This window comes from Flavimobilis rhizosphaerae (genome assembly GCF_014852685.1).
Taxonomy (GTDB): domain Bacteria; phylum Actinomycetota; class Actinomycetes; order Actinomycetales; family Cellulomonadaceae; genus Flavimobilis; species Flavimobilis rhizosphaerae.
On sequence record NZ_JACZDF010000003.1, the window covers coordinates 113,837 to 229,179 of the forward strand.

Genomic DNA, 115,343 nt, shown 5'->3' on the forward strand with positions numbered 1-115,343 from the left:
CCGCAGCCGAGTACGACGGCTTCATCGGGTGGGTGCTCAGCCTCATGGAGTCGCTCGGCGAGGTCGGCGTCGGCATCGCCGTGCTCGTCGAGACGTTCGTGCCGCCGATCCCGTCCGAGGCCGTCCTGCCCGGCGCCGGCTTCCTCGCGTACGAGGGCCGCATGAACGTCTGGCTCGCGTGGACCCTCGCGACGCTCGGCGCGATCATCGGCGCGTGGGCCTGGTACGGCATCGGCTACGCGTTCGGTCGCAACCGCACGCGCGCGATCGTCGGCGCCGTCCCGCTCATGGAGCACGAGGACTTCGACCGCGCCGAGGCCTTCTTCGCCCGGTGGGGCGGCACAGCAGTGTTCGTCGGACGGTGCGTGCCCCTCGTGCGGTCGTTCATCTCGATCCCCGCAGGGATCGAGCGCATGAACCTCGGCAAGTTCACCTGGTACACATTCGCCGGCTCCGGCCTGTGGAACGCCATCTGGATCGGTGCCGGCTACATCGCCGGCCCCGCGATCAAGCCCGTCCTCGAGCAGTGGAGCGGCGTCCTCTCGAAGCTCGTCCTCGTCGCGATCGCGGTGCTCGTCCTGTGGTTCGTCGCCGCCCGCCTGCTGCGGCTGCGGCAGGTCCGCGCCGCGAACCGCGCCGCGCAGGACGCCATCGAGGACGCCGTCGAGACCGTCGTCGAGACCGTCACCGACCGCGAGATCGGCCCGGACACCCCCGTGCGGCGGACGTCGGACGACCAGCCGAACTGACTGCGTCAGAGCACCTCCGCGAGGTGCCCTGACGCAACCCTCCCGGACGCACCCAGACCCCGAGGCACCGACGCCCCTAGGCATGCGCAACGCCCCGCCCCCCGTGAGGGGAGCGGGGCGTTCGAAGATCTACGCGCTGTGCGAGATCAGAGGGGGCGGATGTTCTCCGCCTGCGGGCCCTTCGGGCCCTGCGTGACGTCGAACTCGACGCGCTGGTTCTCCTCGAGCGAGCGGTAGCCGCTCGACTGGATGGCCGAGTAGTGCGCGAACACGTCGGCGCTACCGTCCTCGGGGGCGATGAAGCCGTAGCCCTTCTCCGAGTTGAACCACTTCACGGTTCCAACAGACATTCCGTACTCCTTCAGAGTGCTCGGACGACCCTCGTCTTTCGAGGGCCGCTCCGTCGCGGTGTTCTTCGTCCACTCCTGAAGCCGGAACGCGATGATTCCATCGCAGCGAGACGAGCAAAGCACAGCAACTACCCCCCGAGCATAGGGGGATGTGCGCCCAAGAAGCGAGCCGGAACCCGAACGTCTTCATAACGATGCGGAAACGACACGCAACCCACCCATCGCAGATTTCTGCGGATCACGCCTGCACGTCGGGACCTTCGGGCCCCACGGGCACCCTGCCGGACCCGTACACGAGCTGCCAGGCACGCACCGCGTACGTCGTCGCAGCAAGCGCATGCCCGACGCACCCGGCGACCGTGAGCCCGAACGCGACGTGCCACAGCACGCCGTCCGTCCCCGAGGCGAGGAGCAGCAGCGGCAGCCCCGTCATGAGCGCTGCGGTGCGAGCCTTGCCGAGGAGTGACACCTCGAGGTCCGGAAGCGGCCATCGCTTCGTCACCATGAGGAACAGCGCACCGCAGATGAGCACGGCGTCCGGCACGACGACGAGCCCGAGCATCCACCACCTCAGCTCGCCGAGCAGCGTGAGCGTGATGACGACCGCGAGCATGCCGAGCCTGTCGGCGAGCGGGTCGAGGGTCTTGCCAAGCTCGCTCGTCATGTTGAACCGGCGCGCGATGAACCCATCGGCCCAGTCGGTCACACCGAGGACCATGAGCGCGACGATCGCGGCGCCCGTGCGCCCCGACGCGGCCAGGACGACGAACAGCGGGGTGAGGACGATGAGACGGGTGAGGGTGATGATATTAGGGATCGTCACCGGCCGTCCTTCCTGTCGTCGTGCGCGGGCTCGGGGGCCACCCTATCGGCCCGGAGAGCCCTCGTCGGGCGGCGTCCCACGGTCTGCGTGGGCCTCCTTGCCCGACGTTGCGTCGTCCACCGGAGCATCGTCCGACCCGCCGCGGGCCGTCGGGCCGTCGAGGCCGCGGGTGCCCGCCGTGACCTGCAGCGTCAACGCCTCCTTCTGGATCTCCTCGTCACGCTCGACGGCACGCGCCTCCTGGCGCGCACGCTTGTCGATCTGCGCGGTCGAGCGCATCGGCAGGAGGGCGCGGTCTGTCGCCGGCAGCCCCTCGCGCAGCTGTCGACCCCGGAGCAGCTCGTGGTCGAGCTCCGCACCGAGGACGAGAATCATCGAGCAGATCCACAGCCACACGAGCACGACGACGACGCTCGCCAGCGCCCCGTACGTGCGGTCGTAGCTCGCGAAGTTCGCGACGTACACACCGAAGCCCCAGCTCGCGACGAGGATGACACCGACCGCGACCGCCGCGCCCGGCGACAGCACGCGGTAGCGACCGTGCCGGACATTCGGCGTCCAGTGGTAGAGAAGCGAGACGAGCAGGACGATCGCGACGAGCACGAGCGGCCACTTGCTCCACGCGAAGACCGTGACGAACGTGTCGCTCAGGCCGATCGGCCCGCCGAGCGTCCGTGCGAGGTCCGCGGAGACGACGAGCAGCACCGCGACAACCGCCGCAACGAGGACGAGGACGATCGTCAGCACCGCCATGAGCGGGCGCAGCACCCACGTCGGGCGTCCCTCCTCCACGCCGTGGACGGTGTTCATCGCCCGCGAGAAGGCGGTGACGAACGCGGAGGCGGACCACAGCGCGCCGAGCAGACCGACGACGAACGCCACACCCGCGCTGCTGTTCTCAGCGAGCCCGTCGAGGATGCCGCCGACGGTCTCGACGACCTCCGGCGACGCGACCTCGCGCAGCACTCCCTTGATCTCGTCGACGACGCTCTGCGGGTTCTCGAGCAGCCCGACGATCGACAGGAGTGCCGCCGCCGCGGGCGCGATCGCGAGGACGGCGTAGAAGGTCAGCGCGGCGGCGACGTCGGTCCCTCCGTGCTCGAGGAAGGAGCGGACCGTTGTCATGGCGACGGTCACGGGGGAACGTCGAGGGGCGCGGGGCACGTCGTCGGTCGTCATCCTCCGATGTTGCCGTGCGCGGCAAGGCCACGCCATCGGACCGCGCGCGCTCAGCGTCCGAAGAGCTCGACGAAGCGTCGCAGGATGCGCCGGGGCACGGGGGCGTCGCTCGCGCGGGCCGTCGCGAGGACCTGCTCGGCCTGCTCGGGCGGGTAGTAACCGTGGCCCGCGTAGGCCTCGAGCCGCTGCACGTAGGCGTCGCGCGTGAGCTCGGGGTGGAACTGCGTCGCGTACGCGTTCGTACCGACGCGGAACATCTGGACCGGGCACGCGGTGCCCGTCGCGAGGACGACGGCGCTCGGAGGGAGCGTCGTGATCGCCTCCTTGTGCCCGACGTACGCCGCGAACACGTCGGGCAGGCCCGCGAGCAGCGGGTCGGTGCGGCCCGCGTCGGTGAGCGTCACGTCGACGGTACCTGCCTCCTCGCCGTACGTCGTGCCGACCACGGCGCCGATCTTCGTGCCGAGCGTCCCCACCCCATAGCACGCGCCGAGGTAGGGGATGTCGCGTGCGAGGACGTCGTCGAGCAGCGCGGAGATCTCACGCTCGACGCGCAGCTGGGTCGCGCTCTTCGACGCGGCCGGGTCCGACGACGTGAAGGGGCTGCCGGCGACGATGACGCCCGAGACGTCGTCGAGGTCGAGCGCGGGCATGGGTCCCTGGTCGAGGCGCACGCGCCAGAGCTCGTCGGGGGCGAGACCACCGAGCTCGAGGTAAGCGGCGTGCTCGACGTCAGCGATGACGTCCTCCGCGCGCGTCGCGAGCAGCACGAACGGCTTCATGGTGGACCTCCTCGCATCGATGCGGCCGTCGTCACATCCTGCCGGACCCGCAGCCTCGCCGCCCACCCCGTCCATCCCCAGCCCCACCGCCCAGCGTGCCGATAGCCGATCCGTGCACCTCAGGTGCACGGATCGGCTATAGAGCAAGCCTTCCCCGCGCTCGATAGCGGATCCGTACCGGACAGGTGGTCCGATCGGCTATCGAGCCACAACGAGGTGGTGGGGGAGGGTTCCGGGACCACGGAGACGCCCCGGTCACGAGCAGACGGTCAGTCCTCCAGGACGCGCGTCGCCCCGCGCTTCCCGACGCTCTCCACCAGGTGGTACAGCGCCGGCAGCACGATGAGGGTCATGAGCGTCGACGAGAACAGCCCGCCGATGACGACGATCGCGAGCGGCTGCGAGATGAACCCGCCGTGCCCCGTCACCCCGATCGCCATCGGTGCGAGCGCGAGTATCGTCGCGACCGCCGTCATGAGGATCGGTCGCACACGGTGCACCGCACCGCGCCGCAACGCGTCCGCCATCGGCACGCCCCGGTCGCGGTACTGCTTGACGAGGTCGACGAGCACGATCGCGTTCGTCACGACGATGCCGATGAGCATGAGCACACCGATGAGCGACGGCACCCCGAGCGCCACACCCGTCGCGACCTGCAGGAGGATCGCACCGGTCGCCGCGAACGGGATCGACACGAGCAGCAGCAGCGGATGCAGCAACGACCGGAACGTCGCGACCATGACGACGTAGACGATGAGGATCGCCACGAGCATCGCGAGACCCAGCTGGCTGAACGCCTCGTTCTGCTCGGCCGTCACGCCACCGACCTCCGCCGTCACACCGTCCGGCAGGTCGACGCCGTCGAGCGCCTCCTGCACGACCGACGACGTCTGACCGAGGTCGTCCGACTCCGGCGTGACGTTGACGACCTGGTTGCGCACACCGTTCGACGTCGTGATCGACACCGGGCCGTCGACGACCTTGACCTCGGCGAGGTCGCCGACCGTCCCGCCCTCCGCTCCGAGGGGCAGGTCACGGATGCCGGCGACCGAGCGCGCCGGGTCCTCGGGCGTGAGGTAGACGTTGACCGACGAGCCGTCGAGCGTCACCGCACCGATCTGCTGCGGCGTGATCATGCCCGCGACCGCCTGCGACAGCTGCGTCTCCGTGAGACCCGCCGCCGCAGCCTTCGTCCGGTCGATGACGACCGACACCGTCGGCCGCGCGTCCGTGAGCGACGTCGACACCTGACGCACGCCCTCGAGCGGACGCATCGCGTCAGCGATCGCCGACGTGCCGCTCGCGACAGCCTTCGCGTCGGAGCCCGTCACGCTGATCTGCACGTCGTTCGACATGCCCATCCCGGCGAACGGCGAGATCGTGAGGTCCTCCTCGTCGACGACGTCCGCGAGCGCGGCACGGACGGCATCCTGGATCTTCGCCTGGTCGCCGTCGGCATCCGTCGTGAGCGAGTACGAGATCGACTCCGCCCCACCGAGCAGCATGCTCTGGTCCGTCTGGCCGATCGTCGCCGCGACGAGCTCGACACCGTCGACCTTCCGCAGCGCCTCGTCGACCGTCCGGGCCGTCCGCAGCTGCTGCGTGAGGCTCGTGCCCGGCTTCACCTGCTGCGTGATGCCGAGGGAGTTCTGCGCCATGTCGCCGAGGAAGCTCGTCTTCATGAACGGCACGAGCGCGAGCGTCCCGGCGAGCACGGCCACCGCGATGCCGATCGTCGTCCAGCGGTGCGCGAGCGTCCAGTCGAGCGTGCGGCCGTAACCACGCTGGATGGCGCCGGTGTCCGGCTCCGAGAGCTCCTCGTCCTGCGCCGTCGGCGCCGCCGCGTGCGCGTCGGGCGTCGCGGCGTCGTGCCCCTTCCAGCTGAGGGACCAGAACGCGAGCACCGGCACGATCGTCAGCGACACGAGGAGCGACGCACCCATGGCGATCGCCACCGTGAACGCGAACGGGCGGAACAGCACGCCCGACATGCCGCCGACGAGCGCGATCGGCACGAACACCGCGACGGTCGTCACGGTCGACGCGGTGATCGCGCCACCCACCTCGCGCACGGCGTCGATGATCGTCCGCCGTCGCGACTTCCCGTACCGCATATGACGTTCGACGTTCTCGATGACGACGATCGAGTCGTCGACGATGCGCCCGATCGCGATCGTCAGACCACCGAGCGACAGGATGTTGAGCGTGTAGCCCGCGGCCTGCATGCCGACGAACGCGATGAGCAGCGACACCGGGATCGACACCGCGGTGACGAGCGTCGCACGCCCCGAGCGCAGGAACGCGAGGATGACGATGACCGCCATGACGAGGCCGAGCAGACCCTCGGTCGCGAGGCCCGAGATCGAGTCCTCGATGAACGGCGCTTGGTCGACGAGCACGTCGAAGCTCGCGCCCGCGACGCGCGCCTCGAGCTCGGGCAGGGCGTCCTGGACGGCGTGGGAGACGTCGACCGTGTTGGCATCGGGCAGCTTCGTGATGGACAGCGTGAGCGCCTCGACCCCGTCGACGAGCGAGTACGACGTCGTCGGGTCCGTCGTCAGCTCGACGTCGGCGACGTCACCGAGGGTGGCGGCAAGCCCCGACGGGACGTCGACGGGGAAGCCGTCCTCGTCGGTGAAGGACACCGAGCCCTGCGTGCCGACGAGCGGCAGGTCCTTGATCTGGTCGACCGACGCGAGACGCGAGCCGACCTGCACGGCCATCTCCGAGCCTGCGTCGACGATCGTGCCGGCCGGGACGAGCACACCGTTCTGCATGAGCAGCTGCGCGATCGACTGCGCGTTGACGCCGTGGCGTGCCATGTCCTCGGCGCGCGGCGTGATCGCGACGCGCGGTCCGGGCGCTCCGACGATCGACGCCGACGCGACGCCGTCGATGCGCTCGAGCGCGGGCACGACGGACTCCGCGAGCGTGCCCGCGAGCTTCGTCGTGTCGTCGGACGACACCGCGACCTGGATGACGGGGAAGTCGTCGAGGCTGATCGCCATGACCGACGGGTCCGTGCCGTCGGGCAGGATCGAGCGGATGCGGCTGATGGACTGCGCCATCTTCTGCTCGACCTTGGCCGTGTCCGTGCCGAACTCGAACTCCGCCATGACGACGGAGACGCCCGTCGAGGACGTCGTCGTCGTGCCGAGCAGGCCCGGCACGGTCTGCAGGGCCTTCTCGATCGGCGCCGTGACGTCGCTCGCGACGACCTCGGCCGACGCACCCGGGTGGACCGTGAGCACCGCGAGCTGCGGCACCTCGATCGACGGGATGAGCTCCTGCTTGAGGCTCGTGAAGGCGAGGCCGCCGAAGATCGCGACCACCACCGTGACGAGCGCGATGAGCGCCCTGTTCTTGAGGGAGAAGGCGGAGAACTTGTGCACGAGGGTCCTGTCTGTGGGGGCGTGCGCGGGTGTGGACGGAGGGCCCGACGACGGGGCCTGTGGGCGGGGTGCGCGGACGCGCACCCGAGATCAGGGGGCAGGCGACGCGTCGCCGGGGCCGGGCACGAAGCCGTGACGGAGATATCCGAACGCCTCCGCGACGAGCGCGCGCAACCGCGCGCGCAGCTCGGGCGTGAGGTGAGGAAGCGGAGCGCACGTCGCACCGATCTCCTCCGCAACGACGTGGATGCTCCCGCCGAGCAGCCCGACGAGCGCCGAGAGGTAGAGCATCGTGCGCGTCGCGCCGAACCGCCCCGCGAGGGCCGTGATCGTCGGGGAGCCGCGGAACGCCTGGAGGCGCGCGTGCGCGACCGACTCGAGCGCGGGGTGCTCGCGCGCGATCGCCGCGAAGTCCCGGACGTCGTCGAGCGCGGGCCCGTCGAGGAGCGCGACGAGGAAGTCCTCGCTCGCGTCGACGAGGTCCGCGAAGGTGCGCGGCGCGGTCGCGTCGTCGAGCGGCTCCGGCTGGAACCGCTGGAGGAACCCGTCGACGACGGCCTCGGCCTTGCCACCGAAGTGGTTGGCGAACGTGCGGCGGGAGTAGCCGGCGTGCTCGGCGATCTGGTCGATCGTCACGTCGTCGTAGCCGCGCTCCCCGACGAGCCTGAACGCTGTCGCGGCGAGCTCACGGGCGGTCGCGGCCTTCTTGAGGTCGCGCAGCGAGGTGGTCACCGGACGACTCTAGACACGCCGTTGCCCACAGTGCAACGTTGCCCAGTGGGCAGCCACCTGGACGAAGACGTGTCAGAGCGAACCGAGGATGCCGCCCGCAATGATCTTCACGATCATCGCCGCTGGGTACACGAGCGCGTACCCGAGCGCGACCCGCGGGTCGAAGCCCGTCCGCACGTTCGCGTACGCGAGCACCGCGGGCTGCGTGTGCGTCCCGGCGATCATGCCCGACGTCGTCGTCGCACCCACGTGGCACAGCCTCCGCAGCACCACCCACAGCCCGACCGCGACCGTCGTCGTCACCGCGACACCGAGCGCAAGGATCCGCAGCCACTCACCCGACGCAAACGCCGGAGCGACCTGCCCCCCGGCGACCAGCCCGGCCTGCGCGAGGAAGATGAGCAGCCCCAGCTCGCTGAGCGCCTGCGCGGCCGTGAACGACATCGACGTCGAGAACGGCCCGACGCGACCGAGCCGCCCGAGGATCAGACCCATGATGAGCGTGCCGGCGGCCGCACCGATCGTCACGCGCACTCCCGGCACGGGCAGGACGACGAGCCCGAGCAGCACGCCGAGCGCCATCCCGATGCCAAGGACCGCGGGGTTGATGTCGGAGAAGCCACGGGTCGAGTCGCCGAGCAGCTTCGTGATCTCGCCCATGTGGCCGCGCGGGGCGACGACCCGCACCCGGTCGCCGAGGCGCAGCACGGTGCGCGAGTTCGCGACGGCGTCGACGTCGCCGCGTCGCAGCCGCGTGACGACGGCACCGAAGCGGGAGTGCAGCTCGAGCTCCTCGAGCGTGCGTCCCGCGACCTTCGTCGACGAGACGGTGATGCGGCGCATCGCGACGACGCGTCCGTCCTGCCGGAGCTCGTGCGACGACACGTGGCCGAGCGCCGCAACAACCTCCTCGACGAGCCGCTCGGGCCCGACGACGGTGACGACGTCGCCGACGGCGAGCACGTCCTCGTCGAGCGCCGTGTGCGGAGCAGCGTCCTCGGAGCCGCTGCGCAGCCGCGAGAAGGCGATGCGCTCGCCGTAGAGCTCGGTGAGCTCACGCACCGACTGACCGCTCGCCGACTCGACGCGCACGGCGCGCTCGACGATCTCGGGCGGCGCATCGGTGTCGTTGCCGCGCGCGCGGAGCGCGAGGTGCGTGACGACGAGCACGCCGACGACGCCGAAGACGTACGCGACGGCGTAGCCGACGGTCGGTGCCGCGTCGTCACCCGCAGCCTCACGCGCCGCGGCGAGCGCCGGGGTGTTCGTGAGGGCGCCGGCGAACGTGCCGGCGATCGTCGCGGTCGAGAGGTCGAGCAGACGCCCGAGCCCGACCGCGACGCCAGCCCCGGCTGTGACGACGGCGATCATCCACGCGATGACCTTGAGGCTGCGCCGCAGGGACGCGAAGAACTCGGCGCCCGAGACGATGCCGACGGTGAACGTGAAGAGCGTGAGGCCGAGCGTGCCGACCGCATGCGGCACCTCGAGGTCGATGTTCCGCGAGGCGCCGAGCGCGCCGAGGAGCAGGGCGCAGAAGAGGACCGCGGCCGCACCGAGGCCGACGCCCCGCACCTGGACGTGACCGATGGCCGCGCCGATTCCGACGAGCAGGACGAGGAGCAGCACGGGCTGCTCGGCGAGAAGCGAGAGGGCAGCGTCCATGACGACCTTTCGGCAGGGAGGGGTCCGGCGGGTCGTCCTCGTCCCAGCCGTGCCCCCACCTCATCACGATGTGACGTCGGTCTCGTGGGACCAGAGGCCCGCCTGCCCGCTGGCAGGCAGGCGGGCCGTCGTGCGTCAGCCCACGTGGAGCGCGAGCTCGGTGATCCGCGGTGCGCCGGACGTCCCGGCGACCTCGAGGTTGACCTTGACGGTTGCGCGCGGCGTGAACGTCGCCGTGCCCGTGCCGGTGCCGGTCGTGAGGACGGCGCCCGTCGCGTTGTCGACGAGGCGCCACGCGCCGACGGAGCTGCCGGAGACGACGACGCGTCCGACGGTCCGTGCGGACGACCACTTCACGGAGATGCGGCCCGAGGTCCCCTGCGGGGACCAGTAGCTTGCGAGGTCACCGTCGATCGCGTTGCCGTAGCTCGTACCCGACGCCTTGCTCGAGCCGTCGGCGCCGCCCGAGAGGCTGAGGTTCGGTCCGACGGGCGTCGGCGGCGTCGTCGGCGGGTTGGTGGGCTCCGTCGTCGGCGGGTCCGTGGGCTCGGGCGTCGTCGGCGGGTTGGTCGGCTCGGGCGTCGTCGGGCTGCACGTGCCGTCGGACACCTTGAGCCCCTTGCCAGCGCCAGCCGTGGCCGCGACGACCGCGGGCACGCACGACGCAGCGTCGAGCTGCGCGGTGTACGGGACCGAGAGCGTCGCCGTCGAGGCGAAACCGGGGCCGGCGGGGCGGTTCTTCGAGCCGGGCGCGGACCACGTGACGTTGTCGAGGATGTTGCCGCGCGTGTCCCAGTAGCCCGGCAGGTCGGTGTAGAACGTGCCGAGGACGTCCTTGGAGTCCTCGAAGTAGTTGTTCTCGACCTTGGCGCGGCCGCCGGCGCGTGCGTTGATGCCGGACTCGTTGATCGAGCGGTAGTGGTTGTTGTAGATGTGCGCGAGACCGCCGCGGAGCAGCGGCACGCGCGAGTCGAGGTTCTCGTAGAGGTTGTGGTGGTACGTGACGGGGCCGTTGCCCGAGTCGGTCTCGCTCGAGCCGACGAGGCCGCCGCGGCCGGAGTTGCGGAGGATGCTGTAGGAGAGGGTGACGTACTTCGTTCCGGCCTTCATGTCGAAGAGCCCGTCGTAGCCGGCGGACTCGCCACCCGAGGCGATGAGCGTCACGTGGTCGACCCACACGTTGCTCACGCCGGACTCCATGCCGATCGCGTCGCCGCCGTTCGACGTGGGTGAGCCCGACTTCTTGACGTTCTGAACGGTGACGTTCTGGATAACGATGTTGCTCGCCTCGCGCAGGTGGATGCCCACCTGGTCGAAGATCGCGCCCTTGCCGACGCCGACGATCGTCACGTTGCTCACCTGCTTGAGCTCGATGACGCCGTCGGCGGTGTTGCAGCTCGAGCCGGAGACCTTTCGGGTGCCGGCGTGCGTGATGGTGCCCTCGACCTCGATGGTGATCGGGGTGCTGGAGCTGGGTCTGCCACAGAGCGCGGCGTGGATCTGGGTGCCTGTCGTGGCGCGGACGGTCGCGCCGCCCGCTCCTCCGGTGGTGCCGCCGTTCTGGGCGGCGAAACCGGTCGCTGCGCCGCTCACCGCAGCCTGCGCGGTGACGGACAGGCCGATGATGCCGACGGACGTCGCGAGCGTTGCTGCGACTCCTGCTGCGAGCAGTCGTCCTCGGGCGATCCTTCTCATGCTGGTACCACACCTCTCATCGTTGAACTGGTGGGGAGCAGTGGCCACTGCGCCGGATTCTCGGGGTTCCGTGGCGCGTGGTGGGCGTCGCGGCGCGGACTCTGCGACCTGTGCGCCCAGGGGCGCGCAGCGTGGTCCCGACGACGTCGTCGGGGCCGTCCCGGCCACAGGGGCTGGGGTGTCGCAGAGGAATCACATGACCGAGTAACCGGTTTCTAGAGGCTAGGTCCGGAACCGTCTCCCTGCAACCGGAACGAGGCGTCCGTCCCGCCTGCCGGACGCATCCCCTCCCGGGGTGAGGCCAGCCTTCGCTTGCTGGAAATGATTCTCGGTAAGGCGTAGGACTAGGACCATGGAACGTCTTCGCGCCTACCCCTGGGTCATCGCCACGCTCGCCGTCGGCGCCGTCGGCCTCACCCTCCTCGCCGCAGGCCTCGACGACACCTCCCGCTGGATCGTCGTCGCCTGGGTCGTCCTCGTCGCCGCCACGCAGGCCTGGGACATGGTCCGCTCGCTGCGCGCCGGAGACGTCGGCCTCGACATCCTCGCCGTCCTCGCTATCTCCGCAGCCGTCGCCGTCGGCGAGCACTGGGCCGCCCTCGTCGTCGTCATCATGCTCACCGGAGGCGAAGCCCTCGAGGACTACGCCGAGCGCCGCGCCAAGCGCGAGCTCACCGCCCTCCTCGACCGCGCACCCCGCACCGCCCACCGCGTCGACAGCTCCGGCACCGTGACCGACATCCCCGTCGAGGACGTCGCCATCGGCGACATCCTCCTCGTCAAGCCCGCCGAGGTCGTCCCCGTCGACGGCGAGCTCGTCGACGACACCGCCGTCCTCGACGAGTCCTCCGTCACCGGCGAGTCCCTCCCCGTCGAGCACGTCCGCGGTGACCGCATCGTCTCCGGCTCCATCAACGGCGACGGCGTCGCCCACATCCGCGCGACGGCGCTCGCCGCCGACTCCCAGTACCAGCAGATCGTCGACCTCGTCGCCGCCGCCGAGGAGACCCGCGCCCCCATGGTGCGGCTCGCCGACCGCTACGCCGTCCCGTTCACGATCGTCGCCGTCGCCATCGCGCTCCTCGCCTGGTGGGTGAGCGGCGACCCCCGCCGTCTCGCCGAGGTCCTCGTCGTCGCCACCCCCTGCCCGCTGCTCATCGCCGCACCCGTCACCTTCGTCGCCGGCATGTCCCGCTCCGCCAAGGCAGGCGTCGTCGTCAAGGGCGGAGGCGTCCTCGAACAGCTCGCACGCGTCCGCACCGTCGCGCTCGACAAGACCGGAACGCTCACGCACGGCCGCCCCCACATCACCCGCGTCGTCGCGACCGACGGCCTCACCGAGGACGACATCCTCGCCCTCGCCGCGGCCGCCGAGCAGTACTCCGCCCACCCCATCGCCGTCGCGCTCGTCGCCGGAGCCCGCGAGCGCGGCACCACCGTGCAGCCCGGCACCGACGTCACCGAGGAGACCGCGCACGGCGTCGCCGCGACCGTCGGCGGCCGGCGCGTCGCCGTCGGCAAGGGCACGTGGGTCGTCCAGGCGTCGGCGCCCGACGCGATTGCCGACGCGTCCCGCACCGACGCCCCGCTCGCCGCCCAGAGCGACGTCACCCCGGGAGCCGTCGCCGTGCACGTCGCCGTCGACGGCGAGCGTGTCGGCATCGTCGAGCTCGCCGACGCCGTCCGCGACGAGTCCGCCGCCGTCCTCACAGCCCTTCGGGGCGTCGGCGTCGAGCGCATCGTCATGCTCACGGGCGACGCCGAGGCCACCGCGCAGCACGTCGCCGCCGAGGTCGGCGTCGACGAGGTCCGCGCGTCCCTCCTCCCCCAGGAGAAGGTCGCGGCCGTCGCAAGCCTGCCCGAACGGCCCGTCCTCATGGTCGGCGACGGCGTCAACGACGCCCCCGTCCTCGCCGTCGCCGACGTCGGCGTCGCGATGGGTGCCACGGGCGCGACCGCCGCGAGCGAGTCGGCCGACGCCGTCCTGCTCGTCGACGACCTCGGAGCGCTCGTCCGCCTCGTCGGGATCTCCCGCCGGACCGTGCGCGTCGCGCTCGAGAGCATCTGGGCCGGCATCGGCCTGTCCGTCGTCCTCATGCTCGTCGCCGCGTTCGGCTTCCTGCCCGCCCTCGCGGGCGCCGCGATGCAGGAGGTCGTCGACCTCGTCGCGATCCTCGGTGCCCTCCGTGCCCTCACCCCCGGACGGGGCGAGCCGACGCTCGCGTCAGTGGCGCACGCGGCCGAGCCTGCCCAGCAGTCGATCGCCGTCTGAGGGCGGGCCCCTTCGCGGGCCGGGCTGCGCACCTCGCAGGCCGGGCTGGGCGGGGCGGCGCTCGTGGCGGAGGATAGGAGAACGCCGGACGAGGAGGTCACATGTTCGCCACGGGCATCGACGCACGCGACGCGTCACGCTCCGAGAGCGCCGACGACGTCGAGATTGTCGAGCCGCGCGATGTGCCGCTCGGTGGTCCGCGCGGGATGACCGTCCGCCGCACCCTGCCGTCGAAGGCACGGTCGATGGTCGGTGCGTTCTGCTTCGTCGACCACTATGGGCCCGACGACGTCGCGGCGACGGGCGGCATGGACGTCCCGCCCCACCCGCACACGGGGCTGCAGACCGTCACCTGGCTGTTCGAGGGGCGCGTGCTCCACCGTGACGCGCTCGGCTCCGTCCAGGAGATCGCGCCCGGGCAGCTCAACCTCATGACGGCCGGGGCGGGGATCTGCCACTCCGAGGAGGCGACGCCCGGGCTCTTCCCCACGAACGGCACGCTCCACGGCGTGCAGCTGTGGACCGCGCTGCCCTCGGGGACGCGCGACGGTGAGCGCGCGTTCGGGCACGTCGCGGACCTGCCGTCGTTCGTCGTGCACGACGCGTCGGAGCGCGCGGAGGCGGCGGGCGGTGAGGCGGCGTCCGGTCGGCACCGGGCGCGTACCGTGGGGCCGCGCGAGGCGGGGCTCGTGCGGGTCTTCATGGGCTCGCTCGGCGGGGTGACGTCACCTGCCCGGGCGGACACGCCGCTCGTCGCGGCGCAGCTCGATCTCGCTCCGGGTGTCGTCGTGCGGCTCGACGTCGAGGAGTCGTTCGAGCACGCGGTGCTTGTCGACCGGGGTGCACTGCGCCTCGAGGGCGCGTCCGTGCCGGTCGCGTCCCTCGGGTACGTCCCGCCGGGCCGGAGCACGCTCGAGCTGCGGACGGGTGACGAGCCGGTGCGGGCGGTGCTCATCGGCGGGGAGCCGTTCGAGGAGCAGGTCCTCATGTGGTGGAACTTCGTCGGGCGCACTCATGAGGAGGTCGTCGAGGCGCGACGGCTGTGGCAGGACGCCGTCGCTGGAGGGACGGAGGGCGAGGCGCGCTTCGGGCGGGTGACGGGGTACGAGGGCGCGCCGCTGCCAGCGCCCGAGCTGCCCCATGTCCGTCTCCGACCTCGGTCCCGCTGACGGAGGAGTAGCGTCGGAGGGTGGGGACGACGGCGTTCCCGGACGGAGGACTCCCATGGCGCTGCGCTTCTGCGCGACCCGGAGGGCAACGAGTTCTGCGTGCTCTCGTCCCGCGACCGCTGACCCCCTCGCGAAGGTCGGAGCTGGCTACGCCGTTGCCAGGAGGGCGTGGCCGGCCTGGCGGCGGTGCCACGTCGTGGCGCCGACGGCGGCCGCCGCGCTCGCGGCGGTCCAGAGGAGGAGGATGACAAGAGAGCCGCCCGCGGCGCCCTCGTGGGCAAGCCCGCCGAGGAACCGTGCCGCCGCGTCGAGAGGGCCCAGCTCACCGAGGCGCGCGACCCACGTGGGCTCCGATGGCGCGGTCGCCGCGACGAGCACGGCGACGCCGACGACGAGCGCGAACGCACGACCCACGTTCCCGGTCCATGCGACGACGGCGTGGAGGAACCACAGGAGCACGACGGCGACGAACGCGGCGGCCGGGACGACAACCCACGACGTGTCCGTGACGGCCGCGACGACAACACCCGCGAGGACACCCTGCACGGCCGCGACCGCGGACGTCGCGCCGAGTCCGCGCGCGGTGACCGCGAACGACGAGCGCGTCGTGCCGAGCGCGGCCGCGCCCGAGACGTGGGGGCGCATCGTGAGGACGAGCGCGCCGAGCCACAGGGCGACGGCCATCGTCACGCCGACCCCGCCGAGCGGGCCGAGCGCGCGCGGTGCTGGGGTCGCGACGGGCTGCGCGATGACGTCCGCGAGCGCGGTCGGGTCCGTGACCTTCTGCTGGGCGAGGGCGTCGACGGCCTGGGTGAGGCCGTCCGCGAGCTCGCCTGCACCGTCGGTGAGCTGGACGGTGCCTGGCAGGGTCTGCCCGAGTCCGTCGGCGAGCGTCGACGCGCCGTCACGGAGCGCGCCCGCGCCGTCCGACGCTCCGCGCGCACCCTCGGAGAGCTGGGAGACACCCCCGGCGAGGTCCTTCGCGCCGCTCGCGAGACCGGCCGTGCCCGTCGAGAGGGTGTGCGCACCGCTCGCGAGCGTGCCCGCGCCCTTCGACAGCGTCGACGTGCCGGCGGAGAGCTTCGAGAGCCCGCCGGAGAGGCTCGTCGCCCCGGTCGACAGCGTCGACGTGCCCGTCGCGAGCGTGCTCGCGCCCGTGGCGACCTCCTTCGCCCCGGCGGCGAGCTCGGTCGCTCCCGTCGCGAGCGCGTCCGCGCCGTCGGCGACGCCGCGCGCACCTGCGGCGAGGCCGTGGAGGCCCGCGGCCGGTGACGTCGGGTCCGCGTCGGGGTTGCCGACGAGGGCGCCGAGGCCCGCGACGAGCCCGTGGAGCCCTGTGGCGGAACCGGCGTCGCCCTCAAGCTGTGCAAGGCCGTCGACGATCTGGGTGCTGCCCGCGCGGTATGCCGCCACGGCCCCAGCGATCGTGGCGTCGAGCTCGCGGCACGCGGTCTCGGTGCCGGGCGCGGGCTCGGGGAGGCATCCGGCGGCTGCCTGGGCCGCGGTGAGCTGCGTGACGCCGGCGACGAGCTCGTCGAGCCCGTCACCGACGAGCTTGTCGACCCCGGCGCGGGCCTGTCCGACCGCTGCGGGAAGCCCGGCGACGTCGGGCTGCATCGCGCTCATCCCGTCGAGCAGCTGCTCGACGCCGTCGGCGACCGCGTCCGCACCGGTCGCGAGCGGCCCGGCACCCTGCGCGAGCGCGGCGGCGCCGTCGGAGAGACCCGACGTGCCGGTCGCGAGCGCGTCGGCGCCGTCGGCGAGCTTCTTCGCGCCGGAGGCGAGGTCCTTCGCGCCCTTCGACGACTGTGCTGCACCGTCCGCGAGAGGCTTGGTCCCTGCGGCGAGGTCCTTGGCCCCACCAGCGAGGTCCTTCGCCCCGGTCGCGAGGGTCCCGGCGCCGTCGGCGAGCGTCGTCGCACCTGTGGCGGCGCTTCCCGCGCCGGTCGCGAGAGTGCCGAGTCCGTCGGCGAGCGTCCCGGTGCCGGTCGCGAGGGTGTCGGCGCCGTCGGCAAGCTGCTGCTGCCCGTCGGCGAGCTTCCCGGCGCCGTCGGCGAGCTGCTGGGCGCCGTCGGCGGCCTCGCCGAGCTGGTCACCGGTCGTCGAGAACCCGACGAGGACCTGCTCGACGTACGTCTGCGTGAGCTGGCGGCCGAGCCCGACGGTCGCGGCGTCGGCGAGCGCCGTCGTCACGAGGTCGCGGGTCGCGGTCGAGCCGTCGGGCGTCGCGACATCGATGCGGGCCTGACGTGCGCCGTCGCCGTCCGCGAACGACGTGGCGTCGGCGGAAAACGACGCGGGGATCGTCACGACGGCCGCGTACGTTCCGGCCTCGAGGCCTGCCGCGGCGTCGTCGGAGTCCGTGACGACCCACGTCCAGCCTCCGCGCGAGCGAGATCCCTTGACGAGCTCGGCCGCGAGCTGCCGGCCCAGGGGCGTGAGCTGGCCGTCGATCGTCACGGCCTCGTCGTGGTTGACGACGGCCGCGGTGACCTCGCCGGCGCGGGCTGCGGGATCCCACTGGGAGGCGAGCAGCGTGGCGACGAGTGCGACGGGCACGAGGAGAGCGACGAGCGCGAGGAGCCAGCGTCGCTGCGCGGAGCGGGTCATGGCGGGGGCCTTCCGGACGGGGGCGGTCATCGCAGCACTCCGGCTGCGGCTGGTGACGTGGCGGTGGGGGCGTCGATCGTCGTGAGGCTGAGCCGGTGCGTGGGTGTGACACCGGGTGGCAGGACGTCGGCGCCCGACGTGCCGAGGACGAGGGTCGTGCCTGCGGCCTGCGCGGCGCTCAGCGCTGCACCCGCGCGGGCGGAGCCGTGGAGGTGATGCGCTGCGTCGACGACGAGCACGTGGGGGTTCTCTCGGAGGGCTGCCTCGACGGCGCGTGCGTCGGCATGACGTGAGTCGACCCAGCCGACCCGTCGCCTCACGGCGCCCGCGCGGTGCGGCAGCGCGAGGCCGCCGACCTTGAGGTCCCCGCCGGCGGGCGCGACGCGCCCGGCGAGGGTGAGGAGGAGTCCGGTGACGGCACGCGCAGGTCCGTCGACGACGAGGACTCCCCCGTCGGGCACGTCGAGCGCGACGTCCGGGGCGAGCCGTGCGCGTTCGTCGACGCGCAGCCCGCGGGCGGCGATCGCGGTGCCCGCTGCGGGCCAGCCCTCGAGCGCGAGCTCGGCGTGGAGGCCCTCGCCCTCGACGTCGAACGACGGCAGGAAGCGGTCGAGCCAGCGCGGCATCCACCACGCCTTGTCGCCGAGGAGCTCGAGCACCGCGGGGACGAGGGTCATGCGGACGAGGAACGCGTCGACGAAGACGCCAACGGCGAGGCCGAGGGCGATGGGCTTGATGTTGACGTCGCCCTCGGGGACGAAGAAGAAGAAGACGGAGAACATGATGACAGCCGCAGCCGTGACGACCTGGGCGGAGCCCCGGAAGCCCGAGCGGATCGCGGCGCGGGCGTCGCCCCCGTGGACGTACTCCTCGCGGATGCGGGAGACGAGGAAGACCTCGTAGTCCATCGCGAGGCCGAAGAGCACGCCCATGAGGACGATGGGCATGAACGAGATGACGGGCCCGAGCTTCGCGACGTGGAGGAGGTCCGCGGCGATGCCGTTCTCGAAGACGGCGGCGACGACGCCGAAGGCCGCGACGACCGACAGCAGGTAGCCGAAGGTGGCTTTGAGGGGGACGGCGATCGAGCGGAACACCATGGTGAGGAGCACGAGCGAGAGCCCGACGACGAAGATCCCGAACGGCAGGAGCGCTGCGCCGAGCTTCGCGGAGACGTCGATGCCGACGGCGGTGAAGCCGGTGACGGCGATGTCGATGTCGTACTCGGCGGCGAGGCGGTCACGCTGGTCGCGGATGTCTTGGACGAGGTCGGCGGTCGCCTCGTCCGTCGGGCCGCCCTCGGGGACGACCTGGACGATGAGCGTGTCGGCGGAGGCGTTGGGGGTCGAGAGCGGGACGTCGGCAACGCCCGGCAGGGCGCGCATCTCTGCGGCGATGTCCTCGGCGAGCCCGAGAGGATCGTCGCTCGTGAGGATCGATGCGGTGACGATGAGCGGGCCGTTGGCGCCGGCGCCGTAGTGCTCGGTGATGCGGTCGTACGTCTGGCGGGCCTGGCTGGACTCTGGCAGGACGCCCGCGTTGGGGAGCGCGAGGCGCAGGTCGAGCGCGGGCAGGGCGAGGAAGGTTCCGACGGCGAGGACGGCGGCGATCGTCACGAGCGGGCGCCGGGTCACCGTCTGGACCCAGCCCGCGAAGAACCGGTCGGCCCGGGTGCGGGGTGCCTCGGTGTGGGCGCCGCGTGACGCGGCGGCGTCGGGAGCCGGTGCCGTGCCGGCGGGAGCCGGCGCGGCGTCCGCGGCGGCGTGCACGGCCGGGTCCAGCGCCGACGGGCCCTGGGCGGCCGTGCCCTGGGCGGCGTGAGCCGCCGCGCGAGCCTCGGCGCGACGGGCGCGGCGAGACGGGCGGGGCCGCACACGCTCGCCGGCAAATCCGAGCAGCGCGGGGGTGAGGGTGACGGAGACGACGACCGCGACCGCGACGGCCACGGCTCCCGCGACGCCCATCGTCGTGAGGAACGGGATGCCGGCGACGCCGAGCCCGACGAGCGCGATCATCACGGTGAGGCCTGCGAAGAGGACGGCGGAGCCGGACGTCGCGGTCGCGCGCGCGATCGACTCCTCGACGTCGAGGCCGTCGCGGAGCTGGTCACGGTGACGGGCGACGATGAAGAGCGCGTAGTCGATGCCGACAGCGAGGCCGAGCATGAGCGCGAGCATGGGCGTCGAGGAGTTCACGGGTGTCACGGCCGTCGCGAGGAGGACGAGCGCCATCGCGAGGCCGACGCCGACGAGTGCGTTGGCGAGCGGCAGTCCCGCGGCGACGAGCGAGCCGAGGGTGAGGATGAGGACGACGAGCGCGACGCCGACGCCGAGCGCCTCGGTCACCGTGATCGTCGGGAACTCCGAGGAGTAGAGCTCGCCCCCGACGGAGGCGGTCCAGCCTTCGGGTAGCGCCGTGCTGAGGTCGGCGACGATGTCTGCGATCTCGTCCTTGACCGCGGTGGGGATCTCGGTGCCGGCGCCGCTCATCATGACAGTGACGAGCGCCGCGCGGTCGTCGTCGGAGAGCCCGTCCGCGTCGGCCGCGGCGACCGGGTCGCCCGTGAGCGTGTCGGTGAACGGCGACTGGACGCCGCGGACGTCGTCGCGTGCCGCGAGCACGTCGGTCGTCGCGCGGACGGCGTCCGCGACGCCTTCGTCGCGGACCGACGTGCCCTCGGGGGACACGACGAGGATCTGCGCGCTCGACCCGGAGACCTCGGGGAACGTCGCTGCGAGGCGGTCGAGCGCGGCCTGCGACTCCGTGCCGGGGATGGAGACGGAGTTGTCCATGCCCTTCTGGAGGAAGCCTGCCGCGGCGCCGAGCGCGACAAGGAGTGCGAGCACGACGGCGACGACGGCCCGCCGGTGGCGGACCATGCTCCGGCCGAGCCGGTAGAGGAAGGAGGACACGAGGGCTCCCGAGGAGACGGACGATCGATACAGGACTGGATCCGATACGAGACTGTATCCGATGCAGGACTGTATCCGATACAGTGGCGTATCGAAAGGTATCCTCGGGGGATGACGACGGGAGCGGGAGTGGGCGACAACCAGGGCGTCGGCACCCCTGTCGAGGACACGTTCGCCGAGGCGATCGCAACGTCGCCGCGGCGCGCACGCACGCGCGAGCGGCTCCTCGACGCCGCGCTCACCCTCTTCGCCGAGGTCGGGGTCGACGCGACGTCGATCGAGGCGATCTGCGAGCGCGCCGGCTTCACCCGCGGCGCCTTCTACTCGAACTTCAGCGACAGGTCCGCGCTCATCGACGCCCTCGCCGCCCGGGAGCAGGGTCGCGCGATCAGCGAGCTCCGCGACGCGATCGAGGCGAGCCCGTGGAACGACGTCCCCGAGGGCACCGACGACGTCGGCGCCGTCGCGTCCGTCGCGACCCAGCTCCTCGACGCCCTGACGATCGATCGACGCTGGGCGCTCGTCAACGGCGAGATGCGACTCATGGCCCTGCGCGACAGGTCGCTCGCGCCCGCCCACGAGGCGCGCGAGAACCTGCTCCTCGACGCCATCGCCGACGAGATCCGACGGCTCACCGCATGCCTGGGCCGACGGCTCGCGATCCCGGACCGGACGTTCGTGCGACTCCTGTGGGCGGGCTTCCAGGCCGACCTCGAGGCCGCGGACCGGTCGCTCGGCACGGACCACCCGACGACCGCGGTCGAGCTCGCGACCTCGTGGATCCCCGAGGTCGTCACGCGGCTTACGGTACCGGCCGAGCCCAGCCCCTGACGCACCGCGCCGCCGCGGCAACGCCTCGCGCTGCGCCCCTGGGGTGCAACTTGTATCCTAGATTGGTGACTCCCTCCCTCGTGCGTCAGCGGCGCATCCTCGTCGGCGCCACCGTCGCGCTCGTCCTCGTGCTCGCCGTCGTCGTCGTCTCGATGCTGCGGTCGCCTGCCGACGCCCCGGCGGCGGCTCCGACGCCGACGGTCACGGAGACCACCCCGGCACCCGAGCAGCCGGCCACGGGCCAGCCGCCCGTCGTCGAACGTCGCGACCCGGACGACCTCATGGCGATCGGCGACGTCGACGCCCCCGTCGTCCTCGTCGAGTGGGCCGACATGCGATGCCCCTATTGCGCCCTCGTCGCGACCCAGACGCTGCCGGAGGTCATCACGAAGTACGTCGACACCGGCAAGGTCCGCATCGAGTTCCGCGACGTGTCGTTCTTCGGCGAGCAGTCCACCGATGCGGCCGTCGCCCTGCGCGCTGCCGCCGAGCAGGGACGCTTCCAGCAGTTCCTCGACACGGTCTTCGCCGCGGCCCCCGACAAGGGCCACGCCGACCTTCCCCGCACTCGGCTCGTCGAGCTCGCGAAGGACGCAGGCGTGCCGGACCTCGCGAAGTTCGAGGCCGACCTCTCGCGCGAGGACCTCCACGCGGCCGTGGCCGCGTCGACGACGACGGCCCAGCAGCTCGGAGTCCAGAGCGTGCCCTTCTTCGTCGTCAACGGGACCGCCTTCGCCGGCGCCCAGCCGATGGCGACGTTCACGGAGGTTCTCGACCAGGCCCTCGCAGCCGCGGGCGCATGACGATCGGGCTCACGGGGGCCCTCGTCGGAGGTCTCCTCACGCTGCTGAGCCCGTGCTCAGCCATGCTCCTGCCCGCGTTCTTCGCGTACGCGTTCACGTCGCCGGGGCGTCTCCTCGCGCGCACGGGCGTCTTCTACCTCGGGCTCCTCACGACGCTCGTGCCGCTCGGGGTCCTCGCGGGGAGCCTCGGCGCGATCGTCGCGCAGCACCGGACGACGCTCGTCACGGCCGCAGCAAGCCTCGTCATCGCCCTGGGGATCGTCCAGGTGCTCGGCATCCCGCTCACGCTCCCCGGGATGCGCTCGCGCACCACGGCCGCAGCCGGCCCACAGCCGTCCATCGGCGCCCAGGTCGGTGCGCGCCCCACGGCAACCGCCACGTCCGACCGGACGACGACGGCCTCCGTCTACCTCCTCGGCACCGTGTACGGCCTCGCCGGAGTGTGCGCCGGCCCCGTCCTCGGCTCGGTCCTCGTGCTGGCGGCGACGGGCGGCGACCCGCTCCTCGGTGGTGTGACGCTCGCGGTGTTCGCGCTCGGCATGGTCGCGCCGCTGCTCGTCCTCGCGGCGCTGTGGTCGCGCGCCCCGTGGGTGCGGGCGCTCGTCCGCCCCCGCACGGTGCACCTCGGCCCCGTGACGACGACGTGGACCCAGCTCGTCGGCGGGATCCTCGGCATCGGCATCGGTGTCCTCCTCATCGCCACGCAGGGCACCGCCTCGCTCACGGGCGTCCTCGGCGCCGCCGAACAGGCGGCTCTCGAGGCGTCCGTGCTGCGCGCCGCGTCCGCGATCCCGGACATCGCGCTCGTCGGCGTCGCCGTCGTCGCGCTCGCCGCAGCCTGGGCGGTGCACGCGGCGCGTGCGCGCCGCCCTGCGGCGCCCGGCGATGCCCCCACGTCGATGTCCGCCACCGCGGAGGTCGACACATGAGCACCCTCGCCCCCGTGCCGGACGAGCCTCTCTCCGCAGCCGAGCGGGCCTTCATGAGCGTCCGCGACGCGATCGTCCGCGGCACCCTCGCACCCGGCACGATGCTCGCCGAGAGCTCGCTCGCGGACGGCCTCGGCGTGAGCCGCACACCGGTCCGCACGGCGCTGGCCCGCCTGCAGGACGACGGCTGGATCACCGTCTACCCCAAGCGCGGCGCGCTCGTCCGCGGGCTCGACGCCCGCGCGGTCGCCGAGCTCGCCGACGCACGGCACATGCTCGAGTCGTCGATGGTCGCGCGCGCGACGCCGCAGGCGCGGGCTGCGCTCGCCGAGAGGCTCGAGACGGAGGTCGACGCTCAGGAGAGAGTCCTGCGCGCCCAGGACCTCGACGGGTTCATCGACCTGACGATCAGCTTCCACCGCGCGTTCGTCGAGGTCGGCGACAACGCCCTCGTCCTCGAGCTCGAGTCACGGCTCGCCGACAGGTACCGCCACGTGCTTCACCTTCACGGCGCGAGCCTCCTCGGACGGTGGGAGCAGATCGTCGCGGAGCACCGCACGCTCGTCACCCAGCTGCGCGACGACCCCGTCGAGTTCGCGCGCACGCTGCACCTCCACCAGGCCGACTCGATCGCGCCGGAGAGCGTCGGACGCTAGACGGGCCGGGGCCTCATGCCGCGAGCGCAGCCTCGACGAACGCCCGGACGAGCCCGTCGTCCTTGACGCCCCGCGACGACTCGACCCCGGACGACACGTCGACGCCCCACGGCCGCACGGCCCGCACCGCGTCGGCGACGTTAGCCGGCGTGAGTCCGCCGGCGAGCAGCCACCGCCCCTCGGGGCGGTGCTCGCCGAGCAGCGTGAGGTCCCACGTCTCCCCCGAGCCGGGCACGGGCGCGTCGAGCAGCAGCACGTCCTCGCCGTGTGCGCCGACGACGGGCGTCGGGTCGTCGGCGAGGGACACCGCACGCCACGGCACGAGGCCCGCCGCAGCGACGGACGCGAGATCCGCGCGTCCGTAGCGGGCGCCGTGGAGCTGGACCGCGTCGACCCCGGCTGCGAGGGCCTCGCGGACCGCGTCGGCGACGGCGAGCTCGGCCGTGACGAGCACGGTCACCACGCCGGGGTCGACGGCGCGGGCCGCGTCGACGACCTCGCGCGCCTGCGCGAGCGTGACGTGGCGGGGGCTGCTGGGGCTCATGACGACCCCGATGGCGCCGGCACCGGCGGCGACGGCGACGTGCGCAGAGGCAGCGGTCGACAGGCCGCAGATCTTCACGAGCACGGGGTCCCTCCCGGGTGTCGTGCGCGACCGGGGGTGGTCGCGCGGATGACGCTCGAGCCTACGCCGCACGCGCAGGACGCACAGGGGCGTCCCGGAACCGAGGCCCCGGGCCCCGAGAGAGGTGCGGCCGCGCTCAGGACTCGACGGGCTGCTGCGCCATGACCTCGCGCAGCACGCCGCGGTCCGCGTCGGTCCACTGCTCAGGGGCGGTGACGGCCGCGAGGGCGTCGACGTACTCGAGGTGGTAGGAGTGCCCGTAGCCGGGCGGGACGTCGGCCGCCACCATGAGGTCTCCCGTGACCTGGAAGAACGTCACGAACGGGATCCACTCCATCTCGGGCAGAACCGCTGTGCCTCGGGGTTCGCGCAGCCAGTCGGGCTTGCCGAGGACGAGGTCGGGGTTCCACCAGGTGACGCCGTCGGAGGGGTGCTGGAGGTAGACGATGCGCGGGTCGGTCCACTCGCCGGGCAGGTCGAAGAGGTTCGACGCGTCGCCAGGGGTCGCGCTCCAGCGGACGGTGTGGCCGCGGTCGAGGACGGGCTGGATCTGCGAGGAGCCGTCGTCGCGGTGCTTCGCGAGGTCGTTCCACAGGTCGGTGAACCCCGGGGTGCCGACCCACAGGGCGCCCTGGGTGCGCGTCGCCATGTCCTGGAGGCCGCTGAACGCGCCCTGGCCGCCGTAGCTGCCGAGCGAGAGCCCAAAGGTCACGAGGCGCGGCCGGTCGTCCGCGGGGCGCGCGGACCATGCGTCGTAGACGGCTTCGAAGAGCGCGCGGCCTGCGGCGGGCGGTGTCGAGCGGTCACCGATGAACGACACCCAGCTCGGCAGGTACGAGTACTGCATGGCGGCGATCGCGGTGTCGCCGGAGTGCATGAGCTCGAACGTGTCGGCGAACGACGGGTCGACCCATCCGGTGCCGGTCGTCGTGACGACGGCGAGCACGCTGCGCGACCACGCGTCGGTGCGGTCGAGCTCGGCGACGACGTTCGCGGCGACGTCGTCGAGGGTCGCACCGGACGACATGCCGGCGTAGGCGCGGACGGGGCTGCGGACGTCGTCCGCGGGGATGCCGCGGCGCGCGGCGACGTCGGCGATCTCGTCGTCGCCGAACCCTCCGGCGACGAAGGTGCGGCCCTGGAGCCCGAGCGTGTCCCACGACTGCGCCGACTCGGGCGAGCCGGAGCGCAGCGGGTTCGTCGGCGCGACGACGCCCTCGCGGGTGCCGTCGTCGACGTTCGCGTAGATCGAGTTGAGCGCGGACAGCGCGCCGCGGACGACGGTGCCGTCGACGACGAGCACCGCGAGGACGGCGACGAAGACGAACCCGACGAGGCGCGCCGTCGGGGCGGGGACCCAGCGGCCGACGAACCGTGCGACGCGGCGGACGCACCAGCGGAGCCCGCGCGCGAGCTGGAGGAGAGCCACCGCGATGACGACGGCGACGACGGCCTGGGTCGGGGCGTTCCAGGCGGGTCCGGGCTCGGCGCCCATGAGGTCGCGGATGCGGTCCTGCCAGCGGGCGCCGAGGATCATCATCGTCGGGACGGCGACGATCGCGACGATGCCGAGGGCGAGGAGCCAGCGGCGTCGGGCGGTCTCAGACGGTGTCGTGCGGAAGCCGAGCAGGCGGACGAGGCCGACGCACGCGCGGCCGACGGCGTAGCCGACGGCGACCGACACGCCCGTGACGAGCGCCTGGTAGAGCCAGACGCGCGGGATGAGCGAGGGCGTGAGCGAGGCGCAGAAGAAGAGGAGCGCGATCCAGAGACCTGTCGTCGAGAGCCCGGATGCCCACGCGCGCACGGCAGCAGCCCCTGTGACGACCCACCGAGGCGCACTCATGGCACCGACACTAGCGCCCGCGCTCTTCCGGGGGCAGCGCCCCGGCGGCTCGGTGGTCGGGCGCGATCCAGCAGCTCCGCCACAGCGGCACCGTCGATCAGAAGACGGCTGCCGCCGAGAAGCTCGACGAGGCGCGTCGCACCCTCGACCTGCTCCTCGCCGACGGAACCAACCTCTCAACGACTCCGAGGTCGCGAGCACCGTGGAGCGGTGCTCACGACCTAGGAGTCGTCCGGGGGCAAGGGCCACGGGAAGGGCCCGACGGGAAGGCCCGGGGCCACTATCTCGCGGCCCGGGACGAGCGCGGTCAGCGCGCCTGTCGGCCGCCCCGCCGGACCACCCATCCGGCGAGGGCACCGGACGAGCCGATCGCAAGCCACAGGTCGTCGCCGACCCGGTAGAGGGGGACGTCGTCGACGCGTCCGCCGGCCCACACGTCGCCCCGGCGCGCGACCGCCCTGCCCGGCGCATCGGCGGCCACCCTGTCGAGGGTGATGCTCCACGCGGCGTCGGGCAGACTCGGCAGCCGCCGACGTGCGCGGCGGCGCCACGGGCGCCGTCGGAGCCACGCTCCTCGGACAGCCCCTGTCGCCGGGTCGGTCCGCAGGACGAGACCGCCGGGCAGGAGGACATCGCCCGGCTCGGGCTGCCCGGCCCCGGCGTCGACCGACCCGCACATCGGCCTGTCCGTCGGCGCGGCAGAGGCGTACGTGAACCGGTCCGACGGCCGCTCGGGTCCGTACCAGCCGATACGCAGCGGCACGCCTGGCACGACGACGTCGAAGCGTGCGGCGAGCTCGTCGACCCACCGCGCCCGCGGGGTGGCACCCACCTCGCGCAGGAGCGCGTCGACCCTCGTGCGCACCTCGTCGTCGGTCCGCGCGACGACGACGCGCCGCCCGGCGTGGTCGCACGTCCCCGTCGGCCGCGGGCACGTCTCGACGAACAGCCGACGCCTGAGGAGACGGTAGTTCTCCGGGTCGAAGCCCGGAGCGTCAGTCGGTTCACAGGTGCGCGCCACGATCTCGACGAGGCCGTGCCTCCCACGCGATCCTGCGGGCACGAGCTCGTCGACCTCGAGCCGACCCCGGGCCGCAGCCACGGCACGTCGCAGGTCGGCCGGCCTGAGGTGTGGCCGCAGGAGCGTCTCGATGTCATCGGCCTCGACGTACCAGTCGAAGGTCGCCCCGCCGAGCACGTCGACCCACCTGTCCTCCGCGTAGAACGCCCAGTCGAGCCCGACCTGGTCCCACGCTTCGGCGTCGGTGGGCCAGGGCGCCGGGTCGAGCATCTCGACGTGCTCGACGTACATCTCGAGGGTGCTCTCGTCGTCACCGAGGACGCGGCTGGGACCCTGAGACCACTGCGCCCACACCTCGGTGACGAGCACCGTCCCGCCCGGGAGCCGGACGACGCCGTGAAGGAGCCCGGGCCAGAGGTCGAGGATCGCGGGCAGTGCCGTACGCCCCGCGTCCGACGGCGTGCGGACCACACGTAGTCGCGGCTCGGCCTCGCTCGGGGGGCCATCATCGGCCGCGTCATCCACCCAGGCGATCAACCCGTCATGCGACGCAGGGCCGTGCTCGGCAAGCCAGCTGGCGAGCTCGTCGTCGCTCGCGTACGCGCCCGACTCGGCGAGCGCGTCCCACTCGTCGTTGAGGCGCCGGGCCGCCTGCGCGGGCGTCGCACCCTGGCGCAGGGCGAGATACGCGACGTCGGGGAGTCGGTCGACGGCGTCGTAGAAGCCGCCCTCGTCGTCGGGCACGGAGGCAAAACGCTCGTGGAAGGAACGCCGGAACTCCCGGAGGTCCCGCGTCCGTGCTGCGTCGTCCGGTCGCATCCTCACGCACCTCCGTCGGCACGCGACGGGTCAGTCTCATGGGCCCACCTGCTGTCCGCGGGGGCGAGCGGGGGTTCTGCTGCGAGGGATCCGAGCGTCGTCCCGTAGCGGTCGCCGATGGCGACCTCGGCGAGGCTGCTCAGCCGCCAGCTGGACTCGGTCGCATGCCAGGTGCACTGGGGCGAGAGTTCCCAGAGGTCGAGGTGCCGTCGGCGCAGCGCGTGCGGGAGCCCGTACCAGCGCTGACCGGGCTCGTCGATGCACTCGATGCCGACGAGCGTGTCTGCGGTGAGCAATGACGCGAGCATCGCGCGGGTGCTGTCGAGGTCGACCGCAGGTGCATCAGGTGGCCAGTTGACGTGGTGCGCGGACGCGCGCTGGCTGAGCGGCGCCGGAGTGACGTGGTCGATGTCGCGGAGCCTGAGTGCCGTGATCCCGTCCGGGTGCCCGATGTCGGCCAGTTGGGCGAGGAGCACCCAGCGACGACCGAGCGCGAGGACCCGACCGTCGCGACTGGCGCCATCGACGCGCTCGACCCGCACGACGGTCTCCGCGCGGAGGGCAGCGTCGAGCAGACGCGGGACGGGAGGAAAGATGGCCATGCCGCATGATCCCGCACCTGAAGACCGCCGTCGACGGGTTTGCGCAGCACCCTCGCGAGATAGGGGTCGCGCGTCCCCTATCTCGCGGCCAAGGGAATGTCAGAAGGTGCGGGTCGCGATGACGTCCCGGTACCAGAGCGCCGAGTCTTTCGGCGTGCGTTCGAGAGTGTCGTACTCGACGCGGACGATGCCGAAGCGGCGGGCGTAGCCGTAGCGCCACTCGAAGTTGTCGAGGAGCGACCACACGAAGTAGCCGCGCAGGTCGACGCCGTCGGCGCGCGCGTCGAGGGCTGCGGCGAGGTGGCGTCGGACGTAGTCGATGCGCGCGTCGTCGTGGATCGCGCCGTCGGGCGCGACCTCGTCGTCGAAGGCTGCGCCGTTCTCGGTGATGACGAGAGGCAGGTCCGGGTAGCGGACGGACAGGCCGCGCAGCAGGCTCCCGAGCGCGTCGGGGTCGATGTTCCAGCCCATCGCGGTGTGCGGGCCGGGCATGGCGAGGAAGTCGACATCCTCGGCACCCGGCCACGCGGACGTCGCGCCGCGCCTGTGGCCGTCGGCGAGCTCGCGCTCGCCGCGCCCGTCCCACATCCGCACCGCGTTCGACGAGTAGTAGTTGACGCCGAGGTTGCTGAGCGGCTGCGCGATGGTCGCGAGGTCACCGTCGTGGACGAACGCCCAATCGGTGACGTCCTCGGTGACGCGGACGAGCCGCTCGGAGAGCCGCCCCTCGACCATGGGGACGAGGAACGTGTCGTTGGCGAGGGCGTCGACCTTCTCGACGGCGGCGGGGCCGGTGGGGCCGTCGGGCGTGAAGACGTGGAAGTTCAGGGTGACGGAGAACTTCGCGTCCGGGCGCACGACGGGCTTGAGTGCGGCGATCGCGGAGCCGTGCGCGAGGCTGAGGTGGTGGGCGGCGACGAGCGGATCCTCGCGGCCGGTGAGGCCGGGCGCGTGCCCGCCGGAGCCGTAGCCGAGGTAGGCGGAGCACCAGGGTTCGTTGAGCGTCGTCCACGTGTCGACGCGGTCGCCGAGGGCGGTGCCGACGACGTGCGCGTAGTCGGCAAACACGGCCGCGGTGCTGCGGTCGAGCCAGCCGCCGGTGTCCTGCAGCGCCTGCGGCAGGTCCCAGTGGTAGAGCGTTGCGACGGGCGCGATGCCCCGCTCGAGCAGCCCGTCGACGAGCCGGGAGTAGAAGTCGAGCCCGGCACGGTTGACCTGGCCGCGGCCCCGGGGGAGGACGCGCGGCCAGGAGATCGAGAAGCGGTAGGCGTCGAGACCGAGGTCCGCCATGAGGTCGAGGTCGGGCTCGAGGCGGTGGTAGTGGTCCGCGGCCGTGTCGCCGGTGTCGTCGTCGAGGATCGTCCCCGGGACGTGGCTGAAGGTGTCCCAGATGGAGGGTCCGCGGCCGTCCTCGGTGGCCGCGCCCTCGATCTGGTAGGCGGCGGTGGCCGCTCCGAGGACGAAGTCGTCGGGCACGTGCATGGGGGCTCCTTCGCCGTCGTGGAAACGCTCCCACATGGTGTCACGAATCGAGGTCGTGAGCGACCCCCTTCCCTCCGCCCACCCCACCCACCGGTAGGGTCGGGCCATGACCGACACGACCCGCCCCGGCTACGACGGTCCGCACGGGAGCATCGTCGCCCGCTCGGTCGCACTCGGCGTCCTCGTCGGCACGCTCACCGGCCTGCTCATGGGCATCGCCGCCTCGTGGGGCACGCTCGAGTACGCGCCGCTCACCGCGATCTTCGGCACGCTCGCGGGCGTCGCTTCGGGGGCCGTCGTCGGCCTCGTCCTCACGCCGGTCGTCCGCGGGCTCGCCCGCGCACGGACGGGTCGCCCGACACCCGCCGAGCTCGCGACGGTCGCGTCGCTCCCCGTCGCGATCATCCTCGCGCTCGTGATGTTCTTCCGCGGCGCGGAGTGGCCGCTGTTCCTCCTCGGGCTGGGGGCGCTCAGCCTCGTCATCGTCGTCGGCGTCGTCGTGCGGCTCCTGCCGTGGGCGTGGGCGCCGCTGCGCGGCGTCGAGCCTGCCACGGGGCCGACGGTCCCGTGACACTGCCCCCGACGGTCGCCGCGGAGCTCGGCGACGACGGCATCTGGCACGTCGACGGCGGCGATCTCGGCTGCGCGCGCCTGCTCATCCACCTGCGCCGGCACGTCGCGACCCTCGAGCCCGGGACCGTCGTCCACCTCACCTCGACGGACCCGGTCGCGCCGATCGACCTGCCCGCGTGGTGCCGCCTCACGGGGCACGTCTACCTCGGACTCGTCGATCTTGCCGAGCGCCCGACCTACGCGATCGAGGTCGCGGCCGCTCCGACGCCGACAGATCCGGACAGGCCCTGGCACCGGGCCTGAAGACGACGAGAGCCACCCCGCGGGGTGGCTCTCGTCATGCGGTGCGCCCGGAGGGATTCGAACCCCCAACCTTCTGATCCGTAGTCAGATGCTCTATCCGTTGAGCTACGGGCGCGTGGTCGACCTCGCGGAAGACCTCGAAGAGCATACCTGCTCCGACGCCCCGGTGCCGCCACCCTCCCATCTGTTGCCGCTCCCCCGAGGTCGGCCCATAGTGAGATCTCGGCAACTTCTCGCCGTCGACGACAGTCAGCTCTTCACGCACGCCAGATCCCGTCGCCTCCCGGAGCCTCCGGGGACGCGGGGCCACCGAGGATGAGGAGAGAGCCATGACAGACAGCACGTTGATCCTGCGGGGCCTGCGTCGCCTCGAGGACGCCCGCGGTCTTGACGGGGCAGCCGACGTCCTGCGCCGCGCGAGCGCCGCCGTCACGGCCGCCAGACCGGCGCGCGACATCCTGCAGGGAAGGCCGCTCGGACATCCGGTCCACGCCGCGCTCGCCATGGCGCCGGTCGGCGCGTGGATGTCGAGCGCACTGCTCTCCCGCGACGGGCACGGGCCGGCGGCACGAACCCTCCTGCGGTTCGCGCTCCTGTCGGCGCCCGTCGTGGGACTTGCGGGCGTGGCCGACGTGGGCCGCCTTGACCACGCTCGCCGGCGCGTGGCCGCCGTCCATGTCGCGTCGAACGTGGTGGCCGGGACCCTCGGCGCCACCGCCCTCGTCCGCTCGCGCGCGGGTGACCAGCCTGCGCGTCTGCTCTCGTGGGCGGGTTTGGGCGCGCTCATGGCCGGGGGTTTCCTCGGCGGGCACCTCTCCTCGCGGCTCGGCCCTCCGCCACCTCCTACCGCCGGTGAGGACCGGCCGCTCGGGCTGCTCGTCAGCGTCGAGGAGCCTGACTCCGTCCCGTGACCACGTCGTCCCGTCCGTCCCCGCCACCCGCTAGGAGTCCCCGAATGTCGTCTGCCACGTTGTCGATCCAGCGTCCTGCTGCAGGCTCTCGGCTGCCCCTGCCTGCGGCACGGGGTCCGCTGAGCGAGCAGGTCCTCGGAACGCTCGCGGCTGGCGGGCCGGGAACGGCGGTGCTGCCGTCCGCGGCAGGGATCGACCCGACGAGCGACCTCGTCGCGGACGAGGACGTCCAGCTCACGCTCTTCTGCCTGCAGGAGCTGCACTACCGCGGCCTCGAGGACGTCGACGACGCGTGGGAGTGGGACGTGTCGGCGATCGCGCTGCGCCGCGACCTCGAGGACGCGTTCGAGGCGCACCTGCGCGGGCGCGTCACCGTGCCGGACGTCGTCGCGACGACGGCGGACGACGTCGCACGCGTCCTCTTCGGGATGACGGCGAGCAGCGGCGGGCCGAGCCTCGCGCGGTTCGTCGCCCGGAAGGCGTCCCTCGCCCAGCTCCGCGAGGTGCTCGTCCACAAGTCGGTCTACCAGCTCAAGGAGGCGGACCCGCACACGTGGGCGATCCCGCGCCTCACGGGTCGGGCCAAGGCGGCGGCGGTCGAGATCCAGGCGGACGAGTACGGCGGCGGGCACCTCGCGTCGATGCACTCCGAGCTGTTCCGCAGGACCCTGCGGGCGCTCGACCTCGACGACCACTACGGCGCGTACGTCGACGCCGTGCCCGCGGTGACGCTCGCGACGTCGACGTTCATGTCGCTCGCGGGTCTCAACCGGCGCCTGCGCGGCGCGATCACCGGGCACCTCGCCGCGTTCGAGATGACGTCGTCGATCCCGAGCCGGCAGTACGCCGACGGCATGCGACGCCTGGGCCTCGGCGAAGACGCGACCGGGTACTTCGACGAGCACGTCGAGGCCGACGCCGTCCACGAGCAGATCGCGGGCCGCGACCTCGCGGGCGGGCTCGTCGAGGCGGAGCCGCACCTCCTGGGTGACGTCCTCTTCGGCGCCGGCGCGTGCCTCCTTCTCGACGATCTGGCCGCCGCGCGCCACCTCGCCGCGTTCGACGCGGGCACGTCCTCGCTGCGGGAGGTGGCCGCATGAGCGCGCGCGACGGCGTCGAGATGACCCTGTGCCCCGACGGGCCCATCCTCGTGCGCGGTGCAGCGCACATCGTCACGAGCGACGGTCGGACCGTCGCCCGCAACCGTCCCACTGTCGCCCTGTGCCGCTGCGGCGGCTCGGCGATCAAGCCGTTCTGCGACGGCACCCACAAGGTCAACGGGTTCACGACGTCCGACGGGATCGAGGTCTCGGACACCACCGTCGACGACTGACGCGGTGCCGTCCACCTCGCGGTGTCAGCCGAGATCAGGGCGCAGGCCCCGCCACACCGGGTGGCGCAGGCTGCCCGTGCGTGTGCGGCCCGCATGCTCGACCTCGGCCGCGAGCGGATGGGCGACCCACCGCGCGTCTCGCGCGACGTCGGCGGGCACGTCGCCGAGCAGCGGCGCGCCCGCCTCGTCGGCCGCGAGCGTCGTGGCGAGGCGCGTGAGCGCCGCGTCACGGAAGCCCGTACCGACGCGACCGACGTACCGCAGTCCGTCGCCGTCGCGCTCCGCGAGCAGCAGCGAGCCGAGCGTCGAGGCGCGGTCGCCCTCGCCCGGCGACCAGCCGACGACGAGCACGTCGGCGTGCTCGACGTGCTTGACCTTCCGCCAGTCCCGCGAGCGCCGCCCAGCCTGGTAGGTCGAGGTGCGGCGCTTGAGCACGAGCCCCTCGAGGCCGAGCTCGCGCGACGTCGCGAGGGCTTCGTCCCACGGCAGGTCGACGACCTCGGAGATCGCGATCCCGCCCGTCGGCGTGAGCACGGTCGTGAGCGCCTCCCGGCGCGCGTCGTACGGGAGTCCCGTGAGGTCGCTGCCCGACGCCTCGAGCACGTCGAAGACGAGGAGGCCCACCGGCACGGCACTGGCCGAGGGCGCGTCGTCGAGCCCGAGGCGGCTCTGGAGCAGGCCGAAGTCGGGCGCGCCCGTGGGGCCGAGCGCGACGACCTCGGCGTCAAGGACCGCGGGGACGGGCACGGCCTCGAGGAGCGCGCGGAGCTCGGGGAACGACGCGGTGACGTCCGCGCCGGACCGGGTGCGGACCTCGATTCGGTCCGTGTCCGGGCTCGTGGCGCACAGGACGCGCATGCCATCCCACTTCATCTCGACGGCCCACGGACCGCCGGGCACGACCTCGCGCGCCAGGCGGCGTTGTTCGGCCCGCGTCGTCGGGCTCGCGAGCATGGGGCGCAGATCCGTGAGCGACGGCCTCGGTCCGTCATGGGCGGCTACGGCGCCGCCCGCGGCGGCGTGGCCCGCCGCTGCGGGGGACCTGCCGGTGGGGGCGGGCCGACGCCGCGGGCCGCGACGGCGTCGAGCCGGATCGATGCGGTGGGCGAGCCACGTGTCGCCGTCTGTGCGGATGAGCGCGACGACGGGCGGCTGCGGTCCGCCGTCCGTGGCGAGCCCGCCGTCCGGTCGGCCGGTGAGCTCGACGATGACCTCGTCGTCGCGCAGCTTCTCGGCGACGTACGTGCCCGCGTCCCAGATGCGCACCTCGCCCGCGCCGTACTCCCCGCGCGGGATCGTTCCCTCGAACGAGCCGTAGTCGAGCGGATGGTCCTCGGTCCGCACGGCCAGGTGGTTGCGCGCGGGGTCGGCGGGCGTGAGGCGGGGCAGCGCCCAGCTGAGCAGCACGCCGTCGTGCTCGAGTCGGAAGTCGTGGTGGCGGCGGCGCGCGCGATGGTCCTGGATGACGAACGTCGGGCGAGCGTCGGCCGTCGCGTCCCCGGCCGCGGGCTCGTCTCTCGCCACGGGCCGGCCGCCCGGACCTGCCGCGGACGCGTCCGGGTAGGGCTCGGGCGTCCGGGCCGGGTCGCGCTTGGCCCGGTACGTCGCGAGGCGGTCCGCGGTGCCCGACGGCGGCCGCGCGTCCGCGGGCTCTCCACCGACCCGCGTGCCGCCCGCACGCGACGGCCCGTCGCCCGCGGGTGCGTCATCGTCCGAGACCTCCGCGCGGGACGCGCCCTTGCCGCGGCGTGAGCGAGAGGGGCGCGCCGCGGCACGCGGCGCGAGCGGCGCGAGCAGGTCGCCCATCTCCTCGACACGTCGCAGCACGTCGGCCGGCGTGAGGTGCGCGAGGTCGTCGTCGAGCTCGTCCCACGAGCGCGGCGCGGCGACCGTGGGCTGTTGGCGGCCGCGCAGCGAGTACGGGGCGACCGTCGTCTTCGCGCCGCTGTTCTGGCTCCAGTCGAGCAGCACCTTGCCGGCGCGCTCCGCCTTGCTCTGCGTGCTCACGACGAGCTTCGGCATCTCCTGCTCGAGCGTCCGCGCGAGCTCGTGCGCGATCTGCGAGACCTGGTCCGACGAGGCGGTGCCGTCGAGCCCCGCATACAGGTGGATGCCCTTGGACCCGCTCGTCACAGGCAGGATCGTCAACCCCATGCCCTCGACGATCTCGCGGCACGCGCGCGCGACGACGACGCACTCGGGCAGGCCGGCGCCCGGGCCGGGGTCAAGGTCGAGGACGAGCCTGTCGGGGTGGTGGACGACGTCGCGGCCCTCCCCCTCGTCGAGCGCGACGCGCCACTGCGGGACGTGGAGCTCGAGCGCGGCGAGCTGGCCGAACCATGCGAGCATCGCGGTGCCATCGGCCGCGTCGAGGACGGGGTACGTCGTCGTGCGGCTCCGGTGGACGAGGTCGTGCGTCGGCACCCAGTCGGGCGTGCCGTCGGGCACGTTCTTCTGGAAGAACACCTCGCCCGGCTCGTCGGCCGTGCCGACGCCGTGCACCCAGCGCTTGAGCGTCACGGGACGGTCGACGGCGTGCGGGAGGAGGACGGGCGCGACGGCGACGAGGTAGTCGATGACCTCGCCCTTCGTCGTGCCCGTCGCGGGGTAGAGGACCTTGTCGAGGTTGGTGAGCCGGAGGGTGCGTCGGCCGACCTTCGTCTGCGTGCCTGCCATCCACCCATGCTGCGCCCTGGTGTGACCTGGCGCACACTGGAGGCATGAGGGCGATCTGGAAGGGCACCATCTCGTTCGGGCTCGTGAGCGTGCCCGTGCGCGTCTTCAGCGCGACCGAGGAGCACGACGTCCCGCTCCACCAGGTGCACGACGCCGACGGCGGACGTATCCGCTACCAGCGTCGCTGCGAGGTGTGCGGCGAGGTCGTCGACTACGACCACATCGACAAGGCGTACGACGACGGCGAGCGCACCGTCGTCCTCACGCGCGACGAGCTCGGGTCGCTGCCGTCCGAGCGCAGCCGTGAGATCGAGGTGCTGAGCTTCGTGCCCTCGGAGCAGATCGACCCGATCCTTCTCGACCGCACGTACTTCCTCGAGGCGGACCCCGCGTCCCGCAAGCCGTACGCACTGCTGCTCAAGGCCCTCGAGTCGACCGACCGCACCGCCGTCGCGCGGTTCGCGCTGCGGCAGCGCACGCGCCTGGCCGCGCTGCGCGCGCGTGGTGACATGCTCACGGTGCAGACGCTCCTGTGGCCTGACGAGGTGCGTGACCCGGGCGATCTCGAGGGCCGCAAGGGCGCGCGCGTCTCGGCGAAGGAGCTCGAGATGGCGAAGTCGCTCGTCGAGTCGTACGCCGAGGACTTCGACCCGGACGCGGTGAGCGACGACTACCAGGTCGAGCTGCGCAAGCTCGTCGAGGCCAAGCTCGCCAAGGGCGAGACGCTCGACACCGCCGAGACGTTCGGGGAGACCGAGGAGGGCGAGTCGGCGGACGTCGTGCCGCTCATGGAGGCGCTGCGACGCAGCGTCGAGGCCGCGCGGTCGAAGCGCAAGAAGGCCAGCTGAGACCTGCCCCTGAGACGACGAGAGCCACCCCGCGGGGTGGCTCTCGATCTGGTGCGCCCGGAGGGATTCGAACCCCCAACCTTCTGATCCGTAGTCAGATGCTCTATCCGTTGAGCTACGGGCGCATGGCTGCTCTCGCAAGCGGCCTCGTCGAGCATAGCGGCTGGGCGGCCGGGACGCGAAATCGACGGTGCGTGGTACGTGCCACACGGGGATGTCGAAGGGCCCCGGTCATTGACCAGGGCCCTTCGGAAGCGGAGACGGAGGGATTTGAACCCTCGAACGGGTTACCCCGTTACCACCTTAGCAGGGTGGCGCACTAGACCTGACTATGCGACGTCTCCAGGCCAGCACACTCTATCGGAGGCCTCGGCACGCTCCAAACCGGGCGTCACCGCGGTCAGCGCTCGACGAGCCAGGACCGGTCCGTGAGCATCCGGCCCACCGCGAGCCCGATCGCGAGCGCCACCACGACGAGCCCCGCATCGACCGCGTACGCCATCGCCTGCACCGTCGCCCCGTTGTTGAGGTGGTACACCGCCCGGTACGCGGCTGCACCGGGCACCATGATGACGACGGCCGGCACGTAGACGGTGACGCGTGGGACGTCGATCCGCGGCGCGGCCCACGCCGCGACGACGCCGACGAGCAGTGCCGCGATCGCGGCCCCTGCCTGCGGCGCGAGCCCCTCCCCGACGAGCGTGAGACGCACGACGTTCGCCACCATGCCGACGCTCGCCGCGGTGAGCGCCATGCCCCACGGACTGTTGAACATCAGGGCGAATCCGAGAACACCGAGGAAGCTCGCGACGAGCCTCAGCACCGTGAGGAGCGCGAACGAGAGATCGGGGGCGACCGCAGGGTCGGGTGTCACGCCGACGAGCGCCGAGACTCCCCACACTGCGAGCGCCGCCGACATGAGGATCATGAGCGCATACGCGAGCCGGGCGACGCCCGCGGAGAAGTCGAGGCGCGCCAGGTCGAGCGCCCCCGTGACGAGGGGGAAGCCAGGCACGAGGAACAGCACCGCGGAGACGTACGCGGCCTCGTGGTTGACGGCCGTCGCGCCGGTCGCGAGGAGCGTCGTCATGATCCCGAGGTAGAGGGCTGACGCGAGCGCGGCGGCAAGCATCGTCACCGCGAACTGGTTCATGCCCCGGTGCAGGAGGGCGCGCCGCAGCAGCTGGCCGAGGCCGGCGGCCACGAACACGCCCGCGCACTCGACGGGCCCGCCGTTGTTGAGGAACGCGAACGCCGCGCACGCGACGGCCGCGAACAGGGCGTTGAGCCACGGCCCGTAGAGCGTCGCCTTCGCCCGGATGCGCGCGACACCGTCCTCGACCTGCTCGACGGTCGCGCCCGCGGGCAGCGCCGAGACGAAGCGCTCGATCTCCATGAGGCGGTCGGCGTTGACGCCCACCTTGCGCATCTCGGTGACCTCGGTCCGGAAGATCGGACCGCGGTGCGAGGTCGCGGTGATCTCGGTGAGCGTCACGTGCGCCTCGTGCCGGTCCATGCCGAGCGCCCTCGCGGCGCGTGCCATCGTCGCCTTGACGCGATAGCTGCCCGTGCCGCCCGAGAGACTCAGCCGGCCGAGGGCAAGGATCGCCCCGGACTGCCGGATGAGCCCGACCGGCTCGAGCTCGTTCTCCTGCGTCGTCCCGCTCACAGCCCCTCCTCGACGTTGCTCGGGTCAAGGGTGCCGTGCGTGCAGGTCGGATCGCCGGGGCGTCCGAGCAGCGGCGCCCCCACAATCCTCGCACCCTCGCGCGCCGCTCCTGTGGGACGAGAGACCCGACGACGACGGGGTCGCGTCCATCGCGGACGCGACCCCGTCGCTGGCGGAGGGCGAGGGATTCGAACCCCCGGTGCTTGCGCACAACGGTTTTCAAGACCGTCACATTAGGCCGCTCTGTCAGCCCTCCCTGCGTCCATTCTGGCATGCCTCGCGGCCCGCCGAGTTCAGGCCCACCAGTGGTCGGGCAGGCCCGGGGTGAGCACGAGGAGCCCGTACATGCGCGCCAGCTGCGCGGACTGGCGCTCGTACGTGAGGAACGTGTCGATGTCCGTGTCGGCGACGGCCACGCCCAGGTGGACGGCGTCGACGGACGGGACGACTCCTCCGACCATCGCCGCCACGGGGAAGGCCTGGTCCGGGATCCGCAGCACCGTGAGCCGTTCGCCGAGCGCCCGGACCGCGTCACGCGCTTCCCAGCCGAGCGGGATCGCGGCGCTCTTCGCGGCGCTCAGTCCCATCTCGGTGACCGCAACCTCACTGGTGTGCTCGTCGAGCCACGCGCGCCACGCCTCGGCGTGCGCGACGGCACCTCGGTCCTCCCCCGGCAGGAAGGGATAGTCGTCCCCGACGACCGACAGACGCAGCGCGGAACCGTCCGCGTAGTACACGACCCACACCTCCCGACGAGGCGCGCGACTCCGCGCGACCGTCGCCAATCTACCGCCCCTCACCTTCTGCGGCGCGACGCACACGGCTCGGGTCACCCCGGCCGGCACGGCAGACACCCGCGCGGACGACGACGGCCCGCGCCCCTCGTGACGAGGAGCGCGGGCCGGCGGACGGCGAGCTGCTCAGGCAGCGCGGAGACGGGCCATCGCGAGCTGGACGAGCGCGATGAGCGTCTGCTTCGTCGCAGCACGCGAGCGGGCGTCCGTGTAGAGCATCGGCACGTGCGCGGGCACCTGAAGCGCCTCGCGGACGTCCTCGAGGCGGTGCTTGGCAACGCCGTCGAAGCAGTTGACGCCGACGACGAACGGGATGCCCCGTGACTCGAAGTAGTCGACGGCCGGGAAGCACTGCTCGAGCCGGTCGGTGTCGACGAGCACGACCGCGCCGATCGCTCCGCGGACCAGGTCGTCCCACATGAAGAGGAAGCGGTCCTGTCCCGGCGTGCCGAAGAGGTACAGCCAGAGCGAGCTCGAGAGCTCGATGCGACCGAAGTCCATCGCGACGGTCGTCGTCGTCTTGCGGTCGGTCACGCCGCCCGCGTCGTCGACGCCCACCGAGTGCTCGGTCATCGCGGCCTCGGTGTTGAGCGGCTCGATGTCGGAGATCGACCCGATGAACGTCGTCTTGCCGACGGCGAAGCCGCCCGCGACGACGATCTTCACGGCCGTGGGGGCCTGGTGCGCCTGGGCGCCGGGCTCAGAGGGAGGAAATGCCATTGAGAACACTCTCCAGGACGCTCAGGGACAGGGCGGGGTTCTGGTGACCAGGCTGACCGTGACCCGTGTGGACGTTGACGGGGGCTGACGTGTGAACGGTGAGGAAACCGTCGTCGGCAAGGTCCGAGATGACGATGCGCACCACACCGATGGGCAGGCGCACGAGCGCCGAGAGCTCGGCGACGGAGACGTAGTTCGTGGCCGCGTGCCGGAGGATCTCGCGCTTCTCGGGCGTGAATCCACGCCCGTTGACGGCAGCGGGCGTCGCCTCGACGAGCGCCTCGAGAGGCAGGTCGGACGTCGCCGACCGCACACGTCCACCCGTCACGGCATACGGCCGGACGGTGGAGTGCTCCACCTCGTTGTCGAAACTACTCATGGCGTCATCACCTCATCAGCTCTGCGGCAGCGTAGCGCCGTTGACGGGCAGGTTACCGCGCATCTCGGAGATGAGCTGCGGCGTGAGCGTCGCCTCGGTGCGCGAGACGAGAAGGGCCATCTCGTAGCCGATGAGGCCGACGTCGCACGTCGCGTCGGCGACAGCGCCGAGCACCGAGCCGTTGGAGACGTTCATGAGGAACATGAACGCGTCGTCCATCTCGATGATCGACTGGCGGACGTTGCCGGAGTTGAGCTGGCGGGCTGCGCCGCGCGTGAGGCTCGACATGCCCGAGACGATCGCGGCGAGCTGGTCGCCCGAGGTCCGGTCGAGGTCCTCCGACATCGCCATGAGCAGGCCGTCGGCAGAGACGACGAGCGTGTGGCGGACGCCGGAGACGGTCTTCACGAAGTTGTCGAGCAGCCAGCCGAAGTTGGTTGCCTCGGAGCTGATGGTCACGGGATCTCCTTGTGCCGGCGTCAGTACGACTGCGGTGAGTGGTCGGGAACGGTGGACTGGTGGGGCTCGTCGCCCACGCCTTCCTGGCGACCTCGGGTGGTCGCGCTCATGAAGGACGAGAGTCGGGAGCGGAGCTCGGCCGCGTCGCGGCTGATCTTCGTCTCCTCGGGCTTGGGCTCGGTCGTCGCAGGCGCCTCGGCGCGGACGCGCTTCGTGAGGCCCTGGCTCTTCGCCGAGAGGTCCTGGTTCGGACGGTAGGACGAGAGCTGGCTGAGCTCCGAGAGCGCCTGCTCCTGGATGCCTGCCTGCAGAGCGAGGCGCGCCGTGAGGTCGGCGTCGAACGCGAGCGTCGGGCCGCCCCACACCTCCTCGGCCGGAGCCGTGAAGGTCTCGGGCGCGAACTCGGCCGCGGGAGGGCTGAACGACTCGGGAGCGTCGAAGCTGTGCTGGATCTGCGGGGCACGGTACGAGAAGCCGGACGACGGCGCCGCGGGTGCGTCCACAGGAGCGGGAGCGGCCCACGCGTCGTCGACCGGGGCTCCCCACGAGGCCGCGGGGGCGGGCGCCGCCGACGGGAGCGGGGCTACTGCCGGTGCGTCGGGCGCGGTCTCCGCACCGTGACGACGCTTGAACAGACGCCCGAAGAGGCCCTTGCGCTCCTCGGCGGCCGGCTGCTCCTGGGCTACCGGCTGTCCGAGCACCTCGGAGAAGCTCGGCAGCTCGGTGCCACCGGGCGTCACCGCATACGGGGCGAACGCGCCGCCCTGCTCGGACACGGCACCCCAGGCGGGGGCCGCCGCAGCGGCCGGGGGTGCCGGGGCGTATCCGTCGGGAGCGACGTCGTCCTGCGCGGGGTAGCCGGCGTCGACCGCAGGCTCCTCCGGCGCGTAGGGCTCGGGCGTGTACGGCGCGGGCACGAACTGCTCAGCGGCGTAGGTCTCGGCAGCGTGCGGAGCGGGTGACTCGTCCTCGAGCCCGGGAACCTCGGGCTCGAGGTAGACCTCAGGCTCCACGTGCTGCTGCGGTTCGACGTCGACCTCAGGCTCGGCGTACGGCTCGGCCGCGGGGGCGGTCTGCTGCGGCTCGGCGACCCCCTGCCAGGCCGGGGCAACAGGCTCCTCGTCGACGTACCGCGCGTAGCGGCCACGGCGCACGGGCGCGTCGTCCTCGGGCAGGTCCGCAGCGGACGCGATCGAGCCGACGTGCGCGCCGAGGGCCCGCAGGCGCGCGAGCATGTCGTCGTCGTTCGCGGCGCCGGGCTCTTCCCACTGCTGAGGCGCGGGCGCGCCCCAGGCCTCGGCGGCGGGGGCGTCCCACGTCTCGGCGGCCGTGGGCGTCGAGGCGATCCAGCCGTCCTCGGCGCGTGTCGGAAGCTGCTCGTCGGCCGCGGCCGACGGCACGGACGGCGCCCACGCCTCCCCGGCTGCGATCTCGAACGGCTCGGCGGGCATCGTCGGCGACCATGCCTCGTACTCCGGTGCGCTCGGGCTCTCCACGAGCCCGGGAACGTCGTCGTCGAGCACGACCTCGGGGACGACGAGCTCCGGCTCCTGAGCGGCGACGGCCTCCGCGGCGACGTCACCCGCAGGCACGGCACCGCCAGCAGCATGCGCCTGCTCCATGAACTCGATCGAGCGGCGCGTACGGAAACTCGAGAACACTGCGGCACGTGCGGGGACCGAGTCCGCGTCGAGCTCGCTGGCGGTCGGCGCCACCGGGGCTTCGATGGGCGCCGGGGCACCGTTCCGTGAGCGGAGCGGGAGGCTCGCCCCACCGCGCGTGGGGAGCGCCGACACTGTGATGTCCGCCTGAGGCGGGGTCCAGGCCTCGGCACTGGCCGCGAACTCGGCGGGGAGCGCGGGAGCGACGGTCTCGGGCAAGACGATCGCCGACTCGTCGAGGTCACCGGACAGGGTGACGCTCGGCGCGGTGGCGTCTGCATCGACGCGGGTCCGGCGGCGCGGCATGCCGGTCGCGGTCGCGCCGTCCGTGAGCGCGTCGAGGTCGACAGGTATCGCGACGGGAGCCTCCGGCTCGGGAAGACCGCCACGGCGCGGCGCGAGCGGAGTGCTGCCCGTCGCGACCTCGGGGCCCACCCAGGCCTCGGTCGCTTCCTGGGTCGACTTGTTGAGCGGATCGACGGGCGCGTCGAGCGGCACCTCGGACTCGGCGAGGAACAGCGCGCGGGCGAACGCCACGCGCACGACGGTTCCAGTGCCGTCCTCCGCGGTCATGAAGCGCACCGTCGCCCCGAGCTTGTAGGCGAGGCGCCCGACGACGTAGAGGCCAAGGCGCTGCGCGCCGACGATCTCGCTCGCCGCGTAGGTCGCGGCCCTCTCGTTGGCCTCGTCGATCTCCTCGGGCGTCATGCCGAGGCCCTGGTCCTCGACGACGACGTTGACCCAGCGGGAGTCCTCGGACACGGAGACGACGACGGGCGTGCCGGGCTCGGAGAAGACGGTCGCGTTCTCGAGGATCTCGGCGAGGAGGTGCGCTGCGGGGAGCGCGTTGTGACCGAGCATGAGCGGGTCGGTGCCGAGGTCGAGCTGGACACGGTCGTACTGCTCGATCTCGGAGGATGCCGTACGGACGACGTCCGAGAGCGGCATCGGCTGACGCACGCGACGACCGGAGTCGATGCCGGCGAGGACGAGGAGCGACTCCGCGTTACGACGCATTCGTGTAGCGAGGTGGTCGAGGCGGAAGAGGTTCGACAGCGTGTTCGGGTCTTCCTCGGAACGCTCGAGCTCGTCGAGGAAGACCAGCTGGCGGTTGAGGAGCACCTGGTCGCGACGAGCGACGTTGATGAACATCTCCGCGATGGAGCCACGGAGGAGCGCCTGCTCACGGGCGACGCGCAGCGTCACCTCGTTGACCTCGTTGAACGCGGTCGCGAGCTGTCCGACCTCGTCCTGGGAGGTCACCTTGATGGGCTCGACGACGACGTCGGGGCCCTTGCCGGGCTCCGCGACCTGGTCGACGATGCGCGGCAGCTCGTCACGGATCTTGCCGGCCGCGTCGCGGAGCGCACGGAGCGGGTCGGCGATCGTCCGGGCGACGAGGAAGGCGATGACGAGGGTGACTGCGAGTGCCGCGAGGATCGCAATCGTCGTGATGATGAGCTCGCGGAGCGCGGCGCTCTCGGCGTCGGCGGCGACGTCGCCCATCGCGGCCGAGATCTGCTGGCGGACGCCGGCGATGCCTGCGAGGTGCTCGGCGTACGACTTGTCCCAAACGGTGAGGGCTGACTGGCCGGCGGACGCGACGTTGCCGTCACGGAGGGCGCTGTGGACCTGCGTGTAGTAGAACGCGTCTGTCGGGACCTTGAGCCCGGCGGCCTGTCCGGTGATCTGGCTGAGCAGCGCGTCGGCGTCAGTCTGGATCGCGCCGAGGTTGCTGGCGAAGAGTGCGAGGCTACGACGCTGACCTTCGGTGAGCGCGTCGGCTTCGTTGAGCGCGATCTGGTACGTGCCGAGAACACCCTCGAGCTGGACGGCGTCGTAGAGGCGGGTGAGAGCGGCGTAGGCACCGACGTAGGACGCGAGCTTGCGGTCGACGAGGACGTTCGCGAGGACGTCGACGAGGTCGAGCTGCGGCTTGATGATCGAGGTGTAGCGCGCCTGGATCGTCGGGGCGTGCATGGGCGTCGCCGCGAGCGCGGCACGCGCGTTGAGCACGTTCTCCTCTGAGCGCCCGGCGACGGACGCCTCGAGCGCGGCGCGGGTGTCCTCGTTCTGCGTGTCGAGCTCCGCGCCGGCCATCGCGGCGTTGAACGACTTGAGCGCCGCGTCGGTGGTCGCCTGAGCGGTCTCGAGCGCGGCCTTGAGCTCCTCGGGCGCGGCAGCGCCAAGATGCGCGATGCGCATCGCGGTGTCACGCTCGTTCTGAACGGCGCCGATCAAACGCTCCTGCCCGGCGACGAGCGAGACGAAGCGATTCTGGAGGCGTGCCTGGTCGAACGTGTCGAACGCACGCAGCGACAGCAGGCCGAACGCGACGACGAGCACGAGGACAGGCACGCCGAGCGTCACCAGGATCTTCCCGCGCACCCCGAGTCTGCGGAGCATCGGTACCTCTCTCGTTCGTTCTCGTCCGACATTCGTCATCGTGACGAATCCTGGGATCTGCGTGTGTCGGCATGACCGGCACAGCTCTTCGTGCTAAGTGGCATCGGCATCCCGCCTGCCCACCTTAACGGAGAAGAGCAGAACCGTTCTGCGACGGCTGTGACGACAGTAGAGTCGACGCCGTGCGCATTATCGCCATTGGACCCGGTGACGGGACAGCCCCTGCCCGTCTGACGGACGCCACGGCCCCGGTTCCTGACGTCGCCGCAGGTGAGGTGCTCGTACGCGTCGGTGCCGCCGGGGTCAACCCGGCAGACGCGCTCCAGGTGAGGGGCCTCTACCCGCCGCCGGCGGGCGCGCCCGCGTGGCCCGGCCTCGAGGTCGCGGGCACGGTCGTCGCGGTCGCGGAGGGCGTGCGGACACCCGCGGTCGGGGACCGCGTCGCCGCCCTCCTGCCGGGTGGCGGCTACGCAGAGCTCGTCTCCGTCCCTGCGGCCCACACGTGGCGGGTTCCGGCGGGCATCGACGACGCGCACGCGGCATCGCTGCCCGAGGGCCTCTGCACGGCGTGGTCGTCGCTCGTCGACGTGGGTCGTCTCCGGCCCGGCGAGACGGTGCTCGTCCACGGCGGCGCAGGCGGCGTGGGGTCGCTCGCGACGCAGATGGCGCTCGTGCTCGGGTGCCGCGTCGTCACGACGGCGCGCGGGACGGCGCGGGTCGCGGCGCTCCAGGAGCTGCTCGCGCCTGCGCTCGCGCATGCCGCGGCGGCCGGTGCGGTCGACGACGCGCTCACGGTCGTCGACCGGGAGTCCGAGGACTTCGTCGACGCGGCCGGGGCGCTCGGCGGTGCGGACGTCGTGCTCGACGTCGTGGGCGCCGCGAACCTCGGCCGGAACGTCCGCGCGCTGGCGCGCGACGGGCGGCTCGTCGTCATCGGGATGCTCAAGGGGCGCCGCGGGGAGCTCGACCTCGGCGAGCTGCTCGCGCGCCGCGGCACGGTGACGGGAACGACACTGCGCTCGCGATCGGACGACGAGAAGGCGGCGATCGTCGAGGCGATCGGCGAGCGGGTGTGGCCGCTCGTGGCGAGCGGCGTCGTGCGCCCGCGCGTCCACGCACGCGTCCCGTTCGAGCGTGCGGGTGAGGCGCACGCGCTCCTCGCGTCGGGCGAGGTTGTCGGCAAGGTCGTGCTCGTCCCCTGAGCCGCGCGCCCATCGCCTGACCTCCGGATTCACCCGCGCACGAGAGGCACGCGTCCCACCACGTGGGACGCGTCGGTGTCGGCCGGCCCGTGCGGAGCAGCAGGCGGGGGCGGGACGCACGCGCCCGCCCCCGCCTGAGCCGCACCGTCACCCCTTGACGGAGCCCGCGAGCAGGCCGCGGACGAAGTACCGCTGGAGCGACAGGAACACGATCATCGGGACGATCATCGCGATGAACGCACCCGCCGAGAGCAGGAACCAGTCGCCGCCACGCGTGCCGACCATCTCTGCGAGCCGCACCGTGAGCGGCGCGACCGCCGCTCGTCCGCCCGCGAAGGTGAGCGAGACGAGCAGGTCGTTCCACACCCAGAGGAACTGGAAGATCGCGAACGACGCGATCGCGGGCACGAGCAGCGGCAGGAGCACGCGGAAGAAGATCTTCACGTGGCCCGCGCCGTCGACCCGGGCCGCCTCGACGAGCGAGGCCGGGATCTCCTTCATGAAGTTGTGCAGGAGGAAGATCGCCAGGGGCAGCGCGAACATCGTGTGGGAGAGCCAGACGGGCCAGAACGAGCGTCCGATGCCCCAGTTGACGTACTGAGTGAGGAGCGGGATGAGCGTCACCTGGATCGGCACGATCTGCAGCGCGAAGATCGCGACGAAGAGCACGTCACGCCCCTTGAACGGGATCCACGCGAAGGCGTAGGCAGCGAGCAGCGCGATCGAGATCGGGATGACGACCGACGGCAGCGTGATGACGATCGAGTTGACGAAGTAGGTGGCGAGGTTGTTGCCCCCGCCGAACAGGGCCTGTTCGTAGTTGTCGAGCGTGAAGTTCGGGTTCGTGACGATCGTCCACCACCCGGAGCGGTCGATGTCAGCCTCCGGCCGGAACGACGTGACGAGAAGCCCGACCGTCGGGATCGTCCAGAGCACGGCGATGATGACGGCCGCGAGCGAGGCCCACGGGTTCTGCATCCCCTGCCGCAGCCGGCGTGCGCGTCGCGTCACCTTTGTCTCGCTCGCGGCGACGAGCGCCGCGTCGGAGACGGGACCTCCCCCGCTCACATCCGCGGCGACCGCCGAAGTCGCGGATGCGTGGCTGTTGTCTGCACTCATCGGATCTCCTCCACCTTCCGCATCTGTCGGACGTTGTACACGATGAGCGGGATGATGAGGATGAAGAGGATGACCGCGAGCGCGGCACCCATGCCCTTGTCGTTGAACTTGAAGCTCTGCGTGTAGAACTCGTTGGCGACGACCGACGTGCCGAAGTTGCCGGCGGTCATCGTGCGCACGATGTCGAAGACCTTGAGCGTCGCCATGGCGATCGTCGTGAGGACGACGACGAGCGCGGGCCGGATGCTCGGCACGGTGATGTACCGGAACATGCCGAAGCCACCGAGGCCGTCGAGACGTGCCGCCTCGACGATGTCGTCGGGGATTGCCTTGATCGACGCCGAGAGGATCGTCATGGCGAAGCCCGCCTGGATCCACACCATGACCGCGATGAGGAACAGGGTGTTGAGCGGCGCGTTGATGAGGAACTGCTGCGGCTCGAGCCCGAGCCACACGAGCACCTGGTTCATGAGCCCGATCTGGCGGTTCCCACCGCCTCGGTACTCGTAGACGAACTTCCAGATGACCGACGCCCCGACCATGGAGATCGCCATGGGGAGGAACACGAGCGTCTTGGCAGCCTTCTCGAACCGGGTGCGGTCGACGAGGACGGCGTAGACCAGACCGATGATCGTCGAGAGCAGCGGCACGAGAACGACCCAGACGACGGTGTTCCGCAGGACGATCTGGAAGTCCGAGTCCGTGAACGCGCGGACGTAGTTGTCGAAGCCGACGAAGGCCTGACCGCGCTTGTCGTAGAACGAGCCCTTCGTGGTCGAGATCGCGGGGTACACGAGACCGAAGCACACCAGGAGGACCGCAGGGCCGGCGAAGACCGTGGCGACGAGCCAGTTGCGGGCGCGCTTCGGCCGGTCCACCAGCCAGAGGAGCAGCCCCATGACCGCGATGAACAGGACAATGACGACCGCCATGACGGTGAACTTCTGCGTCGGGGTGTTGGCGACGAGCAGGAAGTCACGCACCTCCCCCCACAGCCAGGAGAAGTAGTACTGCACGTATTCAAGGGTGCTCAACTGGTGCCTCCAGCTCGGGCTTCACTGACCGAAACGGCAGGACGGCCCGCACCTGAGCCGGTGCGAGCGCGTCCGTGGGAGCGGGACGGGGTGGGGCCGCCGCGGGAGCGTGACGGCCCCACCCTGCTAGCCCTGGGTCACGGCCAGGTCTTCTCGATGGCGTCGGCGACGTCCTGCGAGGACTTGTCCTCGGCGAAGAACTTCACCATCTCCCTCCAGAAGGAGCCTGCGCCCACCTCGGCCGGCATGAGGTCGGAGGCGTCGAAGCGGATCACCGAGTTCTTGTCACCGAGGACGCTCGCGGCAAGCTTGTCGAAGTCCGTCGCGAGGTTGTTGACGTCGAGCCCGGAGTTCGCCGAGACCCAGCCGCCGCCCTCGGTGGCCTTGGCTTTCGCGTTGGCCCAGGTGTCCGAGGCGAGGAAGGCCTGGAACGCGGCGACCTCAGGAGCGTCACGGAACGCCGCGACGAACTCGCCGCCACCGAGGACCGGCTTGTCGTCAGCCGTCTTGCCCGGGAGGTAGAAGGCGAAGACGTCGCCGTCCTCGGCGACCGTCGTGCCCGTCGGCCAGTTGGTCTGGTAGAAGTTCGCGGCTCGGTGGAGGACGCACTTCGGGGTCTCACCCTCGGCCGCGGGGAGGACCGGCGTTCCCGCCGAGTTCCACGCCTGCGTCGCGATCGTCTTGACGTCACCGAAGCCGCCGTTGACGCGCGTCGGGTCCTTGAGGATGTCCCCGACCGCGTCGAGCGCCGCGACGACCTGCGGGTCGTTGAACGGGATGTCGTGGGAGACCCACTGGTCGTAGACCTCGGGGCCCGCGGTGCGGAGCATGACGTCCTCGACCCAGTCGGTCGCGGGCCAGCCGGTCGCGTCACCGGACTCGATACCGGCGCACCAGGCCTTCGTGTCCGTGCCGGAGAAGTCGGCGGTGATCTTGTCGGTGAGGGTGAGCATCTCGTCCCACGTCGTCGGGATCGCGTAGCCCTTGTCCTTGAAGAGCGACGGGTTGTACCAGACGAAGGACTTCATGTTGGCGCCGAGCGGGGCGGCGTAGAAGGTGTCGTCGACCGTGCCGTAGTCCTTCCACGACGGGGAGAAGAACTTGTCGACGTTCGCGGCGGTCCCCTCGGACGCGGGGATCACCTTGCCCGGGTAGTTCGTCACGAGGGTCTTGAGGAGACCCGGCTGGGGCAGGTAGGCGATGTCCGGAGCGTTGCCGGCCTCGATGCGGATGGGCAGCTGGGCCTCGAACTCACGCGAGCCCTCGTACTCGATGGTCGCGCCCGTGCACTCCTCGAACTGGTCGTACGACTCCTCCTGGTCCGCCTGCTCGACCTCGACGATCGACGTGTAGACGGAGACGGTCTTGCCGGACAGGTCGCCGTAGACGGCGTAGTCCTCACAGCCAGCCTTGACCTCGCCGGTCGGGGCGGCGCTGCCGCCCGTGCCCGTCGTGGGGTTGGCCTCGGGGTCGGGGGCGCAGGCGCCGAGCGCCAGCAGCAAGCTTGCGGCGATCGCCGAGACGGCGACCGTGGACTTCCTCGTGCTCATCGTTGAGTCTCCTCCATGAAGGGGTGTGCCAGCTCCAGCAGCGCCACCGTCGTGGGAGCGCTGCCCTCGCTCCATGCAAGCGCTTACATGTGACGTACGCAACCGCGGAGCGCCACAAAGCTGTAACGATTGCGCAACAAGCGACCGCAAACGCGCAGGCCGGGCGACCCCGTCAGTCCCGCGGCGCCGTCGTCGTCCGCCGCACGACGAGCGTTGTCGGGAACGCCGCCGCACCCTGCACGTCCTCTACGCGCCGCGGCTCCGCTCCGATGAGACCGAGCATGATGCCCGCCGCCGCCGCCCCCTGCGCCTCGACCGGCTGCGCCATCGTCGTGAGCCCCACGAGCTCCGAGATCTCATGACCGTCGACCCCGACGATCGACACGTCCTCCGGGACCCGCAGCCCCCGCTCCCGCGCCGCGAGCAGCGCCCCCATCGCCATCTCGTCCGACGCGACGAAGATCGCCGTGAGCTCCGGGTGCCGGTCGAGCAACCGGTGCGTCGACGCGGTGCCGCCCTCGATGTCGAAAAAGCCGAACTCCTCCCACGTCGGCTCGACCTCGATCCCGACGTCACGCAGCGCACTCGCCCACCCGAGCCGCCGGTCGACCGGCGGCGTCCAGCTCCTGAGATCGTCCGGCGTCCCCGTGATATGTCCGATCCGCCGGTGGCCCAGCCCGATGAGATAGTGCGTCGCCGCCCGCGCGAGCCCCACGTCGTCGATCCCCACGACCGGGTGGTCGCCCCGACCCGTGCCGACGAAGACGATCGGCACGCCGAGCGCCTCGAGCGCCGCCACCTCCGCAGGCTCGAGCGGCAGACCCACGACGAGGATCCCGTCGACCCGCCGTCGCAGCACCTCCGGATCCACGCGCGGCGTCCTGCCCTGCTCCGAGACCGCGAACGAGTACAGCAGCGCGTCATACCCCGCAGCACGCAGCCGACGCTCCGCACCCTCGATGACGTTCGAGAAGTACCACCGGTTGATCCACGGCGTCAGCAGACCGATCGTGCGCGTCCGCCCCGTCGCGAGCGCCGCCGCCGATGGCGACGCGCGGTAGCCGAGCCGCCGCGCCGCAACCTCGACGCGCGCACGCGTCGCCTCCGAGACGTTCGGCATGCCACGCAGCGCGCGCGACACCGTCGCGGTCGACACCCCGGCCTCCCGCGCCACGTCCTCGATGCCGTGCGCCATGCGTGAAGTGTCCACCCTGCCCTCCGGGTCGCGCGACCCGGCCGCGCCTCAGTCCCGGCCCGCCACCAGGACGTCGTGGAGCACCGGCACCGCACCGTCGTCCGTGATGGGACCCGTGACACGGTCCGCCACCGCAACCACCTCAGCGCTGGCGTGGCCCATCGCGACCCCCTGGGCGGCCCACGCGAGCATCTCCAAATCGTTGCCGCCGTCGCCAACCGCCACCGTCGCGTCCGCCCGCACCCCGAGCCGCACCCGCAACGCCTCAAGAGCCGACGCCTTCGTCACGCCGTGCGGCGCCACGTCGAACCAGCGCGACCCCGCGATCGTGAAGTGCGCAACGTTCAAGCCCAGCAACGCGAGCTCCGGCTCTACCTGAGGGTGGTTCTCCGTGACGTCCACGGCGCAGATCCGCGTCGTCTCGACCCCCTCCAACGCGGCCAAGTCGGTGATCTTCTGCTCACCCATGACCGTGCTCGTCGGAAAACCAGCATTCACCCAGTACCCCACGCCGACCTCCTCGACCGCAAACAGCGTCGAGGGCATCCGCGACAAGAGCACCGCGAGCGCCCGCTCGGGTCGAAACATCGCTGCATGCGTCACCTGGAACGAGCCGTCAGGGCGCAACATCGCCGTCGCCGACCCGTTGGCCGCCACCAACGGCGTCCCCACCAGGCCCAGCTCTGCCGCGACGGGCAAGAGCGCGATCAAAGGCCGTCCCGTCGCCAGGACGACGTGATGCCCCTCCGCCCGCAACGCAGCAACCGCCATGCTCACCTCGGCCGACAGATACCCGTCTTCCGACATGATCGTGCCGTCGACATCCAGCGCGACAAGGAAGCGCTCCTCGCCCCGCAACCGCGGCAGCTCGAGCGGCTCGCCGAAGCGCTCGTAGTCCGACGCCGAGCGCAGCCGCGGCGCCGAACCCGGGAACGTCACGCGCCCGCCGGGCTGAGCACCTCGAGTCCACCGAGATACGGCCGCAGCCCCTCGGGCACCCGCACCGACCCGTCGGGCAGCTGGTGGTTCTCGAGGATCGCGACGATCCAGCGGGTCGTCGCGAGCGTGCCGTTGAGCGTCGCAACCGCACGCATCTCCGAGCGGCCGTCACGCTCGACGCGCTCCCGCACACCGAGACGCCTGGCCTGGAACGTCGTGCAGTTCGACGTCGACGTGAGCTCGAGGAAACGCTGCTGCGTCGGCAGCCACGCCTCGCAATCGAACTTCCGCGCGGCCGACGAGCCGAGGTCGCCCGCCGCTGTGTCGATGACCCGGTAGGGAAGCTCGACGAGCGCGAGCATCTCCTCCTCCATCGCGAGCAGGCGCGCGTGCTCGGCCGCCGCGTCCTCGACGCGCGCGTACGAGAACATCTCGACCTTGTGGAACTGGTGGACACGGATGATGCCGCGCGTGTCCTTGCCGTACGAGCCGGCCTCGCGGCGGTAGCACGCGCTCCATCCGGCGTAACGCAGCGGCCCCTCCGAGAGGTCGACGACCTCGTTCGCGTGGTAGCCCGCGAGCGCGACCTCCGACGTCCCCACGAGGTACTGGTCGTCCGCGCCGAGGTAGTAGATCTCGTCCGCGTGAGCGCCGAGGAAGCCCGTGCCGCGCATGATCTCCGGGTTGACGATCGTCGGCGTGATCATCGGCGTGAAGCCGTGCTCGACCGCCTTGGCGACCGCCGCGTTGAGGAGCGCGAGCTCGAGGCGCGCGCCGATGCCCGTGAGGTAGTAAAAGCGCGAGCCCGAGACCTTCGCGCCGCGCTCGGTGTCGATCGCGCGGAGCATCTCGCCGAGCTCGAGGTGGTCGCGTGGCTCGAAGCCCTCCGCGGCGAAGTCGCGGGGCGTGCCGACCTCCTTGACGACGACGAAGTCGTCCTCGCCGCCCGCCGGCACACCGTCGAGGACGACGTTGGAGATCTGCAGGAGCAGCTCGTCGAGCCGGGCCGACGCGGCGCCCGCCTCGGCCTCGCGGGCCTTGACGTTCTCCGCGAGCTCCTTCGTGTGGCGCAGCAGCTCGGCGCGCTCCTCGGGCGAGGACGCCTGCGCGACCTTCTTGCCGTGCGCCTTCTGTTCGGCACGCAGCTGCTCGAACTCGGCGAGCGACGAGCGGCGCAGCGCGTCGGCGTCGAGCACCGCGTCGACGAGGGCGGGGTCGTCGCCGCGCGCCACCTGGGAGGCACGCACGACGTCGGGCTGGTCGCGCAGGAGCTTGAGATCGATCACCCCCCGAGGATACCGGTCTGCCGCAGGGGGCTCCGGCGCGCTCGCAGCGCTATCGTCGCTGCATGGAGACGATGTCGGGCTGGGAGATCTTCTGGATCGTGCTCGCGGTGGCCCTCGCGGCCGGTGCGTTCGTCCTGTCGTTTCTCACCTGGCGTGCACGTCACCTCGTCCGCGCCCCGCACCCCGCTGGACCTGTCCCGACGCCCGAGACCGAGCGGCGCCTCGTCGCGTTCGTCGCCAACCCGTCGAAACCTGACGTCGCCGCCCTGCGCGACCCCGTCGAGAGGGCGTGCCGCGGGCTCGGCCTCGAGCCCCTGTGGCTCGAGACGACCGTCGACGACCCGGGCACGGGCCAGGCGCGCGCCGCGCTCGAGGCGGGCGCCGAGGTCGTCGTCGCCGCCGGGGGCGACGGCACGGTGCGTGCCGTCGCGACGGCGCTCCAGGGGACCGGAACCCCCATGGGCCTCCTCCCCGTCGGCACCGGCAACCTCCTCGCCCGCAACCTCGACATCCCCGTGACCGACCTCGCCAGGTCGCTCGAGATCGCGCTCGAGGGCCGCGACCGGCCGATCGACGTCGCGTGGCTTCGCGTCACCGACGCCCCGTCCGGGGACGACGCCGCCGAGGTCGGCACCGACCACATCTTCCTCGTCATCGCGGGCATCGGCTTCGACGCCGCGATGATCGCGGACACCGACACGACGCTCAAGGCGAAGGTCGGCTGGATCGCCTACTTCCTCGGCGGGATCCGGCACCTCCACGGGCGTCGTCTCGAGGCGCATGTCGAGCTCGACGAGAGCCGCCGCGCGTCGATGAAGCTCCGCACCCTGCTCGTCGGCAACTGCGGCCGCCTGCCCGGCGGCATCACGCTCCTGCCCGGCGCCCTCGTCGACGACGGCATCCTCGACATCGCCGCGATCGACACCCGTGGCGGCGTCGCGGGTTGGGCGCAGCTCTTCGGCGAGGTCGTCATGCAGGGCCTCGGCGTTCAGCCTCTCAGCACGACGAAGATCGGCCGCATCGACCACACCCAGGCCAAGCACGTCGAGATCCGCGTTCCGGGCGGCGCCCAGGCCCAGGTCGACGGTGACACGGTCGGCATCGCGACCGCGATCGAGTGCCGCGTCGACCCGGGCGGGCTCGTCGTGCGCGTCCCCCGCACGATCACGCTCTGACCCGTGCGAGCCGCCGCGCGTCCCGCACGGGACGTGCACGCGAACCCCGCGTTCACGCCGCGGACCGCCCGTAGGCTGAGGTCCGTGCGTGCCCTCCTCCTCAGCGTCCTTGCCGTGGCCCTCGTCGCCGTGGCGCCGGTCGCGGCCGTGGCCGCCCCCGGCGGCACCGCCCCCGACGTCGTCCTTCTCGGCACGACAGGGCTGCAGTGGGAGGACGTCGACCCGACGACGACGCCCGCGCTCCACGACCTCGCGACCCGGGGCGCCCTCGGCTCGACCGCGGTCCGGTCGCTCCGCACCTCGACGTGCCCCGCTGACGGCTGGCTCTCGCTCTCGGCCGCGACGCGCGCCGTCGACGTCGACCTGCGCGGCTCGTCGGGCGTCGACCTCCTGCCCTTCGGCGACTGCCGTGCCCTCACCGACCCGGGTGCCGACGGCCGCATCCCCGCGTGGGACGTCTTCACGTCGGTCGACGCTCGCGGCTCCTACGGGGCCGTGCCCGGGACGGTCGGGGACGCGCTCACCTCCGCCGGCCGGACGACGGCCGCGCTCGGCCCGGGCGCCGCGATCGCGCTCGCCGGGACCGACGGTCGCGTCACCGGCACGTACGCCCCCGTCGACCCGGCCGACGCCGCCGCGCTCTCGGCCGCGACGGCCGACGCCCTCGCGCACTCCGACGTCGTCGTCGTCGACCTCGGCGCCGTCCGCGGGACGACCGCGGCAGAGCGTGCCCCGTCCCTCGCGCTCGTCGAGCAGGCCGCAGCCGTCGTGCGCGACGCCCTCGACGCGTCGGCACCGACGACGCTCCTCGTCGCGTCAGTCGCCGACGCCTTCGCCGCGCCCCGCCTCCAGGTCGGCGCCGCCTCCGGACCCGGCGTCGGCTCGCCCGCTGCCGGGTCCGCGCTCACGAGCGCGTCGACACGTCAGCCGGGCTACGTCATCACCGCGGACTGGGCGCGCACGCTCCTCGCCGCCGCGGGCGCCGACGGCGGCGTCCGCACGACGGGCGCCGTCGTCACCGGTTCCGACACAGGTCGCTCGGCACCCGACGCGATCGCCGCGGCACGGGACGACTCCGTGCGCACCGTGGCCGTCCGCGCGCTCGTGAGCCCGCACTACGTCGGCTATGCGCTCCTCATCGTCACACCCGTCCTCCTCGCCGGTCTCGTCGTCCGCAGGCGCACGAACCGCGGGCCGTCGCCGCGCACGACGCGGGCCGTCCACGTCGCGGCGCTCGTCGGCGCCGCCGTGCCGCTCGCCGCGACGCTCGCGGGCCTCGTCCCGTGGTGGCGCACTCAGATCCCCTGGGTGACGCTCGTCGGCATCGTCGTCACCCTCGCCGCCGTCACCGCGGGGCTCGCGCTCGCACGGCCGGTCGCCCGGACGACGCTCGGCGGCGTCGGGCTCGTCGCGGGGCTCACCGTTCTCGTGCTCGTCGCGGACGTCCTTACCGGTTCGCGCCTCCAGCTCAACGGCGTCATCGGCACGCAGGCCCTCGTCGCGGGACGCTTCTACGGCGTCAACAACACGAGCTTCGCGCTGCTCGGCGCGGCAACGCCGTTCCTCGGCGTCGCCCTCGCCTCCCCGCTCGTCGCGCGCGGCCGCAGGCGGCTCGGCGCGCTCGTCGCCGTCGCGACCGGACTCGTCGTCGTCATCGTCGACGGGCTGCCGTCGCTCGGTGCCGATTTCGGCGGGCCGCCCGCGCTCGTCCCGGGCATCGCGGTGACCGCGCTGCTCGTCGCCGGCGTGCGGCTCACGTGGCAGCGCGTGCTCGGTGTGCTCGGCGCCGGGGCGGTCGTCGTCGCGGCGTTCGCAATCGCGGACTGGCTGCGGCCCGAGGCCGCCCGCACGCACCTCGGCGCGTTCGTCCAGCAGGTGCTCGACGGCGAGGGTCTCGACGTCGTCGCACGCAAGCTGTCGCAGAACATCGGGGGGATCATCTCGTCGCCCGCGGCGATCGCGGGCGTCATCGTCGGCGGACTGCTCCTGTGGGCCGGCTTCCGGTGGCGCGTCCTTCCTGTCGAACCCGTGCGCGAGACCGTCGTGGCCCAGCCGCTCGTCGGCGCTGCCCTCGCGGGCGCGTGCACGACGCTCGCCCTCGGGTTCGCCGTCAACGACTCCGGGATCCTCGTGCCGCTCGTCGGGCTCGCGCTCGTCATCCCCCTCGTCCTCGCCGAATGGACGAGCCACCTGCGAGGCCGTGCGGCGCAGGCCGGGGCGGTCGGCATCTCGCGCTCGACCAGCGCCACCCCCGACGCCTCGTAGTCTCTAGCACCGTCGAACGGTGCGGGAGGCCCACAAGTGCCGGCGGGGGCAGCTGCGCGTCAGACGCGCGGGGGGCGGCGGAAGGCGGACTTCACCTTCCGCGAATTGACCGCGAGCAGCACGTCCCGGTACTGCGCCGCACGGTGGAGGCTGCCCTTGAGGTCCTTCGCGGACGCGCGGTGCCGCAGGTCGCACGGGACCTCGACGGCGACGTACCCCTGCCGGACGAGGTCGATCGTCATGCCGGTCTCGACTCCCCAGCCGTGCGCGAGCGGCGTCGCGGCTTCGAACGCCTCACGCGTGAGGCAGCGCTGGCCCGAGAGCGGCTGCGTCGGGGTCCACCCAGTGAGGCTCGCGATGGCACGTCGCGCCGCGCCGACGACGATGCCGCGCCCGCCCGCGCCGGGCTGCGGCGGCAGGAGCGCGATCGACATGTCCGCGGCACCCTTGAGGACCGGTGCGATAAGCGGCGCGGTGTTGACGGCGGTCTCGCCGAGGTCGGCGTCGAGGAACAGCAGGAGCCTCGCGGGACGGTCGGCGGCGTCGCGCATCGCGACGACGCTCGCGCCCGTCTCCATGGCCGCGGCCTTGCCGCGGTTGTGCGGGTGGCGGACGACGACGGCGCCGGCCTCGCGCGCGACGTGCTGGGTGTCGTCGACCGAGCCGTCGTCGACGACGAGGACCATGTCGACGTACGGGATGGCGCGCGCAGCGCGCACGGTCGCCGCGATACGCCGCGCCTCGTCCTTCGCCGGGATGACGACGGCGACCCGCTGGCGGCCGCGGGCAGTGCCACCCTCGGGACGAGGAGTCCGGGCCACGGGAAGCTCTGTGAGGTCGCGCGCAGGAGGCCGTCCGCTCGGCTCGGCGACGCCGTCGTCACCCTGTCCGCGGACGTCGTCGGCACTCTGGGGGCCACGCGCACTTTCCACAGTCACAGCCTAGTGGAGACCACGAACCGATGCAGAATCGGGCCCGAGCGTCAAGACAACGCAAAATCGGTGGCGTGGCGCGGAGGCGCCCCACACCCGGCCCTCCCGCCGACTCGGAGGTCTGGAGCACCGTCGAACGGCCCTCCAGACCTCCGAGTCGATCGAGGGATCAACGGAGCGAGACCTGGCGCGCCACGATGCCCGCGCGGGCACGCCGCTCGTCGGAGGTAAGCGGCTCGGTGCTCGCGATCGCAGCCTCGAGGCGCGGACGCATCTCCTCCGCGAGCTGCTCAAGCTCCTCGAGCGTCACGCCGTCGGCGACGTCCCACACCGGCACGACGATCCCGCACGCACGGAAGATGCCGAGGAAGCGCGACGTCCCGAGCGCCGACTCGCGCTTCGCGTGGAGGCGCGCGACACCGTCGACGAGACGGTCCTCGTCGACCGCCATCGACCAGCGCAGGTAACGACGCTTGCCGAAGGTCGCGAGATACGCCGAGTCGACGCCCGCAAGCTGCTCCGTCGGGATGATCGACTCCGCCGCGTCGTCGAGCGCCTTGCGGAGGTCGCCGTCGATCGGCTGGTCCGCGCCGAACCAGTAGTCGAAACCGTCGTGCAGCGTCACCGCGAACGGCACCGACGCGTCGAGGACGTCCTGGAGGCGCGGGCCGTCCTCAGCGGGCGTCTCGACGTGCGTGAGCGACGTGCCAGGCTCGGAGTCGAGGATCGCGAGGAGGTTCGCCGCGAGCGTCCGGGAGAGGTCACCGCCACCAAGGACGTTCTGCAGCGCGAGCAGCACGGTGCCGTCGGTGCGGTGCAGCGCGGGCCAGCCGTCGGGCAGCGACGTCGTCACGACGATGTCGCGCGCACCGTGCTCGGCGGTCGTACGGGCGGTCGCGGTCGCGGCCGGGACGATCTCGCGGAGCGCGACCCAGTCGGCCTCACCGGGGAGGTTCTCGAACGGGCGCAGCACGAGCGCGGGGGAGGAGTTCTTCGCCATGCGCACCAGCGTACCGACGCCACGGCCCTGCAACGGTTGCACCCCGTTGCGCAAGGGGCGGACGGGGCACGACGTGACCCATGTCGCAGTGGCAGGATCAGAGCATGCATCCACGTGCCGGAACTGTCGCCCAGCCCGACGACCTCATCGATGTCGACGCCCTCCTCGCCGCGTACTACGACCGCGCGCCCGACCTCGACGACCCCGCCCAGCGCGTCGTCTTCGGGACCTCGGGCCACCGCGGCTCGAGCCTCGACGGCGCCTTCAACGAGGCGCACATCGTCGCGACCACCCAGGCGATCGTCGAGTACCGCCGCAGCCAGGGCACCGACGGCCCCCTCTTCATCGGCCGCGACACGCACGCGCTGTCCGAGCCCGCGTTCCGCTCCGCGCTCGAGGTCCTCGCCGCGAACGACGTCGAGGTCCGCATCGACGCCCGCGACTCCTGGACCCCGACCCCCGCCGTCTCCCACGCGATCCTCCTCCACAACGGCGCGACGACCGCGGACGGCGTCCGCACGCACGGCCCCGGCCTCGCCGACGGCATCGTCGTCACCCCGTCGCACAACCCCCCGCGCGACGGCGGCTTCAAGTACAACCCGCCGCACGGCGGCCCCGCCGACTCCGACGCGACGAAGATCATCGCCGCGCGCGCCAACGAGATCCTCGCGCAGGGCGTCGGCCAGGTCCGTCGCGTGTCCTACGAGGCCGCGCTCGCCGCGCCGACGACACGCAAGCACGACTACCTCACCGCGTACGTCGACGACCTCGGCTCCGTGCTGGACCTCGACGCGATCCGCGCCGCGGGCGTGCGCATCGGCGCCGACCCCCTCGGCGGCGCCGCCGTCGAGTACTGGGGCGCGATCGGCGAGCGCTACGGGCTCGACCTCACCGTCGTCAACCCGACCGTCGACCCCCGCTGGGCGTTCATGACGCTCGACTGGGACGGCAAGATCCGCATGGACTGCTCCTCCCCCAACGCCATGGCCTCGCTTGTCCACACGATGCGTCCCGCCGCCGGCGGCGCGGCCCCCTACGACATCGCGACGGGCAACGACGCAGACTCCGACCGCCACGGCATCGTCACCCCCGACGCGGGTCTCATGAACCCCAACCACTTCCTCGCCGTCGCGATCGACCACCTCTACGGCGGTGCACGCCCCGGCTGGCGGCCCGACGCGGCGATCGGCAAGACGCTCGTGAGCTCAGCCCTCGTCGACCGCGTCGCCGCCGGGCTCGGCCGGCGCCTCCTCGAGGTGCCCGTCGGCTTCAAGTGGTTCGTCCCCGGCCTGCTCTCCGGCGAGGTCGGCTTCGGCGGCGAGGAGTCCGCTGGCGCGTCCTTCCTCCGCAAGGACGGCACCGTGTGGTCGACCGACAAGGACGGCATCCTCCTCGCGCTGCTCGCCTCCGAGATCCAGGCGACGACCGGCAAGAGCCCCTCGCAGCGTCACGCCGAGCTCGTCGAGTCCTACGGCCAGAGCTGGTACGCGCGCGTCGACGCCGCCGCGACCCTCGAGGAGAAGGCGACGCTCGCCGCGCTCGACCCCTCGCAGGTCCGTTCGACCTCGCTCGCGGGCGAAGAGATCACCGCCAAGCTCACGTCGGCACCCGGCAACGGCGCGGCCATCGGCGGCCTCAAGGTGACGACCGAGAACGCGTGGTTCGCCGCGCGCCCGTCGGGCACGGAGAACGTCTACAAGATCTACGCCGAGTCGTTCGTCTCCGCCGAGCACCTCACGCAGGTGCAGGAGGAGGCCAAGCAGGTCGTCGCGGACGCGCTCGGCTGAGTCGTCTGTCGGGGCTGGTGCACACGGATCGTGTGCGCCAGCCCCGACAGATGTGCTGCAGGACGCTGCGTCAGACGCGGACCGCCTCGTCCGGGTGCCGGTCGAGGTACGCGGCGACGAACGGGCACGTCGGGCGGACGCTGCCGCCGACCGCACGGATCTGCGCCAGGACGTCGCGGACCATCGCCGTGGCGATACCGCGGCCGCCGAGCTCGGGCGGGACATGCGTGCCGACGAGGTCCCACACGTCGCCGTCACGGCGGTAGGTGACGTCGCCGACACGCTCCCCGTCGGGGGAGAGCGCGTCGAAACGCTCGAGGTCAGGATCGTGGACGACGGAGATCTCCATCCCACCATCCAACCCCACGCCCACGGGACTCGTCGCGTCGAGGGGGTGTTAGCCGAGCGGGGTGATCGTGATGTCTGCGCCGAGGTCGTAGAACAGCTGCGTGATCGTCGACCGCTGCCCCATCACCGACATCGTCGCCGCCGCGCTCACCGGCACCCAGTCCGCACCGAACTCGACGACGTACTCGTCGATCGGCGCCCCGTTCCACGTGAAGGGCTTGTCGCTGACGATCCGGAACGCGTCGACGGACGAGCCGTCGGGCAGCTCGACGGCCTTCGTCCCGCTGTCGGCGGTCCAGGCCTTCGCCGACTTCACGAGGTCCGCAAACATCGCCGGGTCCGAGTAGACGCGGTACATCTCGGCGACGAGGCCCGCGAGCATCTCCTCCTGCTTGTCGGACTCCACGTCGCCGCGGACAGGCCCGTCACCCTGGTCGACCCAGATCGTCCCGTCGGTGTACGTCATGCGGATGGCGTCATCCCCGGTCTTCCCCTCGACCGAGAACGAGTACTCGGGCGTGTAGGTAAAGTCGACGGTGCCGTCGAGGTCGTCGCCGAACATGCGCATCCGGCCCGAGCCGTAGCTCGACAGCGCCTCCGAGACGCACGCGCCGAGCTCCGCGCCCGAGTAGGTGGCGTCGCCGGCGAGCGCGAGCGACGCGCACTCGGCGGGGACCTCGCGGGATGCCGTGGGAGCGCTCGGGCTCGCGCCGTCCGTCGCGGAGTCGCTCGGCGTCCCGGACGCGCTGGGCGTGCCGGGTGCGTCGGTCGCGCTGGCGGTGCTCCCCGATGACGGGGCGCCGTCCGTCGTCGGCGTCGTCCCCTCGCCGCAACCTGCCAGAAGGACGACGGCCGCCGCCGCCGTCACGATCATCGTTCTCGTCCTCATCCGTGTCCTCCACGTCACGTCGGGCGCGCCGCCGGGCGGCAACCAGGCGACGCTAACACCTCTGACCTGCGACGACACCTCAGCAACGGACATCCGACCCATCCGACGCAAGGCGCTCCGGCTACCCCTCGCCGCGACGGATTGACGGCTGCCACCCATCGAACGGGTGGGACGCATCAATCCGTCGGGTGGGGGCGCGTCGTCGCGGGGTGTGCGGGGGTGGGACGGGCGGGGCGCGTCAACCCGACGGGTCGTGTGCGGAGCCGTCGCGACGCACGCGCGGGGGGAACGCGGCGCGGACCGCAGCGCTCAGGCGGTCGAGACGCTCCGAGCCGATCGTCCAGCGCTGCCAGAACAGCTCGCGCTCGACCGGGGCGAGGCCCGGGACGGGGACGAGCCCGGGTGCGGCGGCGACCTGCGGATCGAGGAGCATGCCCCAGCCGAGACCCGCCCCGACGGCCGTCGCGAAACCGTCGGGGCTCGGCACCGACGGACCTCGGCCCGCGCGCGGCAGTCCCGCAGCCGCGAGCGCAAGATCCTGGAGCCCGTCCTTCGCGTCGAAGCGCACGGCGGGCAGCCGCGGCACGTCAGCAACCCCGCGCACGTCGTACCGCGCGAGCAGGTCCGGGTGGACGCGTGGGCTGTAGCGGACGACGCCGAGGGGCTCGGCGCGGCAGCCGGGCGCGGGAGTCGCGTCCGTCGTCACGGCGGCCATGACGGCGCCGCTGCGCAGCCGCTCGACGGCGTGCCCCTCGTCGTCCGCGACGACCTGGAGGAACGTGTCCGGCCACGCGGCCGCAGCGACGAGAACGGCTTGGAACCATGTCGCGAGCGAGTCCGCGTTGACCGCGACGGCGAGCGGGACGGGACCGTCCCCGGCAGGGACGCCGCCGAGCTCGTCGGCGAGCTCCGCAGCGAGGAGCGCCTGCTGGCGCGCGTGCCGGAGCACGGGTGCGCCGTCCGGCGTCACGGTCGACGGCGTGCCGCGGCGCACGAGGATGCGGCCGAGGGAGGCCTCGAGCGCGCGGATGCGCTGGCTCACGGCCGACGTGCTCACGCCGAGCTCGTAGGCAGCACCCTCGAAGGAACCCTCGTCGTCGATCGCCGCGAGCGCGGCTAGCTGCTCCGGGCTGATGAAGAAGGGCTTCACAGCATGAAGTTTATCGCGTTCGCCTTCACCACCACGGTGCGCCTACCGTCGGCCCGTGACCCCCACCCTCACCGCCCTCACGACCGGGTTCCTCGCGAGCCTCGGCCTCATCGTCGCGATCGGCGCCCAGAACGCCTGGGTGCTCCGCCAAGGGCTACGGCGCGAGCACGTCGGGCTCGTCGTCGCGATCTGCGTCGGCGCGGACGTCGCCCTCATGGCCGCGGGCACCGCGGGCCTCGGCGCGCTGCGCGAGGCCGCGCCGTGGCTGCTCGACGTGCTGCGCTGGGGCGGCGTCGCCTACCTGCTCGTCCTCGCGGCCGTCGCCGCGCGGGCCGCGCTCACGTCGCGCTCGGGGCTCGAGGCGAGCGAGGAGCGGCCCGCCCGGTCCGTCGCGCTCACGACGCTCGCCGTGACGCTGCTCAACCCGCACGTCTACCTCGACACGCTCGTCATGCTCGGCACCGTGACGAACAGCTTCGGAGACCTGCGCTGGGTCGCCGCGGGCGGCGCGATGGCCGCGAGCCTCGTGTGGTTCACGCTCCTGTCGCTTGGCGCCCGCGCGCTCTCCAGGGTCCTCGACCGGCCGACGACGTGGCGCGTCATCGACGGTCTTGTCGCCGTCGTCATGGTCGCGGTCGCGGCCACGCTCGCGCTCGGGTGACCCGGCTCGCCGACCTCTGCCCACCACCGAAGTCCCCGACGGATTGATGCTTCACCCCCGTTCGACGGGGGCGAAGCATCAATCCGTCGGGGACGGGGTGGGGCGGGCACTGGGTGGCGGATCTCACCGCCTGAGACCGGTTGACGGGTGAGAGAATCTCCCAATGGCATTCGGCGGGCCCTACCGGGCGATCCTCGCGCGCCCCGGCGCAGCACAGTTCTCGATCTCCGGGCTCATCTCCCGCTTCCCTATGGCGATGGTCGGCATCGGCATCGTCCTCATGATCGAGGGCCTCCACGGCTCCTACGCCCTCGCAGGCCGCGTCTCTGCCGTCTACGTTCTCGCGCAGGCTGTCTGCGGCCCTCAGATCGCCCGCCTCATCGACCGCCACGGCCAGTCGCGCGTCATGCGACCCCTCCTCGCGATCGCCGCCACCGGCATCACGGGGCTCATCGTCGCGTCCGTGCTCGACGCCCCCGACTGGGCGCTCTACGCGATCGCCGCCCTCGGCGGCTCGACGATCGGCTCGATGGGCACGCTCGTCCGCGCCCGCTGGTCCAAGCTCGTCGGCGGCAACCCCCACGACCTCCACACCGCCTACTCGCTCGAGGCGTCGCTCGACGAGGTCGTCTTCGTCATCGGCCCCGTGCTCGCAACCTGGCTCGCGACCTCCGTCACGCCGTGGGCGGGCATCGTCTTCCCCGTCGTCGCGATGCTCGTCGGCGGCTACTGGTTCCTCTCCCTCAAGGACTCCGAGCCCGTCCCCACGCCGCAGACGCGCGAGGAGCGGCAGCCGACCGTCCTGCGCTACGGCGCGATGGTCTCGCTCGTGCTCGTGTTCGTCGCGCTCGGCGGCGTCTTCGGCGCGACCGACGTCGCGACGATCGCCTTCGCCCAGGAGCACGGCGACAAGGGCGCGGCCGGGCTCATCCTCGCGGTCTTCGCGTGCGGGTCGCTCGTCGCGGGCCTCTGGTACGGCGTCCGCCGCTGGGTGACGCCCCTGTGGGTGCGGTTCGTCGTGACGATGCTCGGGCTCGCCGGCGGCGTCGCGCTCTTTCCGCTCGTCGACTCGCTGTGGGCGCTCGCCGGGCTCATGTTCTTCACCGGGCTCATGATCGCGCCGTCGCTCATCGGCGGGAACGGCCTCGTACAGCTCATCGTCCCGCAGACCCAGCTCACCGAGGGCCTCACGTACGTCGGGACGGCCCTCGGCGTGGGGGTCTCGCTCGGCTCGTCGATCGCGGGCTCGCGCATCGACGCCGCCGGCGCGCACGCAGGGTTCATCGTCGCGATCATCGCGGCGGGCGTCGGCGCGCTGCTCGTCGTCGCGTCCGCGCCCGTGCTGCGGCGCTCGAGCACGCGTCGGGCCGGGGACGTCGAGGTCGCCGCGCACTGAGCGCGCGGGTCGCTGCCGCACCTCTTGCGCCGCGTATCGAGGATCGATACGTTCGACGTCTCGGATGTATCGATCCTCGATACCCCTGGCGCGTGGAGAACCCATGACGACGACGCCCGACTCCCGACCACGGCTCCGCTCCGGCCTGTCCCCGTGGGCCCGCGCGAGCGCCGCGCTCCTCACGCTCGCGATCCTCGGCCTCTCGCTGCCCCGGCTCGGCAGAGCGCTGTGGTCCGCGTTCAGCACGTGGCTCGCGACCGGCGAGGTCGAGGCGACGCTCCCGGCCCGCATGGAGACCGTCGAGACCCTCACCTCCGACGAGCACCCGAGCGTGACCATCGTCTACAGCCTGGGCGGGCACGCCGACCTCGTGCTGCAGCTCGCCCGCGGCGACGACGCGCACCTCCAGCTCACCCTCGCCCGCACGCTCACCGCCCTGACGATCCTCTGCCTCGTCGCGCTCGTCGCGACCCTCGGCGCCCGCGTCGCCCTCAACCGCTCCGTCTACCGCATGCTCGTCCGCGGCAGTACCGTCTGCGGCGTCATCCTCCTCGTCGGCCCGCTCGTCGCGAGCATCCTCGAGGCGAACGCCCTGCGCAGCATCGCCGCACGCCTGCGCGCCGAGCGCGGTGTGACGACGATCTTCCCCGAGGACGTCGAGCTCGTCATCAACCAGCTCGCCCTCGTCGGCGGGCTCGCACTGCTCGTCCTCGCCCTCGTCCTGCGCGCCGCCGAGCGCGACGCCGAGGACCTGCGGGACCTCGTCTGATGGCCCGCCCCCTGCCCGACGAGCCCGCCGACGACGGGCTCGTCGTCCGCTGCCGGCTCGACGACCTGCTCGACGCCCGCGGCATGACGCTCCAGGAGCTCGCCGCCCGCACCGGCATCACGCGCGCCAACCTCTCCGTCCTCAAGAACGACCGCGCGCGAGCCATCCGGTTCAGCACGCTCGTCGCCCTGTGCGACGCGCTCGCGTGCGACGTCGGCGACCTCCTCGTCGTCGAGCCCGACGGCACCGCCTGACCGTGGTCCTCCCGCGGGAGGACACGCGCCGTCCCACCACGGACGGAGACCGCGCGCGACATCACGACCGCAGCCCGACGCGCCGCCTGCCCCGCCCGGCACACGATCGAGGCATGAACGCACGCACCTCCGACCGCCTCGTCGCCCGCGGTCTCACCCAGGTCTACGGCGACAGCCCATTCGCGACGCGCGCGCTCGACGGCGTCGACCTCACGGTCGAGCCCGGTGAGTCGCTCGCGATCATGGGCCCGTCCGGCTCCGGCAAGACGACGCTCCTCCACGTCCTCGCGGGCATCCTCGCGCCGACGTCGGGCTCTGTCGTCTGGCGCGGCGAGGACCTTGCCGCGCTGCCCGACCGCCGTCGCACCCAGCTGCGCCGCACCGACTTCGGCTTCGTCTTCCAGTCCGGTCGCCTCCTGCCCGAGCTGCCGGCCGTCGAGAACGCCGCACTCCCCCTCCTGCTCGCGGGCGTGCCGCGCGCGCAGGCCGTCGCGACGGCCACGGCCGAGCTCGGCCGCCTCGGCCTCGGTGGCTTCGAGGGCCGCCGACCCGGTGAGCTCTCAGGTGGCCAGGCGCAGCGCGTCGCGATCGCGCGCGCCCTCGTCGGGCGGCCGGGCATCGTCTTCGCCGACGAGCCGACGGGCGCGCTCGACCAGGCGACCGGGCAGGACGTCCTCACCGTCCTCACCGCCGCTGCGGCCGCCAACGGAACGAGCCTCGTCGTCGTCACGCACGACGCGGGCGTCGCCCAGCACTGCGAGCGCACCGTGACGATGCGCGACGGACGCATCGACGGCGAGCTCCTCGCGGCGCGCGCCGCGGCGGCGACGCCCGTCCCTGCGCCGCCGGTTCCCGCCGCGCCGGCCGGCGGTGCGACGTGAGCGCCTTCGGACTGTGGTGGTTCCTCCGCCGACGCACGACCGACGCCCACGACCCGCAACGGCTCACGACCGTCCTCGCGGTCGTCGCGTTCGCGTTCGCGACGGCCGCGCTCCTCGTCGTCGCCGGCGGCTACGGAGCGTTCGTCGACCGCGCTGGCGCCCCGGGCGGCTCGCCCGACGCGGACCAGTACCCGATGCTCGCGGGCGTCGCGTCGCTCCTCCTGCTCGTGCCGCTCACGACGCTCGGCGGCGCTGCGGCACGCCTGGCCGTCGCGCGCCGCGACGAGCGGCTCGCCACCCTGCGTCTCGCCGGGGCGACGACCGGACAGGTCACGACGCTCACGACGCTCGACGCCGCCGCGCAGGCACTCGTCGGCGCGGTCGCCGGCGTCGCCCTCTACGGTGCGCTGCTGCCGGCCGTCGCCCTGCTGACGTTCCAGGACCGTCGCTTCGCGGTCGCCGAGCTGTGGGTCGGCGTACCGCTCGTCCTCGCCGCCGTCGGTCTCGTCGTCGTCATCGCCCTCGTCTCGGCGCTCGCGAGCCTGCGTCGCGTCGCCGTCACGCCGCTCGGCGTCGCGGCACGCACGACTCCTCCCGGGCTGCGCGCGCTGCGCGCGCTCGTCCTCGTCGTCGCGGTCGTCGCGATGCCCGTCGTCGTCAACGTGCCCTTCGGTGGCGAGGGCGTCGCGGTCGCGATGATCGTCGGCGTGCTCGTTCTCGGGTTCGCGGCGCTCGGCGCCATCGGTCCGTTCGTCCTGCAGATCGTCGGGCACGTCACGGTGCGTCGCGCCCGTCGGGTGGAGACGCTGCTCGCGGGACGGCGGATCGTCGACGACCCGCGGACGGCGTGGCGGTCTGTCGGTGGGGTCGCGCTAGCGACGTTCATCGCGGGCCTCGCGAGCATCACGGCGTTGTTCTCGCCGCCTGCCGACGCGTCACGCTGGGACGTCGTCTACATGGCGGACCTGCGCACCGGTGCGCTGCTCACCCTCGCGATCGCGGGGGTCCTCGCCGCCGTCTCGACGGGCGTCTTGCAGGCGGGGCGCGCGATCGACCAGCGGGAGCAGGCCGCGGCGCTCGTCCTCGCGGGCAGTGAGCAGCGCACGCTCGACCGTGCGCGGATGCGGGAGACGACGATCCCGCTCGCAGCGTCCGTCGGTCTCGCGACGACGACGATGCTCGTGCTCGTCGCACCGGTGCTCGGGCTGGGCGCGTTTCAGCAGGTGGCCGTCGTCGTCGAGCTGCTCGCCGCGATCGCGGCGGCGTCGGGTCTCGTCGTCGCGGGTGCGTGGGCGGCGAGTCTCGTCGCACGACGGACGCTCCCGATGCCCTGACCCTGCGCACCCGACGCCGGGCGACTCGTAGGTCTGGAGCACCATCGAACGGTGCTCCAGACCTACGAGTCGCGCAGGATGGCGGCGTTCCGGCGTTCCGGCGCGCTCCCAGTCGCGGAGGGCGGAGCCGTCAGGCTCGCCAGTGACGCGTCACCACGTCCGCGAGCGCACGCACAAGCGTCGGCACGGTCACCACCTGCCACACCGCACCGTGAACGACGACGTCGTCGAACCGCCGCGCCTCCGGGCGCGCCATCGCGAGCCGCACGACCTCGACGACAGGCATCGTCTGCGGCACCGCGAGCGGATCCCAGTCGACGACCTCACCGACCGGCCGCCGGGCGAGCAGCGCCCGCCCGTATCCGAGCGTCCCTGCGCTCACCGCCGTGTGGCGGTCGCGCGAGACGATCCCGACGCGGCCCGGCTCCGCCGCGTCGCACACGGCGACCGACGAGACGTTCTCCGAGCGGAAGAGCGCGGCGACGACCGGGTAGAGGGTCGACGCGTCGACGACCTCGATGGGGACGGACAGGCGGCCGACGGGCACGAACGGGTCGTCAATCCGGTCGATCGCAGTCTCACGACGGCGGCCGCCGACATGCGGGGCGATGGTGCGAGTGATCACGCGACGATCCTGCCGCCCGCGCCCGCACCGAACACCCGGTTTGACGGCATCTCGCGGCCCCGTACACCGTTCCGCCGGGCACCCGTCACCCTGACCACAGGTCGTCGTCACCGCTCGTCGTCCACGAAGATCGCCGGGGCCCGCGCGCCCCGCTCCCGCCTCCGCTATCGTTCGGGCCCTAGGGGAGTTTCACCCAGGGGGAAGAGAGCTTCATGACGGTCTTCATCATCATTGGTGCCATCGGGCTGCTGCTCGTCGTCGGTTCCATGCTCCTTGGCGAGTTCATCGAGTTCGGCGACGGCGCGCTCTCGAGCACCGGGCTCGGCGTCGGCGCGATCGTCTTCGGCGCGATCGGCATCATGACGACCGCCAACGATCTGCCGACCGCGCTCGTCTACGGCGGCTCCGCCGTCGCCGGCGTCGCCGCCGTCTGGCTCTCACAGTTCGCTATCAAGCGGCTCCAGGCGACCGAGGACGGACAACCCCTCCAGCTCGTCGGCATGACCGGCGTCGCGAAGTCGGACGTCACCCCCCAGCGCGGCGAGGTCTTCCTCGACGCCCCGCAGGAGATCGAGCGCCGCATGGCCTGGTCCGACGCACTCATCCCCGAAGGCACGCGCATCGTCGTCGTCGCGCAGGAGGGCTCCCGCGTCAAGGTCACCCCCGGCGACAGCGCCACCACCGCCTGACTTCCCCGCGACGGCTCGCCGTCGCACGTCGGGCACGCCCGACGCCGCCGCACCCGCGCGCCTCCCGGCGTGCACGAGCACCGCCCCGGCCGACGTCCGTCAGCCGGACCGCACAGCCACGGAAGGACTCCCCGCATGCCCGCCAGCAGCACCGACCCGAACTTCTGGACAGTCGTCGGGGTCGCGCTCCTCGCGATCGCGTTCCTCGCGATCGTCACCTTCATCGCCAAGCGCATCCGCCGCGTCCCGCCGAACGAGGCGCTCGTCATCGTCGGCCGCGGCGCGGGCAAGAACCAGCCCGACATGATCGGCGGCCAGCGCGTCGTCGTCGGCGGCCGCGTCTTCGTGTGGCCGATCCTCCAGCAGGGCTTCTCCATCTCCCTCGAGCAGCGCCAGATCGGCATCACCGTCGAGGGCGTCGACAAGAACCGCGTGAAGATCGCCATCAAGGCGTCCATCAACTTCAAGGTCCGCGGCGACGACGACGGCGTGCGCCGAGCCGCGCAGCGCTTCCTCTCCCAGCAGGACGCGCTCACCGAGATCATCAAGGAGTCCCTCGAGGGCTCGCTGCGCTCCATCGTCGGCGACATGACGATCGAGCAGATCATCTCCGACCGCAAGGGCCTCTCCGACCGCGTCGTCGACTCGACGAAGACGGACCTCGCCGAGCAGGGCCTCCAGGTCGACCTCCTCAACATCTCCGACATCTCCACCCCCGGCTCCGACTACCTCGCGAACCTCGGACGTGCCGAGAACGCGCGCGCCCGCCAGGTCGCCGAGGTCTCCGAGGCCGAGGCCCGCCGCATCGCCGAGTTCGCCGTCATCGAGGCCGCCGAGCAGATCGCCGAGCGTCAGAAGGCGCTCGACCTCAAGAAGGCGACGATCAAGGCCGAGACCGACCGCGCCAACGCCGAGGCCGACGCCGCTGGCCAGCTCGCGCGCGTCGAGCAGGAGCGACTCGTCGCCCTCCAGCAGCGCGAGGCCCTCACCGAGCAGGCGAAGGTCACGGAGGAGGAGCTCGACATCTCCGTCCGCAAGCCCGCCGAGGCCGACGCGTACGCCGCCGTCCAGAAGGCCAACGCCGAGCGTGACGCCGCGAACGCCGCGACCGAGGCCGACGCGTTCAAGCGCACGACGATCGCCCAGGCCAACAAGACCGCCGCCATCCAGGACGCCGAGGCCGCCGCAGAGTCCGTCCGCCGCGCCGGTGAGGCCGAGCGGGACCGCCAGGTCGCGCTCGCCGCCGGTATCCGCGCCGAGGGTGAGGCGCGCGCAGCCGCGACCGAGGCCGAGGGCCGCGCGGAGGCCGCCGCGACCGACGCCAAGGCCGAGGCGCTCAAGAAGTACGGCGAGGCGGCGCTCGCCCAGGAGCTCATCACGCGCCTGCCCGAGATCATCCGTGCTGCGGCCGAGCCCATGGGTTCCGTCGACTCGATGACCGTCATCTCGACCGACGGCGCCTCCGCGCTCACGAAGAACGTCACGAACGTCCTCGGCGAGGGCCAGCAGATCGTCAAGGACCTGCTCGGCATCGACCTCTCGTCGCTCATCGGTGGCGTCGCGGGCACCGCGCTCGCCCACACCACGGGCGACACGGAGGACACGGCGCCCAGCGCCTGACGCTCGAGCGACGGCGCCCTACCCCACACGCGGGGTCGGGCGCCGTCGGCGTTCCCGATGTCGGCGCGCAGCGCTACGCTCGCCCCACCGACATCGGCGACGACCTGAGGAGCCCACATGCTGACGTCCGACGACCTGATCAGCAGGAAGTTCACGGCGACGAAGTTCCGCGAGGGCTACGACATCGTCGAGGTCGACGACTTCCTCGACGTCGTGGCGGCCGCGCTCAGGCGGCACGAGCGGGGCGAGCCGCTCGGACTGAGCATCGCCGACATCGAGACACAACGTTTCACGGCGACGAAGCTCCGCGAGGGCTACGACATCGTCGACGTCGACACCCTCCTCGACGAGATCACCGCGACGCTCACGCTCCTCGGCGCACGCACACACGAGTCGTCCCATCTCGTTGCGGTCGCTGCCGAGGGTGGCCCCTTCGCGCAGCTTGCCGAGCGCGCGGCGCGGGCCCGGTTCAGCCCGTCGGGCTGGGGCGGAGGCTACGAGGTCGGCGCGGTCGACGCGATCCTGGCCCGCATCGTCTCGACCGCCGTCGCTCGGGACCAGCGCCGCAGCACGACCGTCGCCGGCGAGCCGCTGCTCACCGGGGTCGAGCTGCAGACCACCACGTTGCCCCGCGTGCGCTTCCGGCCCGGGTACGCCACTGCCGAGGTCGACGCCTTCCTCCGCAAGGCTGCGGGCGTGCTCGGCTGATTCCACCCACCCCCGACCGGGCTGGTCCTACGCGGGACTGCATCCCGTCGGTACTATCGCTTGACCACACGGTCCACGACGTCAGGGGACACCGCATGCTTACCGCCGCAGATGTGCGCTCTGCGCGCTTCACCGCGACCAAGTTCCGGTCGGGCTACGAGATCGCCGAGGTCGACGCACTCCTCGCGCGTGCGGCCCGCACCCTCGAGCACCTCGAGCAGGGCCTCACGGTCGAGAGCGACGGCACGCCGCTGCTCACGCCCGACGACCTGCTCCACGCGCGCTTCACCCCGACCGAGCTCACCGAGGGCTACTTCGTCGACGAGGTCGACGACCTGCTCGACGGGATCATCGACTCGCTCAACACGTACATCGGCCGCGCCACGCGCGGCGAGCCGCTCGTCCAGCCCGCGCCGTCCGCCGCTGCGGACGACATCGAGGTCGACGATGGCCACGGTGACGCAGCCGACGCGGCGACGGCCTCCGAGGTCGTGCAGAACGACGCTCCTGCCGATGTTCCCCCGGACGGCGTTCCCGCCGATGCTGTCGCGTCCGACGAGCCGTCGGAGGTGTCCGCTCCCGACGCCGGTGAGGTCGTCCAGGACGAGGTCAGCGCCGAGGTCGTGCACGAGGCGCCCGCCGGCTCGACGGCCGCCGTCGACGCCTGGGCCGTCGCCCTCCAGGAGACCGCGCCCTCAGCTCCTGACGAGGCCTCGGTGGAGCCCGCTCCGGTCGCCGAGGACGAGCCGTTCCCGTCGGCTCCTGTGTGGAGCCCTCCCGCGAGCACCGACGTCACCCCGGCGTGGGACGCACCGGCCGCGCCCGTCGCGGAGCCGCAGTCCCCGACCCCGGCCGACACCCCAGGGCCATTCGACACCACGGAGCCATTCGACACGACGGCGTCGTTCGACACCGCCGAGCGGCCCGCGGACCTCGCGCTCAGCGCGAACGTCACCCACGTGACGCCCGCCGAGGACCTCGATCCCGTCGCATCGCTCGCGGACACGACGGAACCGGGGGCGTCCGAGGACCTCGCCGACGAGCCCGCCGCGGCTCCGGACGACGCCTGGGCCCAGCCCGCCGAGCCTGCGTCCGCGTGGGCGGCTCCCGAGCCCGTCCGCTGGACCGCGCCCGAGTCCGGCGACGCACCCGAGTCCGACACCGCGCCCGAGTCCGACACGGCGCCCGACGCCACGGCCGAGACCCGCGCCGACGACCTCGTCGCCGCGGACGACGCCACGGCCGAGGTTGGCACGCCCAGCGACCCGTGGGCCCCTCCTGCCGCCGACGCCCCCGGTGCCGACGTCAACGCCAACGACGACGCGCCCGCTCCCTGGGAGCCAGGCTTCGTGGCTCCCGCAGCCCCGGTGGCCACTCCCGACTGGGGCTTCAACGCGCCTGCGGAGCCCACCGCCGACGAATGGTCGAGCACCCCGACCGCACCGCTCGCCGAGGCCAGCGCCGCCGAGGCCGGCGCCGCCGGGGCGCTCGCCCCGCACGCGACGACCCCGCTCGAGCCTGCCGCCGGGCCTCACGACGAGGACCTCGTCGACGACTCCCTGCTCGCGTCGACCGAAGAGTCGCCGTGGGCGAGCCTCGACGGCGACGAGCCGATCGCGCTCGACCTCGACTCCGAGGTGCGTGACGCGGAGAGCGCCGACGCCGAGCTGCCGGCATGGCTCACGGACGCTCAGCCCGAGATGGCGTCGGCCCCCGAGCCGGTCCTCGAGGCACCCGTCGTCGACGAGCCCGCGACCGACACGCTCGCCGCAGACGCTCCGACGCGCGTCTCCGCGTTCGCGTTCGCCGCCCAGGCTGCGGACACCGACACGAACCTCGACGCCCCGACGGTCCTCATGGACGCGGTCCAGGCACCGGACGCCACGGCGGTCGCGCCAGAGCTCGAGCCTGCGGCCGTCTCGGCACCGGTCGACATCACGTCGGCCCCCGTCGCCGCGCCGACGTTCGACGCGCCGACGTCCGACGCGCCGACGTCCGACGCGCCGACCGCGTCGGTTGACGCGCCGGCCGCGCCGGCCGCACCTGCGGTCGCCGACGAGGCACCGTACGTCGCTCCGGCCGAGGCTCTCGACTCGCAGGGCTTCCTGCGCCAGCTGACGTTCGCACGTGCGACGTCGACCGGCGCCGCGAAGGACTCGATCACGCTCGTCGGCCCGGACGGCCGCGTGTTCTCCGCGGTGGGCGTCCGCAAGACGCCCGAGGGTCTCGTCGTCGACCTCGGCTGAGGTCACCCGCGCCCGCGCCGTCGGACGCACCACGCATGCAGGAGGGCGGGCCGGGGAATCCCCGGCCCGCCCTCCTGCATGCTGCGGGACACGACCCGCGTGGGATCAACCCACCGGAGCCGCCTTGACCTCCTCGGGCTGCGTGCCCTCGGGCGCGGGACGCTCCGACGCGACCGCCTGGTACGCGGCGAGGTGCGTGTACAGCTCGTCGCGGAGCGGGTGGCGACGCTTCACGACGATCGTGCGGACCTGGTAGACGACGACGGCGATGTTCGCGAGGAGCGAGAGCAGGCTCACCGTGAAGAGCGCGGTCGGGTCGTGCGACGCGTCGACCGCGAACTTCGAGTCGGAGACGAACGACGGCACAGCCATCGTGAACATCATCCAGAACGCGAGCGTGTGCGCCCGGTGCTGGAGCCAGCCGCCCTTGCGGAGGAAGAACGCCGGGATGGTGCACGAGATGAGCAGCGCAGCGCCCGCGTAGAACGCGTGGTCGCCGACGCAGTTGTAGACGTACGCGAAGTTCCACAGGTCGTACGCGATGATCCAGAACCACAGCATGTCGGGCCACACCATGTCCTGGAAGCGGTCCTTGGTGACGAAGATGCCGACCCAGCCGCAGATCGTCACGAGGTTGAGGATGCCGGCGATGCCGTTCATGTAGTTCCACGGGCCGCCGACCATGAAGACGCCGTCGTGCATGCCCTGGAGCCCGGCGACCTCGAAGTCGCGGACGACGGCCTCGGCGATGTTGAGCGCGAGGATCGCGGGCGGGAACCACAGCGCGTACTTGTTCGCCGCGATGCGCTTGTTGTAGCGGATGAGCATGAAGCCGATGCAGCCGGCGAGCGCCGAGTACACCTTCACCCAGTGGAACCACGTGCCGGTCGAGGAGCCGGCTGCGGCGGTCGTCGGCCACACGAAGATCGTGAGGATGATCGGCAGGACGATGAAGATCGCGTAGGCCGCGACCTTCGACCAGCGGACGAGCTCGTTGAGCCCGATGAGCACCCCGAGGACGAGCAGCCACATGAGGGCCGAGTACCAGGGGATCGAGTCGAACAGGAACACCTGTCACCACTCCTTGGGACGAGGCGGCAGGCGTGCCGCCGGGGGGATGGTGCGCCGCCCCTCGCGCGTCGTGGTCCAGGCGCACCCTGGGTGGACCTCGCGCCCGTCGGCGCCGGCGTTGCCGGCGCGCTGCGTGTCAGTCGTCGGTCGCGGCCTCCGGCTGGGTGCGTGCGTCCGCGGTGAGCGCGACGCTGCCGGAGACAGTCCCGTGCCCGACGCTCGCCTCGGGCTCGAGGCGAAGCGCCTGGCGGACGAGGGAGACGAGGAGCGCGTCGTCGATGCCCGGCGTGTTGCGGGCGAGCCCGACGAGCCCGTAGACGAGGACGTAGAACGTCTCGCGGACGTGGTCGATGCGGATGCGGTGCCGTGCGGCGTAGGCGCGGACCGTCGTCTCCTCGAGGCAGTCGACGATCGCGCGGACCGCGCGATCGAGGAACGCGTTGTACATGCCGGTGGCCTCGACGCGTTCGAGGTCGGGGCGAATGGGGTCCATCGCGCGCAGGTGGGTGCGGAAGAGTGCGATCGCGGTGACGAGGGAGCCCTCGATGTCGCCGGGCGTGCGGGCGGCGTCCCAGGCACGGACGGACGTGACGAAGTGGTCGACGTAGCCATCGAGCACAGCGTCGACGAGGGCGTCCTTGCTGGGGAAGTAGTGGTAGACGAGCGTGCGCGCGACGCCGACGCGGCGGGCGACGTCGGTGAGCGTCGTGCGGGTGAGGCCCTGCTCGGCGAAGAGCTCGCGGGCCGCGGCGACGAGCTCGTCGGAGCGGACGTCGGGCGCGGTGCGGGGGCTGCGCGGGGTCTTCTCGGTGCTCACGAGCCCGACGCTAGCTTCGCTATTGACGCACCGTCAATAACATCGTTGCAGGTGGGGACCTTAGTCCCACCGGCCAGCGCGCGCTTCGCCCCCTCTCGACGGATTGACGGGTTCCGCCGATCGGACGGGTGAACCCCGCCAATCCGTCGGGACGGCGCGGACCGCGCGGACGTCGGACGGCGCGGGCACGTCCGTCCCCTGGAGGAACGGGTGAGGACCTCAAGACCTCGTGCCGGACGCAGCGTTGTGATGCGATAGGGGCATGGTCCGACGTCCCTCCCTCCGTGCGGCGCTCACGACGGGCGCCATCCTCTCGACCCTCGCCGTGCTCCCCGTCCTGCGGACGTGGGCGATGCAGTGGGGCTCGACCGAGGCAGAGCTCGACGCGACGCTCCCCGGCGACGAGCTCACCCCGGCCGCCGACCACGTCGTCACGCGCGCGGTGACGATCGACGCGCCCGCCGACGCCGTGTGGCCGTGGCTCGTCCAGCTCGGCAAGGGCCGCGGCGGCTTCTACTCCTACGACGTCCTCGAGAACCTCGTCGGCCTCGGCATACGCTCGACAGACCGCATCGAGACACACCTCCAGGACCTCGCCGTCGGGGACCCCGTGCACCTCGCCGAGGACCTCGCGCTGCGCGTCACGACGCTCGAGCCGGGGCGCGCGCTCGTGCTGGCCGGACTTCCCGAGGGCCACGACCCGGGTGCCCAGATGCCGTTCCGGTTCACGTGGGCGTTCGTGCTCGAGGAGCAGCCGGGCGGGACGAGCAGGCTCGTCGTCCGCGAGCGCTACGAGTACGTGCGTCGCAGCGCGGCGCTCGTCGTCGAGCCGGTGACGTTCGCGAGCTGGCTCATGACGCAGCAGATGCTCCGGGGCATCCGCGCCCGCGCGGAACGCCCGCTCCCGACCCCCGCGAGATAGCGCTCCCCCGACCAGATAGCGCGAGACGCACGCTATCTCGTCCCTGGAGCGCTATCTCGCGAGGGGGACGGGGGGTTAGGGGGTGGGGTGGTGGGCGTCGTACGCGTAGAACTTCGGCCAGCGGCGGACCAGGAGCCACAGGACCACGACGCAGCTGAGGCCGCCGACGACCGCCGCCATGCCCTCGCCCCACCACGACGCCTGAGCGCCCAGCCACAGATCACCGGCCCTCGGACCGCCAGCGACGACGACGATGAAGATCCCCTGCAGCCTCCCCCGCATCTCGTCCGGCGCCGCCGTCTGAAGGATCGACGTCCGGAAGATCGCCGAGACGCTGTCCGCCGCCCCGCAGAACGCGAGCAGCACGAGCGCCCCCGCGAGCGCGGGCCACAGCACGTGGTCCGGCGTCGTCCGTCCCGCTCCGAGCAGCACCGCACCGAAGCCCGCCACCCCCAGACCCCACGCCGTGATCGCCCACACGATGATCGCGCCCTGCCGACGCCTCCGGACGAGCCCGCCCGAGAGCAGACCCGCGACGATCCCGCCGACCGCGATCGCCGCGGTGAGATACCCCGTCGTCGTCTCCCCGCCGCCGAGGACCACGACGCCGACCGCCGGGAACAGCACGCGCGGCATCGCCAGCACCATCGCCGACATGTCGACGAGGAACGTCATCCGCACGTTCGGCTGCGTCGCCAGGTAGCGCAGCCCCTCGACGACGGACGAGAGGCCGACGCGACGCCGCGCAGCGGCGGGCTCGACGGGCGTCGGGGCGAGGGGCGCCGGGGCATCGCCGTCGTACGCGACCGTCCCCGGACGCAACGACGGCAGCCGCAGCAGCGCCCACAGCGCTGCGAGGAAGAGAACAGCGTCGATCGTGTACGCAACCTCGTACCCCCACCGCGCGACGAGCACCGCACCCGCGACCGGGCCGAGCATGAGCGACGTATTGAACAGGAGCGTCTGCAACGCGTTCGCCGCTGGCAGTCGCGCGGGCCGCACAAGCATCGGGATGATCGCCGACCGCGCCGGGTTGTTGATGCCGAAGCCCGCCGACTGCAGCGCGACGAGCGCGTACAGCACCCAGACCTCGTCGACGTGCAGCCACGCCTGGAGCGCGAGCAGCGCCGTGACGAACCACAGACCCGCCGACGTCGCGAGCGCGACCGTCCGCCGGTCATGCACGTCGACGAGCGCGCCCCCGTACAGACCCGTGACGACGAGCGGCACGAGCGCCGCGATACCGAGCCCGCCGACCGCGAGCGTCGAGCCCGTGAGCGCGTACACCTCGAGGCCAACGGCGACGACCGTGAGCTGCGTGCCGAGGCTCGAGAGCCCCAGACCCCACCACATGCGGGCGAACGCGGGCGACTCGCGCAACGGCGAGGTGTCGATGAGGAGGCGTGCCACCGCAGAAGACTACGCGCGCCCGCCGTGCCCGGCAGAGGCTTCCCGAGGATCACCGCCGATGGGACCATGTTCCCGTGTCGATGCCACCGCCCCCGCCCCCGCCGCCAGGCACTCCGGCCGGTCCTCAGGTTCCCGTCCCTCCCGGTCCGGAGTCTCTGCCGCCCAGCCCGCCTGCAACCGCTGCGGGGACCGCGACGCCTATGGCCGCATGGCAGGTCGCCGTGGCGGCCGTCGCGGGTCTGGCACTCGTCGGCAGTGCCGCCTGGGCCGGGATCTCAGCGTTCGGCGACCGCGGGGACAACACGCCGTCGGGCGCACCCACGACGTCTGCCGCTCCGGTCTCCCCGACGACCGATTCCAGCGGGACGCCGGACCCGAGCGCGACGCCGGGTCCCGAGCCCGAACCGGGACCACAGACCGTGGGCGTCGACCGCACCGCGACCCCGACCACCTGGCGGCTCGGGGCCCGCGACCTCGCCGGCAAGGACGTCGACGGGGCGGTCTTCAGCGCGTTGGCGCCCGTCGATCCCCGCGTCCCGCTGCCGAGCCGGACGGTCCTCACTGCGTCGACGGGCGAGGTCACCTACCTCGCGGGCGTCGAGATCGCGACCGGCAACGTCGCGTGGCGGCGAGAGCCCGACCGCCCGGTCCACAGTTGCTTCCTCATCGACGCCGACCGCGCTGGCTGCAGCAGCTGGGGCGCGGACGGCACCGCCACCATCTCGCTCCTGTCGCTCGCGGACGGCACCGTGCTCGGCGAGTCACCGGTCGACGCGTACGCCGTCCTCGGGCTCGCGGCTCACCCCGACGGCGTGCTCGTCGCGGGTCAGAAGGAGTGCGAGGCGCTCCTCGCCGTCGTGCCCGACGCAGGCGGGCCCGCCCTGCGCAGCGAGCTGACGCGCATCGCAGGTGAGGACGGCTGCGGATCGGACATGATCGGCGGCATCGAAGTCAACGACCGCCTCATCCACGTCGGCACCTACCCGGGCGGCGTCATTGCCGACCGGAACACTCTCGAGACCCTCGACGTCGCGTTCAGCCACAACGCTCCTCTGCAGCTCGAGGGCGCCGACGGGTGGACGCACGACAACGGTACCTCGGTCATCCTCACGACCGGGGCGGTCGACGAGGTGGAGCTCTCGGGGGCCCGCCTCTCGCACCACCTCTGCACGACCGCGCCGAGCTTCGTCGCCGTCGGCACGCAACGCGTGCCGCTCGACGGCTCGCCGCGGACTACCCTGCCGCCGGCCGCGATCGAGCACGACGGGATCACCGTGGCAGCATGCGACTGGGGCTTCGTCGTCGACTCCCAGTCGAGCGAGATGACGACGCCGTCGCGCGTCATCGACGCCGCGGGCACCGAGCTGTGGAGCGCCGACCTCCACGGTGCGCAGACGCTCGTCGCCGGTCCCGACGCGCTCGTCATGTGGAGCTGGTCGAAGCTCATCGGCGTCTCGACGAAGGACGGCACGGAGCTCTGGTCCGTGGACGTGCCGGACTCTTCCGACCCCGACGGCTCGATGGACGCGCCGCGCTTCCTGCCGATCGGCCAGGCGGTCCTCATGCAGGGCGGGTCAACGATCGAGGCACTCGTCTTCCCGGCGGTTCCGTGACCGGGCGGGCACGCAGGTCGGCGCCGACCGACCGCGTGCGTCTCGTGGACGACCTGCGCACGCTCGGCCTGCGCCCGGGCGACGACGTGCTCGTGCACTCCTCGCTGCGCGGGCTCGGTCACGTCGACGGCGGCGCCAGCACGGTCGTCGACGCGCTGCTCGACGCGGTCGGGCCGGACGGCACCGTCCTCTTCCCGACGATCACGGCAACCGCCGAGCACGGCCCCGCGCACCCGCCGCGGGTCGCGCTCGCGGAGACGCCCGGCTGGACGGGCGCGATCCCCGAGGCGGCGCGCGTGCGGCCGGACGCGGTGCGGTCGGTGCACCCCACGCACTCGGTCGTCGCGCTCGGTACGCGGGCGCGCGAGCTCACGGACGGGCACGCGTCGTCGGTGACGCCGTGCGACGCGTCGAGCCCGTACGGGCGGCTCGCCGACCGCGGCGGGCGCGTCCTCCTGCTCGGTGGCGTCACGCACGCGTCGTCGACGTCGCTCCACGGCGTCGAGGAACGCGCACGGGTGCCGCACCACCTCCAGGAGGCGCCGACGGACGGGATCGTCGTCCTACCCGACGGCACGGAGGTCGTCGTCCGCGGGTACCTCCACCTGTGGGGCTGGGACCGCGACTTCGAGCGGGTCGCGGGGCCGCTGCGCGCCGCGGGCGTGCAGCACGACGGACGCGTCGGCGACGGGACGGCAGTGCTCGTCGAGGCGCGCGGCTACGTCGACGTGCTCGTGCCGCTGCTGCACGCGGACCCGACGTACCTGCTTGCGGAGCACGAGCGGGCGCGGGCGTGACCGCCCTCCCTCACGGGCGCTCACCGCAGTGACCTCACGTCGACTCGTCCATCTCAGAGGTGCGGATCGGCACCCGAGCGGGCTGGGTCAGGCGGGGTGGCCACCGCCGTCACCTCGAGGAGGAGCGCCTGCTCCGGCCTCATGAGCACCATCGGCAGGCCGACCTCGGTGAGGACGCGACCCGGGAGCTCGACGCCCGCGTCGAGCCGCTCGGGCGCGAGCCACGGTGGCGGCGCGTCCTGCATGGCGCCCGGCAGGACGTCCTCGCGCGGGACGACCCCGGGAACCTCACCGACCGGCAGGACCCGCACCCGGTAGGTGCGGGTCGGGTCGAGCCCGACGAGACGCACGGGCCCGGGCAGCGCCCGACCCCCCTGCGCGAGCTGGACGACGGCGTAGAGCGCCTCTGAGCCGTCGGCCGCGACGACACCGTGAACGACGGGCTCGCCGTCGAGGATCTCGCCCCGCACTGCGACGCCACCGTGCAGCAGCGAGCGTCGCGCCTTGTGCTCCGCAACCCACGCGGCAACCATCGCACGCTCGCTCGCATCCGCCGTCGTCAGGGCCCACTCGATGCCGGCGCTGCCGAAGAACGCGGTGACGAGCCGGAACGCAAGCGACGAGACACGACCCGTGATGTGGGCGCGGCCGGCTCCGAGGTGCCCGCCGAGAATCTCGGGCGGCACGAGCACGCCCGTCCATCGCTGGATGGCCTGTCGCTCGAGCGGGTCGTTCGTGGTCGGCGTCGTCGGGTTCGACGACTCATCCTGGGCCCAACGCTGCTACCCGCCGCTGTCGACCGTCCACCAGCCCGCCGCCGGCCTCGGCGAACGCGCCGCCGAGCTCGTCGTCCGGCAGCTCGCGGGCGAGGACGTGCCGCCCGGCGGCACGATCCTCGAGTCACCCGTCGTGTGGCGGGAGTCGGCGTAGGGGTGGGTCCGCGCTTGAGTTATCCACAGATCTGGTGATCGCTGCGCAAGCGTCCGCTTCGACACCTAGGTTCTGCAGGGCCCGTCGCCGAACCTGAGGACCGCTCATGTCCACGCCCTGCACGCCTGCCCGACTCCACCCCGCCCGCACCGGCGCTGTCCTCCTCGCGGTCGCGCTCCTCGGCGGCGCCTGCGCGCCTGCCAGCGGCAGCGCGCCGCGCGTCGCCCCTTCCGCACCGTCCGCGACGACCATGCAGGCGATCGCCTCCGAGATCATCCCCCTCGACATCTCCGACTGCGTCGACCTCGACCACGACGGCGACGAGCTCGACGTCTGGTGCTCGGAACCCGTCGCCACCGGACGCACACCCTTCGCGTGCCCCGACGGCACCCCCGGCACGACGCCCACGAAGATCCACACCCGGCCCGCCGGCCAGCGCGCCTGGAGCGAGTGGCGCCTGCACACGGGACCGTGCGGGGAGGCCATCTCTCCGGCACCGAACGACTGACCGGCACGTTCGTCCACAGGGTGAACGGCCCAGATGCGAACGTCCGATTTCCCACCTACGTTCGTCACGCACCGACGATGACGACGCAAGGATGACGATGCGACCGCCCCGCCCCACCGCAGACGCGGCACCTCGACACTGCTCCAGTGCCGTGCAGGCTCGCGCACTCACGCAACGCGCTGTCGCGATGCTCGTCGCCAGCGCCACGCTGATCCTCGGATCGTGCACCGACGTCACACCGACGCGAGACTCGGACACTCATCCCGCGCTCCCAACGACCGTGCCGTCAGCCCTGCCGAGCACGACGGACGCCGCACACACACCCACCCCAGCACCCCCGAACCCCGAAGCCGCATCCCTCGCGGTCGTGAAGGACTACTTCGTCAGGTACTCGAGAGGCCTCGCAGCTCACGACGGAACGCTGCTGCGCGAGATCTCTACGTCCGCGTGCACGTCATGCGAGTCAGCTGCTGACGCGATCGAGAGTCTTCGCAGCGAGGGGGCTCGCACCGAGGGTGGCCAGGTCACAGTCCGTGACGCCAGCCTCCGCGGCACATCAGGAACAGACCGTTTCGTATGGCGAGTGGAGTACATACAAGACGCCTCCTCCGTCATCGGTGCAGACGGCGCCACCGTCAGGGAAGCAGCGAGCACCACGGGGACGATGTTCGTCGAGGCGCTCCGCGTCGATGGTGCATGGTTCGTCAACGGCATCAGCGACAAGGTCGTCGAGAAGTGAGTCGTGCGATCTGGTGCTGGTGCACGGCGCTCATCGTCACCGTCTCTGCCATTCTCACGTCTTCCTCAGGCGTCGCCTTCGCCGATGGCGCGGATGGCAAAGATCCGCTGTCCGTCGGAACGACGCTGACGAACGACGACGTCGGTGTCGAAGCGACAAAGACCGATGCCCCCTCCACCCCAGCCGAGCCCACGTCGGCGCCCACACGGACGGCCACGCCCACCACCGACCCGAAGGTCGAGATCGTCCCGCTCGACGCCTCCGACTGCGTCGACCTCGACGACACGAGCCGCGCCCTCGACACGTGGTGCTCCGAACCCGTCGTCCGTGGCGAGGTCGAGATGACGTGCCCCGACGGGAGCGCGCTCCGTGCACCGACGAAGGCGCGGATCTGGACCGAGCCCGACGGCTGGAGCACGTGGCGCCTCCACACTCCGCCCTGCGTATCGAGCGATCCGGGCACCGACGACATCGCGAACGAGCTCGCCCGCGAGATCGTCACGTTGAAGATCCCCGCCAAGCACGCCCGCATCGCACCCATCACCGACTGGTTCGCCGTCCAGACGCCCATGACCTACTACACCGACGCGGGCACAGAACAGCTCAATGTCACGGTCCTCGGGACCGCCGTCGAGCTCGAGCTCACCCCGACGTCCTACGCCTGGGACCCCGGCGACGGCTGCAAGCCCGTCCACGCCACCAAGCCAGGCAAGCGCTACCCGGACCAGACGACCACGCACACCTACACGAAGGTCGGTACCTACCGCGTCACCCTCACGACCACGTGGCACGGCCGCTTCCGCATCGCCGGCACCACGACGTGGCACGACGTCGAGGGCACCGGCACGACCACGCACACGACGGCGCCGTTCGAGACCCGCGAGATCCGCTCGGTCCTCACCAGCTGACCCCCGTCGATAGCCGATCCACACACATGAAGCGTGCGGATCGGCTATCGAGCGGCCGGGTCAGCGGAGCGGCTGGTCAGCAGAGCGGCCCAGTCAGCGGAGCGACTTGGTCAGCGGAGCGGACCCGTCAGCCGAGCGTCGTCCCGAACGCCAGGCCCAGAAGGTACGTCACCGCAGCCGCGCCGTAGCCGATGGCGATCTGGCGGAGCGCGCGCGTCCAGGGCGACGCCCCGGAGAGCACCCCGACGGTCGCCCCGGTGCCGAGCAGGACGATGCCGACGAGCACCGCAGCGACAATCATCGCCGCACCGCCGCTCAGGCCGAAGAAGTACGGCAGGAGCGGCACGACCGCACCGCTCGCGAAGAGGCAGAAGCTCGAGATCGCCGCACCCCACGCGCTGCCGAGCAGCTCGGCGTCGGGCCCGACGGTCTCGACGTCGTCGACCGTCGGGTCGTCGAGCGCTGCGTCGACGGTGGCGCTGTCGGCTGCCCGTGAGACATCGGCGATGCTCGCGGCCGCGCCGGGTGTGACGAGGCCCGAGCCCTCCGCAGCCGCCTCGCCGCCGCGCGCGACGAGCTCCGCCGCGTCGGCGCGCGCGACGAGCGCGAGCGTGCGCCGCGCCTTGACGTCGGCCGACGCGGGATCGAGGCCCCGCGCCCGGTAGACGAGCGCGAGCTCGTTCGCGTCGACGTCGAGGTGCACGAGCGCCTCGCGCGCGTGCGGCGACGGCTGCGACGCCTTGGCGAGCTCGACCTGCGAGCGCACGGACACGAACTCGCCGGCGCCCATCGACATGGCGCCCGCGAGCAGTCCCGCGACGCCGGTCGCGAGGACCGTGCCCGTGCCGACGCCGGTCGCGCCGATGCCGAGGATGAGCGCGAGGTTCGAGACGAGGCCGTCGTTGAGGCCGAAGACGGCGGCACGGAAGTTGCCGGACATCTCGATGCGCCCGCGGGTCGCGAGCGAGCGGACGACCTCCTCGTGGATGCGTTCGTCGGCGGCCATCTGCGGGGTCGCGTCACGGTCGAGCTCGTACGCGGAGCGGGACTCGGCGTGCTGCGCGAGCGCGAGCGTGAACACCGACCCGAACCGGCGCGCGCCGAACCCCAGCAGACGCGAGTAGGTGGAACGGCGCACGGACGCGGACCGCTCGGGGCCGAGGAGGGTGCGCCAGTGCTCGGCGTGCCGGCCCTCGGCGTCGGCGAGGTCGAGGAGGATGTCGCGCTCGGCGCCCGAGCGCGCTGCCGCGAGGTCGCGGTAGATCGCGGCCTCGGCGAGCTCGTCGGCGAGGTGGTGGCGCCAGCGGCGCACGTCACGCGCCGAAGGTTCGGCGGGCGCAGGGGAATCGGCGGACACCGAGGGTTCCGCGGGCGCGGACGTGGGGTCGGGGAGAGCGTCGGGCATACCTCCATCGTCGCAAGGGCGCCGCTCCCGGCGTCCGTACGCAGAGATGCGGGGGCCCGCACTTCGGGACGCGGCCCTGCGGCGACCGGGCGCGTCCCCGAGGTGCGAGGATGCTCGCACCCGGGTCGCTGATGCCCCGTCACGGAGGAGAAGCACGTGCCTGACGTCGAGCGCGAGATCACCACGCCCGTCCGTCTCGTCGGCCCGGACGGCCGGCTCGAGCCGGCGGCGCACGGCTGGAGCCGCACGCCGCTGCACGACACGACGCTGCCGCGCGGCCCACGCTTCTGGGGGCGCAACAAGCGCTGGGAGTACTGGGGTCTGGTGACGCCGACGCACGTCGTCGGCCTCACGGTCTCGAACCTCGACTATGCGGCGGTCCACCAGCTGTACGTCCTCGACCGGCGCACCGGCGGCGAGGTCGACGCGTCGGCCATCCACGCCCTGGGGCGCGGGACGACGCTGCCGGAGTCGCTCGCGCAGGGGCCCTCGCGGGCTGCGGGCCGAGGCTTCGCGCTCGCGATCGACGACGGTCCGTCGGCGCCCGACGACGACGTCACCGTGTCCGGTCTCGCCGTGCCGCCGGGTGCTCCGCGGCCGGGCCGTTCGACGCGGCTGCGGGCGCGGACCGCACGGGTCGAGCTCGACGTCGTCGCGGTGCGCGAGCCGGGCTGGGAGACGATGTGCGTCGTCGTGCCGTTCGGACCAGGCCGCTACCAGTACACGGTCAAGGACGTCGCGATCCCGTTGCGTGGCTCGCTCACGGTCGACGGCGAGCGGCTCGACGTGGGTGACGGCGCGTGGGCGGTGCTCGACCACGGGCGCGGGCGGTGGCCGTACTCGCGGACGTGGAACTGGGCGGCGGGTTCGGGTGTCGTCGACGGCGTGCGGACGGGGTTGCAGCTCGGCGGTCGGTGGACGGTGGGCACGGGGTCGACGGAGAACGCGCTCGTGCTCGACGGGGTGGTCCACAAGATCTCCGAGGAGGTCGCGTGGCGGTACGACACGGAGGACTGGCTGCGGCCGTGGCGGGTGCGCGGCGAGCGGGTCGACGTGACGTTCACGCCGTTCCACGCGCGCCGCGCGGTGACGAACCTCGGGGTGCTCGCGGGGGACACGACGCAGTGCTTCGGCCGGTGGGCGGGGTGGATGGCGACGGACGCGGGGGAGCGGGTGCGGGTCGACGGACTTGTCGGGTGGGCGGAGCAAGCGATGAACCGCTGGTGAGGGCGTCGATCTCGGACGCTTGAGCGCATACGTCCCACGATGCGAGCGAGGACGTTGGTCCCCGTGACGTTTCTGTCCGAAAGGAGGAAGATCGCTACGTGCGCGTCCTGCGCACCTCTGCCGCGCCCGGACGGCGCGGCACCGCCATGACGACGGCAGGGGGCCGCACGTGAGCGAGGTACTCGTCCGTCCACCATCGGGGGCGCAGAGAGCGAGACCCGTCCTCTGGATCGCGGTCGCGGTCCTCGGCCTCGAGGTCGGCGCCGGCCTCGTCGCCGTCTCCGTGCTCTCGTACCGCGCGGTGACGATCGCCGGGTTCAGCCAGAGCCCCGGAAGCGACGCGCTCAGCCGGACTGCGGTCATCGTCGTCCTGCTCGCGCTCGTCAGCGCGGCCGGCGCGATGGCGGCGGCGATCCTCCGCCACCGCATCCGTGGCGGGCCGCCCTCGCGCCTGCTCGTCGGTGCGGCCGCGGCGGTTCTCGTCGCGCACGTGCTCGTTGCGCTCGGGTGCCTCGTCCGCGCGGAGTGGGCGACGGCAACGGCGGTCGCCGTCGCAGGGGTGACCCTCGGCGGCGCGTGGGCGCACTGCCTGCGCCACCGTCGCTGACAGAACCACCTGCCCACAGGCTGCGCACGGCGACGCTCGTCCACGGATCTCGGCGTCACGGTCGCGCGGGCGGCGGCGACGCGCTTGGCTCACGTCGTGCCCACCGTCCCGGCCGCCGTCCGGCCTGCTCTCCGCGCTCCACGCCCCGTCGTGCTCGTCGCGGTGTGCGTCGCGCTGCTCGCGCTCGCTTGGTGGGTCTCGGTGCCGTGGCGCGCACCCGCCCTCACCTACCCCGTGACCGGGGCGGAGCTCGCCGCGGCGCGCGCGTCGCTCGCGGCCCTGCCGGAGCTCACCGCGGAGCCTCCCGAACCGTACACGCGCACGCGCTTCGGCACCCCGTGGGCGGACCTCGACGGCAACGGCTGCAGCACGCGCGAGGACATGCTCGCACGCGACCTGGTGGATGCGGTGAGGGACGACGACGGCTGCACGGTCCTCACCGGCACGCTCACCGACCGGTACACGGGCCAGGTCCTGCCGTTCCGGAGGGGCCCGACGACGAGCGCGCGCGTGCAGATCGACCACGTCGTGGCTCTCGCCGACGCGTGGCGCACGGGCGCCTGGGCGTGGGACGACGCTCAGCGCGCCAGGCTCGCAAACGACCCGGCGAACCTCCTCGCGGTCGACGGTCCGACGAACGAGGACAAGGGTGCGCAGGACCCCTCGACGTGGCTGCCGCCGTACGCGCCGTTCCGGTGCCAGTACGCGGTCCTGCGAGTGCGGGTCCGTGCCGGGTACGGGCTCGCGCTCGTGCCCGGCGAGCGCGAGGCTCTCGGGCGGGCGCTCGGGACGTGCGACGTCGCGGAGATCACGGTGACGGAGGAGGCGGCGCGGCACTAGAGTTTCCGTCCGTCACACCTTGCGTGGCGCACACCACCGTCCGCTTTCTGGACTATTCCAGTAGAGATTGGGGCGGGAGCCCGCGCCACGCTACTTTTCCGCCGACGCGCGGGCCCGTCCACCCCGACGGCCAGAGCCTCACCGGCCCGCCCGGAACCCGCGCACGCCCCCACCACCCGGAGCAGGGACACCCTGACCGTCACGAAAGGACTCGACACCTCGATGTCCACGACCCGCCGCCGCACCCGCGGCGCCCTCGCGACGACGCTCGCACTCGGCCTCCTGGCACTCGCCGCCTGCGCCCCGTCCGGCCCCGCCCCGGGCTCCACGACCACGCCCGCACCCGTGACGACCGACGCGTCGAAGGAGCTCGACCAGCTCACCGTCGGCCTCGCCGCGAGCGCCGAGACCCTCGACGTCTCGACGTCCGGCCTCATGGTCGCCTACACGATCGCCGCCGTCGCCCAGGAGGGCCTCGTCACGATCGACGACACCGGCGCGATCGTCCCCGCGCTCGCCGAGACGTGGAAGACCGACGACAACACTTCGTTCGTCTACACGCTGCGCGACGCGACGTTCTCCGACGGCACGCCCGTGACGACGGACGACGTCGTCGCGTCGATCAACCACTACCGCGACGCCGAGAAGGCCCCGTCGACGGCCTACTACTGGCCCGCGGTGAAGAGCGTCGAGGCCACGGGCGAGCGCGAGGTGACCATCACCCTCGAGGCACCGTCCGCGACGTTCGCGTGGACGCCGTCCGCCGCCGCAGGCCTCTTCGTCGCCCCTAAGAAGTGGCTCGAGTCCGCCGGCACGATCGGATCCCCCACCGATCTCCTCGTCGGCACCGGGCCCTACACCATCACCGAGTTCGTCCCCGGCTCGCACGTCGCCGCCGAGCGCAACGAGAAGTACTGGGGCTCCAAGGGCCGCGCCAAGACGCTCCGCCTCGACTTCATCACCGACGACAGCACGCGCCTGCTCGCCTTCCAGGACGGCTCGCTCGACATCGCGTTCAACGTGCCCGTCGACCAGGCCGACCAGTGGTCGAAGGTCGAGGGCGCGCGCCTCGAGACCGTCGACGACAACTCGTGGCAGGGCCTCATGTTCAACCCGGCCACCAAGCCGTTCGACGAGCCCGAGGTCCGCCGCGCCGTCGCGCACGCGATCGACCGCGACGCGATCACGACGGGCCTCCTCAAGGGCAAGGCCACCCCCGCGACCGGCATCACCGCGCCCGGCCAGCTCGCCATCGGCACGAGCGCGGCCGACGCCGAGGCCGCGGTCGCCCAGCTGCCCGTCGCCGCGTTCGACCTTGACGCCGCACGCGCCGAGCTCGCGAAGTCGTCGGTCCCCTCGGGCTTCACGACGACCCTCGCGTACCCCGACTCGATTCCGGCCCTCGGCCGCGCCTCGCTCGCGATCGCCGAGCAGCTCAAGCAGATCGGCATCACGCTCGAGGTCAAGCAGATCCCCGTGAGCGAGTGGTCGAACTCCTTCGGCAACGGCGAGGGCGTCCAGTGGATGAGCTACACGCCGCCCGTCCCCACCGACTGGCCCACCGACTGGCTGCTGGGCGAGTACAACCCCGAGGGCTTCACCGACACGAAGATCATCGGTCTCCAGGCCGAGTCCGCCGCCGCGACGACGCCCGCCGAGCGACTCGCGAAGGTCACCGAGGCCACGAAGCTCGCGCTCGAGCAGCAGCTCTTCGCGCCCGTCTACTGGGGCACGTCGACGACCGCCGTCGGCAAGCGCGTCGCCACCGAGGGCTTCTCGCAGTACTTCTTCCAGACGCCCTGGCCGACGCGCGTGGTGCCGACCGCCTGACGCACCCGCTGGACACAGCACGTCACGCACAATGGGGGTGGCCCGCCTGCGGGCCACCCCCGCCGCGCACCCGGCCCCCGGGATCGCACCCCGCCGCCCTCCACCCTCACCGGAGCCGAGAACCGTCACCGTGCCCGTCGCCCGCTTCCTGCTGCGCCGCCTCGCAGCGCTGACCGCCCTCCTGGTCGCGCTGTCGTTCATCGTGTTCTCGCTCCTGCACGTCGCACCGGGCAACCTCGTGAAGAACCTCCTCGGCCCGCGGCCGGCCACCCCGGAGGCCGTCGCGGCGATCCGCGAGCGCTACCACCTCGACGAGCCGTTCCTCGCGCAGTACGCCCACTGGCTCGGCGGGGTCCTGCGCGGGGACCTCGGCGTCTCGGCGCGTTCGGGCACGGACATCACGACGGTCCTCGGCGACCGCGTCGGCCTCACGCTCCTCCTCGCGGGCCTCGCGGCACTCCTCGCGATCGGGGTCGGCGTGCCGCTCGGCATCCGTGCGGCGCAACGCACCGGCTCGCTCACCGACCGGCTCATCACGGGTTCCGCGGTCGTCGGCGTCTCGGCGCCGGGCTTCGCCGTCGGCCTCCTGCTCCTCTACGTCTTCGCGGTGATGCTCGGCTGGTTCCCCATCTACGGCACGGGTGAGCCCGGCCTCGACCGGCTGCGGCACCTCGCGCTGCCGGCCGTCGCGCTCGCGCTCGGCACGGGCGCGATGGTCGTCAAGGTGACGCGCACCGCCGTCGCGCGCGAGCTCCAGCAGGACTACGTGACGTTTGCGCGCTCGCGCGGCGTGCCGGAGCGCGTCGTGCGCCGCACGTACCTGCGCAACGCGTCAGTGCCGGTCGTCACGAGCGCAGGGCTTGTCGTCGCGGGGCTCGTCGGCGGGTCGGTGCTCGTCGAGAGCGTCTTCGCGATCCCGGGGCTCGGTGTCCTCCTCGCCGACTCCATCACGTACAAGGACGTGCCGGTCGTCCAGGCGATCACGCTGCTCGTCGCGGCGACGATCGGCGTGACGACGGCGCTCGTCGACCTCTACACGGCCGTCGCCGACCCGCGCGTGCGCCGCGCGACCGTCGGGCACGGCCGCGGTCGCGGCGCCGTGGGCGCCGTCGCCGACCCGACGCTGCCTGACGCGTCCCTGCCGACGTCCGCCCTGCCCGACGGCTCCCTGCCCGGCGGGATGCCCGGACCCGGCGCGGGAGGTGCCGCATGACGACGACGCTTCCCACCGAGACCGGCCTTCGCGCGCGCCTCGCCCGCGCAACCCGCCGCCTGCGCCGCGTCCCTGGCACGGTCGCCGTCGCCGCGCTGCTCCTCCTCGCCGTCGCGGTCCTCGTCATCGTGCCCGTCGCGCCGCACGCGTTCGACCAGGACGTCCTCCTCGGCGCGACTCCCGCCGGGACGCCCGGGCACCCGCTCGGAACCGACGGCCTCGGGCGCGACGTCCTCGCGCTCACCCTCGCGGGCGCGCGCTCGGCGATCGTCGGACCCGTCGTCGTCGCGCTCGGCTCGATGCTCCTCGGGATCGTCCTCGGCACGCTCGCCGGGTACCGCGGCGGCTGGATCGACGCGGTCGTCTCCCGGTACGTCGACCTCACGCTCGCGATGCCCGCGCTGCTCCTCGCGATCGTCGTCGCGGGCGTCGTCGGCGGCGGCTACTGGATCACGGTGCTCGTCCTCGTCGTGCTCTTCTCGCCGAGCGACATCCGCATCGTCCGCGGCGCCGTCCTCCAGCACGCGCACCGGCCTTACATCGAATCGACCCGCGTCCTCGGGCTGCCCGCGTGGCGCGTCATGTGGCGGCACCTCCTGCCGAACGTGCGTCCGCTCGTCCTCACGACGATGCTCCTCAACATCGCGTACGCGCTCGTGTCGATGTCCGGCCTCACCTACCTCGGGCTCGGTGTGAGCCCCAGTGCCGCCGACTGGGGTCTGCAGCTCTCCGACGGCCGCGACCTGCTGTGGACGAACCCCGCCGCGTCGGTCGTCCCCGGGCTCGCGATCATCCTCGTCGCCACGGCCGTCAACCTCGTCGGCGACCACCTGTCCGAACGCCTCGACCGCGGGGAGGACGCATGACCGACGCCGCCCTCACGCTCACGGACCTCCGCGTCACCGCGGGTGCCCGCACGATCATCGACGGCCTCGACCTCACGGTGCAGCGCGGTCGGACGCTCGGCGTCGTCGGCGAGTCGGGCTCGGGCAAGACCATGCTCGTCCGCGCCCTCACGGGACTCCTGCCTGCGGGCGTCGCCGCGACCGGCACGTACGAGCTCACTGGCGCACGCGTCGACCTCACCGGCAGTCCGCGCGCGTGGGCACGCGTGCGAGGCCGTCGCATCGTCCTCGTGCTCCAGGACCCGTTCACGTCGCTCGACCCCATGCAGCGCTGCGGCACGCAGATCCTCGCCGGACGCTCCGGGGAGCAGGGGCTCCGCGCTGTGCGCGGGCGACGCGCGGACCGCGACGCCGAGGTCGCCCGGCGCCTCGCCGAGGTCGGCCTGCCCGCGCACGTCGGCCGTCAGTACCCTCACGAGCTCTCGGGCGGCATGCGGCAGCGCGTCGCGCTCGCCGCAGCACTCGCCGCAGACCCTGACGTCCTCCTCGCCGACGAGCCGACGACCGCGCTCGACGTCACGACGCAGCGCGAGATCCTCGACCTCCTCGCGCGCGTCCAGGCGGCGCGCGGCATGACCGTCGTCCTCATCACGCACGACCTCGCGCTCGCCCGCGAACGGTGCGACGACCTCGTCGTCGTCCGCGCGGGCGAGATCGTCGAGCGCGGGCCGGCCCGCGAGGTCTTCGAGAACCCGCAGCACCCGTACACGCGCCAGCTCCACGACGCCGCTGCGGGGAGGCTCCGCGAGGGTGCGGTCGTCGGCGACGGAGCGCTCCTGCGGGTCGAGGGGCTGCGCAAGACGTTCCACGGGGCGTCGGCGCCCGCGGTCGACGACGTGTCGCTCACCGTCGCGCCCGGCGAGTGCGTCGGTGTCGTCGGCGAGTCCGGTTCCGGCAAGACGACGGTCGCGCGCATCGTCGTCGGGCTCGAGACCGCGGACGCGGGACGGGTCGTGTTCGCGGGCGACGGTGGCGCGGCGGGTGCTGAGTGCGTCGCGTCGCGTGCGTCGGGCACAGGTGCGTCGGGCACGTCGTCGTCGGCAAGCGCCGAACGTCGGCGCGCCGAGCGCCGCCGCGGCCACCGCGGCACGGGCCGCGACCCGCGCGACGTGCAGATCGTCTTCCAGGACCCGTACTCCGCGCTCAACCCTGCGCTGACGGTCGGCGCGATGCTCGACGAGGCTCTCGCGGTCGGGCCGCGGACGCGGACCGTCAGCGAGCTGCTGACGATGGTCGGCCTGCCGACGTCCTACGCGCGGCGGCTGCCCGCCCGGCTCTCGGGCGGTGAGCGGCAGCGTGTCGCGATCGCGCGCGCCCTCGCGCCGGAGCCGCGGCTGCTCGTGTGCGACGAGTCCGTCTCGGCGCTCGACGTCTCGGTGCAGGAGCAGATCCTCGACCTGCTGGCCGCGCTGCGGCGGGACCTCGGGCTGACGATCCTCTTCATCTCGCACGACCTCACGGTCATGCAGCAGGTGACGGACCGCGTGTATGTCATGCGGTCGGGGCGGGTCGTCGAGTCCGGTCCGACGTCGCGAGTCCTCGCGGAACCTGAGCACCCGTACACGCGGTCGCTGCTCGCGGCTGTCCCCGGGGCTCCCATCCCCTCGACGCCCTTACCCCCGCCGTCCGATAGCTGATCCGTACACGTCACATGTCCCGATCCGCTATCGATCGCCGCGCCCAGCCTCCCGATCACCCCGCGTAGTGGTCCGATAGCCGATCCACATACCTGAGCCGCCCCGATCGGCTATCGAGCCACATTCCCGTCCGATCCCTCTCCCGACGGATTGACGCGTTCCCCCGTTCCATGGGTGGATCGCATCAATCCGCCGAGGAACTTCAGTCCTGGAGATCGCCTTGACCAGCCAGACCGCGCCCGACGTCCTCCTCGTCGGCGGCCACGTCTTCACCGCAACCCCCGGCGACGACGAGCCAGTCGCCGCCGCAGTCGCCCTCACCGGCGAGCGCATCACGGCCGTCGGACCCGACGACGAGCTCCGGGCCCTCGCAGGCCCCGCGACGCGCATCGTCGACGTCACCGGCCGCCTCGTGCTGCCCGGCTTCCAGGACACCCACGTCCACCCGATCCTCGCCTCGGGCATGGACGCGCGGCTCAACGTCCTCGACCAGCCCGACCTCGCCGGCACGCTCGACGCGATCGGTGCGTGGGCGGCCGCACACCCCGAGCTCGAATGGGTGACCGGCTGGGGCTGGCAGGCCGACCACTTCGACGGCGGCTTCCCGACGCGGCAGCAGCTCGACGCGCTCGTCCCCGACCGCCCCGCTTTCCTCCACCGCTCCGACGGTCACGCGTCGTGGGTCAACACGCGCGCGATCGAGCTCGCAGGCCTCGACGACGACGGCTCGGGCCGCCCGCCCGCGGACCCGCCGGGCGGCTACGTGCAGCGTGGGGCCGACGGCCGCGCGACCGGTGTGCTCATCGAGTGGGCGACGGGCATCGTCGAGAAGCACGTGCCCGACGCGCCGCTCGCCGACCGCCACGCGCACCTCCTCGCTGGCCAGCGCGCGCTGCTCGCGCAGGGCATCACCGCGTGGCAGGACGCGTCCGTGCGGCCCGCCGAGCAGGAGGTCTACGAGCTTGCCGACTCCCGCGGCGAGCTCGTCGCAACCGTCGTCGGAGCGCTGCGCTGGGAGCACGAGCGCGGCTTCGAGCAGGTCGCAGAGCTCGTCGAGCGTCGGGCCTCGATCGAGGCGCGCGCCGCAGCGCGCGGCGTGCCGTCCCGCTTCCGGCCCACGAGCGTGAAGATCATGCACGACGGCGTCGTCGACGGGTCCCTCACGGCCGCGATGCTCGACCCCTACCTCGACGCCGACGGCACGGTGTCGACGAACCGCGGCGACTCCTACCACGCGACCGAAGACCTCGACCGGCTCGTCACCGCGCTCATGGCCGAGGGCTTCCAGCCGCACTTCCACGCGATCGGCGACCGCGGCGTGCGCGAGTGCCTCGACGCGGTCGCGCGGGCGCGCGCGTCGCTCGGCCGTCACGCACCGCACCACGACGCGTCGGGCCGCGACGTGCGGCCGATCGTCTCCCACGTCCAGGTCGTCCACCCCGACGACCGCGCGCGCGTCGCCGAGCTAGGGACGGTCATCTCTGCGCAGCCCCTGTGGGCGAACTGCGAGGACGTGCAGACCGAGCTGACGATGCCGTTCCTCGGCGAGGAACGCTCCGCGTGGCAGTACCCGTTCGCGTCGCTCGCGGCCGCCGGCGCGCCGCTCGCAGGCGGCTCGGACTGGCCCGTCTCGACCGCCGACCCGCTCCAAGGCATCCACACGGCCGTGACGCGCAGGCTCCACGGCGAGGACCGGAGCCCGCTCTACCCCGAGGAGGCTCTCCCGCTTGCGGAGGCCGTGCAGATGTACACGTACGGCTCCGCCGTCGCGAACCACCGGGAGGACGAGTCGGGGCAGGTCGCGCCCGGGCTGCTCGCGGATCTTGCGATCGTCGACCGCAACATCTTCGCGGCGGCCGCCGACGAGATCGGCGCGGCGCGCGTCGTGGCGACGTGGGTCCGCGGCATCGAGGTCTACCGCGCGGGTTGACCGCCCCCGTCCCGACGGATTGAGGGCTTCCCCCCATTCGATGCGGGGGGTGCCATCAATCCGTCGACGGGTCGCGGGGCAGCGGCACGTCGGCACCCGCGACGTTCGCCGACGCCGCTAACGGTCGCGCGCACCACGGCACGCCGACAAACCCCGCGATCGCGGCCACGACAGCCGACACGACCACGGCCGGCGCCAGCTCGGCCGACCACCGCCCCCCGGCCATGACCGGCCACACCGCGAGCGCGGCCGCGACGGGCGCCGCAGCGAGCGCGACGCGCGTCGAGAGCCGGACCGCACCCGCTGCGCGCTGCGCGATCCTCTGCATGACCGGCGTGAGCACCGCCGCGAGGAGCACCCCGACGACGGCACCCACCAACGAGCCGACCCAGAACCCGGCGCCGACGTACCCCGTGCCGAGGCTCGCCACCGCCCCGGCGAAGCCACCGGACGCGCCTCCGCCGACCGCGCCCAGGGTGAACGTCCGCGCGGCGACGGAGAGCTGGGCGTCACGGACCGGGTCGACCGCGGGCCCCCCGGTGAGCACCGGCTCGGTGAGCACGCCACGCTCAGCCTCGCGCCGCGCGCGGGCCTCCGCGCGACGGTCGCGGGCCGTCGGCCTCAGGATGGAAGTGCGCGCATCGTCCGTCATACCCCCATCCAAGCAGCGGAATCCGTCGCCGTCACCGTGCATTCCCTCTCACGGCCGCGTGGCAGGATCGGGGCGTGCCCTACGCCGTCATCGACACGGAGACCACAGGTTTCTCGCCCGCCAAGGGCGACCGCATGCTCGAGATCGCCGTCGTCCGGCTCGACGACGCGGGCGAGGTGCTCGACACGTGGGAGACGCTGCTCGACCCGGGTCGCAGCGTCGGCGCGACGCACGTCCACGGGATCACGGCGGCGGACGTCGTCGGCGCGCCCGTCTTCCGTGAGGTCGCGGCGCACGTCGCGGGGCTGCTCGCGGGGCACGTCGTCGTCGGGCACAACGTCGACTTCGACCTGCGGTTCCTCTCCGCGGAGCTCGCGGCAGCGAGCGTGCCGTTCACGCTCGCCGGCAAGCTGTGCACGCAGCGGCTCGCGGCCGACTACCTGCCGGGGCCGAAGCGCACGCTCGCGGTGTGCTGCGAGCAGGCGGGGATCGTCAACGACCATGCGCACTCGGCGCTCGGGGACACGCTCGCAACGGCCGAGCTCTTCGCGTTCTACCTGCGGCACCACGGCGGCTCGCCGCCGTGGGCGGCGGCGGTCACTCGGGCTGCCCACGCCCTGCCGGGGACGGACCTCTTCGCGGCGCTCACGGCGCCTCCGCTCCCCCGCACCCACACTCGCACCCGCACGCACTCTGCCGCGAGATAGGGGTTTCACGCCGAGATAGCGTCTGTCGAGCGCTATCTCGGCGGTAGACCGCTATCTCGCGGACGGGTGGACGCATCAGGGTTGGTACGTCCAGTGCCAGGGCTCCTCCGCGATGGTCTCCGCGAAGCCGTGGTCGGCCGCGTGCTCGCGCATCCACTCGACCTCTTCCCAGTCGAGCGTGAGGTCGACGCTCAGACCCAGCCCGTGCTCCGACGTCCCCGGCGCGGCGGCACGTCCACCCTCGGAGAGCAGACCGAACTCCTCGACCATCGCCACCTGCGCGTCGTAGTCGCGATACGCGGAGTTGACGGTCCACCTGACGTCGGCCTTCTTCGCGGCCTTCTCGAGCGTGCGGAACGCGGCGGCGGCGTCCTTGCGCAGCTCGTAGCCACCGCCGATCGACGTGAGTTCGTCGGCCGTGAGGCGTCCGTTCTTGTCGGAGCGGCGGGCGAGCTCGGTCGTGGGGACGTCGGCCTCCGCGGTCGCGGAGCGCACGAGGTGGGTTCCGCCGACGGCGACGACGAGCAGGACGATGACCGCGAGGACGCGGCGGACGAGGTGCATGCGGAAACCGTAGCGTGGGTGAGAACTCGGACAGATCCCCCCGTGGTATGACTGCGACGCGTGACCGTCCACCTCGGTCGCAGCGAATCGACGACCCGGCAGGACCGAGCTGTCGCTCGGCCGGCCGCCGTTCCACGCGGGGGCGTGCGTCAGATCAGGTGGGATCGGGTGCGGCGCCGGATCCGCTCGACCCGACGAACCAGAGGACGGGAAACGCTTGTGCGGCGGGGATCGCAGCCATGGTCAGACCCCGGCGACGACGTCGAGCGTCGAGGATCCGTCGGGGCGGCGCCGCACGGAGATGCGGTCGGCGATCGCCTGCTTCATCGCGTCGACGTGGGAGACGACGCCGACGGTGCGCCCGCCGGCCTGGAGGTGGCTGAGCTCGGTCATGACGAGCTCGAGAGTGTCGGGGTCGAGCGATCCGAAGCCTTCGTCGACGAAGAGCGTGCCGAGGTCGATGCCTCCGGCCTCCGCGGTGACGACGTCGGCGAGGCCGAGCGCGAGGCACAGCGACACGTAGAACGTCTCGCCGCCGGAGAGGGTAGTGGGCTCGCGGTCGTCCTCGGTCGAGTGGTCGCGGACGCGCAGCGCGAGGCCGAGGCGGCGGCCACCGCCCTTCTCCTTGGCGTCGGAGCGGCGCAGCTCGTAGCGGCCGGACGACATCTGGCGGAGCCGGTCGTTGGCGGCGTCGAGCACCTCGTCGAAGCGGCGCGCGAGGACGTACGTCGAGAGGGTGAGTGCGGCGGCGTTGTCGGACGTCGACGCGTCGGCGAGGTTGGCCATGCGGATGACGGGAGCCGTCGACGCGTGGATGCCCGCGGCGGCGGTGACGGCCGCGACGACGTCGGCGGCGCCGCTGCGGGCGCGGGTGAGCGCGTCGTCCGCGGTGGCGGCCGCGGCGACGGCTGCGTCGCGTCGTTCGCGGGTTTCGTCGAGGGCGGCTTCTGCGGCCTCGAGCGCGGCGGTCGCGGTCGGGGTGTCGACGTCGGCGGGGAGCGCCGCGATCTCGGGCTCGGCGAGGGCCGCGCGTTCCGCGGCGACCTGCTGCTCGTAGAGCGTCGTCGACGACTCGAGGGCCTGGACCGATGTGCGGTCGAGGACGGCGGCACGGGCTTCGTCGGCGCTGCTGAGCTCGGCCTCGGCGAGCGCGTCGGCGAGCGCGGTCCGCGCGGCATCGAGCGCTTCCGTGGCGAGCCGTGCAGCGGTCCGGGCGGCGGCGACCGCTGCGAGGAGCCGCTCCTGCTCGACGAGGTCGTCGTGGACGGCTGCGAGCGTCGGCGGTTCAGCGTCCGGTGCGGCGTGCTCGGCCCGTGCCGCGGCCACCTTGTCCGTGTCGGCGACGAGGGTCGCACGCTCGGCGTCGATCGAGGCCTCGGCGGTGGTCGTGGCATCGCGCGCGGCGTCGACCGTGGTGCGCAGCGCGGCGGTCGCGGCGTCGTGGGCGGCGATCTCCTGCGCGAGGGTCTCGACGTCGTGCGCGGCGGCGGTCGCAGCGGCGAGGGCGAGGGCCGCCGCGTCGACGGCGGCGTCCGCGGCGGTGGCGTCGAGTCCGCCGGTGCGCTCGACGAGCGCCGCGCGCTCGGCGTCGAGCGCGGAGCGTGCGTCGCGTGCCTCCTGGGCCTGCGCCTCAGCAGCGGCGCGGGCGTCGGCTGCGGCTTCGACCTGCTCGGGCGAGACGTGGTCGTCCCCGAGGGGCGCGGGGGCGGGGTGCTCGGTCGATCCGCACACGACGCACGGCTCGCCGTCGACGAGGTCGCGCGCGAGCTCGCCGGCGATCCCGTCGATCCGTGCGAGGCGCAGCGCTGCTTCGCGCTCGACGGCACTCGTGGCGGTCGCGAGGCGGTTGCTGAGGACGGTGTCGGCCTCGGCGATGCGCTGGTCGTGGCGGGCGAGTGCGTCGACCGCGCGTCGGACGGCGAGCGCTGCGGTGTGGTCGGCCTCGCGTTGCGGGACGAGCGCGGCGCCCTGCTGCGCCTCGCCGAGGCGTTTCGCGAGCGCGGCCCGCTCGGTGGGGCGTGCAGCGAGCGCCGCGGCGTCGGCCTCGGCGGTCGCTCGCTGGCGTGCGACGGCGGCGACGCGCTTCTCGAGCGTTGCTGCTCGCTCCGTGAGGCCCGCCTCGAGGTCGACGAGGTGCTCGAGCTTCGTGGCGGCGGTGCTGCGCGCGGCAGCGAGCACTGCGGCGTCAGCGTCGGGGGCGGCGAGGAGCGCGGCGACAACGGGGTGCTCGCGTGCGCTCGCGAGGACGTCGTCGTGCGCGTGCGCCGCGGCGACGTGCGCGGTCGTGGTCTTCTCGACGTCGTCGAGCCGGGCGACGACGCCCGCGGCACGTCGTGCGGCGGCGAGTCGCGCGACGTCGTGGGCCTGCTGCTCGGCTCGCGCCTCGAGCTCGGTGAGGCGCCCGGCCGCGGACTCGCGCCGTGTGACGAGGGCGAGCGAGGACCGTGCGAGACGGGCGACGCCCTCGCGCTCGGCGTGCGCTGCTGTGGCAGTGTCGCGGGCATCGAGCGCGAGGCTGTGCTCGGTCTCGAGGCGGGAGAGGTGCGCGGTGACGAGCGCGACGAGCGCCTCGGAGGAGTCGGGGGCGGCGGCGAGCGCGCGCAGCTCGTCGGCGGCGGCCTCGTCGAGGCTGCTCGCGAACGCTGCGGCGGCGAGCGCGATCTGGGCGTCGGAGTCCTTGCGGGAGGCGAGCGCGGTCTTGCGGGCGTCGACGAGTCTGCTCTGGACGCGCTGGTAGATCTCGGTGCCGAAGACCTTCTGGAGGAGCGTCGAGCGGTCCTCGGGCCTGGCGCGGAGGAAGCTCGCGAACTCGCCCTGCGGCAGGACGATCGTCTGGACGAGCTGCTCGCGGGTGAGTCCGACGATGCGCGTCATCTCGGTGCCGACCTCGTCCGCGCGGCCGGAGAGGAACGTGCCGGGCGTCTGGTCGCCGAGGTCGCGGCCGAGGTCGAGCGCGTCCAGGTCGGTGGTCGACAGCTCCCAGAGCTTGGCGGTCGCCTGCTGACGCGTCGTGCCCGTGCCGCGCTGCTTGGGACGGTCGTAGGCGGGGCTGCGGCGCACGCGGTAGATGCCCGCGCCGGTCTCGAGGACGAGGTCGACGTACGACTCGGTGCCGGGCCCGACGTGCGTCGAGCGCAGCCTGTCGTCGCTCGCAGCGTCGGCGGCGACCTTGCCGTAGAGGGCGTAGACGATCGCGTCGATGATCGTCGATTTGCCAGCGCCCGTCGGGCCTTCGAGCAGGTAGAGGCCGCTCGCGCCAAGGCGAGCGAAGTCGATCGTGTGACGCTCGGGGTAGGGGCCGACCGCCTGGAACGTGAGGGTGTGCAGGCGCATCAGGCGCTCACCTCCGTGCGCTGCGCGGCCTCGAGGGCGTCGCGGAGGACGGCTTGCTCGGCGTCGTCGGGCGCACCGCCGCGGACGTGCTCGACGAAGCCGCAGCACACGTCGAACGGGTCGGAGGCGGCGGTGACGGTGCGCGGGCCGGAGGCCGAGCCGCGGTCGGGCGGGTCGTGGAGGATGACGAGCGCGTGCGGCATGACGTCCTTGACGCGTGCGACGAGGTGCTCGGGGCGTTGCTCGTCGGTGACGGTGACGCGCACCCAGTCTGCGGCGTGCGCCGCACCGAGCGCGCCCGTGACCTCGTGGAACGTGCCGCGCACGTCGGCGAGCCGGCGCGGGACGGGCGCGGGCAGGAGCTCGGGCTCACCGACGACGCCGTCCGGGCCGAGCTCGACGAGGACGGTCGACTTGCGGTGGTCCTTCTCGGAGAAGGAGTACGCGAGGGGCGACCCTGAGTAGCGCGCGACGGTGCGCGTGCCGTCCGGCCCGTCGGCGACGGGGACGCGCTGCGGTCCGTGGAGGTGGCCGAGGGCGACGTAGTCGACGCCGCGCAGCACGCCGGCGGGCACGCTGTCGACACCGCCGACGCGGATGTCCCGCTCCGACTCGCTCGCCTCGCCGCCGACGACGAACGTGTGGGCGGCGAGCACGGCAGGGACACGCGCAGGATCGGCGACGCGCCGCGCGTCGAGGTCCGCGCGCACCCGGGCGGTCGCGGCGGCCGTCACGGCCTCGTGCGACCGGGCGAGGGGCTCCCCACCGGGCTCGGCGAGCCGATGACGGGCGTCGTCGGGGTCGAGGTACGGCAGGGCGTACACGTACGCGCCGACGCCGCCGTCGCGGTCCCGCAGGACGACGGGCGTCCCGACGTCCGCGACCGACGCGCGCACATGGAGGCCGTCGCGCATGAGCTCGGCCCCGAAGCCGAGGCGCGTCGCCGAGTCGTGATTGCCCGGCGTGAGCACCACCTGGGTCACCTCGGCAAGGCGCCGCAGCACGTCAGACAACATGCGGACGGCCTCGACGGGCGGAATCGCGCGGTCGTAGACGTCACCCGCGACGACGACCGCGTCAACCTCACGCTCACCCACGATCCCGACGAGGTGGTCGAGGAACTCGGCCTGGTGCCCGAGCAGGTCAACGCCGTGCAGCGTGCGCCCGAGGTGCCAGTCGGAGGTGTGGAGGATCCGCATGCGCCGCACGCTACCCCGAGCCCCCGACATTCCCGGAGGCACCCCACGCCTCACCGCAAGATCCGAGCAGATGGCTACTGGCAGCAACCATCTGCTCGAGCTCGCGCGCGGGGGACGTGTGGTCCCCCGCGCGCGATAGCCTGCACCCAGCCGACCAAGGGAGCAGAAGATGGCAGCGCCGAACGGCTCGCAGAGGCGACTTGCAGTCCTCGTCGACGCGGACAACGCGCCGGCCGCGATCATCGAGGGGCTCCTCGAGGAGGTCGCGCGCTACGGCGTCGCGACGGTCAAGCGCATCTATGGGGACTGGACCTCCCAGCAGATGAACTCCTGGAAGCGCGTCCTGCTCGCCCAGTCCCTCCAGCCCGTCCAGCAGTTCGCGTACACGACCGGCAAGAACGCGACGGACTCAGCACTCATCATCGACGCGATGGACCTGCTCCACACCGGTGATCTCGACGGGTTCTGCATCGTGTCGTCGGACAGCGACTTCACGCGGCTCGCGTCGCGGCTGCGCGAGAGCGGCAAGAAGGTCTACGGCTTCGGCGAGGAGAAGACGCCGAGTTCGTTCGTCGCGGCGTGCGACCAGTTCATCTATACGGGCGTGCTTCGCCGCCCTGCGGCTGATCCCACCCCGGTGCCCACGGGACCTTCCAAGGGAGCGAGCCCGGTGACCACCCCGAAGAAGCCCCAGCCGGTGCCGTTCAGGTTCATCTGCCAGGCGATCGACGACATCTCCGGGGACGACGAATGGGCGCTGCTCAGCCAGTTGGGATCGCACCTCACAAAGCTCCGGCCCGGCTTTGATCCCCGCCTCTACGGCTTCGCCAAGCTCAGCACGCTGCTCGCGGCACAGCCTGATCTCGAGGTCACGCAGGCAGTCGTCGGCAACGGCGCGACCGCCGTGGTGCGCATCCGCCCCTCTGCAACTCCGGCTCTTTCGTCCGCTGCGAGGTCAACGGCCGGCACGCGGGCGACGGCGACCTCTTAGAGCTCCAGCACCTCGCCCGCCCACCCCGCACGCCACCACCGGTCGTGTGTCGCGACGACGACGGTCCCGGGCCAGCCGTCGAGCGCGTGCCGCAGCTCGTCGACCAGGCGCAGCGAGAGGTGGTTCGTCGGCTCGTCGAGCAGCAGCAGGCTCGCGCCCTGGTGGACAACCATCGCGAGCACGGCACGTCGGCGCTGGCCGACGGACAGCTCCGCGAGCGGCCGGTCGAGGTCCCGCTCGGCGAGCAGCCCGTGCGGATCGACGGCGTCGGGGTCGTCGCCCCGCACTCGGGCGAGGGCCCCGAGCACCTCGCGGGGTGTCCGCCGGTCGTCCGCGAGCCCGACCTCCTGCTCGAGCAGCGCGACGCCGCCCGGTGCGACCTCGACGACGCCGGACGTCGGCGCGAGGTCCCCCGCGAGCACGTGAAGCAGCGTCGACTTGCCCGACGCGTTCGTCCCGGTGACGAGCAGCCGGCCGCCCTGCGGCACGACGAGGTCGAGCGGCGCGAGCCGTCCCGCGACGCTCACCCTGTCGAGGCGGAGGGCTTCGCCTCGTGCGAGGCGCTCCGTTCCCGCCGCGGACGGCAGCGCGGCAGGGTCGGAGCCCGGGCCGCGGAAGACGGCTCCGTTCGGCACGGCGTCCACGTCCGTGGGGCCGGCCCGGAACCGCAGCGGCTCCGGCGGCCTCGCGGTCCCCGAGGTCATCAGGTCGTCGAGCCGTCTGCGCGCGTCCTTGACCCTCCGGGCGACCTGCTGCTCGACGCGGTCTCCCTGGCCGCCGTATGCGAAGCGGTTGCGGTCCGACATCGCGCGTCCGGGGGCGACGCGGCGTGTCGTCCCACCGTCCTCGGCGAGCGCGTCGCGCAGTCGCGCGATCTCGTCCTGCTCGGCGTCGTACCGCACGGCCTGGGCCGCGAGCGCGGCCCGACGCCGCAGGAGGTGGTCGCTGAGCGTCCCGCCGACCGCGGGACCGTCGTCGTCGAGGTCGAGCACCGCAGTCCCGACGGTGTCGAGGAGCAGCCTGTCGTGGCTCGCGACGACGACGGCGCCCGGGTAGGTGAGCAGCTCGGCCGTGAGGTGGTCGGCCGCTGTGTCGTCGAGGTGGTTCGTCGGCTCGTCGAGGAGGAGCAGCGCTGGTCGTCGGACGAGCAGCGCGGCGAGGTCGAGCCGTCTGCGCTCGCCGCCCGAGAGGTCGCTCAGCGGCCGTGCACGGTCGAGATCGGCGACTCCGAGGCCGGAGAGCATCCGTCCGAGGCGTGCGTCGACGTCCCACACGCCGGCGGCCTCGGCCGCGGCGAGCGCGCGGTCGTAGCGTCCTGTCGCGGACGCGTCCCCGTGGGCGAGCGCGGCCGCCGAGTCCTCGAGCTGGTGCTCGAGGGAGCGGACGTGCTCGACGGCCTCGTCGAGGAGCTGCCCGACGGTGCGCGGGTCGGCGGGGTCGGTGTCCTGCGTAAGCAGACCGCGGTCGGAGGGGAGCTCGAGGGCGCCTCCGTCAGGCTCCTCGAGCCCCGCCAGGAGACGCAGGAGGGTCGACTTGCCGGAGCCGTTCTCGCCGACGAGGGCGAGCCTCTGGCCTGCGGTGATGTCGAGATCGAGGCCGTGGAGGACGTGTCGGTCACCGAAGGTGCGCACGAGGTCGCGCGCACGGGCCGAGGAGTGGAGGGGGTGGGGCATGGGTCACCTGCCGGATGTGGTGCGGGGCGCGCGGGAGCGCGCTCGGGCCGGGGCAGGTCATGCTCACATGCTGCCGAGGCTAGGTGGACCTGCGGAGAGTGACCAGTCCTTTTCCGGGCCTCAGAGCGGCTCGGTGACGTCGGCGACCGTCGCGTCGAGCACGCGCACCAGGTCGGCGCCGTCGACGGTCGCTGCCGTGCCGTGCGCGCCTGCGCCGATCGACACCTGCCCGACGACCCGCGTGTCGGCGACGACGGGCCAGGCGGTCGTCGCACCGAACGGGGTGATCGTGCCGCGCTCGTAGCCAGTGACCTCGAACGCCGTCGCGGCGTCGGGCATCGACATGCGCGAGACGCCGAGGAGCTCGCGCAACTTGGGCCAGGAGATCTGACGGTCGCCAGGCACGAGGACGAGCAGGAAGTCGCCCTCGCCGCGTCTCACAACGAGCGTCTTGATGATGCCCGACGGTTCCACGCCGCGTGCTGCGGCGGCCTCGGCGAGCGAGGACACGCGCCCGTGCGTCGTCAACGTGAACGGGATCCCGGACGCTTCGAGAGCTGCGCGGGCGCGGGAGGCGCCGTCGGGGGAAGTCATCATGCGTCGGATCCTCGACGATCGAGGTCCGGGTCCCGCCCGCCCGCGGGTGTGCTGGCTGTGCGCCCGGCGCGCGCGCTCGTGCCTGTCCCGTCGGCGCGAGAGGCCCGCGGGAGGCGCGGAAACTCCGCGAGCTGCACCCGACGCGCCCTCACGAACAGCACCGCGAGCACGATGAGCGCCGCCAACGCCAGCATGACGACGATCTGCCCGTACATGACGGTCCCGCCCGACGCGACCCACAGGTCGAGGTTCGACGGCGGCTCAACGGGCAGCAACGACCCGTCCGACGCGGTCGCGGTCGGCGTCGGCGTCCCGAGGATCTCGCCGCGCGTCGCGGCCTCCTGGGCTGCAGCGGTCCCGGGCGCGAGCAGCATCGCGACACCCCACGGCAGCCCGACGGCCCAGACGACGGCGAGCACGAGGTAGCGCATCGGCACGAAGCGCCGGTTCATGCGCAGCGGCGACGCGTCGGACGTGAACCCGCGCAGCGCGATGGTCACGCCAACGGCGTAGACGACGACGAACGCGAGCAGCCAGCCGCGCGTGAGCTCGGACTCCTCGTCCTTCACCCACACGACGAGCGCGAGCAGCGGCAGCACGAGGAGCAAGAGCCCGACGGTTGCGTCGCCCGGCGCGGGCGGCGTGCAGCGCTGCCCCGTGCGGGCGTGCGTGGCGGGGCGGTCGACGCTCATGCGCCGAGACTACCGAGCGCCGAGGACGTCGGCGACGCCCGGCTCGTCGGACCAGGGTCGCGCCGGCTCGCGCCCGACGAGGGCGTCGACCGCGGCCTTCCACGACGCGAGGAGGTCGCGCACCTTCCACGCGGCGAGCTTCGACGGTTCGACCGATGCCGACGACACCGCGACCCCGACGGCGTCGATCCCCGCGGCCCGGGCGGAGAACACGGCGCGCGGCAGGTGGTAGTCCTGCGTGACGACGATCGCGTCCTCGACGCCGAAGACGGTGCGCGCCCGCACGGCGGAGTCGTGCGTGTCGAGCCCCGCGAAGTCCTGGAGGACGACGCCCTCCGGCACGCCAGCACGCACGAGGTAGTCCTTCATGGCCGTCGGCTCGTCGTACCCGACGGTCGAGGAGTCGCCCGAGACGAGCACGCCGCGCACGACGCCCCGCTCATAGAGGTCGACGGCCGCGTCGAGCCGCCGCCCGAGGTACGTCGACGGCGTCCCGTCGGGCCGCAGCCCCGCGCCGAGGACGAGCGCGACGGTCCGCGGGGGTGCGTCGGCAAGGTCGACGACGTGCTGCCGCCCGCTCACCTGCACGACGGCGACGGGTGTGACGACGCCGACGACGCCGACGCACGCGGCGACGAGGAGCGCCCGGCGCAGACGGCGGCGCGGTCGCGCCTCAGGGACCTCGACGAGCTCAATCAGGGACGTCATGCGCACCATCCTGCCCGGTCCGCGTCCGGAACACGCGGGTACGGACCTCCCTGCGCAGGATCTCCGCAGGTGTGCCGCTCTGGTGTCGGTGGCTCCGACTAGGCTCGGTGATGCCTCGCCGCCCATTCCTCACGGAGGACCCATGACAGCCCGTCGCCTCATCGCTCTCGCCGTCGCCGCGCTGCTCGGGGCGTCCGTGCTTGCTGGCTGCTCGAACGACGGGTCGTTCTCGCTGCCGTCGGGCGACCAGCTCAAGCAGATGGTCGACTCGGGCACGCAGCGCGCGAAGGAGCTCAGTGCGAAGGCCGACGTGGCCCGCGCAAGCCTCGAGGGTCTCACCGGAGACCTCAAAGGCACCGCCGAGAAGGCGTTGAGCGGCGCGCAGGGCGCCGCCGACCAGGCCCGCGCCGCGCTCGAGTCCGCGCTGTCCGCGAAGGGCGACGCGGAGGCGAAGGTCACCGACGCTCGAGAGTCGCTCGACAAGGCGAAGGCTGACCTCGACGCGGCCCGTGAGCGTCTGGAGAAGGACGACTCGGCGGCCGGGAAGGCAGCGAACGACGCGCTCGCGAAGGTCGAGACCGAGCTCGAGAACCTCCTCGGGAACCTCAAGGGCTGACGCCCTGGGACGCTCCCGGAGAATCGAGGTTGCGCCACCCTGGGAGAATGGGTGCCCGTGAGCACACCGTCCGGATCCAGCGAGCCCGAGGGGCGTCCCCGTCGGGGTCGCGGCGGACGCGGCCGCGGCCCGGCACAGGGGTCCTCGCAGGGCTCGACGCAGGGCTCGACGCAGCGTTCGTCGCAGGCAGGCGGCAAGGGTCGCGGCCGCGGCCGTCGTGACACGTTCGACCGGGAGACGCTCGACGCCCGCGCGCTCGCGCGTGCGGCGCGTGCCGCGGAGATCCGTGCGCGCGTCGACGTCCCCGCGATCACGTACCCGGAGAACCTCCCGGTCTCGGGCCAGCGCAGCGAGATCGCGGACGCGATCCGCGACCACCAGGTCGTCATCGTCGCGGGCGCGACGGGCTCGGGCAAGACGACGCAGCTGCCGAAGATCCTCCTCGACCTCGGCCGCGGCCGGGCGGGGCAGATCGGCCACACGCAGCCGCGCAGGCTCGCGGCGCGCACGGTCGCGGAACGCATCGCGGAGGAGATCGGAGACGAGCACACGGGGCCCGACGGGCAGGTGCGGCGGGGTCGCACGGGCGGCGTCGTCGGCTACCAGGTGCGGTTCACGGACGAGAGCTCGGACCGCACGCTCGTCAAGGTCATGACCGACGGCATCCTCCTCGCCCAGATTCAGCGCGACCCGCTGCTGCGCGCGTACGACACGCTCGTCATCGACGAGGCGCACGAGCGTTCGCTCAACATCGACTTCCTCCTCGGCTATCTCACGCAGCTGCTGCCGCAGCGGCCGGACCTCAAGCTCGTCATCACGTCGGCGACGATCGACTCCGAGCGGTTCGCGGAGCACTTCGCGTCCGTGGCGGCCGACGGCACTCGGGTGTCGGCGCCCGTCATCGAGGTGTCGGGCCGCACGTACCCGGTCGAGATCCGCTACCGACCGCTCGTCGAGGACCTGCCTGATCCGGCGGAGGACAAGGGCACGCCGACGGGCGCGGTCGGCGGCGGCAAGGCCGCGAAGAAGAAGCGTCCGGCCAGGGCCGTCGAGCGCGACCTCATGACGGGGATCTGCGAGGCGGTCGACGAGCTCTTCGCGGAGGGCCCGGGCGACATCCTCGTGTTCCTCTCGGGCGAGCGTGAGATCCGCGACGCGGCCGACGCGTTGCGCGGGCACCTCGGCGACCGTGTCGACGGGCGCGGCACGCCGCTGTCCGTCGAGGTCGTGCCGCTCTACGCGCGCCTCTCGGCGGCCGAGCAGCACCGGGTGTTCGAGCCGCACGGCGGGCGTCGCATCGTCCTCGCGACGAACGTCGCGGAGACGTCCCTCACGGTGCCAGGCATCCGCTACGTCATCGACCCCGGCACTGCGCGCATCTCGCGCTACTCCAAGGCGACGAAGGTCCAGCGGCTACCGATCGAGCCCGTGAGCCAGGCGAGCGCCAACCAGCGATCGGGGCGATGCGGGCGCGTGGCCGACGGCATCGCGATCCGCCTGTACTCCGAGTCCGACTTCGAGGGGCGCCCCGAGTTCACCGACCCGGAGATCCTGCGGACGTCGCTCGCGAGCGTCATCCTCCAGATGATCTCGTCGGGCGTCGCGAACGGACCCGACGACGTCGCAGGCTTCCCGTTCGTCGACCCGCCCGACGTCCGCGCGGTGCGCGACGGCGTCAACCTCCTCACGGAGCTCGGGGCGCTCGCCGACGGCGCCTCGCTCACCGCGACCGGTCGCACGCTCTCGCGCCTGCCGATGGACCCGCGGCTCGGCCGCATGATCATCGAGGGCGCGCGCCGCGGCGTGGGCCGCGAGGTCCTCATCGTCACGGCGGTCCTCTCGATCCAGGACCCGCGCGAGCGCCCGACGGAGCAGCGCCAGCACGCCGACCAGCTGCACGCGCGGTTCGCGGACCCGACGTCGGACTTCCTCACATACCTCAACCTCTGGGAGTACCTCAAGGAGCAGCGGCGCGCCCTGTCGTCGTCGGCGTTCCGCCGCCTGTGCAAGGCGGAGTTCATCAACTTCCTGCGCGTGCGCGAATGGCAGGACCTCGTCGGGCAGCTCAAGGACATGGCCGAGCAGCTCGATCTCGAGATCAAGCCTGCGTCGCGTGCGGTCGTCGCGGACGGCTCGGGCAGGGGCGTCGTGCGTCGTTCCGCGCCGGGGGCGCGGGCGCTGTCCGTCGCCGAGGCGATGGCGGAGGCCGCCGAGAAGACGGGCGAGGCCCCTGAGGCCGAGACGCACCGCTACCGCTGGGACGGTGACACGATCCATCGTGCGCTGCTCGCGGGCATGCTCTCGCAGATCGGCATGCAGCAGGTCACCGAGGTCGGGGCGCAGCGGCCGGGCAGGCCTGCGCGCGAGGACCGTCGGGCTGCGCGGCAGGCGCGCAACGAGTACGTGGGGGCCCGCAACGCACACTTCGCGATCTTCCCGGGCTCGCCGCTGTCGAAGAAGCCGCCGGCGTGGATCATGGCGGGCGAGCTCGTCGAGACGAGCCGCCTGTGGGCGCGCGAGGTCGCACGGATCGAGCCCGAGTGGGCCGAGGAGATCGGCGCGCACCTCGTCAAGCACGTGTACTCCGAGCCGCACTGGTCCTCGAAGCAGGGGGCGGCGCAGGCCTTCGAGAAGGTGCTGCTCCACGGCCTGCCGATCGTCGCGCAGCGCAAGGTCCTCTTCTCCCGTGTCGATCCGGAGGGGGCGCGGGAGATGTTCCTCCGCAAGGCGCTCGTCGAGGGGGAGTGGAGCACGCGCCACGAGTTCTTCGCGCGCAACCGGGAGCTGCTCGACGAGGCCGAGCAGCTCGAGGCGCGCACGCGTCGTCGTGACCTCGTCGTCGACGACGACACGCTCTTCGCGTTCTACGACGCGCGCGTGCCCGCGGACGTCGTGTCGGCGCGGCACTTCGACCGCTGGTGGAAGGACGCGCGCCGCACGGACCCGGAGCTGCTGACGTTCACTCCCGAGTTGCTCGTGCCGGAGGCCGGGGACGTCGATCTCGCGGACTATCCGGACACGTGGGAGCAGGGCGACCTGCGTCTCCCGCTCACGTACGAGCTCTCTCCCGGCCAGCAGACCGACGGGGTGACGGTGCACGTGCCGCTCGCGGTGCTCGACCGTGTGGTGCCCGACGGCTTCGACTGGCTCGTCCCCGGCATGTGGACGGAGCTCGCGACGGCGACGATCCGCGCGCTGCCGAAGCCGGTGCGCGTGCAGCTCGTGCCCGCGCCGGACGTCGCGCGGGATGTCGTCGCGTGGCTGCGCGCCCACGAGGCGTCGTGGGCGGACCTCACGCGCGCGGGCGACATGGCGCCGTCGTTCCACGAGGCGTTCGCGCGCGCGGTGCGCGCGCTGCGGGACGTCGTCGTGCCTGACGACGCGTGGGGCGCGACGACGCTGCCGGACCATCTGCGCATGCAGTTCCGCGTCGTCGACTCACGCGGGACCATCGTCGACGAGGGCGCCGACCTGCTCGCGCTGCAGCGCCGGCTGCGGTCGCGCACGCAGGCGGAGGTGCGGACCGCGGTCCGCACGGCCCTGGCCGACGCGCTCCGCGAAGCGGGCGCCCCGGCACCCTCCGGCTCCGCCTCCCCCTCCGCTCCGACTCGTAGGTCTGGAGCACCATCGAACGATGCTGGAGACCTTCCAGTCGACCCGCCTGATCCGACTCGAAGGTCCGGAGCACCATCGAACGGTGCTGGAGACCTACCAGTCGAGGAGGCGGGCGTGCTGCTCGCCGAGCAGGAGCGGCTCACTACGTGGCCGACGCTCACCTCACCCACCGGCGAGCCCGTCCCGGGCGACGCGCTGCCCGACGAGGTCGTCACGCGACTCGGCGCCGGCCCGTCGGCCACGACCGTCCGCGGATACCCCGCGCTCGTCGTCGAGCTCGCGCCCGCGGGAGCGAAGGGCGGCCGCAACGTCGAGTCCGTCGCCCTGCGCATCCTCGCGGATCGTCGCCGTCAGGCCCCGGACCACGCGGCGGGCGTGCGTGCGCTGCTCCTCGCGGAGACCGGCCTGCAGACGCAGCGTGTGACGACCCGGTGGACGGGTCAGCAGGCGCTCACACTCGCGTCGAGCCCGTACCGGAGCACCGACGCCCTCGTCGGCGACGTGCAGAAGGCCGCGATCGCCGCGCTGACGTCGGGCAGCGAGCCGGGCGTCCCCGAGGCGTCGACGATCCGCTCGCGTGAGGCCTACGAGGGCGCGCGCGGCGTCGTCCGCGAGCGCCTCGAGGAGCGGGTCCACCAGATCGTCGGGCACGTCGTCGCGGCCCTGGCCGCGGCGCGCGAGCTCGACACGCAGGTGCGCACGTCGACAAGCCTCGCACTGCTCAACACGCTCACGGACGTGCGCGACGACGCGGCGCGGCTCGTCTTCGACGGCTTCGTCACCGCGACGCCGCCCGAGCGGCTGCGCCACCTGCCGCGCTACCTGCGCGCGGCCTCGCACCGCCTGACGAAGGCCGAGCAGAACCCCAACCGGGACGCCGAGCTCGCGTGGAGGATCCGCGACGTCGAGGACGTCTACGACCGTGCCCGCGCCGCATACGCGGCGGGCAAGCCCGACGACGCCCGCCTCGCAGCGCTCGAGGAGGCGCGCTGGATGCTCGAGGAGCTGCGCGTGTCGTTCTTCGCGCAGCAGCTCGGCACGGACGGCACCGTCTCGGAGAAGCGGGTCCGGGCGCTGCTCGCTGGCTGAGGCCTGCCCTCGGCCAGACCCGAGTGGCGGGCCTGCCGCGCGGCAGCGCGGCGCCGTGGCGTGCGCAAATACGACGCCGAAACGTTCCGTTGTGGAATCCCCTACTCCCCAGGCCGGAATCCCTCCGCTAGCGTCATCTAGGTCAGACCCGACCGCTACGGGAGATAGCGGAAAAACAGGGAGAGAGTATGAAGAAGTCGCTCGCAACGATCGCCGCGACCGTCGTGCTCACGCTCTGGCTCGCCGTCTCGCTCACGGCGTGCACCGGACCGAAGACGCCCGATCCGACGGCGGCATACACTCCGCCGGCATGGATGGCGCAGAAGGTCGAGCTCGCCGAACGACAAGCGGTCGTCATGGAGAGGTGCCTGAGAGACGCGGGTCTGGACGACGAGGTCTCTGTCGATGCGGGAACCGTCGGAGCCTCGGGTCGGCACGAGACCGAGGCCCTGAGCCCCGAGGAGCAGAAGGCCCGGGTCGAGGCGCGCGTGGCCATCGCCTCGCGTTGCTCCGAGGAGGCTCAGGCGGCGCACCCGTCTCCGCCCGAGACTCGCGAGCAGGACTACGTCAAGATGACCCAGACCGCCGAATGCATCCGCGCCAGCGGCTACCCGGAGATCGGTCAGCCGCCGAGCAGGGACACGTGGATCGACACCTATGACGATCCCGGCTCCTTCCCCTGGTCGGGCTACGGCGAGCTCTACCGCCTCCACCCTGACATCACAGAGAGGGCGTGGTCCTCGCTCCGCGCGGTCTGCGCGGAGGGTGGCGTCAGCTTCTCACTGAGTCTCGACGACCGCAGGGGTGCGCAGTGACGTCGCGGGCCCGTCGTCGTGGGCGCACCCCCGCCCACCACCCTCACGGAGATCCTCACTCATCCGCCCCACCGCGTCCAAACCTCCTCGGCGCCGCGCTGCTCACCACCACGTTCCTTACCGCGTGCACCGTCGCGCCGGCTCCCGACCCCACCCCGACCGCGGCCTACGCTCCGCCAGCCTGGATGGCACAGGCGCAGGAGAGCGCTGAGCGCCAGGCCGTCCTCATGCGTTCGTGCCTCGAGGACGCGGGCGTCAATCTCCAGGTCTTCGCCGACGGGGGGGAGCTCTCGATGTCCGGCGACTCTGGCACCAGCGACGCGACGGACAAAGAGATCCAGGCGCGCGCCACGTCTGAGTCGCGAACCGTGGAACGGTGCCTCAAGGAGCTCCAGTCCACGTTCCCCGTCACCGAGGAGTCGAACGAGGTCCGCTACGACAAGATGGCGCAGACCGCAGAGTGTGTGCGCGCCAACGGTTACCCGGAGGTCGGCCAGCCGCCGAGCAAGGACACGTGGGTCGAGACCTACGACGACGGCGACCCCTGGAGCCCCTACCGGGAGCTCTACCGCCTCCACCCGGATATCACCGAAGACGCGTGGCGGAGCCTCCGCGCGATCTGCGCCCAAGGCGGCGTCAGCTACAGCCTGATCTTCTAGTGCCTGGCGGCCCCCGCTCGGAGGTCGCGCGAGCGCCACACGCACCCGGCCGGCAGCCACCCCACGACCGACACCTCCCTCACCGTGTCGTTCGGCATCGAGCTCGACATGGACAAGGAGACGCCGTGAAGTCAGGAACCCGCGCTACGGCCGCGTGGATCGGGGCCGTCGTCCTCGCTGCCGGTCTGGGCGCCTGGGCGGGACGTGCCACGTTCACGCCCCCGTCGACCGACGCGACCCTCGCTGCGCCCGTGCTCCACACCGTGACGGAGGAGACGGTGGGCCGTGTCCAGGAGTTCCCCGTGTCCGCGACGTGGTCGACGACGCCGCTCGTCGTCGGCGCGGCCTCAGGGACCGTGACGTCGGTCAAGGTGAAGCCGGGCGCGACGGTCGACGCGGGTGACGTGCTCTACACGGTCGACCTGCGCCCGACGGTCGTCGCTCAGGGCGCCATCCCCGCGTTCCGCGAGCTCGCCTCCGGGGCACGCGGCGCGGACGTGCGCCAGCTCGAGACGATGCTCGACGCCACGGGTCACCTCGCGGCAGGCCGCGTCGACGACGTGTTCGACGCGGCGACGACAGCCGCCGTCCGCGCGTGGCAGAAGGCCGCCGGCTACCCCGTCGACGGCGTCGTCCACCTCGGTGACGTGGCGTTCGCCAAGTCGCTGCCGACGCGCGTCGTGCTCGACAAGGAGGTGCGGGTCGGCTGGCCGGCGCCGACCGGGGCGAGCGTCGCGTCCGCACTCACCGAGGCACCGACGTTCACGATCCGCCTCACGGCGGACCAGCAGGACCTCGTCCCGACGTCGGGCGCCGTCACCGTGACAGGACCGAAGGACGCGCAGTGGAAGGGCGTCATCGCGGGCTCGAAGATCACCGACCAGGGCGAGCTGCTGCTCACACTCGAGGCCGCCGACGGCGGTCCGCTGTGCGGGAAGGCATGCGCGGACGTACCGGCGGACCAGGATGCGGCGATCTACTCCGCGAAGATCGTCGTCGTTCCCGAGGAGACCGGACCCGCGGTCCCCGCAGCCGCGCTGCAGTCGGACGCGTCCGGCTCGACGTTCGTCGAGGCGCCCGACGGGACGCGCATGCCCGTGACGGTGCGCGCACAGTCGCGCGGCCTCGCCGTCGTCGACGGTGTCGCTGCCGGCACGCAGGTACGGCTCGTCGCGTCGGCGTCGTCGTGACGGCCGTCCTCGAGGCCCGTGACCTCACGTTCGCGTACCGTCGCGGCGCGCCGCCCGTCATCGACGGGCTCACGCACGCGTTCGCGCCAGGAGCGCTCACGACCGTGACGGGCCCGTCGGGCTCCGGCAAGTCGACGCTGCTGTACGTGCTCGCGCTCATGCTGCGTCCGACGTCGGGCCAGGTGAGGTGGGACGATGACGACGCGTCCGCGCTGCCCGACGCCGCCCGAGCGCGCCTGCGCGCGGGCCATGCGGGCTTTGTCTTCCAGGACGCGGTGCTCGACCCGGCACGCACGATCCTCGACAACGTGCGCGAGGCTGCGCTCTTCGCGGGAATGCCCGACGACGACGCCCGTGAGCGCGCGCTCGAGCTGTGCGACCGCTTCGGGGTTGGCCACCGGGTCGATCACCGGCCGGGTGAGATCTCAGGAGGCCAGGCGCAGCGCGTCGCCCTGTGCCGCGCGCTGCTCACGAGGCCGCGGGTTGTCTTCGGTGACGAGCCGACGGGCAACCTCGACGGCGCGTCGGCCCGGATCGTGTGGGACGCGTTGCGTGCGCATGCGCGGGCGGGTGCGACGGTCGTCGTCGCGACGCACGACGAACGTCTCGCTGACGAGTCGGACGAGCGGGTGGTGCTCTCGTGACCCAGACGCGCGATCCGGAGATCGACACGGCGAGAGCGACGGCGCCGATATGGCCCGGCCGGCCCCACGCCCGTCATCTCGTGCGCGACGGCGTCCGGACGGCGCTCGTCCAGCGGGTGTCGTCGATCGCGGGGGCGTTCATCGTCGCGATCATCTGCGTCGTCGTCCTCGCGACCGCGGGCCGCAGCGCGGCGAACGAGCGTGCGATCCTCTCGCAGGTCGACTCGGTCGGCACACGGCTCCTCACGCTCGTCGACGACAAGGGTGAGGCGGGCGTCACGGCGGACGGCGTGCTCGCCCTCGCGGGGGTCGACGCCGTCGACGAGGCGTTCGGGCTCGGCTCCGCCGTCGACGTGCGGTCGGTCGCGACGCCCGACGGCGGGGCTGCGGCTCGACGCGCGCTCGTCGGGTCGCTGCCGGAGGACCTCACTCTCGTCTCGGGCCGTGCGCCTCGCCCTGGTGAGGCCGTCGTCGGCGTGACCGCGGCCCGCGCGCTTGGGCTCGCCGACGGGCTCGGCGCGGTCGCGCTGCCGCGCTCGGGCGCGGACGAGACGCCCGTC

98 protein-coding genes and 4 tRNA genes (2 of these 102 running past the window's edge) are annotated in these 115,343 nt (G+C 72.6%); 51 read left to right on the forward strand and 51 right to left on the reverse strand.

Going from position 1 to position 115,343, the window contains the following annotated elements:
- A protein-coding gene (locus IGS67_RS06800) for a DedA family protein (RefSeq protein ID WP_192279078.1) crosses the window boundary here: on the forward strand, nt 1-749 show its 3' portion. Its footprint begins 43 nt before the window's first position; only the last 749 of its 792 coding nucleotides appear in the window; its start codon lies beyond the left edge, outside the window; its stop codon occupies nt 747-749.
- 146 nt (nt 750-895) lie between these two features.
- On the opposite strand, the gene IGS67_RS06805 is transcribed toward IGS67_RS06800, so the two are convergent.
- The 8 genes from IGS67_RS06805 to IGS67_RS06840 form a co-directional block, all read right to left on the reverse strand.
- Nucleotides 896-1,099 (reverse strand): cold-shock protein, encoded by a 204-nt coding sequence (locus IGS67_RS06805; protein ID WP_102510769.1) that lies wholly within the window; start codon nt 1,097-1,099, stop codon nt 896-898.
- Between the two features lie 238 nt (nt 1,100-1,337).
- Complete coding sequence (locus IGS67_RS06810) at nt 1,338-1,922, reverse strand: CDP-alcohol phosphatidyltransferase family protein (RefSeq protein WP_192279080.1); 585 nt, start codon at nt 1,920-1,922, stop codon at nt 1,338-1,340.
- A 42-nt stretch (nt 1,923-1,964) separates the two neighbouring features.
- On the reverse strand, nt 1,965-3,101 hold the full coding sequence (locus tag IGS67_RS06815) for a YihY/virulence factor BrkB family protein (protein ID WP_192279082.1): 1,137 nt from the start codon (nt 3,099-3,101) through the stop codon (nt 1,965-1,967).
- 50 nt (nt 3,102-3,151) lie between these two features.
- Entirely contained in the window at nt 3,152-3,883 is a 732-nt protein-coding gene (locus IGS67_RS06820) for a glutamine amidotransferase (protein WP_192279084.1), read from the reverse strand.
- A gap of 269 nt (nt 3,884-4,152) precedes the next feature.
- Nucleotides 4,153-7,275, reverse strand: coding sequence for an efflux RND transporter permease subunit (locus IGS67_RS06825; RefSeq protein ID WP_192279086.1), 3,123 nt, complete (start codon nt 7,273-7,275; stop codon nt 4,153-4,155).
- Between the two features lie 90 nt (nt 7,276-7,365).
- Nucleotides 7,366-8,007 (reverse strand): TetR/AcrR family transcriptional regulator, encoded by a 642-nt coding sequence (locus tag IGS67_RS06830; protein ID WP_192279088.1) that lies wholly within the window; start codon nt 8,005-8,007, stop codon nt 7,366-7,368.
- Between the two features lie 72 nt (nt 8,008-8,079).
- Nucleotides 8,080-9,672, reverse strand: coding sequence for an aspartate:alanine exchanger family transporter (locus tag IGS67_RS06835; RefSeq protein WP_192279090.1), 1,593 nt, complete (start codon nt 9,670-9,672; stop codon nt 8,080-8,082).
- 135 nt (nt 9,673-9,807) lie between these two features.
- Nucleotides 9,808-11,367 (reverse strand): pectate lyase family protein, encoded by a 1,560-nt coding sequence (locus IGS67_RS06840; RefSeq protein WP_192279092.1) that lies wholly within the window; start codon nt 11,365-11,367, stop codon nt 9,808-9,810.
- Nucleotides 11,368-11,719: 352 nt separating this feature from the next.
- Here IGS67_RS06840 and IGS67_RS06845 point away from each other — a divergent pair, with 352 nt between their 5' ends.
- Together IGS67_RS06845 and IGS67_RS06850 are read left to right on the forward strand one after the other, a co-directional pair.
- On the forward strand, nt 11,720-13,639 hold the full coding sequence (locus IGS67_RS06845) for a heavy metal translocating P-type ATPase (RefSeq protein ID WP_192279094.1): 1,920 nt from the start codon (nt 11,720-11,722) through the stop codon (nt 13,637-13,639).
- Nucleotides 13,640-13,740: 101 nt separating this feature from the next.
- Nucleotides 13,741-14,808, forward strand: a complete 1,068-nt coding sequence (locus tag IGS67_RS06850; protein WP_192279096.1) for a pirin family protein — start codon at nt 13,741-13,743, stop codon at nt 14,806-14,808.
- 147 nt (nt 14,809-14,955) lie between these two features.
- Here the strand turns inward: IGS67_RS06850 and IGS67_RS06855 are convergent, their stop codons facing one another.
- A complete protein-coding gene (locus tag IGS67_RS06855) occupies nt 14,956-17,418 on the reverse strand; it encodes a YhgE/Pip domain-containing protein (protein ID WP_192279098.1) in 2,463 nt (820 codons plus the stop codon).
- 26 nt (nt 17,419-17,444) lie between these two features.
- On the reverse strand, nt 17,445-20,330 hold the full coding sequence (locus IGS67_RS06860) for an MMPL family transporter (RefSeq protein WP_192279100.1): 2,886 nt from the start codon (nt 20,328-20,330) through the stop codon (nt 17,445-17,447).
- A 111-nt stretch (nt 20,331-20,441) separates the two neighbouring features.
- On the opposite strand from IGS67_RS06860, the gene IGS67_RS06865 reads away from it, so the two are divergent.
- From IGS67_RS06865 to IGS67_RS06880, 4 genes are all read left to right on the forward strand, one after another.
- Nucleotides 20,442-21,161 (forward strand): TetR/AcrR family transcriptional regulator, encoded by a 720-nt coding sequence (locus tag IGS67_RS06865; protein WP_192279102.1) that lies wholly within the window; start codon nt 20,442-20,444, stop codon nt 21,159-21,161.
- Nucleotides 21,162-21,226: 65 nt separating this feature from the next.
- Entirely contained in the window at nt 21,227-21,964 is a 738-nt protein-coding gene (locus IGS67_RS06870) for a DsbA family protein (protein ID WP_328741892.1), read from the forward strand.
- A complete protein-coding gene (locus IGS67_RS06875; protein ID WP_192279104.1) occupies nt 21,961-22,893 on the forward strand; it encodes a cytochrome c biogenesis CcdA family protein in 933 nt (310 codons plus the stop codon). The genes IGS67_RS06870 and IGS67_RS06875 overlap by 4 nt, the downstream gene beginning before the upstream one ends.
- Nucleotides 22,890-23,549, forward strand: coding sequence for a GntR family transcriptional regulator (locus IGS67_RS06880; protein ID WP_192279106.1), 660 nt, complete (start codon nt 22,890-22,892; stop codon nt 23,547-23,549). Before IGS67_RS06875 ends, IGS67_RS06880 begins: the two co-directional genes overlap by 4 nt.
- A gap of 13 nt (nt 23,550-23,562) precedes the next feature.
- Here IGS67_RS06880 and IGS67_RS06885 read toward each other — a convergent pair whose 3' ends face one another.
- The 5 genes from IGS67_RS06885 to IGS67_RS06905 all read right to left on the reverse strand — a co-directional run bounded on the left by IGS67_RS06885 (nt 23,563) and on the right by IGS67_RS06905 (nt 29,944).
- A complete protein-coding gene (locus tag IGS67_RS06885) occupies nt 23,563-24,177 on the reverse strand; it encodes a phosphoribosylanthranilate isomerase (RefSeq protein WP_192279108.1) in 615 nt (204 codons plus the stop codon).
- A gap of 133 nt (nt 24,178-24,310) precedes the next feature.
- A complete protein-coding gene (locus tag IGS67_RS06890) occupies nt 24,311-26,020 on the reverse strand; it encodes an alpha/beta hydrolase (protein WP_192279110.1) in 1,710 nt (569 codons plus the stop codon).
- 307 nt (nt 26,021-26,327) lie between these two features.
- Nucleotides 26,328-27,860: a hypothetical protein gene (locus tag IGS67_RS06895; RefSeq protein ID WP_192279113.1), complete on the reverse strand. Its 1,533-nt coding sequence runs from the start codon at nt 27,858-27,860 to the stop codon at nt 26,328-26,330.
- 2 nt (nt 27,861-27,862) lie between these two features.
- The gene (locus tag IGS67_RS06900; protein WP_192279116.1) at nt 27,863-28,462 is read right to left on the reverse strand and encodes a hypothetical protein; all 600 of its coding nucleotides are present in this window, start codon (nt 28,460-28,462) and stop codon (nt 27,863-27,865) included.
- Nucleotides 28,463-28,561: 99 nt separating this feature from the next.
- Nucleotides 28,562-29,944 carry a GH1 family beta-glucosidase gene (locus IGS67_RS06905; protein ID WP_192279118.1) on the reverse strand — a complete coding sequence of 461 codons (1,383 nt, stop codon included), beginning with the start codon at nt 29,942-29,944 and terminating at the stop codon, nt 28,562-28,564.
- Nucleotides 29,945-30,050: 106 nt separating this feature from the next.
- Between IGS67_RS06905 and IGS67_RS06910 the strand changes: the two genes are divergently transcribed.
- Together IGS67_RS06910 and IGS67_RS06915 are read left to right on the forward strand one after the other, a co-directional pair.
- Nucleotides 30,051-30,515, forward strand: a complete 465-nt coding sequence (locus tag IGS67_RS06910) for a hypothetical protein (RefSeq protein ID WP_192279120.1) — start codon at nt 30,051-30,053, stop codon at nt 30,513-30,515.
- The gene (locus IGS67_RS06915; protein WP_328741899.1) at nt 30,512-30,820 is read left to right on the forward strand and encodes a sulfurtransferase TusA family protein; all 309 of its coding nucleotides are present in this window, start codon (nt 30,512-30,514) and stop codon (nt 30,818-30,820) included. The genes IGS67_RS06910 and IGS67_RS06915 overlap by 4 nt, the downstream gene beginning before the upstream one ends.
- A 42-nt stretch (nt 30,821-30,862) precedes the next feature.
- On the opposite strand, the gene IGS67_RS06920 is transcribed toward IGS67_RS06915, so the two are convergent.
- Nucleotides 30,863-30,935: transfer RNA gene (locus IGS67_RS06920), tRNA-Arg, on the reverse strand.
- Between the two features lie 214 nt (nt 30,936-31,149).
- On the opposite strand from IGS67_RS06920, the gene IGS67_RS06925 reads away from it, so the two are divergent.
- From IGS67_RS06925 to IGS67_RS06935, 3 genes are read left to right on the forward strand one after another with little or no spacing between them, the layout of a single operon-like run.
- A complete protein-coding gene (locus tag IGS67_RS06925; RefSeq protein ID WP_192279122.1) occupies nt 31,150-31,731 on the forward strand; it encodes a hypothetical protein in 582 nt (193 codons plus the stop codon).
- 44 nt (nt 31,732-31,775) lie between these two features.
- Complete coding sequence (locus IGS67_RS06930) at nt 31,776-32,831, forward strand: iron-containing redox enzyme family protein (RefSeq protein ID WP_192279124.1); 1,056 nt, start codon at nt 31,776-31,778, stop codon at nt 32,829-32,831.
- The gene (locus IGS67_RS06935) at nt 32,828-33,064 is read left to right on the forward strand and encodes a CDGSH iron-sulfur domain-containing protein (RefSeq protein WP_192279126.1); all 237 of its coding nucleotides are present in this window, start codon (nt 32,828-32,830) and stop codon (nt 33,062-33,064) included. The genes IGS67_RS06930 and IGS67_RS06935 overlap by 4 nt, the downstream gene beginning before the upstream one ends.
- Nucleotides 33,065-33,088: 24 nt before the next feature.
- Here the strand turns inward: IGS67_RS06935 and ligD are convergent, their stop codons facing one another.
- The gene (ligD, locus tag IGS67_RS06940; protein WP_192279128.1) at nt 33,089-35,740 is read right to left on the reverse strand and encodes a non-homologous end-joining DNA ligase; all 2,652 of its coding nucleotides are present in this window, start codon (nt 35,738-35,740) and stop codon (nt 33,089-33,091) included.
- Between the two features lie 44 nt (nt 35,741-35,784).
- Here ligD and ku point away from each other — a divergent pair, with 44 nt between their 5' ends.
- Entirely contained in the window at nt 35,785-36,588 is an 804-nt protein-coding gene (gene ku, locus IGS67_RS06945; protein WP_192279130.1) for a non-homologous end joining protein Ku, read from the forward strand.
- 49 nt (nt 36,589-36,637) lie between these two features.
- Here the strand turns inward: ku and IGS67_RS06950 are convergent.
- From IGS67_RS06950 to IGS67_RS06990, 9 genes are all read right to left on the reverse strand, one after another.
- Nucleotides 36,638-36,713: transfer RNA gene (locus IGS67_RS06950), tRNA-Arg, on the reverse strand.
- 130 nt (nt 36,714-36,843) lie between these two features.
- Nucleotides 36,844-36,932: transfer RNA gene (locus IGS67_RS06955), tRNA-Ser, on the reverse strand.
- A gap of 56 nt (nt 36,933-36,988) precedes the next feature.
- Nucleotides 36,989-38,257 (reverse strand): threonine/serine exporter family protein, encoded by a 1,269-nt coding sequence (locus IGS67_RS06960; RefSeq protein ID WP_192279133.1) that lies wholly within the window; start codon nt 38,255-38,257, stop codon nt 36,989-36,991.
- Nucleotides 38,258-38,427: 170 nt separating this feature from the next.
- Nucleotides 38,428-38,513: transfer RNA gene (locus IGS67_RS06965), tRNA-Ser, on the reverse strand.
- A 37-nt stretch (nt 38,514-38,550) separates the two neighbouring features.
- Nucleotides 38,551-38,994, reverse strand: a complete 444-nt coding sequence (locus IGS67_RS06970; RefSeq protein WP_192279135.1) for a hypothetical protein — start codon at nt 38,992-38,994, stop codon at nt 38,551-38,553.
- 183 nt (nt 38,995-39,177) lie between these two features.
- Nucleotides 39,178-39,771, reverse strand: a complete 594-nt coding sequence (locus IGS67_RS06975; RefSeq protein WP_102509650.1) for a GTP-binding protein — start codon at nt 39,769-39,771, stop codon at nt 39,178-39,180.
- Nucleotides 39,752-40,150: a DUF742 domain-containing protein gene (locus IGS67_RS06980; RefSeq protein ID WP_192279137.1), complete on the reverse strand. Its 399-nt coding sequence runs from the start codon at nt 40,148-40,150 to the stop codon at nt 39,752-39,754. Before IGS67_RS06980 ends, IGS67_RS06975 begins: the two co-directional genes overlap by 20 nt.
- Nucleotides 40,151-40,165: 15 nt before the next feature.
- Complete coding sequence (locus tag IGS67_RS06985) at nt 40,166-40,609, reverse strand: roadblock/LC7 domain-containing protein (RefSeq protein WP_192279139.1); 444 nt, start codon at nt 40,607-40,609, stop codon at nt 40,166-40,168.
- A gap of 20 nt (nt 40,610-40,629) precedes the next feature.
- The gene (locus tag IGS67_RS06990) at nt 40,630-44,676 is read right to left on the reverse strand and encodes a sensor histidine kinase (protein ID WP_192279141.1); all 4,047 of its coding nucleotides are present in this window, start codon (nt 44,674-44,676) and stop codon (nt 40,630-40,632) included.
- Between the two features lie 182 nt (nt 44,677-44,858).
- Between IGS67_RS06990 and IGS67_RS06995 the strand changes: the two genes are divergently transcribed.
- Nucleotides 44,859-45,878, forward strand: coding sequence for an NAD(P)H-quinone oxidoreductase (locus tag IGS67_RS06995; protein WP_328741905.1), 1,020 nt, complete (start codon nt 44,859-44,861; stop codon nt 45,876-45,878).
- Between the two features lie 147 nt (nt 45,879-46,025).
- On the opposite strand, the gene IGS67_RS07000 is transcribed toward IGS67_RS06995, so the two are convergent.
- The 6 genes from IGS67_RS07000 to serS form a co-directional block, all read right to left on the reverse strand.
- A complete protein-coding gene (locus tag IGS67_RS07000; protein WP_192279143.1) occupies nt 46,026-46,997 on the reverse strand; it encodes a carbohydrate ABC transporter permease in 972 nt (323 codons plus the stop codon).
- Nucleotides 46,994-47,929, reverse strand: coding sequence for a carbohydrate ABC transporter permease (locus IGS67_RS07005; RefSeq protein ID WP_192279647.1), 936 nt, complete (start codon nt 47,927-47,929; stop codon nt 46,994-46,996). The genes IGS67_RS07000 and IGS67_RS07005 overlap by 4 nt, the downstream gene beginning before the upstream one ends.
- A gap of 239 nt (nt 47,930-48,168) precedes the next feature.
- On the reverse strand, nt 48,169-49,581 hold the full coding sequence (locus IGS67_RS07010) for an ABC transporter substrate-binding protein (protein WP_192279145.1): 1,413 nt from the start codon (nt 49,579-49,581) through the stop codon (nt 48,169-48,171).
- Nucleotides 49,582-49,753: 172 nt separating this feature from the next.
- The gene (locus IGS67_RS07015) at nt 49,754-50,776 is read right to left on the reverse strand and encodes a LacI family DNA-binding transcriptional regulator (protein ID WP_192279147.1); all 1,023 of its coding nucleotides are present in this window, start codon (nt 50,774-50,776) and stop codon (nt 49,754-49,756) included.
- 48 nt (nt 50,777-50,824) lie between these two features.
- Nucleotides 50,825-51,715 carry an HAD family hydrolase gene (locus tag IGS67_RS07020; RefSeq protein ID WP_328741908.1) on the reverse strand — a complete coding sequence of 297 codons (891 nt, stop codon included), beginning with the start codon at nt 51,713-51,715 and terminating at the stop codon, nt 50,825-50,827.
- Nucleotides 51,712-53,001, reverse strand: a complete 1,290-nt coding sequence (gene serS / locus IGS67_RS07025) for a serine--tRNA ligase (protein ID WP_192279149.1) — start codon at nt 52,999-53,001, stop codon at nt 51,712-51,714. The genes IGS67_RS07020 and serS overlap by 4 nt, the downstream gene beginning before the upstream one ends.
- A 62-nt stretch (nt 53,002-53,063) precedes the next feature.
- Here serS and IGS67_RS07030 point away from each other — a divergent pair, with 62 nt between their 5' ends.
- A complete protein-coding gene (locus tag IGS67_RS07030) occupies nt 53,064-54,176 on the forward strand; it encodes a diacylglycerol/lipid kinase family protein (RefSeq protein WP_235977973.1) in 1,113 nt (370 codons plus the stop codon).
- A gap of 84 nt (nt 54,177-54,260) precedes the next feature.
- Nucleotides 54,261-56,441 (forward strand): thioesterase domain-containing protein, encoded by a 2,181-nt coding sequence (locus IGS67_RS07035; RefSeq protein ID WP_192279151.1) that lies wholly within the window; start codon nt 54,261-54,263, stop codon nt 56,439-56,441.
- 59 nt (nt 56,442-56,500) lie between these two features.
- Here IGS67_RS07035 and IGS67_RS07040 read toward each other — a convergent pair whose 3' ends face one another.
- Nucleotides 56,501-57,373 carry a glycosyltransferase family 2 protein gene (locus IGS67_RS07040; RefSeq protein ID WP_192279153.1) on the reverse strand — a complete coding sequence of 291 codons (873 nt, stop codon included), beginning with the start codon at nt 57,371-57,373 and terminating at the stop codon, nt 56,501-56,503.
- A gap of 169 nt (nt 57,374-57,542) precedes the next feature.
- Entirely contained in the window at nt 57,543-58,373 is an 831-nt protein-coding gene (locus IGS67_RS07045; RefSeq protein ID WP_192279154.1) for a DUF5926 family protein, read from the reverse strand.
- A gap of 104 nt (nt 58,374-58,477) precedes the next feature.
- Here IGS67_RS07045 and pgm point away from each other — a divergent pair, with 104 nt between their 5' ends.
- The gene (pgm, locus tag IGS67_RS07050) at nt 58,478-60,160 is read left to right on the forward strand and encodes a phosphoglucomutase (alpha-D-glucose-1,6-bisphosphate-dependent) (RefSeq protein WP_192279156.1); all 1,683 of its coding nucleotides are present in this window, start codon (nt 58,478-58,480) and stop codon (nt 60,158-60,160) included.
- 70 nt (nt 60,161-60,230) lie between these two features.
- Here the strand turns inward: pgm and IGS67_RS07055 are convergent, their stop codons facing one another.
- The 3 genes from IGS67_RS07055 to IGS67_RS07065 all read right to left on the reverse strand — a co-directional run bounded on the left by IGS67_RS07055 (nt 60,231) and on the right by IGS67_RS07065 (nt 62,547).
- Nucleotides 60,231-60,509, reverse strand: a complete 279-nt coding sequence (locus IGS67_RS07055; protein ID WP_192279158.1) for a GNAT family N-acetyltransferase — start codon at nt 60,507-60,509, stop codon at nt 60,231-60,233.
- Nucleotides 60,510-60,557: 48 nt separating this feature from the next.
- Entirely contained in the window at nt 60,558-61,397 is an 840-nt protein-coding gene (locus IGS67_RS07060; protein ID WP_192279160.1) for a hypothetical protein, read from the reverse strand.
- A gap of 238 nt (nt 61,398-61,635) precedes the next feature.
- A complete protein-coding gene (locus IGS67_RS07065; RefSeq protein ID WP_328741914.1) occupies nt 61,636-62,547 on the reverse strand; it encodes an ArgP/LysG family DNA-binding transcriptional regulator in 912 nt (303 codons plus the stop codon).
- 55 nt (nt 62,548-62,602) lie between these two features.
- Between IGS67_RS07065 and IGS67_RS07070 the strand changes: the two genes are divergently transcribed.
- From IGS67_RS07070 to IGS67_RS07095, 6 genes are all read left to right on the forward strand, one after another.
- Nucleotides 62,603-63,208: a LysE/ArgO family amino acid transporter gene (locus IGS67_RS07070; protein ID WP_192279162.1), complete on the forward strand. Its 606-nt coding sequence runs from the start codon at nt 62,603-62,605 to the stop codon at nt 63,206-63,208.
- Between the two features lie 163 nt (nt 63,209-63,371).
- Nucleotides 63,372-64,604 (forward strand): MFS transporter, encoded by a 1,233-nt coding sequence (locus tag IGS67_RS07075; protein WP_192279164.1) that lies wholly within the window; start codon nt 63,372-63,374, stop codon nt 64,602-64,604.
- Between the two features lie 103 nt (nt 64,605-64,707).
- Nucleotides 64,708-65,373 carry a hypothetical protein gene (locus tag IGS67_RS07080; protein ID WP_192279166.1) on the forward strand — a complete coding sequence of 222 codons (666 nt, stop codon included), beginning with the start codon at nt 64,708-64,710 and terminating at the stop codon, nt 65,371-65,373.
- Nucleotides 65,373-65,627 (forward strand): helix-turn-helix domain-containing protein, encoded by a 255-nt coding sequence (locus IGS67_RS07085; protein WP_192279168.1) that lies wholly within the window; start codon nt 65,373-65,375, stop codon nt 65,625-65,627. The genes IGS67_RS07080 and IGS67_RS07085 overlap by 1 nt, the downstream gene beginning before the upstream one ends.
- Nucleotides 65,628-65,740: 113 nt before the next feature.
- The gene (locus IGS67_RS07090; RefSeq protein ID WP_192279170.1) at nt 65,741-66,508 is read left to right on the forward strand and encodes an ABC transporter ATP-binding protein; all 768 of its coding nucleotides are present in this window, start codon (nt 65,741-65,743) and stop codon (nt 66,506-66,508) included.
- The gene (locus tag IGS67_RS07095) at nt 66,505-67,842 is read left to right on the forward strand and encodes an FtsX-like permease family protein (RefSeq protein WP_192279172.1); all 1,338 of its coding nucleotides are present in this window, start codon (nt 66,505-66,507) and stop codon (nt 67,840-67,842) included. The genes IGS67_RS07090 and IGS67_RS07095 overlap by 4 nt, the downstream gene beginning before the upstream one ends.
- A gap of 130 nt (nt 67,843-67,972) precedes the next feature.
- Here the strand turns inward: IGS67_RS07095 and IGS67_RS07100 are convergent, their stop codons facing one another.
- Nucleotides 67,973-68,467 carry a CBS domain-containing protein gene (locus IGS67_RS07100; protein WP_192279174.1) on the reverse strand — a complete coding sequence of 165 codons (495 nt, stop codon included), beginning with the start codon at nt 68,465-68,467 and terminating at the stop codon, nt 67,973-67,975.
- A gap of 212 nt (nt 68,468-68,679) precedes the next feature.
- On the opposite strand from IGS67_RS07100, the gene IGS67_RS07105 reads away from it, so the two are divergent.
- The 4 genes from IGS67_RS07105 to IGS67_RS07120 all read left to right on the forward strand — a co-directional run bounded on the left by IGS67_RS07105 (nt 68,680) and on the right by IGS67_RS07120 (nt 73,730).
- The gene (locus tag IGS67_RS07105; RefSeq protein WP_192279176.1) at nt 68,680-69,156 is read left to right on the forward strand and encodes an NfeD family protein; all 477 of its coding nucleotides are present in this window, start codon (nt 68,680-68,682) and stop codon (nt 69,154-69,156) included.
- A gap of 135 nt (nt 69,157-69,291) precedes the next feature.
- Nucleotides 69,292-70,776, forward strand: coding sequence for a flotillin family protein (locus IGS67_RS07110; protein ID WP_192279178.1), 1,485 nt, complete (start codon nt 69,292-69,294; stop codon nt 70,774-70,776).
- A 117-nt stretch (nt 70,777-70,893) separates the two neighbouring features.
- Nucleotides 70,894-71,484 (forward strand): DivIVA domain-containing protein, encoded by a 591-nt coding sequence (locus IGS67_RS07115; protein WP_192279180.1) that lies wholly within the window; start codon nt 70,894-70,896, stop codon nt 71,482-71,484.
- A gap of 95 nt (nt 71,485-71,579) precedes the next feature.
- Nucleotides 71,580-73,730, forward strand: coding sequence for a DivIVA domain-containing protein (locus IGS67_RS07120; protein ID WP_192279182.1), 2,151 nt, complete (start codon nt 71,580-71,582; stop codon nt 73,728-73,730).
- Between the two features lie 105 nt (nt 73,731-73,835).
- Here the strand turns inward: IGS67_RS07120 and IGS67_RS07125 are convergent, their stop codons facing one another.
- Nucleotides 73,836-74,801 carry a DUF5692 family protein gene (locus tag IGS67_RS07125; protein WP_192279184.1) on the reverse strand — a complete coding sequence of 322 codons (966 nt, stop codon included), beginning with the start codon at nt 74,799-74,801 and terminating at the stop codon, nt 73,836-73,838.
- A gap of 136 nt (nt 74,802-74,937) precedes the next feature.
- Complete coding sequence (locus IGS67_RS07130) at nt 74,938-75,618, reverse strand: TetR/AcrR family transcriptional regulator (RefSeq protein ID WP_192279186.1); 681 nt, start codon at nt 75,616-75,618, stop codon at nt 74,938-74,940.
- Nucleotides 75,619-75,880: 262 nt separating this feature from the next.
- Between IGS67_RS07130 and IGS67_RS07135 the strand changes: the two genes are divergently transcribed.
- Nucleotides 75,881-76,540 carry an SRPBCC family protein gene (locus IGS67_RS07135; RefSeq protein WP_192279188.1) on the forward strand — a complete coding sequence of 220 codons (660 nt, stop codon included), beginning with the start codon at nt 75,881-75,883 and terminating at the stop codon, nt 76,538-76,540.
- A 75-nt stretch (nt 76,541-76,615) separates the two neighbouring features.
- Here the strand turns inward: IGS67_RS07135 and IGS67_RS07140 are convergent, their stop codons facing one another.
- Nucleotides 76,616-77,950 (reverse strand): MFS transporter, encoded by a 1,335-nt coding sequence (locus IGS67_RS07140; protein WP_192279190.1) that lies wholly within the window; start codon nt 77,948-77,950, stop codon nt 76,616-76,618.
- Nucleotides 77,951-78,150: 200 nt separating this feature from the next.
- Here IGS67_RS07140 and IGS67_RS07145 point away from each other — a divergent pair, with 200 nt between their 5' ends.
- Both IGS67_RS07145 and IGS67_RS07150 read left to right on the forward strand, forming a co-directional pair.
- Nucleotides 78,151-79,563, forward strand: coding sequence for a hypothetical protein (locus tag IGS67_RS07145; RefSeq protein ID WP_192279192.1), 1,413 nt, complete (start codon nt 78,151-78,153; stop codon nt 79,561-79,563).
- Nucleotides 79,564-79,607: 44 nt separating this feature from the next.
- Nucleotides 79,608-80,360, forward strand: a complete 753-nt coding sequence (locus tag IGS67_RS07150; protein ID WP_192279194.1) for an AAC(3) family N-acetyltransferase — start codon at nt 79,608-79,610, stop codon at nt 80,358-80,360.
- 53 nt (nt 80,361-80,413) lie between these two features.
- Here the strand turns inward: IGS67_RS07150 and IGS67_RS07155 are convergent, their stop codons facing one another.
- A complete protein-coding gene (locus tag IGS67_RS07155) occupies nt 80,414-81,052 on the reverse strand; it encodes an alpha-galactosidase (protein WP_328741926.1) in 639 nt (212 codons plus the stop codon).
- Between the two features lie 16 nt (nt 81,053-81,068).
- On the opposite strand from IGS67_RS07155, the gene IGS67_RS13880 reads away from it, so the two are divergent.
- From IGS67_RS13880 to IGS67_RS14350, 4 genes are all read left to right on the forward strand, one after another.
- Entirely contained in the window at nt 81,069-81,290 is a 222-nt protein-coding gene (locus tag IGS67_RS13880) for a substrate-binding domain-containing protein (protein WP_235977974.1), read from the forward strand.
- 106 nt (nt 81,291-81,396) lie between these two features.
- The gene (locus IGS67_RS07165; protein WP_192279200.1) at nt 81,397-81,798 is read left to right on the forward strand and encodes a hypothetical protein; all 402 of its coding nucleotides are present in this window, start codon (nt 81,397-81,399) and stop codon (nt 81,796-81,798) included.
- Nucleotides 81,799-81,985: 187 nt separating this feature from the next.
- Entirely contained in the window at nt 81,986-82,537 is a 552-nt protein-coding gene (locus IGS67_RS07170; RefSeq protein ID WP_192279202.1) for a hypothetical protein, read from the forward strand.
- Nucleotides 82,534-83,445: a PKD domain-containing protein gene (locus tag IGS67_RS14350; protein WP_192279204.1), complete on the forward strand. Its 912-nt coding sequence runs from the start codon at nt 82,534-82,536 to the stop codon at nt 83,443-83,445. The genes IGS67_RS07170 and IGS67_RS14350 overlap by 4 nt, the downstream gene beginning before the upstream one ends.
- Nucleotides 83,446-83,572: 127 nt before the next feature.
- On the opposite strand, the gene IGS67_RS07180 is transcribed toward IGS67_RS14350, so the two are convergent.
- Nucleotides 83,573-84,850 (reverse strand): VIT1/CCC1 transporter family protein, encoded by a 1,278-nt coding sequence (locus IGS67_RS07180; protein ID WP_192279206.1) that lies wholly within the window; start codon nt 84,848-84,850, stop codon nt 83,573-83,575.
- Between the two features lie 156 nt (nt 84,851-85,006).
- Between IGS67_RS07180 and IGS67_RS07185 the strand changes: the two genes are divergently transcribed.
- From IGS67_RS07185 to IGS67_RS07220, 8 genes are all read left to right on the forward strand, one after another.
- Nucleotides 85,007-86,077, forward strand: coding sequence for a DUF2804 domain-containing protein (locus tag IGS67_RS07185; RefSeq protein ID WP_192279208.1), 1,071 nt, complete (start codon nt 85,007-85,009; stop codon nt 86,075-86,077).
- A 169-nt stretch (nt 86,078-86,246) separates the two neighbouring features.
- A complete protein-coding gene (locus IGS67_RS07190; RefSeq protein ID WP_192279210.1) occupies nt 86,247-86,684 on the forward strand; it encodes a hypothetical protein in 438 nt (145 codons plus the stop codon).
- A gap of 96 nt (nt 86,685-86,780) precedes the next feature.
- Nucleotides 86,781-87,524, forward strand: coding sequence for an HNH endonuclease family protein (locus IGS67_RS14355; RefSeq protein WP_210767134.1), 744 nt, complete (start codon nt 86,781-86,783; stop codon nt 87,522-87,524).
- Nucleotides 87,525-87,746: 222 nt separating this feature from the next.
- On the forward strand, nt 87,747-89,354 hold the full coding sequence (locus IGS67_RS07200; RefSeq protein WP_192279212.1) for an ABC transporter substrate-binding protein: 1,608 nt from the start codon (nt 87,747-87,749) through the stop codon (nt 89,352-89,354).
- A gap of 130 nt (nt 89,355-89,484) precedes the next feature.
- Nucleotides 89,485-90,567: an ABC transporter permease gene (locus IGS67_RS07205; protein WP_328741933.1), complete on the forward strand. Its 1,083-nt coding sequence runs from the start codon at nt 89,485-89,487 to the stop codon at nt 90,565-90,567.
- On the forward strand, nt 90,564-91,433 hold the full coding sequence (locus IGS67_RS07210; RefSeq protein WP_192279216.1) for an ABC transporter permease: 870 nt from the start codon (nt 90,564-90,566) through the stop codon (nt 91,431-91,433). Before IGS67_RS07205 ends, IGS67_RS07210 begins: the two co-directional genes overlap by 4 nt.
- Nucleotides 91,430-93,109 carry an ABC transporter ATP-binding protein gene (locus IGS67_RS14360; protein ID WP_192279218.1) on the forward strand — a complete coding sequence of 560 codons (1,680 nt, stop codon included), beginning with the start codon at nt 91,430-91,432 and terminating at the stop codon, nt 93,107-93,109. The genes IGS67_RS07210 and IGS67_RS14360 overlap by 4 nt, the downstream gene beginning before the upstream one ends.
- Nucleotides 93,110-93,329: 220 nt before the next feature.
- Complete coding sequence (locus IGS67_RS07220) at nt 93,330-95,039, forward strand: amidohydrolase (protein WP_192279220.1); 1,710 nt, start codon at nt 93,330-93,332, stop codon at nt 95,037-95,039.
- Nucleotides 95,040-95,094: 55 nt separating this feature from the next.
- Here the strand turns inward: IGS67_RS07220 and IGS67_RS07225 are convergent, their stop codons facing one another.
- Nucleotides 95,095-95,691, reverse strand: a complete 597-nt coding sequence (locus IGS67_RS07225; protein WP_192279221.1) for a hypothetical protein — start codon at nt 95,689-95,691, stop codon at nt 95,095-95,097.
- 74 nt (nt 95,692-95,765) lie between these two features.
- On the opposite strand from IGS67_RS07225, the gene IGS67_RS07230 reads away from it, so the two are divergent.
- Nucleotides 95,766-96,398: a 3'-5' exonuclease gene (locus tag IGS67_RS07230; protein WP_192279222.1), complete on the forward strand. Its 633-nt coding sequence runs from the start codon at nt 95,766-95,768 to the stop codon at nt 96,396-96,398.
- A 75-nt stretch (nt 96,399-96,473) separates the two neighbouring features.
- Here the strand turns inward: IGS67_RS07230 and IGS67_RS07235 are convergent, their stop codons facing one another.
- From IGS67_RS07235 to IGS67_RS07245, 3 genes are all read right to left on the reverse strand, one after another.
- Nucleotides 96,474-96,962, reverse strand: coding sequence for a M15 family metallopeptidase (locus tag IGS67_RS07235; RefSeq protein WP_192279223.1), 489 nt, complete (start codon nt 96,960-96,962; stop codon nt 96,474-96,476).
- A 243-nt stretch (nt 96,963-97,205) separates the two neighbouring features.
- Entirely contained in the window at nt 97,206-100,295 is a 3,090-nt protein-coding gene (locus IGS67_RS07240; protein ID WP_192279224.1) for an AAA family ATPase, read from the reverse strand.
- A complete protein-coding gene (locus IGS67_RS07245) occupies nt 100,295-101,494 on the reverse strand; it encodes an exonuclease SbcCD subunit D (protein WP_192279225.1) in 1,200 nt (399 codons plus the stop codon). The genes IGS67_RS07240 and IGS67_RS07245 overlap by 1 nt, the downstream gene beginning before the upstream one ends.
- A gap of 169 nt (nt 101,495-101,663) precedes the next feature.
- Between IGS67_RS07245 and IGS67_RS07250 the strand changes: the two genes are divergently transcribed.
- Nucleotides 101,664-102,485: an NYN domain-containing protein gene (locus IGS67_RS07250; RefSeq protein WP_192279226.1), complete on the forward strand. Its 822-nt coding sequence runs from the start codon at nt 101,664-101,666 to the stop codon at nt 102,483-102,485.
- On the opposite strand, the gene IGS67_RS07255 is transcribed toward IGS67_RS07250, so the two are convergent.
- From IGS67_RS07255 to IGS67_RS07270, 4 genes are all read right to left on the reverse strand, one after another.
- Entirely contained in the window at nt 102,482-104,158 is a 1,677-nt protein-coding gene (locus IGS67_RS07255; RefSeq protein ID WP_192279227.1) for an ABC-F family ATP-binding cassette domain-containing protein, read from the reverse strand. The two genes, IGS67_RS07250 and IGS67_RS07255, sit on opposite strands and share 4 nt — an antisense overlap.
- Before the next feature lie 120 nt (nt 104,159-104,278).
- Nucleotides 104,279-104,755, reverse strand: a complete 477-nt coding sequence (locus IGS67_RS07260; RefSeq protein ID WP_407925812.1) for an aminoacyl-tRNA deacylase — start codon at nt 104,753-104,755, stop codon at nt 104,279-104,281.
- Complete coding sequence (locus tag IGS67_RS07265; protein WP_192279228.1) at nt 104,752-105,447, reverse strand: hypothetical protein; 696 nt, start codon at nt 105,445-105,447, stop codon at nt 104,752-104,754. The genes IGS67_RS07260 and IGS67_RS07265 overlap by 4 nt, the downstream gene beginning before the upstream one ends.
- 9 nt (nt 105,448-105,456) lie before the next feature.
- Nucleotides 105,457-106,155: a SanA/YdcF family protein gene (locus IGS67_RS07270; protein WP_192279230.1), complete on the reverse strand. Its 699-nt coding sequence runs from the start codon at nt 106,153-106,155 to the stop codon at nt 105,457-105,459.
- A 142-nt stretch (nt 106,156-106,297) separates the two neighbouring features.
- On the opposite strand from IGS67_RS07270, the gene IGS67_RS07275 reads away from it, so the two are divergent.
- The 7 genes from IGS67_RS07275 to IGS67_RS07305 all read left to right on the forward strand — a co-directional run.
- The gene (locus tag IGS67_RS07275) at nt 106,298-106,771 is read left to right on the forward strand and encodes a hypothetical protein (RefSeq protein WP_192279232.1); all 474 of its coding nucleotides are present in this window, start codon (nt 106,298-106,300) and stop codon (nt 106,769-106,771) included.
- Nucleotides 106,772-106,822: 51 nt separating this feature from the next.
- Complete coding sequence (gene hrpA, locus IGS67_RS07280) at nt 106,823-111,475, forward strand: ATP-dependent RNA helicase HrpA (RefSeq protein WP_192279234.1); 4,653 nt, start codon at nt 106,823-106,825, stop codon at nt 111,473-111,475.
- A gap of 224 nt (nt 111,476-111,699) precedes the next feature.
- The gene (locus tag IGS67_RS07285) at nt 111,700-112,290 is read left to right on the forward strand and encodes a hypothetical protein (RefSeq protein ID WP_192279235.1); all 591 of its coding nucleotides are present in this window, start codon (nt 111,700-111,702) and stop codon (nt 112,288-112,290) included.
- Between the two features lie 185 nt (nt 112,291-112,475).
- Nucleotides 112,476-112,949, forward strand: coding sequence for a hypothetical protein (locus IGS67_RS07290; protein WP_192279236.1), 474 nt, complete (start codon nt 112,476-112,478; stop codon nt 112,947-112,949).
- A 125-nt stretch (nt 112,950-113,074) separates the two neighbouring features.
- On the forward strand, nt 113,075-114,139 hold the full coding sequence (locus IGS67_RS13910) for a peptidoglycan-binding protein (protein ID WP_192279237.1): 1,065 nt from the start codon (nt 113,075-113,077) through the stop codon (nt 114,137-114,139).
- Complete coding sequence (locus IGS67_RS07300; RefSeq protein ID WP_192279238.1) at nt 114,136-114,783, forward strand: ABC transporter ATP-binding protein; 648 nt, start codon at nt 114,136-114,138, stop codon at nt 114,781-114,783. Before IGS67_RS13910 ends, IGS67_RS07300 begins: the two co-directional genes overlap by 4 nt.
- Nucleotides 114,780-115,343, forward strand: partial view of an ABC transporter permease gene (locus tag IGS67_RS07305; RefSeq protein ID WP_210767136.1) — the start only. The gene runs 609 nt beyond the window's last position; 564 of the gene's 1,173 nt are visible here — the first part of the coding sequence; the start codon lies at nt 114,780-114,782; its stop codon lies beyond the right edge, outside the window. Before IGS67_RS07300 ends, IGS67_RS07305 begins: the two co-directional genes overlap by 4 nt.

What these genes read in the sequence shown, in the direction of transcription:
- IGS67_RS06805 (WP_102510769.1), bottom strand. Translation starts at nt 1,099, where the DNA reads ATGTCTGTTGGAACCGTGAAGTGGTTCAACTCGGAGAAGGGCTACGGC.
- IGS67_RS06815 (WP_192279082.1), bottom strand. Translation starts at nt 3,101, where the DNA reads ATGACGACCGACGACGTGCCCCGCGCCCCTCGACGTTCCCCCGTGACC.
- IGS67_RS06820 (WP_192279084.1), bottom strand. Translation starts at nt 3,883, where the DNA reads ATGAAGCCGTTCGTGCTGCTCGCGACGCGCGCGGAGGACGTCATCGCT.
- IGS67_RS06835 (WP_192279090.1), bottom strand. Translation starts at nt 9,672, where the DNA reads ATGGACGCTGCCCTCTCGCTTCTCGCCGAGCAGCCCGTGCTGCTCCTC.
- IGS67_RS06840 (WP_192279092.1), bottom strand. Translation starts at nt 11,367, where the DNA reads ATGAGAAGGATCGCCCGAGGACGACTGCTCGCAGCAGGAGTCGCAGCA.
- IGS67_RS06845 (WP_192279094.1), top strand. Translation starts at nt 11,720, where the DNA reads ATGGAACGTCTTCGCGCCTACCCCTGGGTCATCGCCACGCTCGCCGTC.
- IGS67_RS06850 (WP_192279096.1), top strand. Translation starts at nt 13,741, where the DNA reads ATGTTCGCCACGGGCATCGACGCACGCGACGCGTCACGCTCCGAGAGC.
- IGS67_RS06855 (WP_192279098.1), bottom strand. Translation starts at nt 17,418, where the DNA reads ATGACCCGCTCCGCGCAGCGACGCTGGCTCCTCGCGCTCGTCGCTCTC.
- IGS67_RS06865 (WP_192279102.1), top strand. Translation starts at nt 20,442, where the DNA reads ATGACGACGGGAGCGGGAGTGGGCGACAACCAGGGCGTCGGCACCCCT.
- IGS67_RS06875 (WP_192279104.1), top strand. Translation starts at nt 21,961, where the DNA reads ATGACGATCGGGCTCACGGGGGCCCTCGTCGGAGGTCTCCTCACGCTG.
- IGS67_RS06880 (WP_192279106.1), top strand. Translation starts at nt 22,890, where the DNA reads ATGAGCACCCTCGCCCCCGTGCCGGACGAGCCTCTCTCCGCAGCCGAG.
- IGS67_RS06890 (WP_192279110.1), bottom strand. Translation starts at nt 26,020, where the DNA reads ATGAGTGCGCCTCGGTGGGTCGTCACAGGGGCTGCTGCCGTGCGCGCG.
- IGS67_RS06895 (WP_192279113.1), bottom strand. Translation starts at nt 27,860, where the DNA reads ATGCGACCGGACGACGCAGCACGGACGCGGGACCTCCGGGAGTTCCGG.
- IGS67_RS06900 (WP_192279116.1), bottom strand. Translation starts at nt 28,462, where the DNA reads ATGGCCATCTTTCCTCCCGTCCCGCGTCTGCTCGACGCTGCCCTCCGC.
- IGS67_RS06905 (WP_192279118.1), bottom strand. Translation starts at nt 29,944, where the DNA reads ATGCACGTGCCCGACGACTTCGTCCTCGGAGCGGCCACCGCCGCCTAC.
- IGS67_RS06910 (WP_192279120.1), top strand. Translation starts at nt 30,051, where the DNA reads ATGACCGACACGACCCGCCCCGGCTACGACGGTCCGCACGGGAGCATC.
- IGS67_RS06925 (WP_192279122.1), top strand. Translation starts at nt 31,150, where the DNA reads ATGACAGACAGCACGTTGATCCTGCGGGGCCTGCGTCGCCTCGAGGAC.
- IGS67_RS06930 (WP_192279124.1), top strand. Translation starts at nt 31,776, where the DNA reads ATGTCGTCTGCCACGTTGTCGATCCAGCGTCCTGCTGCAGGCTCTCGG.
- IGS67_RS06935 (WP_192279126.1), top strand. Translation starts at nt 32,828, where the DNA reads ATGAGCGCGCGCGACGGCGTCGAGATGACCCTGTGCCCCGACGGGCCC.
- ligD (WP_192279128.1), bottom strand. Translation starts at nt 35,740, where the DNA reads ATGGCAGGCACGCAGACGAAGGTCGGCCGACGCACCCTCCGGCTCACC.
- ku (WP_192279130.1), top strand. Translation starts at nt 35,785, where the DNA reads ATGAGGGCGATCTGGAAGGGCACCATCTCGTTCGGGCTCGTGAGCGTG.
- IGS67_RS06975 (WP_102509650.1), bottom strand. Translation starts at nt 39,771, where the DNA reads ATGGCATTTCCTCCCTCTGAGCCCGGCGCCCAGGCGCACCAGGCCCCC.
- IGS67_RS06980 (WP_192279137.1), bottom strand. Translation starts at nt 40,150, where the DNA reads ATGAGTAGTTTCGACAACGAGGTGGAGCACTCCACCGTCCGGCCGTAT.
- IGS67_RS06990 (WP_192279141.1), bottom strand. Translation starts at nt 44,676, where the DNA reads ATGCTCCGCAGACTCGGGGTGCGCGGGAAGATCCTGGTGACGCTCGGC.
- IGS67_RS07000 (WP_192279143.1), bottom strand. Translation starts at nt 46,997, where the DNA reads ATGAGTGCAGACAACAGCCACGCATCCGCGACTTCGGCGGTCGCCGCG.
- IGS67_RS07005 (WP_192279647.1), bottom strand. Translation starts at nt 47,929, where the DNA reads ATGGCGGTCGTCATTGTCCTGTTCATCGCGGTCATGGGGCTGCTCCTC.
- IGS67_RS07010 (WP_192279145.1), bottom strand. Translation starts at nt 49,581, where the DNA reads ATGAGCACGAGGAAGTCCACGGTCGCCGTCTCGGCGATCGCCGCAAGC.
- IGS67_RS07015 (WP_192279147.1), bottom strand. Translation starts at nt 50,776, where the DNA reads ATGGCGCACGGCATCGAGGACGTGGCGCGGGAGGCCGGGGTGTCGACC.
- IGS67_RS07030 (WP_235977973.1), top strand. Translation starts at nt 53,064, where the DNA reads ATGGAGACGATGTCGGGCTGGGAGATCTTCTGGATCGTGCTCGCGGTG.
- IGS67_RS07045 (WP_192279154.1), bottom strand. Translation starts at nt 58,373, where the DNA reads ATGGCGAAGAACTCCTCCCCCGCGCTCGTGCTGCGCCCGTTCGAGAAC.
- pgm (WP_192279156.1), top strand. Translation starts at nt 58,478, where the DNA reads ATGCATCCACGTGCCGGAACTGTCGCCCAGCCCGACGACCTCATCGAT.
- IGS67_RS07055 (WP_192279158.1), bottom strand. Translation starts at nt 60,509, where the DNA reads ATGGAGATCTCCGTCGTCCACGATCCTGACCTCGAGCGTTTCGACGCG.
- IGS67_RS07060 (WP_192279160.1), bottom strand. Translation starts at nt 61,397, where the DNA reads ATGAGGACGAGAACGATGATCGTGACGGCGGCGGCGGCCGTCGTCCTT.
- IGS67_RS07075 (WP_192279164.1), top strand. Translation starts at nt 63,372, where the DNA reads ATGGCATTCGGCGGGCCCTACCGGGCGATCCTCGCGCGCCCCGGCGCA.
- IGS67_RS07080 (WP_192279166.1), top strand. Translation starts at nt 64,708, where the DNA reads ATGACGACGACGCCCGACTCCCGACCACGGCTCCGCTCCGGCCTGTCC.
- IGS67_RS07085 (WP_192279168.1), top strand. Translation starts at nt 65,373, where the DNA reads ATGGCCCGCCCCCTGCCCGACGAGCCCGCCGACGACGGGCTCGTCGTC.
- IGS67_RS07090 (WP_192279170.1), top strand. Translation starts at nt 65,741, where the DNA reads ATGAACGCACGCACCTCCGACCGCCTCGTCGCCCGCGGTCTCACCCAG.
- IGS67_RS07105 (WP_192279176.1), top strand. Translation starts at nt 68,680, where the DNA reads ATGACGGTCTTCATCATCATTGGTGCCATCGGGCTGCTGCTCGTCGTC.
- IGS67_RS07110 (WP_192279178.1), top strand. Translation starts at nt 69,292, where the DNA reads ATGCCCGCCAGCAGCACCGACCCGAACTTCTGGACAGTCGTCGGGGTC.
- IGS67_RS07115 (WP_192279180.1), top strand. Translation starts at nt 70,894, where the DNA reads ATGCTGACGTCCGACGACCTGATCAGCAGGAAGTTCACGGCGACGAAG.
- IGS67_RS07120 (WP_192279182.1), top strand. Translation starts at nt 71,580, where the DNA reads ATGCTTACCGCCGCAGATGTGCGCTCTGCGCGCTTCACCGCGACCAAG.
- IGS67_RS07135 (WP_192279188.1), top strand. Translation starts at nt 75,881, where the DNA reads ATGGTCCGACGTCCCTCCCTCCGTGCGGCGCTCACGACGGGCGCCATC.
- IGS67_RS07145 (WP_192279192.1), top strand. Translation starts at nt 78,151, where the DNA reads ATGGCCGCATGGCAGGTCGCCGTGGCGGCCGTCGCGGGTCTGGCACTC.
- IGS67_RS13880 (WP_235977974.1), top strand. Translation starts at nt 81,069, where the DNA reads ATGGCCTGTCGCTCGAGCGGGTCGTTCGTGGTCGGCGTCGTCGGGTTC.
- IGS67_RS07165 (WP_192279200.1), top strand. Translation starts at nt 81,397, where the DNA reads ATGTCCACGCCCTGCACGCCTGCCCGACTCCACCCCGCCCGCACCGGC.
- IGS67_RS07170 (WP_192279202.1), top strand. Translation starts at nt 81,986, where the DNA reads ATGCTCGTCGCCAGCGCCACGCTGATCCTCGGATCGTGCACCGACGTC.
- IGS67_RS07180 (WP_192279206.1), bottom strand. Translation starts at nt 84,850, where the DNA reads ATGCCCGACGCTCTCCCCGACCCCACGTCCGCGCCCGCGGAACCCTCG.
- IGS67_RS07200 (WP_192279212.1), top strand. Translation starts at nt 87,747, where the DNA reads ATGTCCACGACCCGCCGCCGCACCCGCGGCGCCCTCGCGACGACGCTC.
- IGS67_RS07210 (WP_192279216.1), top strand. Translation starts at nt 90,564, where the DNA reads ATGACGACGACGCTTCCCACCGAGACCGGCCTTCGCGCGCGCCTCGCC.
- IGS67_RS14360 (WP_192279218.1), top strand. Translation starts at nt 91,430, where the DNA reads ATGACCGACGCCGCCCTCACGCTCACGGACCTCCGCGTCACCGCGGGT.
- IGS67_RS07225 (WP_192279221.1), bottom strand. Translation starts at nt 95,691, where the DNA reads ATGACGGACGATGCGCGCACTTCCATCCTGAGGCCGACGGCCCGCGAC.
- IGS67_RS07235 (WP_192279223.1), bottom strand. Translation starts at nt 96,962, where the DNA reads ATGCACCTCGTCCGCCGCGTCCTCGCGGTCATCGTCCTGCTCGTCGTC.
- IGS67_RS07240 (WP_192279224.1), bottom strand. Translation starts at nt 100,295, where the DNA reads ATGCGCCTGCACACCCTCACGTTCCAGGCGGTCGGCCCCTACCCCGAG.
- IGS67_RS07245 (WP_192279225.1), bottom strand. Translation starts at nt 101,494, where the DNA reads ATGCGGATCCTCCACACCTCCGACTGGCACCTCGGGCGCACGCTGCAC.
- IGS67_RS07250 (WP_192279226.1), top strand. Translation starts at nt 101,664, where the DNA reads ATGGCAGCGCCGAACGGCTCGCAGAGGCGACTTGCAGTCCTCGTCGAC.
- IGS67_RS07255 (WP_192279227.1), bottom strand. Translation starts at nt 104,158, where the DNA reads ATGCCCCACCCCCTCCACTCCTCGGCCCGTGCGCGCGACCTCGTGCGC.
- IGS67_RS07260 (WP_407925812.1), bottom strand. Translation starts at nt 104,755, where the DNA reads ATGATGACTTCCCCCGACGGCGCCTCCCGCGCCCGCGCAGCTCTCGAA.
- IGS67_RS07265 (WP_192279228.1), bottom strand. Translation starts at nt 105,447, where the DNA reads ATGAGCGTCGACCGCCCCGCCACGCACGCCCGCACGGGGCAGCGCTGC.
- IGS67_RS07270 (WP_192279230.1), bottom strand. Translation starts at nt 106,155, where the DNA reads ATGACGTCCCTGATTGAGCTCGTCGAGGTCCCTGAGGCGCGACCGCGC.
- IGS67_RS07275 (WP_192279232.1), top strand. Translation starts at nt 106,298, where the DNA reads ATGACAGCCCGTCGCCTCATCGCTCTCGCCGTCGCCGCGCTGCTCGGG.
- IGS67_RS07290 (WP_192279236.1), top strand. Translation starts at nt 112,476, where the DNA reads ATGGCACAGGCGCAGGAGAGCGCTGAGCGCCAGGCCGTCCTCATGCGT.